The 112,728-nt window shown below is 72.0% G+C and carries 99 protein-coding genes and 3 pseudogenes (2 of these 102 cut by a window edge); 56 read left to right on the forward strand and 46 right to left on the reverse strand.

Features of this window, described 5'->3' with window-relative positions; translation table 11 throughout:
• The 3 genes from ACYQ8Q_RS06785 to ACYQ8Q_RS06795 form a co-directional block, all read right to left on the reverse strand.
• A protein-coding gene (locus tag ACYQ8Q_RS06785) for a carbohydrate ABC transporter permease (protein ID WP_460062776.1) crosses the window boundary here: on the reverse strand, positions 1-659 show its 5' portion. Its footprint begins 319 nt before the window's first position; the window shows 659 of its 978 coding nt (coding positions 1-659); its start codon is at positions 657-659; its stop codon lies off the left edge, out of view.
• A 4-nt stretch (positions 660-663) separates the two neighbouring features.
• Positions 664-1,989, reverse strand: a complete 1,326-nt coding sequence (locus tag ACYQ8Q_RS06790; protein ID WP_460062777.1) for a carbohydrate ABC transporter substrate-binding protein — start codon at positions 1,987-1,989, stop codon at positions 664-666.
• Between the two features lie 100 nt (positions 1,990-2,089).
• Positions 2,090-3,109, reverse strand: coding sequence for a LacI family DNA-binding transcriptional regulator (locus ACYQ8Q_RS06795; protein ID WP_460062778.1), 1,020 nt, complete (start codon positions 3,107-3,109; stop codon positions 2,090-2,092).
• Positions 3,110-3,155: 46 nt separating this feature from the next.
• Between ACYQ8Q_RS06795 and ACYQ8Q_RS06800 the strand changes: the two genes are divergently transcribed.
• Positions 3,156-5,018 (forward strand): glycoside hydrolase family 35 protein, encoded by a 1,863-nt coding sequence (locus tag ACYQ8Q_RS06800; protein WP_460062779.1) that lies wholly within the window; start codon positions 3,156-3,158, stop codon positions 5,016-5,018.
• Positions 5,019-5,069: 51 nt separating this feature from the next.
• On the opposite strand, the gene ACYQ8Q_RS06805 is transcribed toward ACYQ8Q_RS06800, so the two are convergent.
• The 6 genes from ACYQ8Q_RS06805 to ACYQ8Q_RS06830 form a co-directional block, all read right to left on the reverse strand.
• On the reverse strand, positions 5,070-5,600 hold the full coding sequence (locus ACYQ8Q_RS06805; protein ID WP_460062780.1) for an SsgA family sporulation/cell division regulator: 531 nt from the start codon (positions 5,598-5,600) through the stop codon (positions 5,070-5,072).
• Positions 5,601-5,727: 127 nt separating this feature from the next.
• Complete coding sequence (locus ACYQ8Q_RS06810) at positions 5,728-8,208, reverse strand: carbohydrate binding domain-containing protein (RefSeq protein WP_460062781.1); 2,481 nt, start codon at positions 8,206-8,208, stop codon at positions 5,728-5,730.
• A gap of 100 nt (positions 8,209-8,308) precedes the next feature.
• On the reverse strand, positions 8,309-9,211 hold the full coding sequence (locus ACYQ8Q_RS06815; protein WP_460062783.1) for a glycoside hydrolase family 43 protein: 903 nt from the start codon (positions 9,209-9,211) through the stop codon (positions 8,309-8,311).
• Positions 9,212-9,322: 111 nt separating this feature from the next.
• Positions 9,323-10,249: a carbohydrate ABC transporter permease gene (locus ACYQ8Q_RS06820; protein ID WP_460062784.1), complete on the reverse strand. Its 927-nt coding sequence runs from the start codon at positions 10,247-10,249 to the stop codon at positions 9,323-9,325.
• Positions 10,250-10,281: 32 nt separating this feature from the next.
• Positions 10,282-11,154 (reverse strand): carbohydrate ABC transporter permease, encoded by an 873-nt coding sequence (locus tag ACYQ8Q_RS06825; protein WP_460062785.1) that lies wholly within the window; start codon positions 11,152-11,154, stop codon positions 10,282-10,284.
• Positions 11,155-12,449: 1,295 nt separating this feature from the next.
• Positions 12,450-13,718, reverse strand: coding sequence for an ABC transporter substrate-binding protein (locus ACYQ8Q_RS06830; RefSeq protein ID WP_460062786.1), 1,269 nt, complete (start codon positions 13,716-13,718; stop codon positions 12,450-12,452).
• Between the two features lie 388 nt (positions 13,719-14,106).
• Here ACYQ8Q_RS06830 and ACYQ8Q_RS06835 point away from each other — a divergent pair, with 388 nt between their 5' ends.
• The 6 genes from ACYQ8Q_RS06835 to ACYQ8Q_RS06860 all read left to right on the forward strand — a co-directional run bounded on the left by ACYQ8Q_RS06835 (position 14,107) and on the right by ACYQ8Q_RS06860 (position 21,573).
• Positions 14,107-15,120 carry a LacI family DNA-binding transcriptional regulator gene (locus ACYQ8Q_RS06835; protein ID WP_460062787.1) on the forward strand — a complete coding sequence of 338 codons (1,014 nt, stop codon included), beginning with the start codon at positions 14,107-14,109 and terminating at the stop codon, positions 15,118-15,120.
• Positions 15,121-15,355: 235 nt separating this feature from the next.
• On the forward strand, positions 15,356-16,246 hold the full coding sequence (locus ACYQ8Q_RS06840; RefSeq protein WP_460062788.1) for an alkaline phosphatase family protein: 891 nt from the start codon (positions 15,356-15,358) through the stop codon (positions 16,244-16,246).
• A gap of 5 nt (positions 16,247-16,251) precedes the next feature.
• Entirely contained in the window at positions 16,252-17,532 is a 1,281-nt protein-coding gene (locus ACYQ8Q_RS06845; RefSeq protein WP_460062789.1) for an MFS transporter, read from the forward strand.
• Positions 17,529-18,551 (forward strand): TolB family protein, encoded by a 1,023-nt coding sequence (locus ACYQ8Q_RS06850; protein ID WP_460062791.1) that lies wholly within the window; start codon positions 17,529-17,531, stop codon positions 18,549-18,551. Before ACYQ8Q_RS06845 ends, ACYQ8Q_RS06850 begins: the two co-directional genes overlap by 4 nt.
• Before the next feature lie 104 nt (positions 18,552-18,655).
• A complete protein-coding gene (locus tag ACYQ8Q_RS06855) occupies positions 18,656-18,913 on the forward strand; it encodes an EF-hand domain-containing protein (RefSeq protein ID WP_460062792.1) in 258 nt (85 codons plus the stop codon).
• 494 nt (positions 18,914-19,407) lie between these two features.
• On the forward strand, positions 19,408-21,573 hold the full coding sequence (locus ACYQ8Q_RS06860; protein WP_460062794.1) for an ATP-binding SpoIIE family protein phosphatase: 2,166 nt from the start codon (positions 19,408-19,410) through the stop codon (positions 21,571-21,573).
• 30 nt (positions 21,574-21,603) lie between these two features.
• On the opposite strand, the gene ACYQ8Q_RS06865 is transcribed toward ACYQ8Q_RS06860, so the two are convergent.
• Positions 21,604-21,729, reverse strand: a complete 126-nt coding sequence (locus ACYQ8Q_RS06865) for a hypothetical protein (protein ID WP_460062796.1) — start codon at positions 21,727-21,729, stop codon at positions 21,604-21,606.
• A complete protein-coding gene (locus ACYQ8Q_RS06870) occupies positions 21,726-22,709 on the reverse strand; it encodes a fumarylacetoacetate hydrolase family protein (protein ID WP_460073204.1) in 984 nt (327 codons plus the stop codon). Before ACYQ8Q_RS06870 ends, ACYQ8Q_RS06865 begins: the two co-directional genes overlap by 4 nt.
• Positions 22,710-22,925: 216 nt before the next feature.
• Between ACYQ8Q_RS06870 and ACYQ8Q_RS06875 the strand changes: the two genes are divergently transcribed.
• From ACYQ8Q_RS06875 to ACYQ8Q_RS06885, 3 genes are all read left to right on the forward strand, one after another.
• Positions 22,926-23,621 carry a DinB family protein gene (locus ACYQ8Q_RS06875; RefSeq protein ID WP_460062797.1) on the forward strand — a complete coding sequence of 232 codons (696 nt, stop codon included), beginning with the start codon at positions 22,926-22,928 and terminating at the stop codon, positions 23,619-23,621.
• Positions 23,622-23,788: 167 nt separating this feature from the next.
• The gene (locus tag ACYQ8Q_RS06880) at positions 23,789-24,508 is read left to right on the forward strand and encodes a TetR family transcriptional regulator (RefSeq protein WP_460062798.1); all 720 of its coding nucleotides are present in this window, start codon (positions 23,789-23,791) and stop codon (positions 24,506-24,508) included.
• 244 nt (positions 24,509-24,752) lie between these two features.
• A complete protein-coding gene (locus ACYQ8Q_RS06885) occupies positions 24,753-26,306 on the forward strand; it encodes a hypothetical protein (RefSeq protein ID WP_460062800.1) in 1,554 nt (517 codons plus the stop codon).
• Positions 26,307-26,369: 63 nt separating this feature from the next.
• Here the strand turns inward: ACYQ8Q_RS06885 and ACYQ8Q_RS06890 are convergent, their stop codons facing one another.
• Positions 26,370-27,020, reverse strand: coding sequence for a GntR family transcriptional regulator (locus ACYQ8Q_RS06890; protein WP_460062802.1), 651 nt, complete (start codon positions 27,018-27,020; stop codon positions 26,370-26,372).
• Between the two features lie 156 nt (positions 27,021-27,176).
• Between ACYQ8Q_RS06890 and ACYQ8Q_RS06895 the strand changes: the two genes are divergently transcribed.
• The 7 genes and pseudogenes from ACYQ8Q_RS06895 (at position 27,177) to ACYQ8Q_RS06925 (ending at position 34,835) form a co-directional block, all read left to right on the forward strand.
• Positions 27,177-27,683, forward strand: a complete 507-nt coding sequence (locus tag ACYQ8Q_RS06895) for a hypothetical protein (RefSeq protein WP_460062803.1) — start codon at positions 27,177-27,179, stop codon at positions 27,681-27,683.
• Complete coding sequence (locus ACYQ8Q_RS06900; RefSeq protein ID WP_460062805.1) at positions 27,680-28,900, forward strand: sarcosine oxidase subunit beta family protein; 1,221 nt, start codon at positions 27,680-27,682, stop codon at positions 28,898-28,900. Before ACYQ8Q_RS06895 ends, ACYQ8Q_RS06900 begins: the two co-directional genes overlap by 4 nt.
• An 18-nt stretch (positions 28,901-28,918) precedes the next feature.
• A pseudogene (locus ACYQ8Q_RS06905) lies at positions 28,919-31,992 on the forward strand (sarcosine oxidase subunit delta family protein).
• Positions 31,982-32,575, forward strand: a complete 594-nt coding sequence (locus ACYQ8Q_RS06910; RefSeq protein ID WP_460062806.1) for a sarcosine oxidase subunit gamma — start codon at positions 31,982-31,984, stop codon at positions 32,573-32,575. The pseudogene ACYQ8Q_RS06905 and the gene ACYQ8Q_RS06910 overlap by 11 nt, the downstream one beginning before the upstream one ends.
• Positions 32,572-33,435, forward strand: a complete 864-nt coding sequence (purU, locus tag ACYQ8Q_RS06915) for a formyltetrahydrofolate deformylase (protein ID WP_460062808.1) — start codon at positions 32,572-32,574, stop codon at positions 33,433-33,435. Before ACYQ8Q_RS06910 ends, purU begins: the two co-directional genes overlap by 4 nt.
• Positions 33,436-33,452: 17 nt before the next feature.
• On the forward strand, positions 33,453-34,319 hold the full coding sequence (locus tag ACYQ8Q_RS06920; protein ID WP_460062810.1) for a bifunctional methylenetetrahydrofolate dehydrogenase/methenyltetrahydrofolate cyclohydrolase: 867 nt from the start codon (positions 33,453-33,455) through the stop codon (positions 34,317-34,319).
• 66 nt (positions 34,320-34,385) lie between these two features.
• The gene (locus ACYQ8Q_RS06925) at positions 34,386-34,835 is read left to right on the forward strand and encodes a hypothetical protein (RefSeq protein ID WP_460062811.1); all 450 of its coding nucleotides are present in this window, start codon (positions 34,386-34,388) and stop codon (positions 34,833-34,835) included.
• Here the strand turns inward: ACYQ8Q_RS06925 and ACYQ8Q_RS06930 are convergent.
• Complete coding sequence (locus ACYQ8Q_RS06930; protein ID WP_460062813.1) at positions 34,825-35,952, reverse strand: TIR domain-containing protein; 1,128 nt, start codon at positions 35,950-35,952, stop codon at positions 34,825-34,827. The genes ACYQ8Q_RS06925 and ACYQ8Q_RS06930 overlap by 11 nt on opposite strands.
• A gap of 303 nt (positions 35,953-36,255) precedes the next feature.
• On the opposite strand from ACYQ8Q_RS06930, the gene ACYQ8Q_RS06935 reads away from it, so the two are divergent.
• From ACYQ8Q_RS06935 to ACYQ8Q_RS06950, 4 genes are all read left to right on the forward strand, one after another.
• The gene (locus tag ACYQ8Q_RS06935) at positions 36,256-37,410 is read left to right on the forward strand and encodes an FxsB family cyclophane-forming radical SAM/SPASM peptide maturase (RefSeq protein ID WP_460062814.1); all 1,155 of its coding nucleotides are present in this window, start codon (positions 36,256-36,258) and stop codon (positions 37,408-37,410) included.
• Positions 37,411-37,677: 267 nt separating this feature from the next.
• Positions 37,678-38,985 (forward strand): FxsC protein, encoded by a 1,308-nt coding sequence (fsxC, locus tag ACYQ8Q_RS06940; RefSeq protein ID WP_460062816.1) that lies wholly within the window; start codon positions 37,678-37,680, stop codon positions 38,983-38,985.
• A gap of 16 nt (positions 38,986-39,001) precedes the next feature.
• Positions 39,002-42,952, forward strand: a complete 3,951-nt coding sequence (fxsT, locus tag ACYQ8Q_RS06945) for an FxSxx-COOH system tetratricopeptide repeat protein (RefSeq protein WP_460062817.1) — start codon at positions 39,002-39,004, stop codon at positions 42,950-42,952.
• A 301-nt stretch (positions 42,953-43,253) separates the two neighbouring features.
• Positions 43,254-43,943, forward strand: coding sequence for a hypothetical protein (locus tag ACYQ8Q_RS06950; protein ID WP_460062818.1), 690 nt, complete (start codon positions 43,254-43,256; stop codon positions 43,941-43,943).
• A gap of 39 nt (positions 43,944-43,982) precedes the next feature.
• Here ACYQ8Q_RS06950 and ACYQ8Q_RS06955 read toward each other — a convergent pair whose 3' ends face one another.
• Entirely contained in the window at positions 43,983-44,846 is an 864-nt protein-coding gene (locus ACYQ8Q_RS06955) for a pirin family protein (RefSeq protein ID WP_460073206.1), read from the reverse strand.
• Between the two features lie 103 nt (positions 44,847-44,949).
• On the opposite strand from ACYQ8Q_RS06955, the gene ACYQ8Q_RS06960 reads away from it, so the two are divergent.
• Positions 44,950-45,411: a carboxymuconolactone decarboxylase family protein gene (locus ACYQ8Q_RS06960; protein WP_460062820.1), complete on the forward strand. Its 462-nt coding sequence runs from the start codon at positions 44,950-44,952 to the stop codon at positions 45,409-45,411.
• A 24-nt stretch (positions 45,412-45,435) separates the two neighbouring features.
• On the opposite strand, the gene ACYQ8Q_RS06965 is transcribed toward ACYQ8Q_RS06960, so the two are convergent.
• Positions 45,436-46,791: a dihydrolipoyl dehydrogenase family protein gene (locus ACYQ8Q_RS06965; protein ID WP_460062821.1), complete on the reverse strand. Its 1,356-nt coding sequence runs from the start codon at positions 46,789-46,791 to the stop codon at positions 45,436-45,438.
• Between the two features lie 242 nt (positions 46,792-47,033).
• Here ACYQ8Q_RS06965 and ACYQ8Q_RS06970 point away from each other — a divergent pair, with 242 nt between their 5' ends.
• Positions 47,034-48,236 carry a bifunctional class I SAM-dependent methyltransferase/NUDIX hydrolase gene (locus ACYQ8Q_RS06970; RefSeq protein WP_460062822.1) on the forward strand — a complete coding sequence of 401 codons (1,203 nt, stop codon included), beginning with the start codon at positions 47,034-47,036 and terminating at the stop codon, positions 48,234-48,236.
• On the opposite strand, the gene ACYQ8Q_RS06975 is transcribed toward ACYQ8Q_RS06970, so the two are convergent.
• Together ACYQ8Q_RS06975 and ACYQ8Q_RS06980 are read right to left on the reverse strand one after the other, a co-directional pair.
• On the reverse strand, positions 48,211-48,900 hold the full coding sequence (locus ACYQ8Q_RS06975; protein ID WP_460062824.1) for a response regulator: 690 nt from the start codon (positions 48,898-48,900) through the stop codon (positions 48,211-48,213). The genes ACYQ8Q_RS06970 and ACYQ8Q_RS06975 overlap by 26 nt on opposite strands.
• Positions 48,897-50,288 carry a sensor histidine kinase gene (locus tag ACYQ8Q_RS06980; RefSeq protein ID WP_460062826.1) on the reverse strand — a complete coding sequence of 464 codons (1,392 nt, stop codon included), beginning with the start codon at positions 50,286-50,288 and terminating at the stop codon, positions 48,897-48,899. Before ACYQ8Q_RS06980 ends, ACYQ8Q_RS06975 begins: the two co-directional genes overlap by 4 nt.
• A gap of 206 nt (positions 50,289-50,494) precedes the next feature.
• Here ACYQ8Q_RS06980 and ACYQ8Q_RS06985 point away from each other — a divergent pair, with 206 nt between their 5' ends.
• From ACYQ8Q_RS06985 to ACYQ8Q_RS06995, 3 genes are all read left to right on the forward strand, one after another.
• On the forward strand, positions 50,495-51,211 hold the full coding sequence (locus ACYQ8Q_RS06985; RefSeq protein ID WP_460062828.1) for an ABC transporter ATP-binding protein: 717 nt from the start codon (positions 50,495-50,497) through the stop codon (positions 51,209-51,211).
• Entirely contained in the window at positions 51,208-53,553 is a 2,346-nt protein-coding gene (locus ACYQ8Q_RS06990; RefSeq protein WP_460062829.1) for an ABC transporter permease, read from the forward strand. Before ACYQ8Q_RS06985 ends, ACYQ8Q_RS06990 begins: the two co-directional genes overlap by 4 nt.
• Positions 53,554-53,705: 152 nt before the next feature.
• Positions 53,706-54,935, forward strand: a complete 1,230-nt coding sequence (locus ACYQ8Q_RS06995) for a phosphodiester glycosidase family protein (RefSeq protein WP_460062831.1) — start codon at positions 53,706-53,708, stop codon at positions 54,933-54,935.
• Positions 54,936-54,965: 30 nt separating this feature from the next.
• Here the strand turns inward: ACYQ8Q_RS06995 and ACYQ8Q_RS07000 are convergent, their stop codons facing one another.
• The 6 genes from ACYQ8Q_RS07000 to ACYQ8Q_RS07025 form a co-directional block, all read right to left on the reverse strand.
• On the reverse strand, positions 54,966-55,160 hold the full coding sequence (locus tag ACYQ8Q_RS07000; protein WP_055632977.1) for a hypothetical protein: 195 nt from the start codon (positions 55,158-55,160) through the stop codon (positions 54,966-54,968).
• A 116-nt stretch (positions 55,161-55,276) separates the two neighbouring features.
• The gene (locus tag ACYQ8Q_RS07005; protein WP_460062832.1) at positions 55,277-56,131 is read right to left on the reverse strand and encodes a phosphatidylinositol-specific phospholipase C/glycerophosphodiester phosphodiesterase family protein; all 855 of its coding nucleotides are present in this window, start codon (positions 56,129-56,131) and stop codon (positions 55,277-55,279) included.
• A 180-nt stretch (positions 56,132-56,311) separates the two neighbouring features.
• Entirely contained in the window at positions 56,312-57,403 is a 1,092-nt protein-coding gene (locus tag ACYQ8Q_RS07010; RefSeq protein WP_460062834.1) for an acyl-CoA dehydrogenase family protein, read from the reverse strand.
• Positions 57,400-58,581 carry an acyl-CoA dehydrogenase family protein gene (locus tag ACYQ8Q_RS07015; protein WP_460062836.1) on the reverse strand — a complete coding sequence of 394 codons (1,182 nt, stop codon included), beginning with the start codon at positions 58,579-58,581 and terminating at the stop codon, positions 57,400-57,402. The genes ACYQ8Q_RS07010 and ACYQ8Q_RS07015 overlap by 4 nt, the downstream gene beginning before the upstream one ends.
• Entirely contained in the window at positions 58,578-59,555 is a 978-nt protein-coding gene (locus ACYQ8Q_RS07020; RefSeq protein ID WP_460062838.1) for an NADPH:quinone oxidoreductase family protein, read from the reverse strand. Before ACYQ8Q_RS07020 ends, ACYQ8Q_RS07015 begins: the two co-directional genes overlap by 4 nt.
• An 88-nt stretch (positions 59,556-59,643) precedes the next feature.
• A complete protein-coding gene (locus ACYQ8Q_RS07025) occupies positions 59,644-60,219 on the reverse strand; it encodes a helix-turn-helix domain-containing protein (RefSeq protein WP_460062840.1) in 576 nt (191 codons plus the stop codon).
• A gap of 78 nt (positions 60,220-60,297) precedes the next feature.
• Between ACYQ8Q_RS07025 and ACYQ8Q_RS07030 the strand changes: the two genes are divergently transcribed.
• From ACYQ8Q_RS07030 to ACYQ8Q_RS07050, 5 genes are all read left to right on the forward strand, one after another.
• A complete protein-coding gene (locus ACYQ8Q_RS07030) occupies positions 60,298-61,236 on the forward strand; it encodes an NAD(P)/FAD-dependent oxidoreductase (protein WP_460062842.1) in 939 nt (312 codons plus the stop codon).
• 29 nt (positions 61,237-61,265) lie between these two features.
• Positions 61,266-62,804, forward strand: a complete 1,539-nt coding sequence (locus ACYQ8Q_RS07035; RefSeq protein ID WP_460062844.1) for an ATP-dependent DNA ligase — start codon at positions 61,266-61,268, stop codon at positions 62,802-62,804.
• Positions 62,801-63,265: an NUDIX domain-containing protein gene (locus ACYQ8Q_RS07040; protein WP_460062845.1), complete on the forward strand. Its 465-nt coding sequence runs from the start codon at positions 62,801-62,803 to the stop codon at positions 63,263-63,265. The genes ACYQ8Q_RS07035 and ACYQ8Q_RS07040 overlap by 4 nt, the downstream gene beginning before the upstream one ends.
• Before the next feature lie 69 nt (positions 63,266-63,334).
• Entirely contained in the window at positions 63,335-64,720 is a 1,386-nt protein-coding gene (locus ACYQ8Q_RS07045; RefSeq protein ID WP_460062846.1) for an NADP-dependent succinic semialdehyde dehydrogenase, read from the forward strand.
• Between the two features lie 25 nt (positions 64,721-64,745).
• The gene (locus tag ACYQ8Q_RS07050; RefSeq protein WP_359002050.1) at positions 64,746-64,982 is read left to right on the forward strand and encodes a DUF6213 family protein; all 237 of its coding nucleotides are present in this window, start codon (positions 64,746-64,748) and stop codon (positions 64,980-64,982) included.
• Between the two features lie 75 nt (positions 64,983-65,057).
• Here the strand turns inward: ACYQ8Q_RS07050 and ACYQ8Q_RS07055 are convergent, their stop codons facing one another.
• Positions 65,058-66,284 carry an acyl-CoA dehydrogenase family protein gene (locus ACYQ8Q_RS07055; protein ID WP_460062847.1) on the reverse strand — a complete coding sequence of 409 codons (1,227 nt, stop codon included), beginning with the start codon at positions 66,282-66,284 and terminating at the stop codon, positions 65,058-65,060.
• A 178-nt stretch (positions 66,285-66,462) separates the two neighbouring features.
• On the opposite strand from ACYQ8Q_RS07055, the gene ACYQ8Q_RS07060 reads away from it, so the two are divergent.
• Positions 66,463-67,107: a TetR family transcriptional regulator gene (locus tag ACYQ8Q_RS07060; protein WP_416980923.1), complete on the forward strand. Its 645-nt coding sequence runs from the start codon at positions 66,463-66,465 to the stop codon at positions 67,105-67,107.
• A gap of 55 nt (positions 67,108-67,162) precedes the next feature.
• Here ACYQ8Q_RS07060 and def read toward each other — a convergent pair whose 3' ends face one another.
• Positions 67,163-67,717, reverse strand: coding sequence for a peptide deformylase (gene def, locus ACYQ8Q_RS07065; protein ID WP_460062848.1), 555 nt, complete (start codon positions 67,715-67,717; stop codon positions 67,163-67,165).
• Between the two features lie 157 nt (positions 67,718-67,874).
• Here def and ACYQ8Q_RS07070 point away from each other — a divergent pair, with 157 nt between their 5' ends.
• The 5 genes from ACYQ8Q_RS07070 to ACYQ8Q_RS07090 all read left to right on the forward strand — a co-directional run bounded on the left by ACYQ8Q_RS07070 (position 67,875) and on the right by ACYQ8Q_RS07090 (position 72,375).
• Positions 67,875-69,113, forward strand: coding sequence for a MurT ligase domain-containing protein (locus ACYQ8Q_RS07070; protein ID WP_067255988.1), 1,239 nt, complete (start codon positions 67,875-67,877; stop codon positions 69,111-69,113).
• Positions 69,114-69,133: 20 nt separating this feature from the next.
• Positions 69,134-69,862, forward strand: coding sequence for a type 1 glutamine amidotransferase (locus tag ACYQ8Q_RS07075; RefSeq protein WP_460062850.1), 729 nt, complete (start codon positions 69,134-69,136; stop codon positions 69,860-69,862).
• Between the two features lie 189 nt (positions 69,863-70,051).
• Entirely contained in the window at positions 70,052-71,077 is a 1,026-nt protein-coding gene (locus ACYQ8Q_RS07080) for a 6-phosphofructokinase (protein WP_460062851.1), read from the forward strand.
• A gap of 116 nt (positions 71,078-71,193) precedes the next feature.
• On the forward strand, positions 71,194-72,144 hold the full coding sequence (locus tag ACYQ8Q_RS07085) for a cytochrome c oxidase assembly protein (RefSeq protein WP_460062852.1): 951 nt from the start codon (positions 71,194-71,196) through the stop codon (positions 72,142-72,144).
• A 60-nt stretch (positions 72,145-72,204) separates the two neighbouring features.
• Positions 72,205-72,375 (forward strand): hypothetical protein, encoded by a 171-nt coding sequence (locus ACYQ8Q_RS07090; protein WP_107122195.1) that lies wholly within the window; start codon positions 72,205-72,207, stop codon positions 72,373-72,375.
• Here the strand turns inward: ACYQ8Q_RS07090 and ACYQ8Q_RS07095 are convergent, their stop codons facing one another.
• From ACYQ8Q_RS07095 to ACYQ8Q_RS07110, 4 genes and pseudogenes are all read right to left on the reverse strand, one after another.
• On the reverse strand, positions 72,376-73,581 hold the full coding sequence (locus tag ACYQ8Q_RS07095) for a sensor histidine kinase (protein ID WP_460062854.1): 1,206 nt from the start codon (positions 73,579-73,581) through the stop codon (positions 72,376-72,378).
• Between the two features lie 926 nt (positions 73,582-74,507).
• Positions 74,508-76,208: pseudogene (locus tag ACYQ8Q_RS07100) on the reverse strand (sodium/solute symporter); the annotation flags it as partial.
• 11 nt (positions 76,209-76,219) lie between these two features.
• The gene (locus tag ACYQ8Q_RS07105) at positions 76,220-76,588 is read right to left on the reverse strand and encodes a hypothetical protein (protein ID WP_460062856.1); all 369 of its coding nucleotides are present in this window, start codon (positions 76,586-76,588) and stop codon (positions 76,220-76,222) included.
• A 2-nt stretch (positions 76,589-76,590) separates the two neighbouring features.
• Positions 76,591-77,340, reverse strand: a complete 750-nt coding sequence (locus ACYQ8Q_RS07110; protein ID WP_460062857.1) for a LytR/AlgR family response regulator transcription factor — start codon at positions 77,338-77,340, stop codon at positions 76,591-76,593.
• A 78-nt stretch (positions 77,341-77,418) separates the two neighbouring features.
• On the opposite strand from ACYQ8Q_RS07110, the gene ACYQ8Q_RS07115 reads away from it, so the two are divergent.
• The 6 genes from ACYQ8Q_RS07115 to ACYQ8Q_RS07140 all read left to right on the forward strand — a co-directional run bounded on the left by ACYQ8Q_RS07115 (position 77,419) and on the right by ACYQ8Q_RS07140 (position 84,782).
• Positions 77,419-77,922, forward strand: a complete 504-nt coding sequence (locus ACYQ8Q_RS07115; protein WP_460062858.1) for an Lrp/AsnC family transcriptional regulator — start codon at positions 77,419-77,421, stop codon at positions 77,920-77,922.
• An 84-nt stretch (positions 77,923-78,006) separates the two neighbouring features.
• Entirely contained in the window at positions 78,007-78,831 is an 825-nt protein-coding gene (gene ddaH / locus ACYQ8Q_RS07120) for a dimethylargininase (protein WP_460062859.1), read from the forward strand.
• Complete coding sequence (gene rocD, locus ACYQ8Q_RS07125; RefSeq protein WP_460062860.1) at positions 78,828-80,105, forward strand: ornithine--oxo-acid transaminase; 1,278 nt, start codon at positions 78,828-78,830, stop codon at positions 80,103-80,105. The genes ddaH and rocD overlap by 4 nt, the downstream gene beginning before the upstream one ends.
• A gap of 99 nt (positions 80,106-80,204) precedes the next feature.
• Entirely contained in the window at positions 80,205-82,646 is a 2,442-nt protein-coding gene (locus tag ACYQ8Q_RS07130) for a SpoIIE family protein phosphatase (protein WP_460062861.1), read from the forward strand.
• 65 nt (positions 82,647-82,711) lie between these two features.
• Positions 82,712-83,953 (forward strand): PP2C family protein-serine/threonine phosphatase, encoded by a 1,242-nt coding sequence (locus ACYQ8Q_RS07135; RefSeq protein ID WP_460062863.1) that lies wholly within the window; start codon positions 82,712-82,714, stop codon positions 83,951-83,953.
• A gap of 106 nt (positions 83,954-84,059) precedes the next feature.
• Positions 84,060-84,782, forward strand: a complete 723-nt coding sequence (locus tag ACYQ8Q_RS07140) for a lysophospholipid acyltransferase family protein (protein ID WP_460062864.1) — start codon at positions 84,060-84,062, stop codon at positions 84,780-84,782.
• A 76-nt stretch (positions 84,783-84,858) separates the two neighbouring features.
• Here ACYQ8Q_RS07140 and ACYQ8Q_RS07145 read toward each other — a convergent pair whose 3' ends face one another.
• The 8 genes from ACYQ8Q_RS07145 to ACYQ8Q_RS07180 form a co-directional block, all read right to left on the reverse strand.
• Entirely contained in the window at positions 84,859-86,457 is a 1,599-nt protein-coding gene (locus ACYQ8Q_RS07145) for an alpha/beta hydrolase (RefSeq protein WP_460062865.1), read from the reverse strand.
• A 143-nt stretch (positions 86,458-86,600) separates the two neighbouring features.
• Positions 86,601-87,359: an urease accessory protein UreD gene (locus ACYQ8Q_RS07150; RefSeq protein ID WP_460062867.1), complete on the reverse strand. Its 759-nt coding sequence runs from the start codon at positions 87,357-87,359 to the stop codon at positions 86,601-86,603.
• 1 nt (position 87,360) lies between these two features.
• Positions 87,361-88,038 (reverse strand): urease accessory protein UreG, encoded by a 678-nt coding sequence (ureG, locus tag ACYQ8Q_RS07155; RefSeq protein ID WP_460062869.1) that lies wholly within the window; start codon positions 88,036-88,038, stop codon positions 87,361-87,363.
• A 124-nt stretch (positions 88,039-88,162) separates the two neighbouring features.
• On the reverse strand, positions 88,163-88,837 hold the full coding sequence (locus ACYQ8Q_RS07160; protein WP_460062871.1) for an urease accessory protein UreF: 675 nt from the start codon (positions 88,835-88,837) through the stop codon (positions 88,163-88,165).
• 41 nt (positions 88,838-88,878) lie between these two features.
• Complete coding sequence (locus ACYQ8Q_RS07165) at positions 88,879-90,600, reverse strand: urease subunit alpha (protein WP_460062872.1); 1,722 nt, start codon at positions 90,598-90,600, stop codon at positions 88,879-88,881.
• Entirely contained in the window at positions 90,593-90,904 is a 312-nt protein-coding gene (locus ACYQ8Q_RS07170) for an urease subunit beta (RefSeq protein ID WP_067256017.1), read from the reverse strand. The genes ACYQ8Q_RS07165 and ACYQ8Q_RS07170 overlap by 8 nt, the downstream gene beginning before the upstream one ends.
• 13 nt (positions 90,905-90,917) lie before the next feature.
• Positions 90,918-91,220 carry an urease subunit gamma gene (locus ACYQ8Q_RS07175; protein WP_048819736.1) on the reverse strand — a complete coding sequence of 101 codons (303 nt, stop codon included), beginning with the start codon at positions 91,218-91,220 and terminating at the stop codon, positions 90,918-90,920.
• 131 nt (positions 91,221-91,351) lie between these two features.
• Complete coding sequence (locus ACYQ8Q_RS07180) at positions 91,352-91,981, reverse strand: TetR/AcrR family transcriptional regulator (RefSeq protein ID WP_460062873.1); 630 nt, start codon at positions 91,979-91,981, stop codon at positions 91,352-91,354.
• Between the two features lie 125 nt (positions 91,982-92,106).
• On the opposite strand from ACYQ8Q_RS07180, the gene ACYQ8Q_RS07185 reads away from it, so the two are divergent.
• On the forward strand, positions 92,107-93,096 hold the full coding sequence (locus tag ACYQ8Q_RS07185; RefSeq protein WP_460062874.1) for an ABC transporter permease: 990 nt from the start codon (positions 92,107-92,109) through the stop codon (positions 93,094-93,096).
• A gap of 62 nt (positions 93,097-93,158) precedes the next feature.
• Here ACYQ8Q_RS07185 and ACYQ8Q_RS07190 read toward each other — a convergent pair whose 3' ends face one another.
• Positions 93,159-93,461, reverse strand: a complete 303-nt coding sequence (locus ACYQ8Q_RS07190; protein WP_460062876.1) for a type II toxin-antitoxin system Phd/YefM family antitoxin — start codon at positions 93,459-93,461, stop codon at positions 93,159-93,161.
• A 288-nt stretch (positions 93,462-93,749) separates the two neighbouring features.
• Between ACYQ8Q_RS07190 and ACYQ8Q_RS07195 the strand changes: the two genes are divergently transcribed.
• Positions 93,750-94,382 carry a hypothetical protein gene (locus tag ACYQ8Q_RS07195; RefSeq protein WP_460062877.1) on the forward strand — a complete coding sequence of 211 codons (633 nt, stop codon included), beginning with the start codon at positions 93,750-93,752 and terminating at the stop codon, positions 94,380-94,382.
• 74 nt (positions 94,383-94,456) lie between these two features.
• On the opposite strand, the gene ACYQ8Q_RS07200 is transcribed toward ACYQ8Q_RS07195, so the two are convergent.
• Positions 94,457-95,482, reverse strand: coding sequence for a Leu/Phe/Val dehydrogenase (locus ACYQ8Q_RS07200; protein WP_460062879.1), 1,026 nt, complete (start codon positions 95,480-95,482; stop codon positions 94,457-94,459).
• A 237-nt stretch (positions 95,483-95,719) separates the two neighbouring features.
• Between ACYQ8Q_RS07200 and hppD the strand changes: the two genes are divergently transcribed.
• The 8 genes from hppD (at position 95,720) to fahA (ending at position 104,128) form a co-directional block, all read left to right on the forward strand.
• A complete protein-coding gene (gene hppD, locus ACYQ8Q_RS07205) occupies positions 95,720-96,865 on the forward strand; it encodes a 4-hydroxyphenylpyruvate dioxygenase (protein ID WP_460062881.1) in 1,146 nt (381 codons plus the stop codon).
• Positions 96,866-96,945: 80 nt separating this feature from the next.
• Positions 96,946-98,367, forward strand: a complete 1,422-nt coding sequence (gene pdxR / locus ACYQ8Q_RS07210; protein ID WP_460062882.1) for a MocR-like pyridoxine biosynthesis transcription factor PdxR — start codon at positions 96,946-96,948, stop codon at positions 98,365-98,367.
• Between the two features lie 415 nt (positions 98,368-98,782).
• A complete protein-coding gene (locus ACYQ8Q_RS07215; RefSeq protein ID WP_460062883.1) occupies positions 98,783-98,998 on the forward strand; it encodes a hypothetical protein in 216 nt (71 codons plus the stop codon).
• A 424-nt stretch (positions 98,999-99,422) separates the two neighbouring features.
• Positions 99,423-99,830, forward strand: a complete 408-nt coding sequence (locus tag ACYQ8Q_RS07220; protein WP_460062885.1) for a RidA family protein — start codon at positions 99,423-99,425, stop codon at positions 99,828-99,830.
• 58 nt (positions 99,831-99,888) lie between these two features.
• The gene (locus tag ACYQ8Q_RS07225; protein WP_460062887.1) at positions 99,889-100,848 is read left to right on the forward strand and encodes an MBL fold metallo-hydrolase; all 960 of its coding nucleotides are present in this window, start codon (positions 99,889-99,891) and stop codon (positions 100,846-100,848) included.
• 27 nt (positions 100,849-100,875) lie between these two features.
• Positions 100,876-102,075: a cupin domain-containing protein gene (locus ACYQ8Q_RS07230; protein ID WP_460062888.1), complete on the forward strand. Its 1,200-nt coding sequence runs from the start codon at positions 100,876-100,878 to the stop codon at positions 102,073-102,075.
• Positions 102,072-102,950, forward strand: coding sequence for a hypothetical protein (locus tag ACYQ8Q_RS07235; RefSeq protein WP_460062889.1), 879 nt, complete (start codon positions 102,072-102,074; stop codon positions 102,948-102,950). The genes ACYQ8Q_RS07230 and ACYQ8Q_RS07235 overlap by 4 nt, the downstream gene beginning before the upstream one ends.
• Positions 102,947-104,128, forward strand: a complete 1,182-nt coding sequence (gene fahA / locus ACYQ8Q_RS07240) for a fumarylacetoacetase (protein WP_460062890.1) — start codon at positions 102,947-102,949, stop codon at positions 104,126-104,128. The genes ACYQ8Q_RS07235 and fahA overlap by 4 nt, the downstream gene beginning before the upstream one ends.
• A gap of 400 nt (positions 104,129-104,528) precedes the next feature.
• Here fahA and ACYQ8Q_RS07245 read toward each other — a convergent pair whose 3' ends face one another.
• A complete protein-coding gene (locus ACYQ8Q_RS07245; protein ID WP_460062891.1) occupies positions 104,529-105,353 on the reverse strand; it encodes an SDR family oxidoreductase in 825 nt (274 codons plus the stop codon).
• 140 nt (positions 105,354-105,493) lie between these two features.
• Complete coding sequence (locus ACYQ8Q_RS07250) at positions 105,494-106,213, reverse strand: response regulator transcription factor (RefSeq protein WP_460062892.1); 720 nt, start codon at positions 106,211-106,213, stop codon at positions 105,494-105,496.
• 64 nt (positions 106,214-106,277) lie between these two features.
• Here ACYQ8Q_RS07250 and ACYQ8Q_RS07255 point away from each other — a divergent pair, with 64 nt between their 5' ends.
• The gene (locus ACYQ8Q_RS07255; protein ID WP_460062894.1) at positions 106,278-106,460 is read left to right on the forward strand and encodes a hypothetical protein; all 183 of its coding nucleotides are present in this window, start codon (positions 106,278-106,280) and stop codon (positions 106,458-106,460) included.
• Complete coding sequence (locus ACYQ8Q_RS07260; protein WP_460062895.1) at positions 106,457-106,672, forward strand: hypothetical protein; 216 nt, start codon at positions 106,457-106,459, stop codon at positions 106,670-106,672. The genes ACYQ8Q_RS07255 and ACYQ8Q_RS07260 overlap by 4 nt, the downstream gene beginning before the upstream one ends.
• Before the next feature lie 204 nt (positions 106,673-106,876).
• Here ACYQ8Q_RS07260 and ACYQ8Q_RS07265 read toward each other — a convergent pair.
• Positions 106,877-107,287 (reverse strand): annotated as a pseudogene (locus tag ACYQ8Q_RS07265) (MMPL family transporter); the annotation flags it as partial.
• 757 nt (positions 107,288-108,044) lie between these two features.
• On the opposite strand from ACYQ8Q_RS07265, the gene ACYQ8Q_RS07270 reads away from it, so the two are divergent.
• Positions 108,045-109,520, forward strand: coding sequence for an MFS transporter (locus ACYQ8Q_RS07270; RefSeq protein WP_460062897.1), 1,476 nt, complete (start codon positions 108,045-108,047; stop codon positions 109,518-109,520).
• Between the two features lie 470 nt (positions 109,521-109,990).
• Here ACYQ8Q_RS07270 and ACYQ8Q_RS07275 read toward each other — a convergent pair whose 3' ends face one another.
• The 4 genes from ACYQ8Q_RS07275 to ACYQ8Q_RS07290 all read right to left on the reverse strand — a co-directional run.
• Positions 109,991-110,932 carry an SDR family NAD(P)-dependent oxidoreductase gene (locus tag ACYQ8Q_RS07275; protein WP_460062899.1) on the reverse strand — a complete coding sequence of 314 codons (942 nt, stop codon included), beginning with the start codon at positions 110,930-110,932 and terminating at the stop codon, positions 109,991-109,993.
• A gap of 99 nt (positions 110,933-111,031) precedes the next feature.
• Entirely contained in the window at positions 111,032-112,270 is a 1,239-nt protein-coding gene (locus ACYQ8Q_RS07280) for a cytochrome P450 (protein WP_460062900.1), read from the reverse strand.
• Positions 112,271-112,317: 47 nt separating this feature from the next.
• A complete protein-coding gene (locus tag ACYQ8Q_RS07285; protein ID WP_460062901.1) occupies positions 112,318-112,512 on the reverse strand; it encodes a ferredoxin in 195 nt (64 codons plus the stop codon).
• Between the two features lie 18 nt (positions 112,513-112,530).
• A protein-coding gene (locus tag ACYQ8Q_RS07290; protein ID WP_460062903.1) for an NAD(P)/FAD-dependent oxidoreductase crosses the window boundary here: on the reverse strand, positions 112,531-112,728 show its 3' end. It continues 1,008 nt past the right edge of the window; 198 of the gene's 1,206 nt are visible here — the last part of the coding sequence; its start codon lies off the right edge, out of view; it ends in the stop codon at positions 112,531-112,533.

Genomic DNA, 112,728 nt, shown 5'->3' on the forward strand with positions numbered 1-112,728 from the left:
TCGTAGAGCTCCTCGGGGATGCTCGCCATGGCGGCCATGTAGAGGACCATGTAGTAGCCGAGCGACTGCCAGACCATGGCGATCGCGACGGAGTAGAGCACGATCTGCTGGTCGCCGAGCCAGATCTGCTGCCAGCTGTCCAGCGAGAGCAGCCGGAGGGTTCCGTTGAGCAGGCCGTTGTTCTGGTCGTAGACGGCGGAGAAGATCGCCGCGATCACGACCACCGAGAGCACGTTGGGGATGTAGAGGACGAACCGGTAGAGGCTCCGGCCGCGCAGCCGCTGCCGGGTCATGACGGCGGCGAGGAACAGGCCGGAGACCGTCGTCACGACGGTCACCACGACGAGCAGCGCGACCGTGTTCTGGAAGGCCCGCACGAACTGGTCGTCGTCCAGGAGGCGTTGGAAGTTGTCCCAGCCCACGAAGCGCTTCCGCGGGGAGAAGCCGCTCCAGGTGTAGAAGGACATCCGGAACACGTTCACGGTCGGGACCGCCATGAAGACCGTGAACAGGACCAGCGCGGGCAGCAGACAGGCCCAGACGAAGCCGGTGTTCCCGCGGCCCCGGGCCGCCGCCCGCCGGGGAGGTGCGGGCGGCGGGGTCCGCTTGCCCGGCGGGCGGTCGGTGGCGCCGGGTGGTGGGGTGGAGAGCGTGGTCACCGCGTCAGTCGCCCGCCGCGCGCAGTTTCTCGCTGGCCTCGTTCAGGGCGGCCTGCCACTTGTCCTCGGTGGTGTCGCCGCTGATGATGCTGTTCGCGGTGTCGAACAGGGTCGCCTTGATGTCGACGCCCTCGACGGGCGCGGTGCCGGCGAACCCGCCGACCAGCGCGGACACGTCCGGGTCCGCGTAGACCTGGTAGAAGGCGGCGTTCTCACCGGTCAGACTGCTCGCGATGCCCTCGATGGGCTGGACGGCGTTCGACTTGGCGAAGATCTTCGCGGCCTCGTCGGAGTAGAGGTAGGCGATGAAGTCCTTCGCCGCGTCCTTGTGCCGCGCCGCCGTCGGGATCCACACCGATTCGACCGAGGTGGTGATGTACCGCTTGCCGCCCGCCGTGACCGCCGGCAGCGGGGTCAGCGCCCACCGGAAGCCCTTCGTACGCGGCGCGTCCGCCATCTCCCCCACGATCCAGGTGCCGTTGGGCATGAACAGCGCCTTGTCGTCGAGGACGAGCTGCTGGTTCTTGGTGAAGTCCTGCTCGTTGGCGTACCCGACGGTGGCCGGCGCGGCATAGCCGAGCAGCCGGGTGGTGAGGTCGAGGGCCTTGCGGGCGTTCGCGGTCTTCCAGACGTCCTTCTTGTACGTCATGACGTCCTGGTAGAACTGCTCGCCGCCGATGTCGGCGAGGAGCGCGAAGAAGTACGAGTCGAGGTAGCCGGCCGTCGGGTACGTGAACAGGGGGATGCCCTGCTTCTTGGCGGTGTCGCCCAGGGCGAACATCTCGTCCCAGGTGGCCGGGACCTTCCAGCCCTTCTCCTGGAACAGGGCCTCGTTGTGGAAGAGGCCGGTCGGGGCGTAGTACATCGGCAGCAGATACGTCTTGTCGTCGCCGTAGGGGTTGGTGTTGAGGTTGCCGACGATGCCCTGGGTGAGCTTCTCGCCCACGGTCTTCGACTCGCCGGGGACCTTCTGCTTCAGGACCGGGGTGAGGTCCTGAAGGGCCTTGTCCTTGACGAGGGTCTCGGTGAGGGCGGCCTTGCGGCCCTGGCCGAGCACCACGACGTCCGGGTAGCGGCCCGCCTTCATACTGGGGGTGATCTCGTCCTCGATGCTCTTCGAGATCTTCAGCCGGACGTCGATGTCGGGGTGGGCGCTCTCGTACGCCGTGATGACCTGGGTGTACATGTCCCGGCCGTAGCCGCCTTCGAGGGCGGCGACCTCCAGGGTCGTCCTTCCGGAGTCCGTACCGCTCCCGTCCCCGGCCGAGCAGCCGGTGAGCAGTCCGAGCACCGTGATCGCGGCGCCCGCGAGGACGAGCGATCTCCTCATGGGGTCCTCCCTGTTACGGTGGCACCGATAACATGAGGCCATACGGTGGCATCGATCAGGGGGCGGCGCAAGGGGCCGAAGCGAGGCGGCTGCGTGTCCGTCAGGAGCGGCGCGGCGGTGCCGTGGAGGCGCGCACCGACAGCGACGCCGTGGCCGCCGGCTCCTCGGCGCCGGCCTCGTCGCCGCCCAGCAGCAGGGCGACGGCCGCGGCGCCGTAGCGGTAGAAGTCCTGGCGGACGGTCGTCAGGGGCGGGGCGCAGTAGGCGGCGAGGGCGATGTCGTCGACGCTGACGATGGACACGTCCTCGGGCACCGAGCGGCCGCGTTCGCGCAGGGCGCGGATGACGCCGAAGGCCATCTCGTCGCTGGCCACGAAGACCGCGGTCACCTCGGGGATCATGGCGACGACCTGTCCCAGCCGGTGCCCCGAGTCCGGTGACCAGTCGCCCTCCAGGGGCGGCGGCGCCTCGATACCGGCCTCGGCCAGGCACTCCTGCCAGCCCTGTCGGCGGCGGCGCGCCTCGATCCATTCGTCGGGGCCGGAGATGTGCCAGACCTGCCGGTGGCCCAGGTCGAGCAGATGCCGGGTGGCGACCCGGCCCGCCTCGCGCTGGTCGATGCCGAGCACCCGGGCGCCCGCCGTGCGCGAGCCGTCGAGGGTGACGGTCGGGATGTCGCGGGTGATGTCCTCCATCTTCGGCGTCACCGAGATGAGCGGGACGGCGATCACGAAGCCGTCCACGCCCTGGTCGGCGAGCCGGGCCAGGGCACGCTCCATGAGACCGGTGTCGAGCGCGGCGATGGTCGCGATGTTCACCGCGTACCCGGCCGCGCCCGCGGCGGCCTCGACCCCGGCGGTCACCGCCGAGCGCGAGTAGTAGCCGCCGGAGGCCAGCAGGACGAGCCCGAGGGTGTGACTGCGCCCGGAGGACAGCGCGCGGGCGGCGCTGTTGAACCGGTAGCCGGTCTGCTCCACGGCGGCCAGCACCCGCCGCCGGGTCTGCGGGTTGACGTTCGGCGAGCCGCGCAGCGCGCGGGAGACGGTCTGCGCCGACACCCCGGCGGTCCGGGCCACGTCGGCCATGCTCGGCTGCCTGGGCCGCGCGGTGCCCTCGCTCATGGCACTCCCTCCCGTGTTCTCACCGATCCTAGCGTTCTTGTTACGCATGGCATCGATAACATACGCTCGCCCGGTGACCGAGCCGAGCGTGACTCCCAGCTGTCCGGCCCACACCACGACCACGACCGACACGGCGAGCGCGGCCCTCACCTGGGACGGGGGCCGCCTGTACCGCTACGGCGTCCCCCATCGCGTCCTCTCCGGGTCGCTGCACTACTTCCGGGTCCATCCCGGGCTCTGGCGGGACCGGATCCGCCGGCTCGCCGACCTCGGGCTCAACACCGTCGACACCTATGTGCCGTGGAACTTCCACCAGCCCCGCGAGGACGAGGAGCCGCGCTTCGACGGCTGGCGGGACGTGGAGGGGTTCCTGCGCACGGTGGCCGAGGAGGGGCTCGACGCCGTGGTCCGGCCGGGCCCGTACATCTGCGCGGAGTGGTCCAACGGAGGGCTGCCGAGCTGGCTCACCGCCCGCGAGCCGGCCCTGCGCAGTGCGGATCCCGCGTTCCTCGCCCCCGTGGGCCGCTGGTTCGACCGGCTGATCCCGCGCCTCGCCGCGCTCCAGGCCTGCGCGGGCGGGCCGGTGGTGGCGGTGCAGGTGGAGAACGAGTTCGGCAGCTACGGCGACGACCACGCGTATCTGCGCCGGCTGCGGCGGGGGCTGACCGAACGGGGCGTGCGCGAGCTGCTGTTCACCGCCGACGGGCCCACCGACCTCATGCTGGACGGGGGCACCCTGCCCGGCACCCTGACGGCCGTCACCCTGGGCTCCCGGCCCGAGGCGGCCCGGCGTCTGCTCGCGGCCCGCCGCCCCGACGAGCCCTTCGTGGTCGCCGAGTTCTGGAACGGCTGGTTCGACCACTGGGACGGACGGCACCACGTCCGGGAGGTGGAGAGCGCGGTCGGCACCCTCCGGGGGATCCTCGCCGACGGCGGCAGCGTGAGCCTCTACATGGCGCACGGCGGCACCAACTTCGGGCTCTGGGCGGGCGCCAACGAGGAGGGGGGCCGGCTGCGGCCCGTGGTGACGAGCTACGACTCCGACGCGCCGATCGCCGAGGACGGCACGCTCACCGCCAAGTTCTTCGCGCTGCGCGAGGCGCTCGGCGCCCGTGGTCCCCTCCGCTCGGAGGTCCGGCCGCCCAGGCTCCCGGCGGCCCGGCTGCCGCTGGTCCACCGGGCGGACCTGCTGGCCGGGCTGCGGGCCGTGGCGGGCCCGGTCGGCACCGGTCCGCGTCCCGCCTCGTTCGAGCGGCTCGGACTGGACGCGGGCATGGTCCGGTACACCGCGCACCCCCGGATCCCGGCCGGTGAGCACCGGCTGGTCCTCCAGGACGTACGGGACCGGGCGCTGGTCCTCGTCGACGGCACCCTGCTCGGGGTGGCCGACCCCGGCTCCCCGGAGCTGCCGCTGCGCGGCACCGGTGCGGTCGTACGGCTGGACGTGCTGGTCGAGAACCTGGGGCGGGTGAACTACGGGCCCGGGATCGGCGGGCACAAGGGCCTGCTCGGTCCGGTCCTCGTCGACCGGCGTCTGGTCCAGGGCTGGGACAGCGTCCCGGTCGCCCTCCAGGAATGGACCTCCGCCGAGCTGGCCGACGCGGTCGCGGCCGGTCCCGCCCACACCCGGGCGGGGTTCGCCACGGCCGTGTTCTCCGTCGGCGCTCCCGCGGACACCTTCCTGGCGCTGCCGGGATCGAGCCGTGGTCTGGTCTGGGTGAACGGCTTCCTGCTCGGCCGCTACCGGGAGACCGGCCCCCAGCTGACCCTGTACTGCCCGGCCCCGCTGCTGCGGACGGGCGACAACACGGTCACCGTGCTGGAACTGGAACGCCTGGGCACGGCACTGGAGTTGCGGGAACAGGCGGAACTGGGGCCGCCCGAGGAGTACGTGGAGGAGTTCGACTGACCGGTGGCTCGCCGAGGCGCCTGCGGGCCACCCGCAGCCCCCGTGCCTTCGTCATATCGCCCATGACCGCTGCGCCGCCGGCGGCCGCCGGGACGCGCGCTGTGCCGCGATGGTGCTCACCGTGGCGACGGGGGACGCCTCGGCCGGTGGCGCGACCCGCTCACCGACCGTGGCCCAGCGGAGCAGGAAGCGCCGGATGGCCGAGGTCTCGAAGCGGATCAGGGCCGCGCCCTCCGAAGCGCGCAGCTCCAGGGTGGTGTGCACCGGTCCGTGCGGGCGGACCCGCACGCTGCCCCCGTCGGCCGGACCGTCCAGCCCCTGTTCCAGAAGGGCGCGCGCCACGACCCAGGTGACCTCCTCGCCGTCCAGGGCGGCGCAGGCGGGGAACACCAGCCGTACGGCGAGGGGGTCGTCGGAGGTGCAGCGGAGGCTGACCGGCACGGCCAGCTCCCGCTGGTCATGGGTGAGCAGGCAGGCGCCCATGGGCTGGTCGAGGCTGATGTACACGGCGGTCTCCGAAGGGGGCGGGGCGGCGGCAGGTTCCGCGGACTCACCCTGGAGAGCGAGGGGAGGCCGGGTCATTACGCCACTCCGGAGAACCGCGATATGAGGTGCGTCACAAGAGGTCGTGGCACACACCCCTGGGCGGGCCGGATTGCGCCGGCCCGCCCAGGGTTCCGGGTCGGGGTCAGGGGTCAGGGGTCGGGGGTCAGGGCAGCTTGATCAGGGTGTAGTCGTCGCAGTACCCGGCCGCCGAACCCGCGTTCTTGTAGCAGTAGACGCCGGCGGAGGTCGCGGTGGCGCCGGTCGTGAAGAAGATCGGCTGCTGGGCGTAGGAGGTGGTGGAGGTGCGCAGATACGTCTCCGTGCCGCCGAAGCTCTTCACACCGACCGCGACCTCCTCACCGGCGGTGGCCGCCTTGGCCCACCCCGCCAGCAGATAGGTGCCGCTGGAGGTCAGTCCGCTCACCGTCTGGATCGCGCCGCTGGCGCTGGCGCCGGTCTGCAGGGCGTAGGTGCCGGTGCGGGCGTTGGAGGCGACGACCGCGGACGCCGTACCGGTGCTCTGGGCCCAGGGGGTGAGGGCGCCGGTCTCGAAGCCGGGGTTGGTGAGCGCGTTGGTCGCGGAGGACAGGGGTTCCACCGCGAGGTCGTCGCAGTAGCCCGCGCCACTGCCGCCCGCGTTCTTCCAGCAGTAGATCAGGGCCGAGGTGTTCGAGGAGCCGGTGGTGAACACCACCGCCGCCTGGGTGTACGAGGTGGTGGCGAGGTTGGTGTAGGTCTCGGTGCCGCCGAAGTTCTTCACACCGACGGCGAGGGTCTCACCCGCGTTGGCCACCTTCGCCCAACCGGTCAGCAGATAGGTGGTGTTGGGGCTCAGACCGGTCAGGGTCTGGTTGGCGCCGCTGCCGCTCGCCGCGGTGGTCAGCGCGTAGCCGCCGGTGCGGGCGTTGGCCCCGCTGACGGAGGAGGCGTTGCCGCTGGCCTGGGTCCACGGGCTCAGCGAACCCGTCTCGAAGCCCGCGTTGGAGACCAGGTTCCCGCCGGTGCCGTTGTAGGCGCCGATGTTGGGGGCGGCCGTGGCGGAGACGGTGTTGCCGAAGGCGTCCTTGCCGCCGTTGGAGCTGATCACCGTACCGGCGCGGAGCACGGGCGAGGACGGGTGCACCTGGTAGGCGTTCTTGCCGGTGTAGGAGGAGGAGCTGTTGGCGTTGCCCGGGTTGCGGAACTGCGGGTCGGCCGTCACCTTCGCCGCGTCGGTGGGCTCGGAGGAAGGGTGGTTGCCGTAGAAGAGGTTGTTGGAGTAGACGGAGCCGGAGCTGGTGGTGAAGTAGCCGCCGGTGCCGTAGTTGAAGACGGCGTTGTTCTGGAAGGACAGGGTGCCGGTGACGCTGGATCCGCGCCGGGAGTACAGGATCGGGGTGTTCAGGCCGCTCTTGTTGACGTAGACGCTGTTGTTGTAGATGAGCGGGACGGCAGCCGAACTACCGCTCTGGTTGGGGATGTTGCCCACGAAGTGGAAGACGCCGGTGCCATGGGTGGGGGTGCCGGAGGCGGGGCAGCCGGCATTGGTGCCGTCGTTCTCGCTGATGTTGTAGCGGATCACCGTGCCGTCACTGGGAACGGTGGAGGTGGGCTCGTTGGCGATGGTGAAGGGCGGCATCACCAGCATGAAGCCACCGAGGTTCTGGTGGCTGTAGTTGTACTGGAACGTGGTGTTGTGGTTGCCCCAGTCCACGTCGTAGCCGGTGCCGTCGGCGCCGTTGACGTGGCAGTACACCTCGTTGTTCTGCACGACGGTGTTGGAGCTGCCGGACATCCAGATGCCGGCGGAGGCGCCGTTGCAGTACTGGCCGGAGGGCGGGCAGGTGTTCTTCGCGCCGCCGTAGCCCGCCTTGTTGCCGTCGATGAGGGCGCCGTCGTTCTTGACGACGAGGATGTCGTCCGCGCCGTCGTAGGTCATGGTGTTGTTGCGGATGACGGTGCCGGTGGTCAGTCCGGTGCCCTGGCCGTCCCCGTCCGGGGTGACGGCGACGGCGATGCGGTCGACGTGGTCGAAGGTGTTGTTCTCGACCACGATGTCGTCCCAGGTGGAGACGGGGGTGGTGTGGTCGGTCTGGACGCCGACGCCCGCGTTGGTGGCGTACCAGCCGCCGCCGTAGCCGGTGATGTCGTGGATGTCCATGTCGTGCACCCGGATGTGGTGCAGGATGCCGCCGGAGCTGTTCTCGGCGAGGACGCCGGAGCGGTAGTTCGGGGAGGTGGCCGCGTTGGTCAGCTCCAGGCCGCCGATCTCCCAGTACTGCTGGTTGAGGAGATGGATGACCGGGCCGGTGGCGCCCTGGGCGTCGATGACCGGCTTGGCGCCGGTGCCGTACGCGCCCAGGGTGATGGGGCTGCCGGAGGTGCCGGAGCCGCCGGGGGTGAGCTGGCCGGTGCAGGTGGTGCCGGCGGCGAACAGGATGCTGTCGCCGGCGGCGAACGTGGTGCCGTTGACGCTGCTCACCGAGTTCCAGGGGCTGGCCTGGGTGCCGCTGCCGTTGGTGGCGGCCGAGCAGTTCACGTAGTAGGTCGTGCTGGCGGCGAGGGCGGTGTGGGCGGGGAGGAGGAGGGCGCCCGCCAGGGTGGCGAGCAGGGTGAGGACGCGGGAGGCCCTCAGGCCCGGGCGGTCCGTTCTGCGGCGCTTCATCGCGACGCTCCTTGGTGGGTGAAGGGTTCTCCGCGCCGCGGGATGCGACACGGCTCTTCGGGCACCGGGCGGGGCGGGGGAACCGGACCCCGCCCGGAGTTCATGCGTCGCCTCGGCCCGCGGGCAGGGCGGCCGGCAGGGGCGTCTCTAGGACGGAGGCGTGCCGCATGCCCGGGGGAAGGGCGAGGGGGACCGGCTCCCAGGCCACGCCGTCCTTGCTGCGGGCCGCCCCGTATCTCCCTTCGAGGAAGTGGTCGAAGATCATGACCATCTCGTCGCCGCGCCGGAAGATCGACGGGCCCTCCACCACGGAGGGGGTGACCGGTCCCACGGAGGAGGTCCACGGTCCGCCGGGGCGGTCGAAGGTGGTCAGATGGATGTCCTTGTGGGCGGTGCCGAGGTCGTTGGTGCCGCGTTCGTCCTTGTACGCCATGAGGAAGCCGCCGCCCTCCAGCTCCCGCACGGTGGCGTCGATGACCGAGTGGCCGGGGTCGAAGAAGATGTCGGGGTCCGAGAACGTGCGGAAGTCCTCGGTGGTGCAGTGCCAGATGCGGTGGTTCTGCGTGTGGTGTTCGAAGTCCCGGCCCTCGGCGCTGGTGCCGGCCTCGACGACCGACGACCAGATGAGGTGGTAGACGCCGGTCGCGGGCTCCAGGAAGAACTCCGGCGCCCAGGCGTTGTGGGCGCCGTCCACCTCGGCCATCACCGGGAGGAGCTCCTGGTCGGACCAGGTGAGCAGGTCGGCCGAGGTGGCGTGCACGATGTACGGACTCGTCCAGCCGTCCGTGGCCAGCAGATGGAACAGCCCGTCGGGGCCCACCCCGATGAACGGGTCCCGCAGTCTGCCGGTGCCGACCGTGCCCCGCAGGACGGGCTGCCCGCCGTTGACGGGCACGAACTCATGGCCGTCGTGGCTGTAGGCCAGGTACAGCGCCTCTTCGGCGTCGGTGAAGTAGGAGACCACGTACATCGGTGGCGGGTCCTTCCGGTACGTCGGGGGCATGGGGGCACCCCTGGACGGTGGGGGTCGTGGTGGGGCCGGGGGCGCGCAGCGGCACACGGCGGAGCAGCACGCGGCGGCGCCGGACCGGCGCGCGGCAGGGGCGGCGGTCGGCTACTTGACCGCGCCGGCGGACATGCCGGCGACCACCTGGCGCTGGAAGAAGACGAAGAGGATCAGCAGCGGCAGCACGCCGAGGAGGGCGGCCGGGAAGAGGGTCGTCGGCTGCACGGTGTGCGGGTCGATGAACGAGTACGCGTTCACCATGACGGTCCGCTTGTCGGGGTCCTGCAGGAAGACCAGCGGGACCAGCAGGTCGTTCCAGATCTGGAGGGAGACGAAGGTCAGCAGGGTGCTGGTGACCGGCCGCAGCAGCGGCAGGATGATCGTGAAGAACGTGCGGAACGCGCCGCAGCCGTCGAGTGCCGCCGCCTCCTCCAGGTCGGTGGGGACGGAGCGGATGAAGCTGGTGTAGAAGAACACGGCGACCGGGAGGTTGAGGGCCGTGTAGATGAGGACCACGCCCGCGTAGCTGTCCAGCAGGTTCAGGTCGCGCATCAGCAGGTACAGCGGTGCCGCCACCACGAACACCGGGATCGAGGTGCCGAGGATGAACAGCCGGTACACGGCGGTGGACCAGTGCTGGGTGATCCGGGCGAGCGGATAGGCGGCGAGTGAGCCGATCACGGTGATCGCCACACAGGAAAGGCCGGTGATGAGGAGGGTGTTGAGGGTGCTGCGCCCGTAGTGGATCTGGCTGAAGGCCGCGGAGAAGTTCTTCAGGGTCAGCGAGTGCGGGATGCCCAGCGGGGAGCGCGCCACATCGGCGGCGGTGCGCAGCGAGGTGGCGACCGTGAAGAGGAACGGCAGAACGAACAGCAGGGTGCCGAGGCAGAGCAGGACGGTGCCGAGGCCGCCGGTCAGCCGGCGCAGCGGGCTGCGGGGCGGTCCGGACGCCGCAGCGGGGCGGGTGGGGGCCGGGGGCCGGCCGGCGCGGGACGGGCGGGGGCCGGCCGGCGGCGAGGTGAGATGTGAGGTCATGGTGGCGGTCCGTCCGCTTCCGTCGGGTTCCATCAGATGCGTCGCTCGCGCAGCCGGAGCAGGGAGGAGGTGGCGCTGGACAGGACGACCACGGTCACGAGGAGGACGACCGACAGCGCGACGCCGTAGGCGAACTTCCCGCCGCCGAAGACGTTCCGGTAGACCAGCAGGGTCAGGGTGTCCGTGGCTCCGGCGGGGCCGCCGTTGGTCAGCACGAGGGGGAACTCGAAGACCTTCAGCGAACCGATCAGGCTGAGCGTCACGTTGACGGTGAGCGCCGGGGCGAGCAGCGGCCATTCGACGCTGAGGAAGCGCCGCCAGCCGCTCGCGCCGTCCAGGGCCGCCGCCTCCAGGAGTTCGGCCGGCAGGCTCATGTAGCTGGCGAGGAAGATCGCGCAGGAGTAGCCGGTGAACATCCAGATGTTGACGGCGGCCACCGAGTACAGCGCGGTGGAGGTGTCGCCGAGCCAGACGTGGTTCAGACCGTGCAGGCCGACCAGGTCGAGGAGGGCGTTGATGCCGCCGGTCGGGGCGAACAGGTACGACCAGATGAAGGCGGCCATCACGGGGGAGATCAGCGTCGGCGTGAGCAGGACGACGTTGAGCGTCTTCCGGACCCGGGGGCGGCGGAACAGCATGCTCGCGAAGAGCAGCCCGAGGCCGTTCTGCACGACCACGACGACGACCGCGTAGAGCACGGTGTGCCAGAGGGCGGCGGTGACGGCCGGGTCGTCGGCCATGGCCCGGTACTGCTGGGTGCCGACGAAGTGGGCGATCGGGCCGCCGAGGCTGTCGGTCATGCTCAGATAGACGCCGCGGGCCAGCGGATACAGCATGAACACGCCGTAGACGACGATGGCCGGCAGCAGGAAGGCGGCCATGGTGGCGCGCCGTCGGTGGAACACGGGGGGGTCCTCCTCTTGCCCGGATCCTCTTGCCCGGGCCCTCGATGCCCGGCGCTTCTTGCCCAGGCCCTCGACACCCGGGCCTTCGACACCCGGAGCCTCGACGCCCGGTGCCTCTTGCCCGGGGTTCTCGACACCCGGAGCCTCTTGCCCGGGTCCTGGTGCCCGGAGCCTCTTGCCCAGGCCCTTGGCACCCGGGCCTTCGACGCCCGGAGCCTCGACACCCGGGGCCTCTTGCCCGAGGTCCTCGACACCCGGAGCCTCTTGCCCGGGTCCTGGTGCCCGGAGCCTCTTGCCCAGGCCCTTGGCACCCGGGCCTTCGACGCCCGGAGCCTCGACACCCGGGGCCTCTTGCCCGAGGTCCTCGACACCCGGAGCCTCTTGCCCGGGTCCTGGTGCCCGGAGCCTCTTGCCCAGGCCCTTGGCACCCGGGCCTTCGACGCCCGGAGCCTCGACACCCGGGGCCTCTTGCCCGAGGTCCTCGACACCCGGAGCCTCTTGCCCGGGTCCTGGTGCCCGGAGCCTCTTGCCCAGGCCCTTGGCACCCGGGCCTTCGACGCCCGGAGCCTCGACACCCGGGGCCTCTTGCCCGAGGTCCTCGACACCCGGAGCCTCTTGCCCGGGTCCTGGTGCCCGGAGCCTCTTGCCCAGGCCCTTGGCACCCGGGCCTTCGACGCCCGGAGCCTCGACACCCGGGGCCTCTTGCCCGAGGTCCTCGACACCCGGAGCCTCTTGGCCGGGTCCTGGTGCCCGGGGCCTCGTGCCCAGGGCCTCGACGCCCGGCGCCTCTTGCCCGGGTCCTGGTGCCGGGGCCCTGGTGCCCAGGCGCTCGACGCCCGGGCCTCTTGCCCGGTCTTCGGCACCCGGAGCCTCGTGCCCAAGGCCTCGACGCCCGGCGCCTCTTGCCCGGCGCCTGGTGCCAGGGCCCTGGTGCCCAGGCGCTCGACGCCCGGAGCCTCGTGCCCAAGGCCTCGACACCCGGCGCCTCTTGCCCGGCTCCTGGTGCCAGGACCCTGGTGCCCGGAGCCCGTGCCCAAGGCCTCGACACCCGGCGCTTCTTGCCCAGGCCCTCGGCACCCGGGCCCTCGACGCCCGGAGCCTCCAGCCCAGGTTCTGGTGCCATGCCCGGGGCCTCGTGCCCAAGGCCTCGTAGCCAGGGCTCCGTAGCCAGGGCCCCGTAGCCAGGGCTCCGTAGCCAGGGCCCCGTAGCCAGGGCCCCGTGCCTGGAAGGGGGCCGTGGCGGGGGCGGTCAGGAGCCGATTCCTCGTGCCTCCGCCACGGCCGGCTGGGGTGGGTTACTTGGCGGACGCCGCGGTCTGGATGTCCTTGAGGGTCTGCGCGGCGGACGCCTTGCCCAGCAGATAGGCCTGGATCTTGGAGCCGGTCGCCGTCTCGGAGGCCGCGCCGTACCAGGAGTTGGACGGGAGGATCCGGTAACGGCTGTCCTTGAAGGCGTCGGTGAAGGCCGTGGTCTCGGTGCTCTCGGGGGTCAGCCCGCCGATGAAGGGCGACTCCGCGTGCTCGGCCTCGAGGTACTTGGCGAGGTTCTGGTTCTGCGACCAGAACTTGACGTACTCCCGAGCGGCGTCGCCCTGCTGTGACTGGGAGTTGACGGCCCACATGGTGCCGGAGAAGAGCATGCCGTTGGGCTTGGTGCCGGCGGCGCCGCCCGGCCAGGGCGCGAAGGAGACGGGGAACCCGGCCTTCTTGACGTTGGAGACCTGCCAGGCGCCCTGGTACCAGAAGGCGCTCTTGCCGGCGCTGAAGTCCTGCGGGCCCTGGGCCCATTCGTCGACGCCGAGCTCGTTCTTCCAGCTGACGTACCCCTTGTCCTCCAGGGTCTTCAGCTGCTCCAGCGACTCCTTCCAGTCGGGGTCGAAGGAGGCGTTGCCGGCCAGGAAGTCGGCGTCCCACTTCTTGTTCTTGTCGTAGACGAGGGTCGATCCGGCGGCCTGGAAGACGGAGCTGCCGGTCCAGGCGGACTTGTCGGGCAGCGCGATCGGGGTGATGCCGGCCTTCTTGACCTTGGCGAGGTCGGCGAGGAACGTCGGCCAGTCGGCGGGGACTTCGGTGATGCCCGCCTTCTTCAGCAGGTCCATGTTGGCGTACAGGCCGATGCCGATCAGCTCCATCGGCATCGCGAGGGTCTTGCCGTCGGTCTGGGCGAACGGCTTGGCGTCCGGGGCTATCCGGCTCACCCACGTCTCCCCGGACAGATCGGCGAGGTAGCCGGAGGCGCCCCACTTCTTCATCTTGTCCGTGTCGACCATGATGACGTCGCCGGCCTTGCCGCCCAGCAGTTCGGGCTGGAGCTTCTGGACGTAGGTGTCGTTCGCGGTGATGTACTCGAAGTCGACCTTGATCTTCGGGTTGGCCTTCTCGAACGCCTTGTTGATCTCGGCGACGTTCGCCGGCTCCGCACCGCCGCCCTTCCATGCCTGCACATGGAGGGTCACCGTGCCGTCGGCGGAGGCGCCGGACGAGTCACCGCCGCACGCGGCCAGCGACATCGCCAGGGCGGCGACCGTGGTGGCGACCGCGAGACATCTCCCAGAGCGCTTCATTGCATACCTCACCCATCGTCGGTACGGACCGACTTGTCATGTCTGAAGGGGGTTGTGGATCGTTCCGGCCGCACCGGGTGGGGTCGACCCGAGATGCGGCGAACGTTACGTGCCGATGGCCGGGAACTGTAACGCAAAACTTAGGCGACATCTATACGTAACTTTCCGTGGTCACCCAGCCCGGAAGTCGTAGCCTCGACCGGCCGCGCACGCCCCAGGAAATGGCGACACATGCCCTGTTCGCAGAGTCGAACTCGGCTCCCATCAGGAGCTTCATTGACGCCCCCTGCAACTTATCGTTAAAGTTTCCCCGGATATGCGGCACAGGCGAGACGACACAGGCTCTAAAGTCTTCGCGAGCCGGGCGGCACGGGCAGAAGGAGTCGGAGTGGCAGGGCGGGTGACCATCGCACAGGTGGCCGGCGAGGCCGGCGTCTCCGCGATGACCGTGTCCAACGTCATGAACGGCAAGCCGGGCGCCTCCGAGGAGACCCGGCGCCGTGTCCTGGAGGTGGCCGCGCGGCTCGGCTACCGGCCGAACGTCTCGGCCCGCAACCTCAAGGCCGGGCGCAGTGGACTCATCGGTCTCATCGCCCTGGATCTGACCAGCCAGTACGGGCTGGAGATCCTGCGCGGTGTCGCCGACGAGCTGGCCGACGCCGAGCAGGAACTGCTGGTGAACGCCTCGTACCACGACGCGGCGCGGGAGAAGGACCGGATCGAGTTCCTGGGCCGCGGCCTGGTGGACGGCGTCCTGCTGATCGCGCCCGTGCTGGAGAACGAGACGGTCGAGCTGCTGCGCCGGCAGAAGCTGCCGTGCGTCATCATCGACCCGCGCCGCCTGGACGTGCCCCTGCCCCGGCTGACCGTGGACAACTACCACGGGATGCGCCAGGGCACCCAGCACCTGATCGACCTGGGACACACCAGGATCGGCTACCTCCGCGGCGAGGAGGACCTGGAGAGCACCTCCATCCGCTTCCAGGGCTTCGAGGACGCGATGCGGCTCGCCGGCCTGAAAGTCGAGGAGCAACTGGTCGCCTCCTGCGACTTCTCCTACGCCAGCGGCTTCCGCGCCGCCTCCCGGCTGATCGCCGAACACCGCCCCACGGCCCTCGTCGCCGGCGCCGACCTGATGGCGCTGGGCGCCGTCGACGCCGCGCGGGCCCGCGGGCTCACCGTGCCCGTCGACTTCTCCGTCGTCGGCTTCGACGATCTGCCGCAGGCGGCGCAGAGCTTCCCCGGTCTGACGACCGTGCGCCAGCCGTTGCACGACATGGGCCAGAAGGCGGCCCGTGCGCTGCTGTCCCTGATCGAGGGCCAGCGGCTGCTCATGGAGCACATGGAGGTCGGCACCCAGCTCGTGGTCCGCAGCTCGACGGCACCGCCGTCCCAGGGCTGACCCACCGGTCCGCGGCCCGCGGAGCGTAGGCTGAAGGTGTCGGGCACTCCCCCGCGATGCCGCCCCGCCCGTCCTCCCCCCCCTTGATTTTGCTGTGCATTACCTGTGACTGACCCGACCTTTGCCTGCCGGTGTCCGCCGTTCGCCTGGCCTTCACGCGGGGCAGGCCCGGGGCCCCTAGGGTTGCGGCGCCGCTCCCCCCGAACGTCCGTCGCTTCTGTCCCGGAGGACAGTCATGGCCGCCGTCAAGGCTCCCCAGCGCAACCGACGTCCCCTCGCCGCACTCGCCGGCGCCGTCGCCCTCACCGCCGCCTCGATCGGTGTCTGGGCCGCCACGGCCACCACCGCCCAGGCCGCGGCGCTCCCGACCCCCGACCACGTCGTCGTCGTGGTGATGGAGAACCACGCCTACTCGCAGGTCATCGGCAGCTCCAGCGCCCCCTACCTCAACAACACGATCAAGGCGGGCGGGGCGAACCTCACCCAGTCCTACGGTCTGACCCACCCCAGCGAGCCGAACTACTACATGCTCTTCTCGGGCTCCAACCAGGGCCGCACCGACGACAGTTGTGTCTCCGTCGGTTCGATCTCCGCCCCCAACCTGGCCTCCGAGCTGATCGCCGCGGGCAAGACCTGGGCGAGCTACAACGAGTCGCTGCCGAGCCAGGGTTCGACGACCTGCAGCAGCGGCAAGTACGCGCAGAAGCACAACCCGTGGTTCGGGTTCTCCAACGTGCCGACCAGCACCGCGAAGACCTTCGCCCAGTTCCCGACCGACTACACGACCCTGCCGAAGGTGTCCTTCGTCGTGCCGAACCTGTGCAGCGACATGCACGACTGCTCGGTCTCCACCGGCGACACCTGGATCCAGAACAACCTGGGCGCGTACGCCGCCTGGGCCAAGACCCACAACAGCGTCCTCGCCGTGACCTTCGACGAGGACAACAAGCTCTCCGGCAACCGCATCCCCACCCTGTTCTACGGGGAGCACGTCACGGCCGGCAGCTCCAGCGCCACCACCTACAACCACTACAACGTGCTGCGCACGATCGAGGACCTGGCGGGCCTGTCCGCGCACGCGGGCAACGCCGCCTCGGCCTCCGACATCACCGGCATCTGGAACTGACGCCGGTGTACCTCGCGGACTCCCGCGGCACCGGGCCCGCCGTCGCCCAGGACATCCGTCCCGGGCGGCGGCCGGCCGCCGTGCCCTCCACCGTGCTGGCCCTCGGCGCGGTCAGCCTGATCACGGACGTCTCCTCCGAGATGGTCACCGCCGTCCTGCCGCTCTACGTCGTCGCGGGCCTCGGTCTCTCACCGCTCGGCTTCGGACTCCTCGACGGCATCAACAACGGGGTCGGGGCGCTCGTACGGCTGGCGGGCGGGCATCTCGCCGACCGAGGGGGCCGCCGGCACAAGGCGGTCGCGGGCCTCGGCTACGGTCTGTCGGCGCTGTGCAAGCCGCTGCTGCTGTTCGCCCACACCCTGCCGATGATCAGCGGCGTGCTCGCGGCCGACCGCACCGGCAAGGGGCTGCGCACCGCGCCCCGGGACGCGATGATCTCACTGGCCACCGAGCCCGAGCGCCGGGGGCGCGCCTTCGGGGTGCACCGGGCCATGGACACCACCGGCGCGCTGCTCGGCCCCCTCGTCGCCTTCGCCGTGCTGCGCGCCACCGTCGACGGCTATGACGCGGTGTTCGCCGTCAGCGGCTGTGTGGCCGTGCTCGGGGTCCTGGTGCTGGTGCTGTTCGTGCCCGCCCGCATCACCCCCGCGGGGGCCGTACGACCGTCCGAGGCGGCCCGGCCGACGCTGCCGGAGGCGTTCGCGCTGCTGCGCCGCCCCGCACTGCGCCGGCTGACCGTGTGCGCGGCGCTGCTGGGTCTGACCACGGTCAGCGACTCCTTCCTCTATCTGCTGCTCCAGCGCGCAGGACGGCTGCCCGCCGACCTGTTCCCGCTGCTGCCGCTGGGCACCGCCGCCGTCTTCCTGCTGCTCGCCGTCCCGCTCGGGGCGCTCGCCGACAGGGTCAGCCGCCGCCGGCTCTTCCTCGCCGGTCACGGGGTCCTACTGCTCGGGTACGGACTGGTGCTCTCCCCGTGGCACGGCGTCCCCGCCGTGATCGCCGTCCTCGTCCTGCACGGCACCTTCTACGCCGCCACCGACGGGGTCCTCGCCGCCGCCACCGCCGGTGCCGTCCCGGACCGGCACCAGGGCGCCGGGCAGGCCCTGGTCGGCACCGGTCAGGCGCTGGCCCGGTTCCTCTGCTCGCTGGCCTTCGGCGCGGCCTGGAGCCTGTGGGGCGGGCGGACCGCGCTCGCGGCCACCGCCTGCGCCCTGGCCGTCAGCGCCCTGGTCGCCGCGTACGTCCTGCGACCCGCCGCCGCGCCCGAGGAGGTGGTCGCCGTATGACCCGGACCGGTCGTCTGGTGGTCCTGCTGGTGGCGGTCCTGCTGCTGGGGAGCGTGGGGGCCGGGGCGGTGCTGTACGCGGCGCACCGGTCGGGCATGCGGGACGAGCAGCAGGCCGACGGTCCGACCGTGCGGTCCGGCAGCGTCTCCCTGCGGCCGGCGTCCGGCCGCCGGCTGCTGGTGCGCAACCTGGCCTGGGGGCCGCACCGCGACGAGATCGCCGCCGTGCCCGCCGACGATCCGCAGGGGCCGCGCACCGTGTCGGGCGTCAAGTGCCTGCGCTTCCACGCGGCGGCGGGCACCGGCATCTGCCTCCAGGCCGTGCACGGGGCGCTGCGGGACACCTACCGGGCGGTGGTGCTCGACGCGAGCCTGCACGAGCTGCGCCACTTCGCGGTGCCGGGCATCCCCACCCGGGCCCGGGTCTCCCCCTCCGGGCATCTGGTCGCCTGGACGGTCTTCGTCAGCGGGGACTCGTACGCCGGTACGAACTTCTCCACCCGGACGGCGATCGTCGACACCCGCACCTGGACGGTCGACGACAATCTGGAGACCTTCCGTATCGTCAAGGACGGGCACGTCCACCACGCGGCCGACACCAACGTCTGGGGTGTCACCTTCGCCGACGACCACCGCTTCTACGCCACCCTGGCGACGGGCGGGAAGACCTATCTCGTCCGGGGCGATGTCACGGCCCGTACCCTCACCACCGTGCACCGCAACGTCGAATGCCCGTCCCTGTCGCCCGACGGGACCCGGATCGCGTACAAGAAGCGGGTGAAGGGGGCCTCGCCGGACGCGCCCTGGCGGCTGTACGTGCTCGATCTGCGGACGATGAAGGAGACCCCGACCGCCGAGAGCCGCACCATCGACGACCAGGCGCTGTGGGCCGACGACGACACGCTCGTCTACGCCCTCCCCGGCGACTACGGCTCCGATCTGTGGACCGTGTCCGCCGACGGCGGCGGTACGGCCCGCCGGCTGATGGACTCCGCCGTCGCCCCGGCCTATCTGGGCTGACCGTGTTCTTGGCATGGTCCTGATGGAACCGGAAGGACGGAACGGGCGTTTTCCCCTGTGAGCGGGAGGGGACCCGCCGGCCGATCCAGAGGAACGAGGGCGACGTGCCGAGTGACAAGGCCCGAAGACTGTTCGAGGCGCTCGACCTCGATCAGGACGGGACCCTGACCCGGGCGGAGGTGATCACCGCCCTGCGGACCAGGGGTCCGTCGCTCGCCGCGTCGGGGGTGCTGCCGTTCTGGGGCCTCGGGGACGCCGACGCCTCCTCCGCCCTGTTCGACGCGGCCGATCAGAACGGGGACGCGGTGCTGTCCCTGGAGGAGTTCGCGGCGGTGGTGGACCGGCGCTTCGGCTGGAACTGATCCCCGACGCGCCGGGATCCGCGGCCCGTCAGCCGGAGTTCCAGCGCTACCGCCACGGCCTGGGCGGCGGCTACGCGGAGGTCGCGGCGGGCGAACGCGCGATCCCTGCCGGACGGCTGCCCGAGCGGCCCTTCGTCCGGGTCGGCCGGCAGTACCTGGCCGACCCGAGCCGTGCGCGGGGCGACCTCCACCCGGTCTGGACGTACGCGCATTCCGCGAGCGGATCCTCGACCGGTCGGTCCGCACCCCGGCCGGGCACCTCTGCCCAGTTCCTGATCGACCCGCGGTCGACACATCCGTCGGCCGGCACATCCGCGCGACCGTGGGCACCGAATACCCCTACGGGGAAGCACCGACGGGCTCCCGGCACCCCGGGAGCCCGTCACCCCCGGGGTCCGCCGGCTGCCGCCGTGGGCGCGGGCGCGAGGGACACGCACTCCGGGTTAGTGTGGAGATCAACCGATTCGCCGGACATGCGAGGTGGTGGTCCGCGCATGCACAGGCTCCGCACGACAGGAGCCGGGACGGCCGCCGCCGAACAGGCGGCGTCGGCGGGGGCCGGATGTCCGGTGCCGGGGGACGAGGAGACGGAGACTCTCACGCAGACGCTGCACCTGGCCCTCCGGCAGGCGACGACGTGTCTGGGCGGCCTCGGCTCCCTGCTGCACCGACGCGATCCCGGCACCGGGAGGCTGAGCCTGACCGCGAGCGACGGGCTCCCGCAGGCGAGCCTCGCGGCCTGGGCGGAACTGGGCGAGGAGCGGGACGTGGCGCCCGTACGGGCCGTGCGGGACGGCGCGTTCGCCTGGGTGCCCGGGGACGGCCTGGGCATCGGGGCGGACGGCACGGCGGCGGTGCCGCTGCTCGGCCCCGACGGGCCGGTCGGCGTGCTGTCCGTGCTCACGGCGGGGCCCGGAGAGCCGGACGGGACACAGCGGTCGTTTCTGCGCGCGGTGGCGGCCTGGGCCGCGGCACACCTGGCGAACACGCCCGGCGGGCCCGCCGGGTCCGAGCGGACCGTGCGCATGAACGAGCTGACCGTCGCGCTCGCCGAGGCCGTCACCTCGCAGGACGTCGTCCGGACCGTCGCCCGGCACGTGGTGCCCCCGTTCGGCGCCGACGGCCTGCTGGTCGACGTGCTCGAGAGCGGCCGGATCCATGTGGTGGACTCCGCCGGATACCCGGACTCCTTCCTCCGGCTGCTCAACGGGATGCCGTACGCCGAGCATCCCGTGATCACCGACATGCTGCGGACCCACACCCCCCTGTTCTTCGAGTCGCCCGAGGAGTTCCTCCGGGCCTATCCGATCCTCGGGGAGATGATCGAGGCGTCCCCGATGCAGTCCTGGGCGTTCCTGCCGATGGTCGCCTCAGGGCGCAACATCGGCGGCCTCACCCTGTCCTTCCACCGGCGGCGCTCCTTCAGCGACGAGGAGCGCACGCTGCTCACCACGCTGAGCGGTCTGGTCGGCCAGGCGCTGGAACGGGCCCGGCTCTACGACGCGGAGCACACCCGCGCCCAGGAACTCCAGCGCGGACTGCTGCCCAGGACGCTCCCCCGGCTGCCGGCCGTGCACGCCGCCGCCCGCTATCTGCCCGCGGGCCGGGGCGAGAGCGTGGGCGGCGACTGGTACGACCTGATCCCGCTCTCCGCCGACCGGGCCGCCATCGTGATCGGCGACGTCATGGGCCATGGCATCAGCGAGGCTGCCACCATGGGCCGGCTGCGCACCGCGGTGCGCACCCTCGCCGACCTGGACATGGCCCCGGACGAGCTGCTCGGGCATCTCAACGACGTGGTCAGCGAACTCGGCGACGACTTCTACGCGACCTGTCTGTACGCCGTGTTCGACCCGGTCACCCGGCTGTGCTCGTTCTCGCTGGCCGGTCATCCCCCGCCGGTCGTCGTGCACCCCGACGGCAGCGTCCACTTCCCCGAGCTGGCCGGCGATCCGCCGCTCGGCGCCGCCGACCCGCCCTTCGAGATCCATGAGCTGCGGCTGCCCGAGGACTGTCTGCTGGTCCTGTGGACCGACGGTCTCGTGGAATCCTCCGGCCGGGACTTCGACGAGGGGCTGGACCAGCTGAAGCGGGTCCTGGCCGAGGCCGCGGCCGGCGACCCCCGGTTCCGGCCGGGGCGCCCGGAGCACGGCGCACCGCGGCTGGACGACCTGTGCGACCTGGTCACCTCGGCGCTGCTGCCCGACCGCGACCGGACCCCCGACGACGCGGCCCTGCTCATCGCCCACACCCATGGCACCTCGGCCGAGGACATCGCCGCCTTCGACCTGCCCTACGACCCCCGGGCGGCCGGGCAGGCCCGCGCGCACATCCGGGGACAGCTCGCCGCCTGGGGGCTGGACGACCTCGTCGTCAGCACCGAACTCCTGGTCAGCGAGCTCGTCGGCAACGCCGTGCGGCACGCCCGGGGCCCCCTCGGGCTGCGGCTGCTGCGCTCCCGCTCCCTGATCTGCGAGGTCTACGACGGCAGCCTGACCACCCCGCGCATCCGCCGCACCTCGTACACCGACGAGGGGGGCCGCGGTCTGCAGCTCGTCTCCGCGCTCTCCCGGCGCTGGGGCGCGCGGTATCTCCGGGACGGCAAGTGCATCTGGACCGAGCAGGAGCTCGAACCGACCCCGGCCGAGCGGGGCGGGTAGCCGGAGGGCCGACGCGGGGGCCCGTCGTCGTCAGCGGGTGGGGACCCGTCGTCGTACGCGGGCGGCGACGGTCGCGTCGACCGCCAGCGGCACCCGCCGGGGGCCGTGCACCAGGTCCGTCGCCCCGTCCGCGTCGACCTGCCCCGGGCCGCTCACGGCCGTTCCCGGGTACGGCGGCGGGCCAAGGGCAGCGGACGGGGTTCCACGCCGGCGACGACGGTGTTGGAGACGGTGCCGACGCCCTCCACGGTGAGCGTCACGGTGTCGCCGGGGACGAGCGGCGGCGGGTCCTGTCTGCCGCGGACGCCCCACAGCTCGGCGAGGCAGCCCCCGTTGCCGCAGGTGCCCGAGCCGAGGACGTCACCGGGGCGCACCCAGGTGCCGCGTGAGGCGTAGGCGACCATCTCCTCGAAGGTCCAGCTCATGTGGGACAGCAGGTCCGTGCCGACGGTCTCGCCGTTGACGGCGGCGGTCAGGGCCAGCCGAAGGAAGCCCTCGGCGTCCCGGTACGGCTCCAGCTCGTCGGCGGTGACCAGGTAGGGCCCGAGGGTGGTCGCGGTGTCCTTGCCCTTGCAGGGGCCGAGGCGGACCTGCATCTCGCGGGACTGGAGATCGCGCGCGGACCAGTCGTTGAAGACCGTGTAGCCGAGGATGTGGTCGCGGGCCTCGGCGGGGGTGAGGTCGCGTCCGGCGCGGCCGACGACGGCGGCGACCTCCAGTTCGAAGTCGAGCACGGCGCTGCCCGGGGGGACCGGGACGTCGTCGTGGGCGCCGATCATCGCGTAGGGGTTGGTGAAGTAGAAGGTCGGAGCGTCGTACCAGGCCTCGGGCACTCCCCCGGCGCCGTCCACGGACCGCCGTACGCCCTCGACGTGCTCCTCGAAGGTGACGAAGTCCCGCACTGTGGGCGGCTCCAGCGGCGGCAGCAGCCGCACCTCGGAGACATGCGGGCCCGCCGGTGCGTCGAGGGCCGTGGCGCCGACGCGCAGCAGGGCGTCGAGACCGTCGCCGGAGCCGATCAGCTCGGTGAGCGACCGTGCCCCGGGCACCGGGAAGAGGGTCCCGTCCTCCTCGACCACGGCGACCCGGCGCCGGTGCTGGTGCTGGTGCCGGTGTTCATAGGTGGCGAAACGCATGGACGGCTCCGGGGTGGTTTCCTTGGCGTCGCCCCATCTCACGCCACCCCGCTCGAATCTGGGAAATCGATTCTCGTTATGCCGCGCATCCACGGAACGGATAGGGGTGGCCGGGGGTCGGCGGGCGCCCGGAAATGCGTCGCGCCCCGTGAGCGGGGCCAGCTAGCCTCCGCGTGGACATGACGAGGAGGCGGGCGACCGCGAGAGGGGCCACGCATGGGGACGGACCGTCTGGGTCTGCTGCTCGACCAGTTCGACTGCGCCAGGGAGAGGGCCCAGGTACGGCTGACCGGGCTCGGGGACGAGGAGTACCTCTGGGAGCCGGTGGCGGACTGCTGGTCGATCCGGCGGCGGGGGGGGGAGGCGAGGACTCCCCGGGCGTTCGGGCCGGGCGACTGGGTGCTGGATCAGGGCGCCCCGGACATCCCGCCGAGCGAGTACGCCGAGGTCGCCCGGCAGGCCGCGGACGGGATGTCCGTCGCCAAGATCGCGGAGGACTGGAGCGTGAGCGTCCGGCGGGTCGAGGAGGTCCTCGCCCACACCGGCCCGGTGCTGCCCGACCGGACGCCGGTCACCACGATCGCCTGGCGGCTGGGACATCTCCACTACGGCTTCGCGGGCGGCTGGGAGTGGGCCTTCGGCGAACGGCGCCGGGATCCGAAGCTGATGGTCGACTTCACCCCTGACGCCGCCCTCGCCCTCGAACGGTTCTGGGCCACGATCGACCGCTGGCGCGAGGCCGTCGCCACGGTCACCGACGCGCAGCTCGACACCGTCGGATTCTCCCAGTACCCCTACGGCTCCGACCCCGACGATCCCTTCGCGGACGTGCTCTGGGGCGGCAACCTGGAGTTCATCCACCACATGTCGGAGATCTCCCTGCTCCGCGACCTCTGGCAGCACCGGGCCTGACGGCGGCCGGACCGATCGCCGTGGCCGCGCCGGTCAATGCACCGTCCGGTCCGGCAAACCGGGATGACGTCCCGTGCTCCGCTCCGCCCGTAGAGGGGGAGCCGTCCGCCGCGCCCGCGGAGTCGGCTTTAATTCGGTACGTCGTCACGTCGAGCGGGAGAGCACCCATGCCACGACCGCCGGGCCATGGACCGGGCTTCGAGATCAGACGCCAGAAGATCATCGATGTCGCGGCAGCGCTGTTCGCCCGGCAGGGATACGCGGCGACGCCGATCAACGACCTGGGCCGGGCCGTGGGGCTCGCCAAGGGCGCGCTGTACTACTACATCGGCTCGAAGGAGAACCTCCTCGTCGAGATCCAGTCCCGGGTGATGGGGCCGCTGCTGTCCCGGGCCCGGCAGATCGCGGACCTCGAGGCCACCCCGTTGCTGCGGCTGCGGCTGCTGTCCGAGTCGCTGCTGACCATCATCTTCCGCCGGCTGGACCACATCTGGGTCTACGAGCACGACTACCGCTCGCTGGGCGGTGCGGAGCTGAAGACGCTGCTGGAGCAGCGTTCGGACTTCGAGCAGCTGATCTCCGCGCTGCTCGCGGAGGCCATGGAGCAGAGCACCTTCCGCACGATGGAACCGCGCCTGGGCACCCTGCAGTTCCTCAACCTCCACAACCACACCTATCAGTGGGTCAACCCGGACGGACAGTGGGACGCGGCGTTCCTGGCCCGCGAGTACTGCACGACGCTCTTCCGCGGCTTCGGCGCCCCCGACCACGCCCTGCCGAGGATCGAGGAACAGGCCGAGGCCTTCAAACGCGACCACCCCGGGCTGTCCCTGGACCCGGAGGCGGGGTGGCAGCCGACCGCGCAGGGAGCCGACGACGCCCCGTGACGGGGTGAATCGCCGCGCGCGGCGGGCGGTCGCCCCGCTCGCCGCATCCCGTTGCCACCCGCGCACCCCCATGCTCGAACTGCCGTTCACCCGGCCCTGACCCGCAACGTCCGGGCGTCCGGCGAGTTCTCAGGTCACGGTGTCGTCTGCCGCGTACGGTAGGCCCGCTGCCCGCCTCACCCTGTGCGGTGGAGCGGATACGGACAGCGAGGGAACGGGCAAGTGGGAAAGGAAACGGGCGAGGATGACCGAGGCCACGGCGAGCGAGCCGGACGAGCGGGTACTGGGGCGCCGGTGGACGGTGCGGCTGGACCCTGCCGGCCGTGGCAGCACGGCGGTACGCGTCTCCTGCAGCCGCCCCGCCTGTGCCGAGCAGCGACTGCCGTCCGCGGCCGCCGGCCGTGCGGCCGCGGTCGAACACCTGAAGTCCCACCTGCGGGCGGTCGCGGGGCCCCGGACCGGCGCGTACTGCGCGTGCCGGGCCGAAAGCTGCCGTACGCACCTCTCTCCCGCCGACCGGCAGCCGGGCGGCCAGCCCTGGCGGTGCGGCGGGGCGGTCGTCCTGGCCGTGCTGGGCGACCGGCAGGGCCGCTGGTGGCAGGCGATGGAGTGCTGCGCACGCTGCGCGGCCGCGACACCCGGCGCGAAGGTCGTCACCACCACCCCGCCCCCCTGCGGACCGGCCGCCGACCGCCCGTCGACCGCGCCGGCCGGAGCGCCGCGGTTCTCCGACACTTCCCCGCCCGCGGCCGGACCGCGGAGCGTGCCCGCGCCCCGCTCCTCGCCCGCGCCGCGCACCCGTCCGCACGGGAAGATCGCCCAGCGGATCGTCCCGCACGATCTGCGGCCCGCCATCCTGCGGGACGAACTCGTCGAACTCGGTGACCTGTTCCGCGCGTACCAGAAGCAGGCCGAGCCCGATCTGGCGCTGCTCGCCGACCTCCATGAACGCAAGGCGCACGCCTTCACCACCTGGGCCGAGGTCACCGGTGACAGCACGCTGCGGCGGGAGGCGGTGCGTGCCGAGCAGGCCGCCGCCGCGGCCCGCTCCCAGCACCTTCAGCGCACCGGCCTCGGCGCGGACGCCGACGGGCCGGGCGTCAGCCGTGTGCTGAACGCGCCGGTGCAGTGGGAACACGTACGCTCCGTCCTCGCCCATGTGGCCGACCACAACCCGCTGCCGGGACCCGACGCCCGGCTGCTCGTCCTGATGCTGACCCTGCGTACGGCGCACACCGGCACCGGCAACGTCGTCGGCCAGGACGTCACCGCGCTGGGTCTGACGGACCCGCAGGAGCTGGTCGAGCAGCTGACCGACTGCGGATGGCTGGTGGTCCCCGGCACCGCGGAGGAACTGCTGGCCTCCCGGCCGGAGAGCCCCACCGCCGTCATCGTGCCTTCCCTGGCACCCGGCGAGGACGGTTCGGGACCGTTCACGTTCAGCAGGAAGACACGGCCCAGGCTCAGCGGCTGGGCCCAGAAGATCGTCTCGGACAGGAAACTCCGCAAGGCCAAGGCCACCGCCGGCACCCGCCTGCTCGCCCTGACCCTGGCCACCCGCACCAACGGCTCGGGCCGCCTCGGCCCCGACGGCCAGGGCATCGCCCTGAGCTCCCTCACCGCCGCGATCCCGGTGGATCCCGGCGAGTTGCGGCACCTGGTGGACCAGCTCACCGCGGCGGACTGGCTCACCGAAGCCGCCCTGACCGACACCCACCTCACCGGACGACTCACGGAACGCGTCCTCCCCCTCACCTGCCCCCTGCCGGAGTCGGACCCGACGGACCAGACCGGGTAGCGTTCCGCCCCGTGACCGGAGCGCCTGACGGTCCGTACGGGTGTCGTTCCGGCGCAGGGGAGCTCAGAGCAGGGAACGGATCGCGGTCTCGAAATGCTCCACATGCTCGGCGGCCAGGGCCGCGGCGCGGTCCCCGTCCCCCGCCAGGACCGCGCGTACGAGCGGACCGTGCTCGCCCACATGGCCGGCCAGCCCGGGAAGGCGGTCGAGGAACAGACACCAGATCCGCGTGGCCAGGTTGTCGTAGCGCACGAGCGTGTCCTGGAGGAAGGGGTTCGCCGTGGCGGTGTACAGGGCCCGGTGCAGCCGGAGGTCCAGTGCGAGGAGTTCGCCGACCTCCCGTCCGGCGGCCGCGTCCACCTCCTCCAGCAGTCGGCCCAGGACCGCCCGGTCCGCCGCGCCGGCCCGGCGCGCGGCGCAGTCGGCCGCCAGCGGCTCCAGCCGGAGGCGCACCTCGGTGAGGTGACCGAGGTCGGTGATCTGCACCTCGGAGGCGAACGTGCCGCGCCGCGGGTAGGAGACCACGAGCCGGTCGACCTCCAGGCGCTTGAGCGCCTCGCGCACCGGTGTGCGTCCGACCCCCAGCTCCGCCGCCACCTGCTCGTCGTTGATGGGTGTGCCGGGCGCGATCTGCAGCGTCACCAGGCGGTCGCACAGGGCCCGATAGGCCCGCTCGGCCAGGGTGAGCCCGCTCTCCGCCACCGCGACCGACATGCGCGCCCTCCTCGCCGAGACTCGTTCCTCTCACGCTAGCACGATTGATATATCAGTCTGGCGGAAGGACTGTGCGACGACTCCTTGACGACTGACCTGAACTACACCTACAACTGATATATCAGACGTACGCCTCTCGTCTTCCAAGGGGACCGCATGAGCTTCTTCGCGCCGGTGGCGGCGCTGCAGACCCAGGGCTCGGTCCTGACCGACAAGTACGCCGAGGGCTACCCCGAGAAGCGCTACTACGACGGCTGCGCGCACGTCGACACGATCGAGCAGCTGGCGATCGACCGGGGCACCGCGCTGCTGCTAACCGGCGGCACGGAGGTCCATCTCGTCCTGGTGGACCTGCGCGACAGCTCCCTCGACGGCCGGCAGGCCGAGGACCGGCTGCACGCGGTCGGCATCACCGTCCACCGCAACGCCGTCCCCTTCGACCCGCGCCCGCCCATGGTGTCGTCCGGGCTGCGGATCGGCACCCCCGCCCTGGCCACCCGTGGCTTCGGCGAGGCCGAGTTCCGCGAGGTCGCCGACATCATCGCCCACACCCTCAAGCCCGAGCAGCTCCCCGCCGAACAGGCCGGGGCGCTGCGCGGCCGGGTGGCGAGGCTCGCCGCCGCGTTCCCCCTGTACCCCGAGCTGAACGGAGCCGCGGCATGACCGGCACGCCGCTTCCGGACCACCCGGACTTCCTCTGGCGCAACCCCGACCCCAAGCGCTCGTACGACGTGGTGATCGTCGGCGGCGGCGGGCACGGCCTGGCCACCGCCTACTACCTGGCCAAGAACCACGGGATCACCAATGTCGCGGTGCTGGAGAAGGGGTGGCTGGCCGGCGGGAACATGGCCCGCAACACCACCATCATCCGCTCCAACTACCTGTGGGACGAGAGCTCCGGCATCTACGAGCACTCCCTGAAGCTGTGGGAGACCCTCGAGGAGGACCTCGACTACCCCATCCTGTTCAGCCAGCGCGGGGTGCTGAACCTCGCGCACACCCTCCAGGACATCCGGGACAGCAAGCGCCGGGTCCATGCCAACCGGCTCAACGGCATCGACGCCGAGTGGCTGGAGCCGGACGAGGTCGCCAAGGTCTGCCCGATCGTCAACATCGACCCGGACGTGCGCTATCCGGTGCTCGGCGCCACGTACCAGCCACGCGCCGGTATCGCCAAGCACGACTACGTCGCCTGGGGCTTCGCGCGGCGGGCCGACGCGTACGGCATCGACCTGATCCAGAACTGCGAAGTCACGGGCATCGACGTGACCGACGGCCGGGTGACGGGCGTACGGACCACGCGCGGCGACATCGCGGCCGGCAAGGTGGCGCTCGCCGGTGCGGGACACACCTCGGTGCTGGCCGAGATGGTGGGCCTGCGGCTGCCGTTGCAGAGCCACCCGCTCCAGGCACTCGTCTCCGAGCTGCTGGAGCCGGTGCACCCGACGGTCGTGATGTCCAACGCCGTCCATGTGTACGTCTCCCAGGCGCACAAGGGCGAGCTCGTCATGGGCGCCGGCATCGACAGCTACAACGGCTACGGCCAGCGGGGCGCGTTCCACATCATCGAGCGTCAGATGGCCGCCGCCCTGGAGCTGTTCCCGGTGTTCGCCCGCGCCCACATGCTGCGCACCTGGGCCGGCATCGTCGACACCACCCCGGACGCCTCCCCCATCGTCGGCCTCACCCCGGTCGAGGACCTGTACCTCAACTGCGGCTGGGGGACGGGCGGGTTCAAGGCCACCCCCGGCGTCGGCTGGTGCTACGCCCACACCATCGCCACCGGCGAACCCCACCCGTACAACGCGCCCTTCGCCCTGTCCAGGTTCGTCACCGGCGCGCTGGTCGACGAGCACGGCGCGGCCGCCGTCGCCCACTGACCCCTCCCGGAGACTCCGATGCAACTCATCGTCTGCCCCTGGTGCGGCGCGCGCGAGGAAGCCGAGTTCCACTACGGCGGACAGGCGCACGTCCCCTACCCCGCGACCCCCGCCGACCTCGACGACGAGCAGTGGGCCCAGTACGTCTTCTTCCGCGACAACCCCAAGGGCCCGTTCGCGGAGCGGTGGATGCACGCCGCCGGCTGCCGCCGCTGGTTCAACGCCCTGCGCGACACCGCCACCCACCAGTTCCTGTCCGTCCACCGCATGGGTGAGGAGCCCCGCACATGAGCAACGCGTTCCGTGTCGACGCCCTCGGCTCCGTGGACCGCGACAAGTCGCTGTCCTTCACCTTCGACGGCCGCGAGTACACCGGCCACCCGGGCGACACCCTCGCCTCGGCCCTGCTGGCCAACGGGGTCCACCATGTGGCCACCAGCATCAGGTACGGACGGCCGCGCGGCATCATGACCGCGGGCGTCGAGGAGCCCAACGCCCTCGTACAGATCGAGTTCCCTTTCCCCGAGCCCATGCTCACGGCCACGACCGTCGAGTTGTACGACGGGCTCGTCGCCCGGGGATTGTCGGGCCAGGGGCGGCTGAGCACCGAGCCCGACACCGCCCGGTACGACACCGTGCACGCACACTGTGACGTGCTGGTCGTCGGCGCCGGTCCGGCCGGACTGGCCGCCGCCCTGACCGCCTCGCGGGCCGGTGCTCGGGTTGTCGTGGTCGATGAACTTCCTTCCTTCGGGGGCTCGTTGGCGAGCACGGCAGCCGCTTCCGAGTGGGTCGCCGACGTCACGGACGAGCTCTCTGCGAACGCCGATGTCCGGCTCCTCCGGCGGACCACGGCGATCGGTTGCCACGACGACGGTCTCGTCCTCGCCCTGGAGAAGCGCACCGACCATCTCGGCGCGGCCGCGCCCGCCCATGTCTCCCGTCAGCGCGTCTGGCGGATCCGGGCCAGGCAGGTCGTGTTCGCCACCGGCGCCTACGAGCGGCCGATCGCGTTCGACGACAACGACCGTCCCGGCATCATGCTCGCGGGGTCGGCCCGTACGTATCTGGGCCGTTTCGGCGTACTCGCGGGCCGTGAGGTCGTCGTGTTCACCACGAACGACAGCGCCTACCTCGCGGCGACCGAACTGGCCGACGCCGGTGCGCGCGTGCGCACGGTGATCGACGCCCGCAGCGAGGTGCCGGGCCGCTGGCTGGACGCCTGTGCCGCGCGGGGGATCGAGGTGCGGGCCGGGCAGGTGGTGTCCGGGACGAGCGGTGCCGAGCGGATCACCGGGGTGCGGGTCGGGGACGAGGAGATCGGCTGCGATCTGCTGCTGGTGTCGGGGGGGTGGAATCCGGCGGTGGCGCTGTTCAGCCAGGCTCGGGGGACGCTTCGGTACGACAGCGTGCTCGGTGGCTTCGTTCCGGCGGGCGCGCTGGACACCGTACGAACCGCTGGTGCCGCCCGTGGGGTTCTCGGGTCGGCCGAGGTTCTGTCGGACGGTGTGGAGGCGGCCCTCGGTGCGCTGGCGGCGCTCGGAAGGACCGCAGGACGGCCCGTGGCTCTGCCGGCCGTCGGCGACGAGCCCGCGGGCGCACCGGGCGCGGTGCTCTGGCAGGTTCCCGGCTCCGACGACGCCCAGTTCGTCGACCTCCAGCGCGACCAGACCGTCGCGCACGTCCTCCGGGCCACCGGGGCGGGCCTGACCTCGGTGGAGCACGTCAAGCGGTACACCACCATCGGGACCGCCCACGACCAGGGCCGTACGTCGGGGGTGTTGACCTCGGGCATCATCGCCGCGGCGCTGGGCGTCGACATCGCCGAGCTGGGCACCCCCCGGCTCCGGCCGCCCACGCTGCCGGTGGCGTTCGCCGCGTTCGCCGGACGCAACCGCGGTGAGCTGTTCGACCCGGTCCGGGTGACGTCCCTGCACGGGTGGCACGTCGAGCACGGCGCGCTCTTCGAGAACGTCGGCCAGTGGAAGCGGCCGTGGTACTACCCCGTCGGCGGGGAGAGCATCGAGGAGGCCGTGCTGCGGGAGTGCCGGGCGACCCGTGCGGGCGTCGGCATGATGGACGGCTCCACCCTCGGCAAGATCAGCGTCCAGGGCCCGGACGCCGGCGAACTGCTGGACCGGCTCTACACCAACGTGATGAGCTCGCTGAAGGTCGGCCGGGTCCGCTACGGCGTGATGTGCGGTGTCGACGGCATGGCACTCGACGACGGAACCGTCCTGCGCCTGGCCGAGCGGGAGTTCCTGGTCACGACGACCACCGGCAACGCCGCCAAGGTGCTGGACTGGATGGAGGAGTGGCTCCAGACGGAGTGGCCCGAGCTGCGGGTCCATCTCACCTCCGTCACCGAGCACTGGGCGACGATCCCGCTGGTCGGGCCGCGCTCGCGCGACGTCCTGGCCCTGGTGGCGCCCACCCTCGACGTGAGCAACGCCGCCTTCGGGTTCATGACCTGGCAGGACACCGTCGTGGCGGACGTGCCCGCCCGGGTGGCCCGGATCAGCTTCTCCGGTGAACTCGCCTACGAGGTCAACGTCCCCGCCTGGTACGCGCGCACGGTGTGGGAGGCGCTGTACACGGCGGGCGGCCCCTTCGGCATCACGCCGTACGGCACGGAGACCATGCATGTGCTGCGCGCGGAGAAGGCGTACCCGATCATCGGGCAGGACACCGACGGCACGATCACCCCGCAGGACCTCGGCATGTCCTGGGTGGTGTCCAGGAAGAAGGAGGAGTTCGTCGGCAGGCGGTCCTTCGACCGGGCCGAGAACCGGCGCACCGACCGCAAGCAACTGGTGGGACTGCTGCCCGTCGACGAACGCACCCTGCTGCCGGAGGGCGCGCAGATCATCGCGACCGAGACCGTGCCGGCGCCGCCGGTGCCCATGCTCGGGCACGTCACCTCCAGCTACCGCAGTGACGCCCTGGGCCGCACCTTCGCGCTCGCCCTGCTGCGCGGCGGCACCCGGCGCGTCGGCGAGACCCTCTACGTCCCGCTGGAGGACCGCACCGTCGCGGTGACCGTGACCGACCCCGTGCTCTACGACAAGGAGGGAACCCGCCGTGACGGTTGACGCCCCCGCCCGTTTCAGCCCGCTCGCCGACTGGCAGGAGGCCTTCGGCGCGCTGCCCGACGGCTTCCAGGTCCGGGAGCTGCCCTGCCTCACCCAGCTCACCCTGCGGGTGACCGCGGACAGCCCCGCGGCGAAGGCAGTCGAGTCGGTGCTCGGCATCCGGCTGCCGTCCGCCTCGCGCGCGGAGATGTCCGGCGAGGTGAAGGCCCTGTGGCTGGGCCCCGACGAATGGCTGCTGGTCGCACCGGCCGACACCGGTGAGGAGCTGATCGGGCGGCTGAGGTCGGCGATCGGCGAGGAGTTCGCCACCGTCACCGACGTCTCCGCGCAGCGCACGGTGCTGTCCCTGCGGGGCGGCCTCACCCGCGAGATCCTGGCGCAGGGCTGTGCGATCGACCTGGATCCCCGGGTGGCCCCGGTCGGGTCCTGCTACACCACCCTGCTCGCGCAGACGGGGATCACGCTGGTCGTCCGGGCCGAGGCCGCCACCAGCGTGTGGCTGCTGGTCCGTTCCTCCTTCGCCCCGTACGCGGCGGCGTGGCTGGTCGACGCGGCCACCGAGTACACCGGAGGGACCCAATGACCGCCATGAGCAACCGGTTCGTCCTGACCCTGAGCTGCCCCGAGCGCTCCGGCATCGTCAACGCCGTGACGGGCTTCCTCGTCCGGCACAGCTGTGACATCACCGAGCACCAGCAGTTCGACGACCCCGACCACGGCCAGGTCTTCCTGCGCACCGGCTTCACGAGCATCGACGGGACGATCACCCTGGACGGGCTGAAGGAGGAGTTCGCGTCGATCGCGGACACCTACGGGATGCAGTGGGAGCTGCGGGACGCCACAGCGAAGGTCCGTGTCCTGGTGATGGTGTCGAAGTTCGACCACTGCCTGGCGGATCTGCTCTACCGCTGGCGCAGCGGCACGCTCGACGCCGACCTCGCGCTCGTCGTCTCCAACCACCCCGATCTGAAGCCCCTGGCGGACGCGGCCGGCCTCCCCTTCGCGCACATCCCGGTCACCGCCGCGACCAAGCAGCGGGCGGAGGCCCGGCTGCTGGAACTCGTGGACACGCACGACATCGACCTGGTGGTGCTGGCCCGCTACATGCAGATCCTCTCGGACGACCTGTGCAAGGCCCTCGAAGGCCGGGCGATCAACATCCACCACTCGTTCCTGCCGAGCTTCGTGGGCGCCAAGCCCTACCACCAGGCGTACCAGCGCGGGGTGAAGCACGTGGGCGCGACGGCCCACTACGTCACGGCCGACCTGGACGAGGGGCCGATCATCGAGCAGGAGGTGATCCGCGTCGACCACCGGCTCTCCGCGGACCAGCTCGTCCTGGTCGGCCGGGACGCCGAACGAACCGCCCTGGCCCGGGCGGTCAACTGGCACTGCCAGAACCGCATCCTGCTGCACGGCAACCGCACGGTCATCTTCAGCTGACACGGAAGGCGTCCACCATGTCCACCGCGACCGTACTCTCCGGCTCCGCAGTCGCCGCGGAGATCAAGCGTGAACTCGCCGACCGGGTCGCCGCCCTGCGGGACCGCGGCATCGTCCCCGGCCTGGGCACGATCCTCGTCGGCGACGACCCCGCCAGCCACGCGTACGTGGGCGGCAAGCACCGGGACTGTGCCGAGGTCGGCATCGCCTCGCTCCGGGTCGACCTGCCGGCCTCCGCCACCCAGGCCGACGTCGAGGCCGCCGTCCTGCGGCTCAACGCCGACCCGGCGTGCACGGGCTTCATCGTGCAGCTGCCGCTGCCCGCCCCTCTCGACATGCACGCCGTGCTGGAACTCGTCGACCCCGACAAGGACGCCGACGGTCTCCATCCGACGAACCTCGGCCGGCTGGTGCTGGGCGTCCCCGCGCCCCTGCCGTGCACGCCCCGGGGCATCCTGGATCTGCTGCGGCGGCATCAGGTCCCCATCACCGGTGCCCAGTTCTGTGTGATCGGGTGTGGTGTGACCGTGGGCCGGCCCCTCGGGCTGATGCTCACCCGGCGCACCGAACACGCCACGGTCACCCTCTGCCACGAGGCGACCCGTGACATCGCCGCGCACACCCGTGAGGCGGATGTCGTCGTCGCCGCGGCAGGCGTGGCGCATCTGGTCCAGCCCCACTGGATCAAGCCCGGCGCGACGGTGCTGTCCGTCGGGCTCACCCGGACCGTGGAGGGCATCCTCGGCGATGTGCACCCCGACGTCGACCGGGTGGCCGGCACCCTCACCCGGCCGGTCGGCGGCGTGGGACCGATGACCCGCGCCATGCTGCTCACGAACATCGTCGAAGCGGCGGAGCGCCGGGCCGCGCCGGACGAAGGGTGATCCAGGCTGTGTGCCGCACCCGTCGGACTACCTAGAATGAGGGCACTGCGGCATGGGGGGGGACTGATGACCACGCTGGGCGAGGCGAGTTCGGGGGCCGTGAACGGACCGATGCCGTTGAGTGAAGAACGGCTCAGGCATCTGGAGTTCCTGCAGGCGGTCATCACGCGGCTGTCGAACCATTCGTTCCTGGTCAAGGGATGGGCTCTGACTCTGGCGGCCGGATTCTTCGCCGTCTCCTCCGGCCAGCAGAGCTGGCAGGTGGCGGCGAGCGGGCTCGTGCCCCTGGGCTGCTTCTGGTTCCTGGACGGGCTGTTTCTCCGCCAGGAGCGCCTCTACCGGTTACTGTACGACGACGTGCGGCGCCCCGCGGTCGAGGTGGAGCCGCTGTCCATGAACGTGGGACCGTACCTGGGGCGGATCAGCTGGTTCGAGGCGACGTTCTCCTGGACCCTCCGGCTCTTCTACGGTGCGTTGCTGCTCGCCGACGTGGCGCTCGTCGCCCTCACCCTGTGACGAGCTGGTCCGCCGCCACTCCCCCTGCCGCGTCCCGGATTTCGGACACCGCGCTCCTGATGTAGTCGACCAGGTCCGGCAGGTCGCTCTCCCCGCCCTCCGGTTCCACGATGTAGACGGTCGCCTGGGACAGGAAGTCGGGAACGAACTCCTTACCGTGTTCGGGGAAGGACACCACGAGTATGCGCTCGTACCATTTACGGCGCTTGATCCGCTCATCGAGGATGAAGTCGGCCTCGTAGGCCACACCGTCGCCCTTGCCCGGTTCCTCCTCGTGCTCGGCGCGGCGCTTGTAGGCCGGTGAGGCAACCGTCACCACGAAGTCCGCTTCCTTGAACTCCTTGCGCATCCACCGCCCCCAGTGCTGAGGTCCCTTGCGGTGCGCCTCCGTGTCCAGCCGCGCGTCGATCCCCTCGGCCTGCAGCCGGTCGTGCAACGCCCTGACCCTGTTCTTGTGGAAGTCGCCGTCCTCTTCATGGGCATAGGAGATGAACACGCGCGGCCTGCCGGGGGCCTCGGTCACCGTCTTGCGCTGCCCGGGCAAGGAAGCGACCACAGGGGTCACGCCGCGCGGGAACGGCGTTTCCAATGGGGGCAGTTCGGCGACGGAGACCGCGGGCGGGCTGCTTTCGCGTCCGGCGCAGACGGCGGCGGCGATGGCGTCGACAGCCTTGCGGTACGCCTCGGAGCTCGGGCGCTCCTCGCTGAGAATGCCGTAGACGCCCTTGCAGGCGTAGCTGTCCGTGACCTCTCCGCTGAGAATGGGAGCGAAGGGGACGTTCGACGAGGGATCGGGCGGCCGCCAGCGGACCAGGACGAGGGCGGGCGGCGGGGAGGGGCGGAACTGAGCCGGCACCAGGTGCAGCCGGTACGCGAACACCGCCCAGTCGGATCCGCACCCCGTGTCGTCGCCATAGGCCGGTGAGCACAGGGCGACGAAGACCCGGGTCCCGGCGATCAGCGGACTGTTGGCGGCACCCTGGCCGCCGGGGCACATGGCCGCTTCGACCGCACGGCCCGTCCGCCGGGCCACCGCCTCGGCCAGGTCCGTGTGGAATCGCGCCGCATAGCCTTGATGCTCCGCGGCGGCGAAACTCGTGATGAAGTCGTTGACCATGTGCAACCCTTCACTGCCCTGGCCCCACGACAGCCGTGGTCACGCCAAATTGGGTCTGACGTTGGCCAGTTGGCCGCTCATGGGACACCGGTCGTTCCTCGTACGCTGAGCAGGGGGACACACACCGCCACGCCGTCCGCCGCTCCGGCGTGGTACCGAGCCGACCCCCGGGCGAGGAACGGGGGTCGGATGCAGGTAACTTCGCCGCGCCTTGAGACTACGACATCGACGGCCGTCGGTAACAGGCGTCAGGGGCCCACTTGGGACGACTCCACACCACCCCTGGATCATTGGCCACACCCATTGATTTCCGTCACTGAAGACGGTCGGACAACTCTCCGGGCCTTCGATCAATTCATCGTCAAACTGTGCAGCCGGTGCAATCTCTCGTGCGACTACTGCTACGTCTATGAATTGCGCGACTCCGGATGGCGGGAGCGGCCCCGGATCATGCCCGCGCCAGTCCGCGAACGGCTCGTCGCCCGCATCGTGGAGCATGTCCGAAGGCACCGTCCGGACCGGGTCCGTGTGCTCCTGCACGGCGGGGAACCGCTGCTCGCGGGCCCCGAGGTGATCGCCGAGTTCACCACGACGGTCCGCCGGGCCGTACGCGACACCGGGGCCGAGGTGGACCTGGCCCTGCAGACCAACGGCGTTCTGCTCACCGAGTCGCTCCTGGACCTGTTGCTGGAACTCGACGTGCGGGTGGGGGTCAGCCTGGACGGCTATGCCGAGACACACGACCGGCACCGGCATCGGTCCGGGGCGGGTCCCGGCACCGGCAGGGGCAGTCATGCCCGGGTGACGGCCGCACTCGCTCTGCTGGGCCGGGCACGCTACCGCCCCTTGTTCGGCGGCCTGCTGTGCACGATCGACCCGGCGAGCGACCCGGCGCGCACCTTCGACGCCCTGGCCGCCCACGGCCCGCCCGCGGCCGATTTCCTTCTGCCGCACGGAACCTGGGACCATCCACCGGCCGGTGCGGGGGGTGACGAGGCGCTGTACGGGAGGTGGCTGTGCACCGTCCACGACCGATGGCAGGAAGCCGGGCGGCCGATGCGGGTCCGGCTCTTCGAATCGGTCGACTCGCTGTCCCGGTACGGCGGTGGAAGCAGCAGCGAGGTGCTGGGCACCGTACCGGCGGCCGCCGTGGCGATCGAGACGGACGGTACGGTCGTGTGGACCGAGTCGCTCAACGCCGTCGCCGAGGGAGCGGCGAACACGGGCGGCACGATATTCAGCCACTCGTTCGACGATCTCCTGAGTCTTGCCTGTGCGCCGGAGTACGGCGTGGGCTCCCTGTGCCAGGAGTGCCGTGAGTGCCCTCTGGTGCGCGTTTGCGGTGGTGGACTGCGTGCCCACCGCTTCGGGCGCGGCCGGGGATTCGCCAATCCCTCCGTCTACTGCAAGGACATCTCCCTGCTCATCCGGCACATCGGCCCACGAGCGGATCAATGACCGGGTTTTCCCGGAACGCACCGCCGAAGAACACCGCCCACCAGCGCGCATGTACGACTCCGCGTGCCCTTTCGGACGGGAGAATGGGCCATGTCGGGTTTTCGGGGACGCCCAGCGGGCAAAGCCCATAACATGGAGGCCAATTGGTGTGGGGCGACGCACAACTGAAACCTACCTGCCGCAGTCCACGTCGATGTGGGTCCATGGACAACGACCAAACCGTGGTTGCAGCAGGAGGCAGGCCCTTGGGGGGATGCGATGGGGCCGTTGTTCTTTACCAGCTACGCCGGCGCGACCGGCGACAGAGGAGCGGTCCAGCGGTTCCACATCGATGTCCAGAACGAGATCTACAGCGTGCTGGGGCGCGCTCCCTCCGCCGAGGGTCGGCTGAAGCACCCTGAGCCCAGCTCGGGACCCGATCCCGCGGTTCTGGACTGCGGTGCTCTCCTGGTCCTCTACTCGGCGGAGTACGTGGACGACCCGCAGTGCGCCACGGAGTGGTCCGTCTTCGCCGAGCGCATGGACCGCCGCATGCGACGCACCGGGGAACAACCCGACTCCCTCGTCGGCGTCGTGTGGCGCCCGCAGGCACTGGTGCTTCCCCGTCCCGTGACCGCCGTTCAGCACATCGTCGACGAGGAGTACCAGGGGCCGGGTCTGCTGGGCCTCCAGCAGGACCCGCGCGGTCGCGGCCGCTACCACGGGATCGTGCGCCGGGTGGCCGTGCGGCTCTTACGCGCGGCCGAGTCACCGCCGCCGGTGATGTCCGGGCCGGAGAGCCGCGCAGTCACCCCACGGTTCGGTCCGGGTCGCGTGCCCCCCTGCGGGCGCCACGACGTGGTCGAGCCGACCGCCGTCCCTCCCGGGGCCCCGGCTCCGGCTGTCCAGCGCGACGAACGGTCCATGGTGCTCCTCCTGGTGGCCGGAACCGGGGACCGGATGCGGCACCTGCGCGGCCACCTCGACAGCTACGGGGAGTCCGCCGAGGAATGGCGCCCCTTTCACCCGCACAGCGAGGAGAACGTGGCCTCCACGGTCCGCTGGGCGGCACGGGCCTGCGGGGTCGGTCGGCTGGACGTCGTCGCAGCCGGCCCGGACGATCCGTTCCCCGACGCCATCGACGAGTCGGCGACGGTTCTCGTCGTGGTCGACCCCTGGCTGACGGGTGACCCGGGGTTCCGCGCCTTGTGGGAACGGATCGCGCGGTCCCGGGCGCGCGTTGCCGCGGTGGTCGTCGTGCTGCCCCGTACGGACGAGGAGAGCGCCGCCCACGCGAACCGGCTGCGCGAGTCGGTCTCCCGGACCCCGACACGGATGCTCGACGCGGCGCACCACGAGGCGGGCAGCCGGGAAGCGCTCGCGCACACCGTGGTCGCCGTCCTGGCCGACTCCTTCACCCGCCCCGACGACGACCCGGAAGGCACACGGGCCGCGACCGGCGAGCTGAGAATCGAAAGTCCCGCGGAACGGCGGGTCCGCAGGCAGCGGGAGCGCGTCGGCTGGCTGAGGCCCGACGCGAACCCGTGGCCTCCGGTACTGAGCAGAGCGCCCGGCAACGCGCCGGGCCCGGGCTGAACGTATGAGGCGGGGGATGAGAACCACAGGTTCGGCAAGGGCGGCGGGTTCGGCGAAGATCGTCACGTTCTACTCGTTCAAGGGCGGAGCCGGGCGCACGATGGCCTTGGCCAACACCGCCTGGATCATCGCCAGTCAAGGCAAGTCGGTGCTGGTCGTCGACTGGGATCTGGAGGCGCCCGACCTCCATCTCTATTACGGCGCGTTCCTGCCCGTCTCCGACCTCAGCTACTCCGACGGCGTGCTGGACATGTTCTCCGCCTTCGCCGGCGCGGCCGCCGCCGTCGGGGACGACGACTTACGGGCCCTGCACCCGCAGCACACCGACTTCGAGCGCTACCAGGTCGACCTGGACCATGCCTTTCCGAACGGCGGCCGGCTCCACTACATGGGCCCCGGGCGCTTGGACGACCAGTACGCCGACCGGCTGGCGGCCTTCAACTGGGCCGGGTTCCACACCAGCGACGACGGCCAGGACTTCCTGGAGGCGCTGCGGGAGCGTCTGCACGACAGCGACTACGACTACATCCTGATCGACAGCCGTACCGGTCTCTCCGACGGCGCCAGAATCTGCACGCTGGCCCTGCCCGACAAGGTCGTCATCGCCCTCACCATGAACCCGCAGGCCATCCAGGGCGCCCGCAGGATAGCCGAGCTCATCCAACGGCACCGGCAGGGTACCGAGCTGCACTTCGTGCAGATGCGGGTCGACCAGAACGAACGGGACCGGCTGGACCAGCGCTTCACCGAGGCACGCCAGGCCCTCGACCCGTATCTGCCCCTCACGGACGAGGACGCGCTCGCCACCTACTGGGGGCGGATGAGGGTGCCGTACGTGCCCTACTACACCTACGGCGAGGAACTCGCCGTGATGCGGGAGGATCCCCGGAACAGCGGCAGCATCGTGGCCGCCTATGTGGAGCTCGCCGAACGGATCACGGACGGTGGTGTCCGGGCCCACCAGCCCCCGTCGCCGTCCGACTACCGCGCCTATCGCCGACTCCTGGCGCAGCGCGAGCGACTCGACGCCGAGCAGGAGGCCAAGCCCTGCACGGCCACGCTGCTGCACGCCCCGGAAGACCAGCTGTGGGCCGACTGGATCGGCGAGGTGTTGCGGCCGACCCGGATCCACATCGTCCCGCCGGGCGACAAACCAGCTGACCTCCTGCCCGAGACCACCTACGTCCTCGCTCTGCTCTCCCCGCACCTCGCGAGGACGCATGCCGGTGAGACCGTCGCGCGTCTGAGCACCGGCGCACCCGTGGGCAGTGGACCCGGCGATCAGCGGATCATCGGCGTGCAGGTGGGCGTCGCACGGCTGGCACCGCACTTCGAGTTCGGCCGTCAGAACACCATCACGCTGGACGGCCAGAGCGAGGACACGGCCCGCCAGGAACTGCTGGGCCACTTCGGTCTGCCCGTCGATGCCGAGCCGGGGGCCGCCTGGACCGGGCCGCGCTTTCCCGGTCTGCGCCCGGCGGTGTGGAACCTGTCGATGCGCAACGCCGGGTTCGTCGGGCGCACCGACCAACTCGACGCACTTCGCCGAGGGTTCGACCTCTCCGGCGCGGACTACTCCCCGCCCCAGGTGCTGTGCGGCCTGACGGGCGTCGGCAAGTGGGAGATCGCCTCGGAGTACGCCCACCGGTTCGCCTCGCAGTACGACCTCGTGTGGTCGGTGCCGGCCGCGACCGCCGAGGGCATCCAGGACTCCCTCACCCGCCTGGCTCGCAAGATCAACGGAAGGAGCGCCGGCCGGCGCAGCAGCGAGGACTGGCAGACGCTGCTCGACGACCTGCGCCAGGGACGGCATCCGGAGCTGCGCCGATGGCTGCTCGTCTTCGACGGCGCCGTGGACCAGCAGGCGATCCAGGACTACATCCCCACCGGCGGCACGGGCCACGTACTGATCACCTCGACCCATATGGAGTGGGCGTCCCAGTACACGAGGCACCTCGTCGCCCCCTTCACTCCGGAGGAGAGCCTGGCGCTGCTCAGCCAGCGGCTGCACGGCCCCTCCGACGAGGAACTCCTGCGGCTCGCCGAGCGGCTGGGGCATCTGCCGATCGCGGAAGTGGCGGCTGCCGCGGTGCTGCGGACCTGCCCCCAGGACATCGACCCGTACATCGAGGTGCTCGACAGCGGACAGACGGCGTCCCAGGAAGCGGTCCTGCCCGAGTACCGGGACTTCGTCCATGTGTGCCGACTGGCCTATGACGACCTGCGTGAGCAGTGCCCGGCCGCAGCCCGGCTCCTGGACCTGTGCGCCTTCCTGTCGCCGAACGGTGTGGGGATGAACGTCGTCCAGTCGGACTGGATGGTCTCGCTGCTGAAGCCCTTCGATCCCGAGCTCGGCGACTCCGCCTTCACCCTGTACCGCCATCTCAATCTCCTCGGCAAGCAGGCGCTCGCCGTACAGGACCTCCCGTCCCAGACGCTCAGGATCCACCGCGTCGTCCAGGATCTGGTCCGCGGCTGGATGTCCGAGGAGGAACAGGTCTCCACCCGCGCCAAGGCGCTGGAGATCCTTGCCTCGATGGTGCCGAACGACCTCGAACGCCATCTGCCCAAGCACCACGACACCTTCACGGAGCTCGACAAGCACGTCCTGGTCTCCGGGGCCGTGGACAGTCCTGATCCGGAAGTCCACCGCTGGCTGGTGAGCCAGGTGTACCACCGCTGGATGTCGAACGACTGGAAGGGCGCCCGTGAGCTGGGCGAACGCGTCCTGGAACGCTGGCGGCAGAACCTGGGGCCGGAACACCTCATGGTGCTGCGCATGGAGTCCCAGCTCGGCGCTGCCTGCCGGCTCCTCGGCGACCACGGCACGGCGCTGGCGCTGACCACCCACGCCACGGCCACCCTGCGCAGGACCGGGAGCAGTGAGGCCGACGCCCTGCTGGCCCGCCGCGGCTACGCGGCCGATCTGCGTGCCGCGGGAAGGTTCCAGGAGGCGTTCGACGAGGACCGGGGGACCTTCTCGGGACTGCAGAACGCGATCGGTGAGAACGCCAACGGAACACTGGCCGCCTCCCACAACCTCGCCCTGTCCAAGTTCTACATGGAGTCGGTGGAGGCCGCCGTCCGGCAGGAGCAACAGGCACACGAGCGACGCGAACAGAGTGCGTCCGACAAGGAACCCGACCCCAAGCAGTGGATGTCGTACGCGCACCTCGGTACCTACTACCGGGAGTTGGGTGAGCTGGACCTCTCCGAGCGGTATCTGACCGAGGCCCGCAACCACCTGAACAAACTGCTCGATCCCCACTCGCACCACACACTCGGTGCCGTCGCCAGCCTGGGCATGACCATGGTGCGCCAGGGCGACGTCCTGCACGGCCTGCCCTTGCTGAAGGACGCGTACGTCGCCTACCGCGACCGGTGGGGCGAGGAGCATCCCCGCACGATGTCCTGCCGGATGTCTCTCGCCATCGGTCTGCACGCCCAGGGCCGGAACGCGGACGCCGTGGCCTATACCCAGGACGTACTGGACCACTACGCGGGCATGTACGGTGACGACCACCCCTTCACCGGCATCTGCCGCAGCAATCTCGCGATGTACCTGCTGGCCTGCGGAGCGGCGGAGGAGGCACATGAGCACGCGGGCAAGGCGGTGCTCCAGCTCAAGAGCACGTTCGATCGCAGGCACCGCTACACGCTGGTCGCGCGGATGAACCAGAACAACTGCGAGGCCGCACTCGGTCGTCTGTCCGTGGAACTGGCCCACGAGGACCAGGACATCCATGACGCCTGCAGGAAACGGGCCGCGTGGGGCGAGAGCCACCCGGTCACGCTGACCGCCATGGCGAACATGCTCGCCTCGCGCCCGTCGCCCGACGCCGAACTCGCGGCCGGCCTGGAGCGCAAGGTCGCCGAATCCTTCCCGAAGAACCACGGGCTCGCCGTGGCACTGCTGGCCGAGCCGTATCAGAGAATCGGCGCCGATCTGGAGGTGCAGGGTGTCTGACCCTTCCCACGCCCCCGCGTACCCCCCGGCGCACGAACTGGACGGAGTGAATCAGCGCATGGACGAAATCGACTTACAGCTCCAGCGGATACTGCAGTCATGGGGTCTGACACAGCTCGCATTCTACGATCGTGACCGGGCGAGAGTATTCACGACCGAAAGTCCGCGGACACCGCCGGAATTCCCGGCCGAGTCGGCATCCCGCCGTCTTGAACGAGCGGGAAGGCAGCTCTTCTACATCCTTGAGGAACTCGCTCCGGATTTCGCGGAACTACGCACCGGCGCACTCATACGCACGGTCGTGCGCGTTCCGACCGGAGCGCTTCTGTACCAGTCCCTCGACGCCGGACTTCACCTGTGCTGCGCCACGCCCCGAAACCGGGTCACCGAGCTGATCACCCGTATGACGGAGGGCATCGACGACCTCGGACCCGCCATCCGCTACAGCATGTCGCCGCGCCGCTCGTACCTGAACCGGTACTCCGCCACGGCTGCCGCTTCGATACGGCGGTCCGCCCTCGCGCACGTCCCCGAGGCCGACGACGTCTCCGAGGTCAGCCCTTACACGGTGGACTCCGCCCCGGACACGGCCGCAGGAGTCACCGGCCTGCTGCGCGCGGCCCTCGGCGTGGAGGGCCTGCACTACCTGGCCTACTACGCCGCCGGCGTGCCCAGCTGCACGGTCGACATCCTCCGCCACCCCGCCCTGCACACCTACTTCGGCGGGTTCACCACCCCCCAGCGGCGTCGGGACAGGTACAGCCTGCTGGGACAGCTCCTGCCGGGCGTCACCGGCCGGATGAACAGTTCCCTGGACGCCCTTCTGGAGGGCCAGATCCACCAGATCGTCCTGACCATGGAGCAGGGAGCCGTCTACTTCCAGCATCTCGGGGACCGTCACTACCTGCTCGGCATCTCCCTGGACCACTCGCGGCCGGCGGAGGCGGATCTCCACATCGAGCGGCTGGGGAGCGAACTGACGAGCGAGTAGCGCGCCGCGGCCCGCTGGGCCCGGTCTTCTCGGTGCCGGTCAGCGGGCCCTGCGCCGCGGCCTCAGTGCCACCGTGGGCAGCTCGGGAGCCGGCAGTGGTGCGCCGTCGTACCCCTCCACCTCACCGAACCGGGGCCCGCCGAGCTCGGCCATCCAGTCGGCGCGGGCCCTGACGACCTCGTCGTGGGTGCGGCAGACGAAGTTCCACCACATGACGATCTCCTCGTCGAACGGCGGGCCGCCCAGGAGGACCACCCGGGCCGGGGCGGTGTCCGAGTCGTTGGTGAGGGTGAGGTGGTCGGGGCCGGGGTCGGCGCAGCCCAGTTCGGCGGGCTTCAGGGGGGTGCCGGCGAAGCGGACCGTGCCCGTGTCGACGAGGAGGCCGTGTTCGAAGGCGGGGTCGACGGGGAGGGTGAGGTCCGCTCCCGGGTCGAGGAGCAGTTCCGCGCCGAGGAGGGGGGTGAAGGTGCGGACTGGGGAGGTGGCTCCGGCGAGGGCGCCGAGGAAGACCCGCAAGGTGGCGCCGGGGAGGTGGACGGGCTCCGGTTCGTGGTGCTGGAAGTCGCGCGGGGCGTCGCGGTGGGCGTCGGGGAGTGCCACCCAGAGCTGGACGCCGTGCAGAACCGTGGTGCGCGGGGTGGAGACCTCGGTGTGGGCGATGCCGTGCCCGCCGGTCATGAGGTTGAGCTCGCCGGGACGGACGAAGGCATGGCTGCCGAGGCTGTCGCGGTGTTCGATCTCGCCGCTGAACAGCCAGCTGACGGTCTGCAGCCCGGTGTGCGGATGCGGGGCGACGTCCATGCCGCCGGTCGCGGCGACGTCGTCGGGGCCGTAGTGGTCGGCGAAGCACCAGGCGCCGATCAGGCTGCGCTGCCGTTGCGGGAGCGTACGGCGGACGGTCATGGCCCGGGGTCCGCCCAGGGGCACGTCACGCGGCGTGAGAACCTCCACCTTGCTCGGCTCGCTCACCACTGGGCCCCCTTCATGAATGGTTTGATATTCAACTATGGATTCACCTACGACTCGTCGGATCTTCATAGACAAGCAGAGCCCCAAGGCCTATCACGCGCTGGTGCAGACCTCCGAGGCCGTCCGGGCGACCGCCGCCGACGCGGGCCTGGAACGGTCCCTCGTGGAGCTCGTCAACCTGCGGGTCTCGCAGCTCAACGGCTGCGCCTTCTGCCTGGACGTGCACACCAGGGCGGCCGTGCGGGCCGGCGTGGAGACCCGGCGGCTCGGCGTGCTCGCCGCCTGGCGGGACACCGAGCTGTTCTCCCCGCCGGAGCGCGCGGCCCTGGCACTCGCCGAGGCGACCACCCACCCCACCGACGCCGGCGCCCAGGACGCCGCGTACGCCGAGGCCCGGGAGGTGCTCACCGACGACCAGATCTCCGCCGTCGTCTGGGTCGCCGTCACCATCAACGCCTTCAACCGGGTGTCCATCCTCAGCAAGCACCCCGTGCGCTGACCCCCGTGCGCCGACCCCGTCCGGTCAGCGCAGCCCCGCGAGCGCCGGTTCCACCGCGCGGTGGAACGTCGGGTACGTGTAGATCATGTGCCGCAGCCGCTCCACCGGGACCTCCGCGTGCACGGCGACGTTCAGGCCGTACAGCAGCTCACCGCCCGCGGGGCCGGCCGAGGTCGCGCCGACCAGGACGCCCCGGTCGGCGTCCTCGACCAGCTTGAGGAAGCCCTCGCCGCCCGGTCCGTGGATCCAGCCGCGGGTCGAGGCGGAGAGCGGGACCGACGACGTCCGCACTCGCAGACCCCGCTCACGGGCCTGGCGCTCGGTGAGGCCCACGGCCGCGATCTCCGGGTCGGTGAAGGTGACCCGGGGCAGGGCGCGGTAGTCGGCCTCGGGACCCGGCTCACCGAGGATGTCGCGGACGGCGATCTGCGCCTGGTACATGGAGACATGGGTGAAGGCCCCGCGTCCGGTGAGGTCGCCGACCGCCCAGAGGCCGTCCGCCGCCCGCATCCGTCCGTCCGTCGGAACCGCCGCGGCCGCGGGGTCGAGCCCGACCGTCTCCACGCCGAGGCCGCCGAGATCGGCGTACCGGCCGGCCGCCACCAGCAGGCGCTCGGCGGACAGCACCTCGTCCGCGACGTGTACGCCGAAACCGTCCTCGTCGTGGGTGATCCGACGGGCCCTCACCCCGGTCAGGACCGTCACGCCGTCCGCCCTCAGCGCCTTCGCCGCCAGCTCTCCCGCCTCCGGCTCCTCGTGCGACAGCAGCCGCTCCCGCCCCTCCAGCACCGTGACCCGGCAGCCGAACCGGGCGAAGACCTGGGCCACTTCGACGCCCACCGCGCCCCCGCCCAGCACGATCATCGAGGCGGGCAGCTCCTTGGCGGCCATCGCGTCCCGGTTGGTCCAGTACGGGGTCCCGGCCAGCCCCGGCACCGAGGGGATCCGGGGGCGGCCACCGGTGGCGAGCACCACCCCCCGGCGGGCCTCGAAGGTGCGGTCCCCGACCGTCACCCGGCGCTCCCCGGCGAGGCGTCCGGTGCCCCGGACCAGCCGGCCGCCCCTGCCCTCCAGCCGCTCGGCCGCCACCTGGTCGTTCCAGTCGTCGGTGGCCTCGCGCCGGATGCGGTCGGCGACCCTCGACCAGTGGGGCGTCGCGCTCGCCGGGCCCGCCAGCGCGGGCGTCCGGCACACCTCGGCGACCAGGTTCGCGGCCCGGATCATCATCTTGCTGGGCACACAGCCCCAGTACGGGCACTCCCCGCCCACCAGCTCCGCCTCGACGCCCACGACGTCCAGACCCGCCTCGGCCAGGGTGCCCGCGACATGCTCGCCGCCCGGCCCCAGGCCCACGACGACCACGTCCACCTGCTCGTCCATGCCCCTGCCCTTCCTGTGCCCACGCCTTCGCGCGTACGGCCGCACGTCCGGCCGCCCGGCCCGCCGCGCCCCGACGCTAGAGCCGCCGGGGGCACCGCTCGTGTCCCTGCGTGCACGGGCACCGGCCTGTACGCGCACGCCGCGCTCCCGGGACCGCCCGAGGCCGCCGGGTGATTGCCGGTCCGCGGGCCCGGTAAGAATCGCCGGGTCCGCCGACCGTCACACCCCTTGGAGGCCCGCCGATGCCCGAGCCCGTCCCGCCCACCGGCCCCGAGTCCGTCAACGCCGAGGCCTGGCAGGCGTACGCGGTCCACCATCTGCGGCGCGGCACCGTCCTGGCGGAGGCGGAGCGGATCGACTGGGGGTTCCCGGGCGCCGGGCCGGACGAGGCGTTCCTCGGGGAGCTGACCGGGCGGCGTGTGCTGGATCTCGGCTGTGGCACGGGACGGCACGCCGCCCGGCTGGTGCGCGCGTACGGCGCGCAGGTGGACGCGGTGGACTCCGCGCCGGGCCAGATCGAGCGGGCCCGCGCCCGGTACGGCTCGCTGCCCGGACTGCGCCTGGTCCACGCGGACGCCGTCGCCCATCTGCGGGACTGCGAGCCGTACGACGTGATCTACGCCGTCAACTCCGTGCCGTACGTCGATCCCCGCAGGCTGCTGCCCGCGCTGGCGACCGCCCTGACACCCGGCGGGACGCTGTGCTTCAGCGTGCTGCACACCAACTCCGCCGGGGAGGAGCCGAGTTCGGGGTTCGCCTCGCGCCCCGAGATGCTGCGGTTCGCGGGCGGCGGGGAGGCGACGGTGCGGATGTGGGTGCTCGGCACCGACGTCTGGGAGGACCTGCTCACCGGCCACGGTCTGCGCGTCGAGCGGGTGGAGACGGTCACCGCGCCCGACCCGGCCGTCACCCACGCCTCCTACCGTGTCTTCCGGGCCCGCCGCCCGCCGCGGATCTCCGCCCGCCCCCGCACCGCGCTCCCGCCCGTCGCCCACGCGGCCCTCGGGGTGGGCGCCATCCTGTACGGCCCCCGGGGACTGCTCCTCGGCCGCCACCGTCGGGGCACCTGGGAGCTGCCCGGGGGCACGGTGGAGCCCGGGGAGTCCCTGGAGGAGACGGTCGTGCGGGAGCTGCGCGAGGAGACGGGGCTGCGCGCGGACCCGGCGGACGTACGGCTCCTCGGCACCAGCCTGGACCGGGTCGGGGGCGTGGTGCGGATGACGGTCGGCGCCGTCGTCGAGCGGTGGACCGGCGACGCGGCCGACCAGCCGGGCGAGAGCGTCGGCGACTGGCGCTGGTATCCGCTGGACCGGCTGCCGCCGTCCCTGTTCGAGTGCAGCGCCCAGTCCCTGACCGCCTGGCGCCCGGACCTGCCGATCGACCACGCCCCGGCCCGCTTCACGCCCTACGCGGCCCCCGTCACCCCTCCCCCGTCCGCGGGCTGACCAGCCCCGTCTCGTACGCCACCACCACCGCCTGGGCCCGGTCGCGCAGCCCGAGCTTGGTGAGGACCCGGGAGACATGCGTCTTGACGGTCGCCTCGGAGAGATGGAGCCGCTCGGCGAGTTCCCCGTTGCTCAGGCCCCGGGCGAGGAGTCGCAGGACGTCGAGTTCCCGGGGCGTCAGTGCGGCCAGGTCGCGGTGGAGGGCGGCGGTCCCGGCGCCGGTGCGGGCGAAGCGTTCGACGAGCCGGCGGGTGATGGCGGGGGCGAGCAGCGCGTCGCCCGCGCGGACCGTGCGGACGGCGGCGGTGAGGTGTTCGGGAGTGACGTCCTTCAGCAGGAAGCCGCTGGCTCCGGCGGACAGGGCCGCGTAGACGTAGTGGTCGAGGTCGAAGGTGGTGAGCATGACCACGCGGGGTGCGTCGGGCGCGAGCGCGTCCGGTGCGCCGGCCAGGATCCGGCGGGTGGCCTCCAGGCCGTCCGTGCCCGGCATCCGGATGTCCATCAGCACCACGTCGGGCCGGGTGCGCCGGACCGCGTCCACGGCCTCGGCCCCGTCGGCGGCCTCGGCGACCACCTCGATGCCGTCGGCGCCGAGGATGAGCCGGAAGCCGGTGCGTACCAGGGCCTGGTCGTCGACGACCACGACCCGCGGCGTTGGGTTCACGGCTGCTCCAGGGGGATCGGGGGTCCGGCCGGCACCGGGGGCGGCGGCTGGGCGGGCATCGGGGGAAAGGCGGGCTCCAGGGGGATGAGGGCCCGGACGCGGTAGCCGCCGAGGGGACGGGTGCCGGTGTGCAGGGTGCCGCCGTAGACGGCGAGTCGTTCCCGCAGGCCGAGCAGGCCCCGGCCGTTGCCCGCAGCGGCGGCCGGGTCCGGTGTGCCCCCGGTGTCGGTGACCTCGATGCGCAGGGCGTCGGGCGCCCGGGTCACCGTCACGGCGGCCCGGGCACCGCTCGCGTGCTTCACGGTGTTGGTGAGCGCCTCCTGCACCACGCGGTACGCGGCGAGCTCCACCCCGGGGCCGAGGGGCCGCCCGGCCTCGCCGGAGAAGGCCAGCTCGACGGGTGTCCCGGCCGCCCTCATCCGGTCGACCAGCCCCGCCAACTGGCCCAGTCCCGGCTGCGGTTCGAGACTCTCCGCGCCCTCGGCCGAAGCGGTGTCCGGGGTCAGCAGGCCCATCACATGGCGGAGTTCGCCCATCGCCGCCCGGCCGCCCGCCTCCACCGCGAGCAGCGCCTCGCGCGCCTGGCCCGGTGAGGACTCCATGATCTTGCGGGCGGCCCCGGCCTGGATGACCATCACGCTGACGTTGTGCGTGACGACGTCGTGCAACTCCCGTGCGATCCGGGCCCGTTCGTGGTCGACGGCCCGGCGCAGCGCCTCGGCCTGCTCCCGCTCCACCGCCGCGAGCCGCGCCGCGCTCTCGGCGGCCCGCAGTTTCCAGCTCCGCAGTCCCACGGCCGCGATCACGACCGGTACCGCCACCAGCACCGGCGCCCACTTGAGCGGCACGGTGGGATCCGCGCCGGAGAAGCTCCCCATCGGGACGTCGCCGACGCCCCGCCCGAGCAACGGCAGGGCCAGCGGCAGGCTCGCGAGGGTCGCCGCCCGGTAGGGGCTGTAGGCGGCGGCGGAGTACGCCGCGATGACACAGCCGTAGAAGGTGGCCCGGGTGGCGCCGTCCGGGGTCAGCGCGGTCGCGGCCAGCACGATCCACAGCACCGCCAGCGGGAACCGGCGGCGCAACGCCAGCGGCAGCGAGGCCAGGACGGCCAGCACCACCACCGGAGCCCGCGCGGGCGTCGGCACCGGGACGGGTGCGGGCCCCGCGCCCGGCACGAGATAGGGGGGCGGATCGCCTCCGAGGTCCTGGACGACGTACGACACGAGGCTCGCGCACACCACCAGGGCCAGCAGGGCGTCGAAGAGCAGGTTCGCGCGTCCGGGCCGCGGCACCGGTCCGGTGGGACGGACGAGGGCGGCGGCGATCCGGCGCAGGCCCTCCGCGGTCCCCGGGCTCTCCCCCACGAGCGGCTTCGTCACCCGGCCCATTCTTCCGGCCCCGCGGCCCGCCCGGCATCCCTCCCGCGGACAACCCGTGCGGTCCGGGTACATCCGTCGACTACATCCGGAGGATGACCCGGCGGGCCATGGGCCGTGCGCGGTACGGGGTTTACCCCGGCAGGCCGTCGTGGGAGGCGGTGCCCCGTCCCTACCGTCGGGGCATCCGTCCAGAACCCCGAGGGAGAGAGCCGCCCATGGACCGACCACCGGCCCCCACCGCCCCGTTGATCGCACTGCGGGACGTCGTCCGCCGTTACGACAGCGGGCCGCCAGCGCTGTCCGACGCCTCGCTGACCGTGCGGCCGGGCGAGGCCGTCGCCGTGCTCGGCCCCTCGGGCAGCGGGAAGTCGACACTGCTGAACCTGATCGCCGGCCTGGACCGGCCCGACGCGGGCGAGGTCACCGTGGCGGGGGTGCGGGTCGACCGGCTGGGCGAGGCGGGGGCGGCCCGCTACCGTCGGGCGACGATCGGCATGGTCTTCCAGTTCTTCCATCTGCTGGACGATCTGACGGTCGCCGAGAACGTGGTGCTGCCCGCCCGGCTGGCGGGCCTGGGCCGGCGCGAGGCCCTCCGCCGGGCGGGCACCCTGCTGGAGTCGCTGGGCATCGCCCGGCACGCCGCGACGCATCCGGCGCTGCTCTCGGGCGGCGAGCGGCAGCGGGTGGCCGTGGCACGGGCGCTGATGAACCGTCCGCCGCTGCTCCTGGCCGACGAGCCGACCGGGGCGCTGGACTCGGCGGCCGGGGACGAGGTCGGCCGGCTGCTGAGGGAGCTGAACGACGAGGGCCAGACCCTGCTGGTCGTCACCCATGACGAGGCCCTGGCCCGGGCCTGCACCCATCGCACGATCCGCCTCGCGGACGGCCGGATCACCTCGGACGTCGACTCCCGTGCGGAGCCCGTCCGATGAGCGCGCTCGGGCGTTTCGTGCGGGCCGGTGCGGCGCGGCGGCGGGTGCAGTCGCTGGTGGTCGGCCTGGCGACGCTGCTGGCGGTGACCTCGTCGGTGCTGGGCGGGGCGCTGCTGGTGGCGTCGGACGCGCCCTTCGACCAGGCGTTCGCACGGCAGCACGGGGCCCATCTCACCGCGCAGTTCGCGGCCGGCCGTCTCACGCGGGCCCGGCTGCGGGACACCGCGCGGACGGACGGGATCACGGCGGCCTCCGGCCCGTTCGGGGTCGTGTCCGCCGCGCCGAGCCTCGGGGGCCGGACCATGCCCCCGCTGACGGTCGTCGGCCGGGCCGATCCGGACGGACCGGTCGACGCGCTCGCCCTCACCGGGGGCCGCTGGGTGCGCGCCCCCGGCGAGATCGTCCTGGCGGACGGCGGCGACGGTCCTCCGGTACGGCTCGGTCTGCGCCTGGAGTTCCCCGGTCTTCCCGGCAGCCCGACGCTGAGGGTGGTGGGCACGGCGCGTTCGGTGGGCCGCAGCGCCGACGCCTGGGTGGTTCCGTCCCAGGTGGCGGCGCTGACCGGGACGGGCCGGGCGGCCGACGCGCAGATGCTGTACCGGTTCGCCGAGGCGGGCAGCGCGGCCGAGGTGGCCCGCGGCCGGGCGGCGGTCACGGCCGGGCTGCCCTCCGGGGCCCTGGCGGGCGCCCGCTCCTGGCTCGCCGTCAAGAAGGAGGCGACGCGGGACACCTCGCTGTTCGTGCCGTTCCTGGTGGCGTTCGGTGTGCTGGGTCTGTTCATGTCGGTGCTGGTCGTCGGCAGTGTGGTGGCGGGCGCCGTCGGTACGGGGCTGCGGCGGATCGGTGTGCTGAAGGCGGTCGGCTGCACCCCGGCGCAGGTGGTGCGGGCGTACGCGGCCCAGGCGCTGCTGCCCGCGGCGGTCGCCACGGCCCTGGGCCTGGTGGCCGGTCATCTGCTGGCCGTGCCGCTGCTGGCCGACACGGAACAGGTGTACGGCAGCGCGGGCCTCGGGGTCACGGCGGGGACGGACGTGGTGGTGGCCGGGGGGATGCTGGGCCTCGTCGCGCTGACGGCGGCGGCTGCCGCGTGGCGGGCGGGGCGGCTGCGGTCGGTGGACGCGCTCTCGGTGGGGCGGGCCCCGGCGGCGGGCCGGGGGCGCCGGGCGGCCGCCCTGGCGGCCCGGCTGCCGCTGCCCCGCCCCGTGGGGCTCGGCCTGGCACGGCCGTTCGCCCGTCCGGCCCGTACGGCGGCGACGGCCGCGGCGGTGGTGTTCGGCACCGCCGCCGTCACCTTCGGGGTCGGGCTGAGCACGTCCCTCGGCGAGGTGGTGGCCGCCAAGAACCACAACGCCGCCGATGTCACCGTGGGGGTGCAGGGACCGGCGGCGCGCGGACCCGGCGCGCCGACCGTGAACGCGCGGACGGCCGCGGCGGTCACGCGCGCGGTCGCCGCACAGCCCGGCACCCGCAGACAGTACGGCACCGCCCTCACCGAGGCCGCCGTCGCCGGGGCGAGCGGCGGGGTGCCGGTGCTGGCCTACGACGGGGACGCGTCCTGGGGCGGCTTCCGGATGGTGGCGGGCCGCTGGATGCGCGCCGACGGCGAGGCGGTGGCCGCCACCCCGTTCCTGACCGCGGCCGGCGCCGGGGTCGGCGACACGGTCACGCTGACCGTGCGGGGCACGTCGGTGCGCGTGCGGATCGTCGGGGAGGTCCTGGACACCACGGAGGACGGCATGCGCGTCTTCACCGACGTGTCGACCCTGCGGGCCGCCGCCCCGGACCTCACGGTGAGCAGTTGGGCCGTGGAGCTGAAGCCGGGCACGGACGCGGACGCCTATGCCCGCGCCCTCGACCGCGAGCTGGAGCCGCTCGGTCTCGACGCGACGAGCACCACGTACGTCAACGGCAGCGACATGGCGCGGGTGATGGACGCGATGACGGCCCTGCTGACGCTGATGCTGGTCTGCGTCGCCGGTCTCGGGGTGCTCGGCGCGGTCGTCCTGGACACCCATGAGCGGATCCGTGAACTGGGCGTCCACAAGGCGCTCGGCATGACTCCCCGGCAGACCGTCGTCCTGGTCCTGGCGTCGGTGGTGCCGGCCGGGCTCATGGGTGCGGCCGTCGGGGTGCCGCTCGGGATGTCCGTGCACGGGGTGGTCACCCGCGCGATGGGCCGCACCGCCGGGCTGCGGCTGCCGGAGTCGGTGCTCTCCGTCTACGGCGCGCCGCTGCTCGTCCTCCTCGCCCTCGCCGGGACGGCCGTCGCCGTGCTGGGCGCGCTGCTGCCGGCCGGCTGGGCCGCACGGGTCCGGACGGCGACCGCGCTGCGGACCGAGTAGCACGTACCGCGCGGCGGCACGCCCGAATGCCGCGGGAAGCCACCCGGATTCGTGGTTCTGTCACCCGTTCTCGTGGTGTTGCCCGCTTGCCTTCTGGCGGTCGGTCCCCTGGCCCGTGAGAAGGTTGCGGCCCCATCCAGTCAGGGGATTTCATGACAAGACGTCATAACTGGTCCAGGGCACGGCGGACGACGGCGACGCTGCTCACCGCGCTCGGCACGCTGGCCGGCGCGGCCCTCGTGGGGGCCGCGCCGGCCGGTGCGGCGGGCTGGACCCCCGTGGCGCCGGGCGTGACCTACCGGCAGTACGACGTGTCGGCCGCCGCCGGGGTCGCCCGCGTCCATGTGCTCGACGTGGACCTCGCCGACAGCCGGGTGCGGCTGGGGCTGCTGTACCCGGGGAAGGTCGCCTCCCGTGCCGCCGTCTCCTCGATGGCCGACGCCCAGCGGGCCGTGGGCGGGGTCAACGGCGACTTCTTCAACGTCTCCGAGACCCAGCACCCCGGTGTGCCGGTGACGGGGGCGAGCGTGGGTCCGGCGATCGCGGACGGCAGGGAGCTGAAGTCGGCGGTGCCGAACGGCCAGCGGTTCGGGCCCGCGCTGCCACGGGGCACCAGCACCCGGGCGGTCCTCGGGGTCGGCGCGGACGGCCGGGCCCGGCTGGACACGCTGACGCTCGACGGCACGGTCACCGCGGCGCCGGGGCAGCTCAGGCTGGCCGGGCTCAACCAGTACGCGCTGCCGGAGAACTCCGTCGGCGCGTTCACGCCGGACTGGGGCAGCGCCTCGCGCAAACGGGCCACCTGCGGCACCGACTCCAGCCGGGGCGCGCCGTGCAGTACGCGCACCTACGAGGTGACGGTCCGGGACGACCGGGTGGTGGCGGTCTCCACGGCGCCCGGCAGCGGGGCCGTCGCGGCGGGTACCACGGTCCTCGTCGGCCGGGAGACGGGCGCGCAGCAGCTCAAGGCGCTGAAGGTGGGCGACCGGGTGACGGTGCGCTACGGGCTCACGTCCGGCTCGCGGACGGCGTACCGCTTCGCCATCGGCGGGCAGCCGCTGCTGACGGGCGGTCAGCCACTGGCGGGGCTGGACACGCGCACCTCGGCCGTGCGGACGGCGGTGGGCATCGGCGACGGCGGCCGACGGGTGTTCCTGCTCGCCCTGGACGGCGGGAGCGCCTACCGCAGGGGGCTGACGATCGCCGAGGTCGCCGCCGCCCTGAGGAACCTCGGGGCCACCGAGGGCTTCGGGCTGGACGGCGGCGGCTCCTCGACGCTGGTGTCCCGCCCCACCGGCTCGACCAGGGCCGGCGTCCGCAATCATCCGTCGGACGGGGTGGAGCGGTCGGTGGCCAACGGCATCGGGGTGTTCACCCAGTAGGGCCGGTCCCCCACCGGGGCCGCAGCGGCCTCACGGGCGAAGGCTGCCGACGAGGTCGGCGGTCGCCGTGAGGCCGCTGTGGATGGTGGGGGCCATGCTGGTGCCGGCCAGGAAGAAGCCGAGCAGCAGACAGGTCAGGGCATGCGAGATCTTCAGTCCGCTGTTGCGCATGAAGACCACTGCGAGGATCAACAGCAACAGCACCACGGAAATGGAAATGGCCATCGTCAACCTCCTCCATCACGTCCGCTTTCGCGGCGTTCGGCCGCAAGTGTGGCGTAACGGAGGGTTCGTCCGGGCGGCTGACCTGTCGTCCGAACGGGTGGTGTCCGGACGCCGGGCTACCGGTGTGCGTCGAGGAAGGCCTCCAGGCCGACCAGGTCGTCGGTGTTGAGGTAGTCGACGCCGGCCGCGAGGAGCTCCGTCCACAGGGCGTCGCGCTCGGGTCCGGCCACGTCGGGGGTGGCCCAGAAGCGGACCTGCTGTCCGCGGGCGTGGGCCGTGTCCACGATCGTGCGCAGCCTGGTCCGTTCGGCCTCGGGGAAGGCGCCGGCGCCGAGCCAGGTGAAGTTGAGGGCCCAGTTGTCGCTGATCAGGGAGGCGAAGGAGGCCTCGCTGGTGCCGAGGTCGGTGAGCCGGCCGTCGTAGAAGGCGCGGCGGACGGTCTGCGCCGCCAGGGGGACGCGGGCGGCCCGGTCGCCGGAGATGACGGCCGTGACGGGGCCGCGCCGGATCTTGCCGTGGGAGTACGTGGTGAACAGGTGCCGGTAGCGCTTGAGCAGCTCGTCGAGCGCGAGGTACGTGGTGGATCCCTCGGTCTTGATGTCGATGAGGAGCTGCAACGGCTGCCGGTGACCCCGGTACACGGAACCGTGGTTGGCCCTGACGCGGGCGGCGAGCGGGGCGAGGTAGAGGCCTTCGAGGGTGCGGGTGGGGTCGAGCTGGTCGGCCGAGTGGGCGATGAGGAGTGCGCCGTCGACGAGGAAGATGTCGGCCTCGACGCTGCCGAAGCGGTGGTCGAGCGCGTCGAGGAGGGGGCGGGGGTGCTCGTAGTCGTTGTGGGCGTGGGCGCGCCACAGCGGGCGGGGGCCGTGGTGCCGGCCGTCGGCGAACGCGCTGCCGGCGGGCGGTGCGAGGACCGCGGCGGTGGTCGCGGCGAGACCGGTGAGCACTCTGCGGCGGGTGACGTGGGCCATGGTGTTCCTCCCTGTGGGGCGGGTCCGGACCACAGGGAGTATGGAGCCGTGCGACCCCCAAGGACCCTGTACCTGCCAGGAGTTGGCCGGACCGCCTCGGTCCGTTCACTCCTTCCGCCCAGCCGCACGGAAAAGCCCGCCCCAGGTGGGGCGGGCTTCACCGGGGGACGGCGACGGGGGTCAGGGGGCCTGGAGATCGACCAGTTCGGCCACGGCGCTCCGGTGGGCGCCGGCCGTGCCGTAGGCGATCGCGTCGGACTTGGCCCGCTTGAGGTACAGGTGGATCGGGTGTTCCCAGGTCATCCCGATCCCGGCGTGCAGTTGGAGCGCCTCCTCGGCGGTGTGTACGGCGACACCCGCCGCGTAGGCCTGGGCGACGGCCACCGTGAGATCGACGTCCTCCCCGGTGGTGAGGGCGTCGGCGGCGCCGCGGGCGGCGGCGCGGAGGTTGACGACCTCCAGCCACAACTGGGCGAGCCGGTGCTTGAGCGCCTGGAAGCCGCCGACGGGCCGGTTGAACTGCTTGCGCTCCTTGAGGTAGCGCACGGTTTCGGTCAACAGCCAGTCGGAGAGACCCAGTTGCTCGGAGGCGAGCAGTCCTGCACCGGCGCGCAGGGCGCGGCGCACGGCGGGTCCGGCGGCGCCGACACGGCGGCCGGGGGCACCGGAGAGGGTGACGGTGGCGAGGGGACGGGTGAGGTCGAAGGCGATCTGCGGGGTGACGGTCACCGCGTCGGTGTCCGTGACGGAGACGGCGTAGAGGCCGCCGTCCTCGGCGGGCACGAGGAGCACATCGGCGGCCACGGCGTCCGCGATGCCGGTCAGCTCCCCGTGCAGAAGGCCCTCTTCGACGCGTACGGCGGCGAAGGCGGCGCCGGGAGCGAGGTGCAGCCCGACGGTGAGCGCGCCGATCGTGCGGCCGGACGCCAGCCTGCCGAGCAACTCCTCGTCGCCGCAGGCCAGCAGCGCCTCGGTGGCGACCACGGCACTGGTCAGATAGGGCACGGGGGCGACCGCGCGACCCAGCTCCTCCAGGACGACGGCGACTTCGCGGTGGGTGGCGCCCTGGCCGCCCAGCCGCTCGGGGATCAGCAGACCCGCGAGACCCATCCCGTCGGTGAGCGCCTTCCAGGCCGCCAGGTCGTGCGGGGCGTCGGACTCGGTGCGGGCGATCACGCCCGGCGCGTCGCAGTGGTCGGCGAGCAGGTCCCGTACGGCTGCCCTGAGCGCCTCTTCCTCCTCCGAGTACAGCAGGTCGGGCGCTTTCGTCATCGGGCGAGGTCCTTCCACGCGACGTCCTTGTCGGTGCGCGGCTCGGCGGGGAGGCCCAGGACGCGCTCGGCGACGATGTTCAGCAGGACCTCGCTGGTCCCGCCCTCGATGCTGTTGCCCTTGGAGCGGAGGTAGCGGTATCCGGCGTCCCGTCCGGTGAAGTCCACCAGCTCCGGGCGGCGCATGGTCCAGTCGTCGTACAACAGGCCTTCCTCGCCGCGGAGTTCGACCTCGAGGCCGCTGATCTCCTGGTTGAGGCGGGCGAAGGCGAGTTTCATGCCGGCCCCCTCGGGGCCGGGCTGTCCGGCGACGAGCTGCTGGCGCAGCCGCTCGGCGGTGAGACGGGCGACCTCGGACTCCACCCACAGCGTGAGCAGCCGCTGGTGGAGGTCGTGGGTGCGCAGCCCGGGGCGCTCGCGCCAGGTCTTCGCGACCGGGCCGATCATGCCGCCCTCGCGGGGCAGCCGCATACCGCCGATGGCGACCCGTTCGTTGTTGAGGGTGGTCTGCGCGACGCGCCAGCCGTCGCCGGTCTCGCCGAGGCGGCGGGAGTCGGGGATGCGGACGTCGGTGAGGAAGACCTCGTTGAACTCGGCCTCGCCGGTGATCTGCCGCAGCGGGCGGACGTCGACACCGGGGTCGGTCATGTCACAGAGGAAGTAGGTGATGCCGGCGTGCTTGGGCACGTCCGGGTCGGTGCGGGCGATGAGGATGGCCCAGCGCGCGTTGTGCGCCCCGGACGTCCACACCTTCTGCCCGTTGACCACCCATTCGTCGCCCTCCCGGACGGCCCGGGTGCCGAGGGCGGCCAGGTCGGAGCCGGCGCCGGGCTCGCTGAAGAGCTGGCACCAGACCTCCTCGCCGATCCACAGGGGCCGCAGATAGCGCTGCTTCTGCTCCTCGGTGCCGTACCGGAGGATGGTCGGGGCGGCCATGCCGAGCCCGATGCCGTTGCGGCGCGCGTCGTTGTCGGGGGCGCCGGCCGCCTCCAGTGCCGCGTCCACGACGCTCTGGAGGGAGCGCGGGACGCCGAGTCCGCCGAGACCCTCCGGGTAGTGCACCCAGGCCAGTCCCGCGTCGAAGCGGGCCTTGAGGAAGTCGAGCCGGTCGGTGTCGGCGGGCGGGTACGCGGCCAGCAACTCGGCCGTCCGGTGCGCGAGTTCGGCTGCGTCGGTCATGCCGCGGCTCCGTTCTCCGGAGTCGGGACGACGGTGACCCGGCCGGTGGTGACCCCGTCGCCGACCCGCTGCACGGCGGCCGCCGCCCCGGCCAGCGGCACGCGCTCGCTCACCAGCGGCTTGATCGCGCCCCGGGCGGCGAGGTCGGTGAGCTGCTCGTGGCAGTGCTGGACCAGCTTCGGGTTCCTGGTGTTGTACAGGCCCCAGTGCAGACCGAGGATCGAGTAGTTCTTCACCAGGGCGTGGTTGAGGCCGGGGCTGGGGATGGTGCCGCTCGCGAAGCCGACGACCACGATCCGGCCCTCGAAGGCGACGACCTTGGTGGACTGGGTGTAGGCGTCGCCGCCGACCGGGTCGTAGATCACGTCGGCGCCCCGGCCGCCGGTGGCCTCCTTCACGGCGGCGACGACGTCCTCGGCGCGCCGGTCGACGACCACGTCACAGCCCAGCTCCCGGGCGACGGCGGCCTTGTCCGCGCCGCCCACGACACCGATGACCCTCGCGCCGGCCGCCTTGCCGAGCTGCACGGCCGCGCTGCCGACCCCTCCTGCGGCAGCGTGGACGAGCAGGGTCTCACCGGCTTCGAGCCCGGCCCGGCGGTGCAGTCCGAACCAGCCCGTCTGGTAGCCGATGTGCAGGGCGGCGGCCTCGGCGTCGTCGAGTGCGTCCGGGGCGGGCAGCAGGGCGGCGGCGTCCGCGACGGCGTACTCGGCGAAACCGCCGTACGGCAGGGCCGGGTTGGCGATCACACGGCGGCCGTCCTCGGTCTCGCCGCAGATCTCCACGCCCGGTGTGAACGGCAGCGGCGGGCGCACCTGGTAGTGGCCCCGGCACATCAGCACATCGGGGAAGTTGATGTTGGCGGCACGCACCTTGAGCAGCACCTGGCCGTCGCCGGGCGTGGGCCGCTCCACCTCGTGGAGTCGCATCGCCTCGCTCGGCTCGCCGTTCTCGTGCACTTGCCATGCCTGCATGCGGTGCCTCCACAGACTGCTTCGTCGGGGTCCACCGCATACTAAGCGGTCGCTTGCCGCCGAGGGAACCGTGTCCGGGGTAAAGGCGTCACGCCTTCCCGCGGGGCTTCGCCCGTACGTGCATCCGCTCGCCCTGCGGACCGAACAGGCTGAGGAACTCCACCGGCCCCTCCCCCGTCGACCCGAACCAGTGCGGCACGCGCGTGTCGAACTCGGCGGCCTCCCCCGCCGCCAGCACCACGTCGTGCTCCCCGATCACCATCCGCAGCCGCCCGGACAGCACGTACAGCCACTCGTAGCCCTCGTGGGTGCGCGGCTCCGGCTCCTCGACGCCCTGCGGCACCAGCACCTTGAACGCCTGGAGGCCGCCGGGCTGCCGGGTCAGCGGCCAGAAGGTGCGCCCGTGCCGGACCAGCGGCCTGGCCCGCACCCGGGGGTCGGCCGCCGGGGGCGCGCCGACCAGCTCGTCCAGCGGCACCTGATGGGCCTGGGCGATCGGCAGCAGCAGCTCCAGGCTGGGCTTGCGCAGCCCGGACTCCAGCCGGGACAGCGTGCTCACCGAGATCCCGGTCGCCTCGGACAGGGCCGCCAGGGTCACCTCCCGCTCCTTCCGGATCCGGCGCAGCCGGGGGCCCACTTCCGCGAGAACGTCTTCGGCACTCATACCCCGTATTGCAGAATCGGCAAAGCCGTTTGTCAATCCGGTGCGGTCCGGGTCACCTTCTCGGTGGAGGTGGTCACCATGACCGACACGACCGGTACGTATGAAGTGATCGTCGTCGGCGGCGGTGCCGCGGGCCTGTCCGCGGCACTCGTCCTGGGCCGGGCCCGGCGCCGCACGCTGGTCGTCGACGCGGGCGAGCCCCGCAACGCGCCCGCCGCCCATCTGCAGGGCTATCTGACCCGGGACGGCATGCCGCCCGCCGAGTTCCTCGCGCGGGGGCGCAAGGAGATCGCCCGGTACGGCGTGGAGCTGGTCCGGGACCGGGCGGAGGCGGCCGCCCGGAGGCAGGGGGGTTTCGCCGTGGAGCTGGCGTCCGGCCGGACCGTGCGCGCCCGGCAGCTGGTCCTCGCGACCGGGCTGAAGGACGAGCTGCCCCCGGTGGAGGGACTCGCGGAGCGCTTCGGCCGGGATGTGCTGCACTGCCCGTACTGCCATGGCTGGGAGGTCCGCGACCAGGCGTTCGGCGTGCTCGCCACCAGCGCGATGAGCGCGCACCAGGCGCTGATGGTCACCCAGTGGTCCAAGGACGTGACGCTCTTCCTGCACCAGGTCGCCGAGGAGGAGCTGACCGACGACGACCTGCGCCGGCTGGCCGCCGCCGGGGTCCGGGTGGTGCCGGGCGAGGTGGCGGGGCTGCGGATCGAGGACGACCGGCTGACCGGGGTACGGCTCGCGGACGGGAGCACGCACGGGCGGGAGACCCTGTTCGTCGCCCCCCGCCCGGTCCCGCGCAACGACCTGCTGCTCCAGCTGGGCGCCGAGCTGAAGGAGACGCCCTTCGGCGCCTACCCGGTGATCGACGAGCGGGGCCTGACGACCGTGCCGGGTCTGTGGGCCGCGGGCAACGCCAGCGGGTTCGCCGAGCAGGTGGTGAACGCGGCGAGCCGCGGCTACCGGGCCGGGGCGGCGATCAACGGCGAGCTGCTCTTCGCGGACCTGGACGCGGCCGGGGTGTAGTCCGGGGGCCGCCGTTGCACCATGGCTGCATGCTGCTGACCCGGCTCGCCGCTGTGTCCCGGGAGGTCGCGGCCGCCTCGGCGCGCTCCCGCAAGATCGCTCTGCTCGCCGGGCTGTTCCGGGAGACGGAGCCGGACGACGTCCCCGTCGTCATCCCCTATCTGGCCGGACGGCTTCCGCAGGGCCGGCTCGGCGTCGGCTGGAAGGTGCTGAGCCACCCGGTGGAGCCGGCCGCCGCCCCGGCGCTCACGGTGCGCCAGGTCGACGCGCTGCTCACCGCTCTCGGCAAGGTGTCCGGGCCCGGGTCCCAGGCCGAACGGCTGCGGCTGGTGGGCGAGTTGATGGGCGCGGCCACGGCGGACGAGCAGCGGTTCCTGCTCGGGCTGCTCACCGGCGAGGTCCGCCAGGGCGCCCTGGACGCGGTGGCGGTGGAGGGCCTGGCGCAGGCGACCGGGGCACCCCCGGCGGACGTACGGCGGGCGGTGATGCTCGCGGGGTCCCTCCAGGCGGTCGCCGGGTCCCTGCTCCGGGACGGCCCCGCGGCGCTGGAGGCGTTCCGGCTGACCGTCGGCCGCCCGGTCCTGCCGATGCTGGCGCACTCCGCGTCCTCCGTCGCCGAGGCGGTCGGCAAGCTGGGCGGCTGCGCGGTGGAGGAGAAGCTGGACGGCATCCGGGTCCAGGTGCACCGGGACGGCGCGCAGGTCCGGCTCTACACCCGCACGCTGGACGACATCACCGACCGGCTGCCCGAAGTGACCTCGGCGGCACGGGAGTTGGCGGGCGAGCGGTTCGTCCTGGACGGCGAGGTCCTCGCCTTCGACGCGGACGGCCGGCCCCGCTCCTTCCAGGAGACGGCCGGGCGGGTCGGTTCCCGGGTGGACGTGGCGGCGGCCGCCGAGGCCGTCCCCGTCTCCCCGGTCTTCTTCGACGCGCTGTCCGTGGCGGACCGGGACCTGCTGAACCTGCCCTTCGCCGAACGGCACGCGGAGCTGGCCCGGCTGGTGCCGGAGCCGATGCGGGTACGGCGGACGGTGGTGGACGGTCCCGAGGGCCTCGCGGCGGCCGAGGAGTTCCTCGCGCAGACGCTCCGCCGCGGTCACGAGGGTGTGGTCGTGAAGGCCCTCGACGCCCCCTACAGCGCGGGCCGGCGCGGGGCCTCCTGGCTGAAGGTCAAGCCCGTGCACACCCTCGATCTGGTGGTCCTGGCCGCCGAGTGGGGCCACGGCCGCCGCACCGGCAGGCTCTCCAACCTCCACCTCGGCGCCCGCACCGCCGACGGCGGCTTCGCCATGCTGGGCAAGACCTTCAAGGGCATGACCGACGCGCTGCTCGACTGGCAGACGGAACGCCTGCGGCGGCTCGCCGTGCGGGACGACGGCCGGGTGGTGGCCGTACGCCCCGAGCTCGTCGTAGAGATCGCCTACGACGGCCTCCAGCGCTCCACCCGCTACCCGGCCGGAGTCACCCTGCGCTTCGCCCGTGTGGTCCGCTACCGCGAGGACAAACGGGCCGCGGACGCCGATACCGTGGAGACCCTGTTCGCCGCTCACCCGGAGGTGCGTCCGTGACGCAGAAGCGCAGCGCGGGCCTGTTGCTGTTCCGGCACACCGCGGACGGCACCGAGGTGCTGCTCGGCCACATGGGCGGCCCCTACTTCGCGAAGAAGGACGCCGGCGCCTGGTCCGTCCCCAAGGGCGAGTACGAGCCCGACGAGCCCGCCTGGGACGCGGCCCGCCGCGAGTTCCGCGAGGAGCTGGGGCTGGAGCCGCCCGACGGCGCGGCGATCCCCCTCGGGGAGGTCCGGCAGACCAACGGCAAGATCGTCACCGTCTGGGCGATCGAGGCGGACCTGGATCCGGCGACGGCCGTGCCGGGCACCTTCCGCATGGAGTGGCCGCCGCGCTCCGGGCGGATCGAGGAGTTCCCGGAGCTGGACCGGGTGGCCTGGTACACCCTGGCGCGCGCCCGTGAACTGATCGTCCCGGCCCAGGCGGCGTTCCTCGACCGTCTGCCGGGGCACTCGCCCTGACGTGCACGCGTTGCGCGGTCCGGTGCGGCGCGGGAAGGTCGAAGCAGGCAGCTCTCCAGGAGGTCGGTCATGCCCATCGCGACGGTGAACCCGGCGGACGGCGAGACGCTCAAGACGTACGAGCCCATGGGCGAGGAGGAGCTGGAACGCCGGCTCCAGCTCGCCGAGGCCACGTTCCGTACGTACCGGCTGAGCAGCTTCACCGACCGCTCACGTCTGCTGCTCCAGGCGGCGAACCTGCTGGAGGAGGACCAGCGGGACATCGCACGGGTGATGACCACCGAGATGGGCAAGCCGATCCGGCAGGCGCGCGCCGAGGCCGCGAAGTGCGCCAAGGCGATGCGCTGGTACGCCGAGCGCGCGGAGGGACTGCTCGCCGACGAGCGCCCCGACGACGCCGACGTGGCGGACTCCGGCGGCACCCGGGCCCTGGTCCGCTACCGGCCGCTGGGCCCGGTGCTGGCCGTGATGCCGTGGAACTTCCCGCTGTGGCAGGTGATCCGGTTCGCCGCGCCCGCGCTGATGGCGGGCAACGTGGGCCTGCTCAAGCACGCCTCCAACGTCCCCCAGACCGCGCTGTACCTGGAGGACCTCTTCCACCGCGCGGGCTTCACCGAGGGCTGCTTCCAGACCCTGCTGGTCGGGTCCGGCGCGGTGGACGAGATCCTGCGCGACGAACGGGTGAAGGCCGCGACGCTGACCGGCAGCGAACCGGCCGGCCGGGCCGTCGCCGCCACCTCCGGGGCGATGGTCAAGAAGACGGTCCTGGAGCTGGGCGGCAGCGACCCGTTCGTCGTCATGCCCTCCGCCGACCTCGACCGGGCCGCGCGGGTCGCGGTGACGGCGCGCGTCCAGAACAACGGTCAGTCCTGTATCGCCGCCAAGCGGTTCATCGTCCACTCGGACGTGTACGACGTGTTCGCCGAGCGCTTCACCGAAGGGATGAAGGCGCTGAAGGTCGGCGACCCGCTGGAGGAGGACACCGACGTCGGCCCGCTGGCGAGCGAACGGGGCCGGGCCGATCTGGAGGAACTGGTCGACGACGCGCGGCGGGCCGGCGCCGGGGTGCTGTGCGGTGGCGAACGTCCCGACGGGCCCGGCTGGTACTACCCGCCCACCGTCCTGACGGGCCTCACCCGTGAGATGCGCATCCACCGCGAGGAGGCGTTCGGCCCGGTCGCGACGCTGTACCGGGTGGCCGACCTGGACGAGGCGGTGCTCCTCGCCAACGACTCGCCGTTCGGTCTGAGTTCGAACGTGTGGACGCAGGACGAGGCCGAAGTGGACCGTTTCGCCCGGGACTTGGAGGTCGGCGGTGTGTTCGTGAACGGCATGACCGCGTCCCATCCGGCGTTCCCGTTCGGCGGGGTGAAGCGGTCCGGGTACGGACGTGAGCTGTCCGGGCACGGAATCCGCGAGTTCTGCAACATCACCACGGTTTGGCACGGCGCCTGAGCGCGGCGCGGTTACGATCCCGGGTGTGAACCGCGAAGTGACCCTGCCCCTGATCGTCGACGACCGCGGGACCCTGCAGGTGGCTGCCGCCGATGTGAGCAAGCTGCTCCGCACGCTGGGCGGGAGGTGGCTGCACCTCGTCGAGGCGGGGGCGGAGGATCTCGACGAGGACACGGTCGCCGCCCTGACGATCGAACTGGCGAAGCTGGCCGATCGCATCGACGTGGCGTGCATCGCGCACAGCAGTGGGGGGACCTCCTAGCCGACGGGGCCGGGTCCGGCCCGAAGGGGCGCGGGGAACTGCGCGAACAACCCCCACGCGCCCGCGGTCGCCGTACTACCGGATGGACATCCCGGAGAGCGTCCGGGCGATCACCAGGCGCTGGATCTCACTCGTCCCCTCGAAGATCGTGTAGATCGCCGCATCGCGGTGCATCCGCTCCACCGGGTACTCCCGGGTGTACCCGTTGCCCCCGAGGATCTGCACGGCCTGCGCCGTGACCTTCTTCGCCGTCTCACTTGCGAACAGCTTCGACATCGAGCCCTCGGCCGCGGTGAACGGCTTCCCGCTGATCGCCATCCAGGAGGCCCGCCACACCAGCAGCCGCGCCGCGTCGATCTGCGTCCGCATGTCGGCGAGCTGGAAGGCGACGCCCTGGTTGTCGATGATCGGACGCCCGAACTGCTCCCGGGTCATGGCGTAGTCGAGGGCGACCTCGTACGCGGCACGGGCGGTGCCCACGGCCATCGCGCCGACCGCCGGGCGCGAGGCCTCGAACGTGGCCATCGCCGCGTTCTTCACGCGCTCGCCGCCCGCCTTCGCCCGCTCCCGGGCCCGGGCGAGCCGCTCGTCCAGCTTCTCCTTGCCGCCGAGCAGACAGGAGCCGGGGACACGCACGTCGTCGAGGACGACCTCGGCGGTGTGCGAGGCGCGGATGCCGTGCTTCTTGAACTTCTGGCCCTGGGCGAGACCGGGCGTGCCCGCCGGGACGATGAAGGAGGCATGACCCTTGGAACCCAGCTCCGGGTCGACGACGGCCACCACGACATGGACGTTGGCGATGCCGCCGTTGGTCGCCCAGGTCTTCGTGCCGTTGATCACCCACTCGTCCTTGGCCTCGTCGTACACGGCACGCGTACGCATCGAGGCGACGTCGGAGCCGGCGTCGGGCTCGGACGAGCAGAACGCGGCGACCTTGACGTCGTTCGCGTCGCCGTACATCTGGGGGATCCAGGTGCCGATCTGTTCCTCGGTTCCGTTCGCGAGGACTCCCACGGCGGCCAGACCCGTGCCTACGATCGACAGGGCGATGCCCGCGTCGCCCCAGAACAGCTCCTCCATGGCCATCGGGATACCGAGCCCGGTGGGGTCGAAGTACTGCTGCGCGTAGAAGTCGAGGGAGTAGATGCCGACCTTCGCGGCCTCCTGGATGACCGGCCAGGGAGTCTCCTCACGCTCGTCCCATTCGGCGGCCGCGGGACGGATCACGTCTGCGGCGAAACCGTGCAGCCAGTCCCGGACCTCCTTCTGTTCGTCGTTGAGCTCCATGGTGAACTCGGCCATGTCCCCTCCAGCGGCGGGCGTGCGTGTTACTAGCGGTAACCCCGAGTCTGTTACTCACGGGTAGGAAAAGTCAACTCCTGACGACGGCCAAGGAGCTCTCAGGCCCGTTCGCTGTCAGGCTGCTGTCAGGTGTTAGTTTGCGCAGGCGTCACCGAAACATCACGGGTGGGGAGAGCACATGGACACCACGCAGCGGACCGAACAGCAGAGGTCGGCCGACCGCCGACGGCGCGAGTTGCTGGAAGCCGCGGACCGGGTGGTGCTCCGGGACGGGCCCCAGGCGTCGATGAACGCGATCGCCGCGGAGGCCGGCATCACCAAGCCGATCCTCTACCGGCACTTCGGCGACAAGGGCGGACTGTACGCGGCCCTGGCCAAGCGGCACACGGACGCGCTGCTGGACTCCCTGCGGGCCGCGCTGGACGCGCCCGCGGAGCGGCGCGAGCGGGTGGAGGCGACCCTCGACACCTACCTCGCCGCCATCGAGGCACGGCCCCAGGTGTACCGGTTCCTGATGCATCCCTCCGAGGGCGGACAGGGCGCCGACCAGGGGTTCGACGTGGGCAAGCACAGCGCGCCGCTGCTCCGCAGGATGGGCGAGGAGCTGGCCCAGGTGATCGAGGACCGGCTGGATCTCGGGCCGGAGAGTCAGCGGGTGGCCCGGGTGTGGGGGCACGGGATCGTCGGGATGATGCATGCGGCGGGGGACTGGTGGCTGGGGGAACGGCCGTGCTCCCGGGCGGAGCTGGTGCGGAGTCTGGCCGACTTGCTGTGGGGTCGTCTTGCCGCCGCGGGGGACAAGATCGGGGGTCCGGGGTTCTGAGGGTCGTGGGGCGGGTGCGGGCCGGTCGTGGCCGGTCGCGCAGTTCCCCGCGCCCCTAGGTGGGCAAGCCCTCCCGGTGCCAGGAAGCCCGGGTCACCTGGCGCATCAGCCTTCGCTTGCGCCAGCCGCTCACCCGGTCCGCGTACACCGTGCCCTCCAGGTGGTCGCACTCGTGCTGCAAGCATCTGGCAAAGAATCCCGTGCCGTGGACGGTGATCGGCTCGCCGGTCACCGTGAAGCCCTCGACGACCGCGTGGTCGTAGCGCTCCGTGCCCGCCTCCAGGCCCGGGAGGGACAGGCAGCCCTCCGGGCCGCGCAGGACGATCCCGTCCGCCTCCACCAGCCTCGGGTTCACGACATGGCCCAGATGGCGGACGTCCTCGTCGTCGGGACAGTCGTAGACGAAGACCCGCAGGGGTTCGCCGACCTGGTTGGCGGCGAGGCCGACGCCCTGGGCCTCGTACATCGTGGCGAACATGTCCTCGACGAGCCGGGCGAGTTCGGGACCGAAGTCGCTGACCTCCCGGCACGGCTGTGCCAGGACGGGATCACCGAGGAGCGTGAGGGGCCGGACGCGTCCGTGCGCGCCCTGGATGGAGCCGTGTCGCATGGCGGCAAGGGTACGGTCCCTTCTGACACGCGCATGCCGTACGGGTGTCAGGTGGGTGCCAGGATTCGGGCCTGTGAATGGATCTCGATAGGCTGACCCCCTACCACGTTGCCGTACGGCAGAGGCGCGGCGCGTACGCAAGGAGGATCGAGAACTGATGGCAGGCAACTCGGACCCGCTCACGCCGCGGGCCAAGATCGCCGTGACCGCGGGCAAGGCGGTCGCTGCGGCATCGCGCGCGGCCGGACGCGGCAGCGGATCGGTGATCGGTGGCCGGGTGGCACTCAAACTCGACCCCGATCTCCTCGCCCGGCTCGCCCAGAACCTGGACGTCATCCTGGTGTCGGCGACCAACGGCAAGACCACCACGACCCGGCTCATCGCCGAGGCCCTGCGGGCCGCGGGGCCGGTCGTGTCCAACGCACTCGGCGCCAACATGCCGGCCGGCATCACCTCGGCGCTCGCGGGCGGCTCGGACTCCAAGTACGGCGTCATCGAGGTCGACGAGAAGTACCTCGCCGGCGTCGCCCGGGACACCGCCCCGAAGTGCATCGCGCTGCTGAACCTCTCCCGCGACCAGCTGGACCGCGCCGCCGAGACCCGGATGCTCGCGGAGAACTGGCGCGAGGGGCTCGCCGGTTCCAAGGCCGTCGTCGTCGCCAACGCCGACGACCCGCTGGTGGTGTGGGCCGCGTCCTCCTCCCCCAACGTGGTCTGGGTCGCCGCCGGGCAGATGTGGAAGGACGACGCCTGGTCGTGCCCGTCCTGCGGCGGTGTCATGCAGCGCCCCGGCGACGACTGGTTCTGCGGCGAGTGCGGGTTCCGCCGGCCGCAGCCGAGCTGGGCGCTGTCCGGGGACCACGTCCTCGACCCGCACGGCTCCGCCTGGCCCATCCACCTCCAGCTCCCCGGACGGGCCAACAAGGCCAACGCCGCCTCCTCGGCCGCCGTCGCCGCCGTGTTCGGCGTGCCGCCGCAGGTCGCGCTGGAGCGCATGTACCAGGTGCAGGCCGTCGCCGGACGCTACGACGTCGTCCAGTTCCAGGGCCGTGACCTGCGGTTGCTGCTCGCCAAGAACCCGGCGGGCTGGCTCGAGACGTTCAGCCTGATCGATCCTGCGCCCGCCCCGGTGATCCTCTCGGTGAACGCGCGCGGCGCGGACGGCACCGACACCTCCTGGCTCTGGGACGTCGACTACACGCGGCTGACCGGCCATCCGATCTTCGTCATCGGTGACCGCAAGCTGGACCTCGCGGTGCGCCTCGAGGTGGCGAACCAGCACTTCCAGGTGTGCGACAGCGTCGACCAGGCCGTGCAGCAGTGCCCGCCGGGCCGGATCGAGGTCATCGCGAACTACACCGCGTTCCAGGACCTGCGCCGCCGCGTCGGCAACTGACCACGAAGGACGACCAGTTCATGAGCGACAATCAACTGCGGATCGTCTGGGTCTACCCGGACCTGCTGAGCACCTACGGCGACCAGGGCAACGTCCTGGTCGTGGAGCGCCGGGCCCGCCAGCGCGGCCTCGACGTGGCCCGCCTCGACGTGCGCAGCGACCAGCCGATCCCCACCTCCGGCGACATCTACCTCATCGGCGGCGGCGAGGACCGGCCCCAGCGGCTCGCGGCGGAGCGGCTGCTGCGCGACGGGCACCTGTTCCAGGCGGTGAACAACGGCGCGATCGTGTTCGCGGTCTGCGCCGGGTACCAGATCCTCGGGCACGAGTTCGTCAACGACGTCGGCCAGCGCCAGCCGGGCCTCGGCCTCCTCGACGTCACCACGGTGCGCGGCGAGGGCGAGCGGTGCGTCGGCGACGTCCTCGCCGACATCGACCCCCGGCTCGGGCTGCCGGCCCTGACCGGGTTCGAGAACCACCAGGGCGTCACCCACCTCGGCCCGACCGCCCGCCCGTTCGCCCGCGTCCAGCTCGGCAAGGGCAACGGCACCGGCGACGGGACGGAGGGGGCGTACAACGACACCGTGTTCGGCACGTACATGCACGGGCCGGTGCTCGCCCGCAACCCGCTCATCGCGGACCTGCTGCTGAAGCTGGCGCTCGATGTGAACGCGCTGCCGCCGACGGACGACCGCTGGTACGAGGCTCTGCGGGGCGAGCGCATCGCGTCGGCACAGCAGCCTGCGTGAGTTTTCCGTTCACCTGCTTTTCGGAGCACCGTCAGCAGCCCGTCTGACGGTGCATCCGCACAGGTGAGCAGGCACGTCCAGCAGGCGGACGCATGCTTCGGTCCCGCCCCCTCCTGCCGCTAGGGTGGCGGGGATCGAGCCGGACGACGGGGTCCGGATCCGGCCCTCGTGGAGAAGGTTTTTCGGGCTATGCGCATTGGTGTCCTCACGTCCGGCGGCGACTGCCCCGGCCTGAACGCCGTCATCCGGTCCGTCGTGCACCGCGCCGTCGCCGACCACGGCGACGAGGTCATCGGCTTCCGGGACGGCTGGAAGGGCCTCCTGGAGTGCGACTACCTCAAGCTCGACCTCGACGCGGTGGCCGGCATCCTGGCCCGCGGCGGCACCATCCTCGGCTCCTCCCGGGTCCAGCCCTCGCATCTGCGGGACGGCGTGGAGCGGGCGAAGGGCCACGTCCAGGAGCTCGGGCTCGACGCGATCATCCCCATCGGCGGTGAGGGCACCCTCAAGGCGGCGCGGCTGATGTCCGACGCCGGACTGCCGATCGTCGGCGTGCCGAAGACCATCGACAACGACATCGCCGGCACCGACGTCACCTTCGGCTTCGACACGGCCGTCGGGGTGGCGACCGAGGCGCTCGACCGGCTGAAGACCACCGCCGAGTCCCACCAGCGGGTACTGGTCGTCGAGGTCATGGGGCGGCACACCGGCTGGATAGCGCTTCAGTCGGGCATGGCGGCGGGCGCCCACGCCATCGTCGTACCGGAGCGGCCCTTCGACATCGAGGAGCTGGCCCGGCGGGTCGGCGAGCGGTTCGAGGCGGGGAAGCGGTTCGCGATCGTCGTCGCCGCGGAGGGCGCGAAGCCCCGCGCCGGGACCATGGACTTCGACGAGGGCGGCAAGGACATCTACGGGCACGAGCGGTTCGCCGGGATCGCCCGTCAGCTGTCCATCGAGCTGGAGGACCGGCTCGGCAAGGAGGCCCGTCCGGTGATCCTCGGGCATGTGCAGCGGGGTGGTACGCCCACCGCGTACGACCGTGTGCTCGCCACCCGGTTCGGGTGGCACGCGGTGGAGGCGGCGCATCGCGGGGAGTTCGGTCAGATGACGGCGCTTCGGGGGACCGACATCGTGATGGTGCCGTTGGCCGAGGCCGTCGAGACGCTCAAGACGGTTCCCCCGGCGCGGTACGCGGAAGCGGAGTGCGTGCTGTAGCCGCGCCCCTTCCAGGTGGGACCAGTGGCCCCCGGTGACAGAGATCGCCGGGGGCTTCTCTACTCTTGTGGGCGGTCGGAAACGTACAACCCCCCACGAATCAGGAGCCGCCCACCATGGAACACAGCGGGCACGGCGCGCATATGGATCTACTGCCGTTCACGCTGGGGCGGGGGCTTCAGTGGTCGGCGGATCCGTTCTTCCTGGTGGCCACTCTGACCGGGCTGGGGCTGTACGGGTGGGGTGTGGTGCGGCTGCGGCGGCGGGGGGACGCCTGGTCGGCCGGGCGGACCGTGTCGTTCGTCCTCGGGGTGCTCACGATCATGCTGGTGATGTGCACCCGGCTGAACGACTACGGGATGGTCATGTTCAGCGTGCACATGGTGCAGCACATGGTCATCAGCATGCTGTCGCCCATCCTGATCCTGCTGGGGGCGCCCATGACGCTGGCGCTGCGGGCGCTGCCGGCGGCCGGCGGGGGGCGCAAGGGGCCGCGGGAGCTGCTGCTGATGCTGCTGCACAGCCGGTACATGCGGATCATCACACATCCGGCGTTCACCATCCCGATGTTCATCGCCTCGCTGTACGCGCTGTACTTCAGCCCCCTCTTCGACTTCCTGATGGGCTCGAAGGTCGGGCACATCGCGATGATGGTGCACTTCCTCGCGGTGGGGGTGGTGTTCTTCTGGCCGATCATCGGGGTGGACCCGGGGCCGCGGCGGCCCGGGCATCTGATGCGGATGCTGGAGCTGTTCGCCGGGATGCCGTTCCACGCGTTCTTCGGGATCGCGCTGATGATGGCGTCGGAGCCGATGGTCGACACGTTCCGCAGCCCGCCGGCCTCGCTCGGGATCGACGCGCTGTCCGACCAGAGCGCCGCGGGCGGCATCGCGTGGGCGTTCAGTGAGATCCCGTCCGTGCTGGTGCTGATCGCGCTGCTGTTCCAGTGGTACGGCTCCGAGCAGCGGCAGGCCAAGCGCAAGGACCGCGCCGCCGACCGGGACGGCGACAAGGAGCTGGAGGCGTACAACGCCTATCTCGCCTCGCTGAACACCCGGGGACGCTGAGGCGGGGCACTATGGAGGTGGACGCGCCCGGTGGCGGGCGGCCCTGAGGAGGGTGTCGCGATGGCAGGTTCCACGGACAGTTCCACGAGGACCATGGGGGTGCTCACCGTCGGCGCGCTGGTCGCGGTGACCGCCTACACGGTGGCGCTCGGCAGCAACGGCTGGCTGTGGTTCGGCTGGGTAGTGCTCGGGCTGATCACGCTGGCGATGATCGTGCTGAAGACCGGCTGATCAGCCGGGGCCGAGACGGGCCGCCGAGTGGACGCCCGGCTGGTACTTCGGCAGCCGGGCGGTGATCTTCATGCCCGCCCCTACGGCCGTCTCGATGACGAGGCCGTAGTCGTCGCCGTACACCTGGCGCAGCCGGTCGTCCACGTTGGACAGGCCGATGCCGCCGGAGGGGCTGACCCCGTCGGCCAGGATGCGGCGCAGCAGGGCGGGGTCCATGCCGGCGCCGTCGTCCTCGATGACGACCAGGGCCTCGGCGCCGGCGTCCTGGGCGGTGATCTGGATGTGGCACTTGTCCGTCTTGCCCTCCAGGCCGTGCTTGACGGCGTTCTCCACCAGGGGCTGGAGGCAGAGGAAGGGCAGGGCGACGGGGAGGACCTCGGGGGCGATCTGGAGGGTGACGGCGAGGCGGTCGCCGAAGCGCGCGCGGACCAGGGCCAGGTAGTGGTCGATGGCGTGGAGCTCGTCGGCGAGGGTGGTGAAGTCGCCGTGCCGGCGGAACGAGTAGCGGGTGAAGTCGGCGAACTCCAGGAGCAGCTCGCGGGCGCGTTCGGGGTCGGTGCGGACGAAGGACGCGATCACGGCGAGCGAGTTGAAGACGAAGTGCGGGGAGATCTGGGCGCGCAGGGCCTTGATCTCCGCCTCGATCAGTTTCGTACGGGACTGGTCGAGATCGGCGAGTTCCAGCTGGACGCTGACCCAGCGGGCCACCTCGCCCGCGGCGCGGACGAGGACCGCCGACTCGCGGGGCGCGCAGGCGACGAGGGCGCCGTGCACCCGGTCGTCGACGGTGAGGGGGGCGACCACGGCCCAGCGGACGGGGCAGTCGGCGTGGTCGCAGGTGAGGCGGAAGGCCTCGCCCCGGCCGCTGTCCAGGGGGCCGGCCAGGCGTTCCATGATCTCGGTGCGGTGGTGTGCGCCCACCCCGTCCCAGGCCAGGACCTGCTCGCGGTCGGCCAGGCAGAGCGCGTCCGTGCCGAGCAGGGTGCGCAGTCGGCGGGCGGACTTGCGGGCCGTCTCCTCGGTGAGGCCCGCCCGCAGCGGGGGTGCGGCGAGCGAGGCGGTGTGCAGGGTCTGGAAGGTGGCGTGCTCGACGGGGGTGCCGAGGCCGGCCTGGCGGTCGGGGCGGGCGGTGCGGCGGCCGAGCCAGAACCCGAGGGCGAGGAAGGGCAGGATCGCGATGCACACGCCGGCCAGAAACCCACTCACCCCCTGGCCTCCGGCACCGAACGCACGTCGGGCACCCTGCGCTCCTCGGGCACCCTTTGGCCCTCGGGCACCCTGTGATTGTCGGGCGCGCCCTGCTCCTTCGGCGTCGCGCGCTCTTGCGGCGCGCCGCGCTCCACCGGAACCCTCCGCTCCTCCCGCACCCGGCGTTCCTCCGCCCTCCCGCGCTCCTCCGGCACCCCCCGCTCCTCGGGCACCCTGCGCTTGTCGGGCGCGCCCTGCTCCTTCGGCGTCGCGCGCTCTTGCGGCGCGCCGCGCTCCACCGGAACCCTCCGCTCCTCCCGCACCCGGCGTTCCTCCGCCCTCCCGCGCTCCCCCGGCACCCCCCGCTCCTCGGGCACCCTGCGCTTGTCGCGCGCGCCCTGCTCCTTCGGCGTCGCGCGCTCTTCCGGCGCGCCGCGCTCCACCGGAACCCGGCGTTCCTGCGGCCTGCAGCGCTCCTCCGGCTTCCCCCGCTCCTCCGGCACCACCCGCTCGTCCGGCCTCCCGCGCTCCTCCGGTGTCCGCCGCTCCCCCAACGCCCCCCGCTCCTCCCGCACCCGGCGTTCCTCCGGCCTCCCGCGCTCCTGCGGCGCCCTCCGCTCCTCCGGCACCACCCGCTCGTCCGGCTTCCCGCGCTCGTCCGGCTTCCCGCGCTCCTCCGGCACCCTCTGCTCCTCCGGCATCCGCCGCTCCCCCAACACCCCCCGCTCCTCCGGCATCCGCCGCTCCCCCAACACCCCCCGCTCCTCCGGCACCCTCTGCTCCTCCGGCACCTCCCGCTCTTCCGGCACCCCCCGCTCCTCCAGCATCCGCCGCTCCTCCGGCACCCCCCGCTCCTCCAGCATCCGCCGCTCCTCCGGCACCCCCCGCTCCCCCGGTGGCCTCCATTCCTCCGGCGTCGGGCGTTCCTCCGGCCTTCCGCGTTCCTCTGTGCGTAGTTCCTCCGGGAGGTGGAAGCGGGCCAGGATCGCCGCTGTGCCGGGTGGGACGCGGCCCGGGGTGGACAGGGAGACCAGGATCATGGTGAGGAAGCCCAGCGGCACCGACCACAGTGCCGGCCAGGCGAGCAGCGCGTGCAGCCCGCCCGTGGCCGGCAGGCCCGCCATGGTGACGGCGACCGCGAGGAACGCCGATCCGCCGCCGACCACCATCCCGGCCACCGCCCCGGGCGGGGTCAGCCGACGCCACCAGATGCCGAGGACGAGCAGGGGGCAGAAGGAGGACGCCGACACCGCGAAGGCGAGACCCACCGCGTCGGCCACCGGCAGCCCGCCCACCAGCAGGCTCCCGGCGAGCGGTACGGCCATGGCCAGCCCGGTGCCCAGCCGGAAGTGCCGTACGCCCCGGGTCGGCAGCACGTCCTGGGTGAGGACGCCCGCGACGGCCATGGTCAGCCCGGACGCCGTGGACAGGAACGCGGCGAAGGCGCCCCCGGCGACCAGCGCGCCCAGCAGATCGCCGCCGACGCCGCCGATCATCCGGTCCGGCAGCAGCAGGACGGCCGCGTCGGCGTCGCCGGTGAGGGCGAGTTCGGGGGCGTAGAGGCGGCCGAGCGCGCCGTAGAGGGGCGGGAGCAGGTAGAAGACGCCGATCAGGGCGAGGACGGCGACCGTGGTGCGGCGGGCGGCGACCCCGTGCGGGCTGGTGTAGAAGCGGACGACGACGTGCGGCAGGCCCATCGTGCCGAGGAAGGTGGCGAGGATCAGGCCGTACGTGGCGTACAGCGGGCGTTCCTGGCGGCCCGCGGCGAGGGAGGTGGACATGCCGCCGGTGCTGCCGCGCTCGGCGGTGGGGACGGGGCTGCCCTGGGCGAAGGTGAGGCGGGTGCCGCGTTCGATGCGGTGGGTGCCAGCGGCCAGGCGCAGGGCGGTGTCCGCGTGGCGGCGGCCGTCGACCGTGCCGTCGACCGTCACGGTCAGCGGGCGGCCGAGCTTGAGGTCGAGGGTGTCGTCGACCCGGACCGTGCGCTGTTCGCGGAAGGCGGCCGGTTCCGCGAAGGCGTGCCGGGGGCTGCCGTCGCCCTGCCAGGCGAGCACCAGGAAGAGGGCGGGAACGAGCAGGGCGGTGAGCTTGAGCCAGTACTGGAAGGCCTGCACGAAGGTGATGCTGCGCATCCCGCCCGCGGCGACGGTCGCGGCGACGACGACCGCGACGATCAGTCCGCCGAGCGAGTCCGGCGCACCGGTGAGCACCGTCAGCGTCAGCCCGGCGCCCTGGAGCTGGGGCAGGAGGTACAGCCAGCCGACACCGACGACGAGGGTGCCCGCGACCCGGCGGACGGTGTGCGAGGCGAGCCGGGCCTCGGCGAAGTCGGGCAGCGTGTAGGCGCCCGAGCGGCGCAGCGGGGCCGCGACGAAGAGCAGCAGGACGAGGTAGCCGGCGGTGTAGCCGACCGGGTACCAGAGCATGTCCGGGCCCTGGACCAGGACCAGCCCGGCGATGCCGAGGAAGGAGGCGGCGGAGAGGTACTCGCCGCTGATGGCGGCGGCGTTGAGGCGGGGGCCGACGGTGCGCGAGGCGACGTAGAAGTCGGAGGTGGTGCGGGAGATCCTGAGGCCGAAGGCGCCGACCAGGACGGTCGCGACCACCACCAGCGCGACGGCGGGCACGGCGTACGCCGAGTTCATCTGTCCGGCCCCTATCGGTCTTCGACCAGCCGGACGAAGTCCCGTTCGTTGCGTTCGGCGCGGCGGACGTACCAGCGGGCCAGCAGGACGAGCGGGAGGTAGAGGCAGAAGCCGAGGACGGCCCATTGGAGGCGGTGGGCGTCGGGCAGCGCCGCGAAGAGCAGCGGCAGCGGGCCGACGAGGAGGGCGAGGACGGCGAACACCACGAGGGCGGCGCGCAGTTGGGAGCGCATGAGGGAGCGGACGTAGGTGTGGCCGAGGGTGGTCTGTTCGTCGATCTCGGTGCGCGGGCGGTAGTAGCCGGAGTCGCGGAGGGTGCGGCGGGTGCTGCGGGGCGGGCCGGTGACGACGACGCGCCGCTCGGCGGGGTCCTGCGGCATGCTCACGGCCTCCTCATCAGCAGGTCCCGCAGTTCGCGGGCGTGGCGGCGGCTGACCTGGAGTTCCTCGCCGCCGACCAGGACGCTGACCGTGCCGGCGTCCAGGCGGAGTTCGCCTATGTGGCGCAGGGCGACGAGATGGCGGCGGTGGATGCGGACGAATCCGCGGGCGCGCCAGCGTTCCTCCAGGGTGGACAGGGGGATGCGGACGAGGTGGTTGCCGCGGTCGGTGTGCAGCCGGGCGTAGTCGCCGTGGGCCTCGGCGTGGGTGATGTCGTCCACGGCGACGAACCGGGTCACCCCGCCGAGCTCGACGGGTATGTGGTCGGGGTCGGGCTCGTGGACGGGGATGCGGGGGGTGGTGCCGCGCAGTTCGGCGGCGCGGCGGACGGCCTCGGCGAGGCGTTCCTTGCGGACGGGCTTGAGGACGTAGTCGACGGCCTTGAGGTCGAAGGCCTGGACGGCGAAGTCCTCGTGCGCGGTGACGAACACGACCAGCGGCGGGCGGGCGAAGCCGGTCAGCAGACGGGCCAGGTCGAGGCCGTCGAGGCCGGGCATCTGGATGTCGAGGAAGACGACGTCGATGGCCTCGGGGCCGTGCGGGCCGGACTCCAGGGCGCGGTTGATGCGGCGCAGCGCCTCGGTCGCGTCGCCGGCGCCCTCCACGCTGCCGATGCGGGGATCGGCGTTGAGCAGGTACAGCAGTTCCTCGAGCGAGGGGCGTTCGTCGTCGACGGCGAGGGCGCGCAGCATGAACGTGGAGTGTAGGGGCGATCGGCACGGCTGGACATGTGCCGGGGTGTGGACGTATCCGCTGGATACAGTGCCCGCATGAACAGCGGCACTGCCCCTTTCGACGATCTCGACCGGAAGATCGTCACCGCTCTGATGGCGAACGCCCGGACGAGTTTCGCGGAGATCGGCTCGGCGGTCGGACTGTCGGCGACGGCCGTCAAACGCCGGGTGGACCGGATGCGGGACACCGGGGTGATCACGGGGTTCACGGCCACGGTGAAGCCCGCGGCGCTGGGCTGGCGCACGGAGGCGTACGTGGAGGTGTACTGCGAGGGCGCGGCCCCGCCGCGGCGGCTCGCGGAGGTGGTGCGCAACCATCCGGAGATCACGGCGGCGATGACGGTGACGGGCGGGGCGGACGCGTTGCTGCATGTGCGGGCGCGGGACGTGGAGCACTTCGAGGAGGTGCTGGAGCGGATCCGGGTGGAGCCGTTCATCCGCAAGACGATCAGTGTGATGGTGCTGTCGCACCTGCTGCCGGACAGTCCGGAGGCGGGAGCCACACAAGTGGCCCCGGATGACGCAGGGAACGTGCGCTGAGCAGGATGAATACGCAGCAATGCTGCGTGAGCACGCAGTGTTCTCTTCTTGTAGCACTCCGCTGTCGGTTCTTACCTTGGGGACATGCCCGACAGTGTGACCACCGGCCGCAGGCCGAGCGCCCGGCGTTTTCTCGTCTGTGAACCCAGACATTTCGCCGTGCAGTACGCGATCAATCCCTGGATGCGTCCCGACACTCCCGTGGACGTGGACCTGGCCCAGGAGCAGTGGCAGACGCTGATCCGCGCCTACCGCTCCCACGGGCACACCGTCGACACCCTGGATCCGGCGCCCGGACTGCCGGACATGGTGTTCGCCGCGAACTCCGCGGTCGTCGTGGCCGGCCGGGTGTTCGGCTCGCTGTTCCACGCGCCGGAGCGGCGTCCCGAGTCCGCGCTCTACGACACCTGGTTCAAGACCGCCGGCTACGACGTGTACCGCCCCGAGCACGTCTGCGAGGGCGAGGGCGATCTGGTGTGGACCGGCCGGTACGTCCTGGCCGGCACCGGGTTCCGTACGACGCGTGAGGCGCACCGCGAGGTGCAGGAGTTCTTCGGTCATCCGGTGATCAGCCTGACGCTGGTGGACCCGCACTTCTACCACCTGGACACGGCGCTGTTCGTGCTGGACGACGACAACATCTCGTACTACCCGGAGGCGTTCTCGCCGGGCAGTCGTGAGGTGCTGGCCCGGCTGTACCCGGACGCCGTGCTCGCCACCCGCGACGACGCGATGGCGTTCGGTCTGAACTCGGTCTCCGACGGCCGCCATGTGTTCATCGCGCCCCGGGCCGAGGCCCTCGCCGCCCGGCTGACCGAGCGCGGCTATGTCCCCGTCCCCGTCGACCTGTCGGAGTTCCAGAAGGCCGGCGGTGGCATCAAGTGCTGCACTCAGGAGATCCGTTCATGACCGCACCCGTCGTTCCCGCGCGTTCGCCCGAGGCGGTTGCCGCCGGTCCGTCCGAGACCGCCCCCGCGCGGTCCTCCGCCGAGCTGATCCGCGCCGAGGAGCCCGTCCTCGCGCACAACTACCATCCGCTGCCCGTGGTCGTCGCGCGTGCGGAGGGCGTCTGGGTGGAGGACGTCGAGGGCCGCCGCTACCTCGACATGCTGGCCGGCTACTCGGCCCTCAACTTCGGCCACCGGCACCCCTTGTTGATCGAGGCGGCGCACCGCCAGCTCGACCGGCTCACCCTCACCTCCCGGGCCTTCCACAACGACCGGCTCGCCGGATTCGCCGAGCGGCTGGCGGAGTTGACCGGCCTGGACATGGTGCTGCCGATGAACACCGGCGCGGAGGCGGTGGAGAGCGGCATCAAGGTGGCCCGCAAGTGGGCCTACGAGGTGAAGGGCGTCCCCGCCGACCGGGCGACGATCGTGGTCGCGGCGGAGAACTTCCACGGCCGTACGACGACGATCGTGAGCTTCTCCACGGACGAGACGGCCCGGACGGGCTTCGGCCCGTTCACCCCGGGCTTCCGGATCGTGCCGTACAACGACCTGGCGGCGCTGGAGGCGGCGGTCGACGAGACCACGGCCGCGGTGCTGATCGAGCCGATCCAGGGCGAGGCCGGAGTGATCATCCCCGACGACGGCTATCTGGCCGGGGTACGGGAGCTGACCCGGCGCACGAACACCCTCTTCATCGCGGACGAGATCCAGTCCGGGCTGGGGCGCACCGGCCGGACGCTGGCCGTGGAGCACGAGGGGGTCGTCCCGGACGTCGTGCTGCTCGGCAAGGCGCTCGGCGGCGGGATCGTACCGGTGTCGGCGGTGGTCGGGCGGCGCGAGGTGCTGTCGGTGCTGCGGCCGGGTGAGCACGGGTCGACGTTCGGCGGCAATCCGCTGGCGGCGGCGGTCGGCACGGCGGTGGTGGAGCTGCTGGAGACCGGCGAGTTCCAGCGGCGGGCGACGGAGCTGGGGACCGTGCTGCGGGACGGTCTGACCGGTCTGGTCGGCAAGGGTGTCGTGGGTTTCCGGGCCCGGGGCCTGTGGGCGGGCATCGACATCGATCCGGCCCTCGGCACCGGCCGCGAGGTCAGCGAGCGGCTGATGCGGGAGGGGGTGCTGGTCAAGGACACCCATGGCTCCACCGTCCGGCTGGCGCCGCCGCTGACGATCACGGGCGAGGAACTGGGGTCGGCGCTGGCGGCGTTGGAGCGGGTGCTGACCCGGGGGGTCTGAGGCCTCCGGGCTCCCGGGTGGCCCGCCCGGTGTCGTGCGGGCAGGGTGAAGATTGGGTCAGGAGGTGGTAGACCACTCTCAGCGACAGAGAGGTCGACCGTGGGCACACACGACGAGGACGGCGTTGCCCGCCGGCGGTTCGACGTGGCGGACGCCGCGCCCCTGCTGCTCGACGGGCGGGGCGTGGTGACGAGTTGGACCAGGGACGCCGCACGGCTGCTGGGCTATACGGCGGCGGACGCGGTGGGCCGGGACCTGGCCGGGCTGCTGACCCACGGGGACGCCGGCCGGGTGGCGGAGATCCTCGAGCGGTGCCGTCGCGACGGCGGCTGGAGCGGGCTGCTGTCCGCCCGGCGCGGGGACGGCCGGCCGGTTCCGGTGATGGCCCGCATCACCTGTGCGGACGAGCCGGGCGGCGCCGACCGCAGGCTCGTCCTGCTGAGCGAGATGGGGGACGCCCCCGGCTGGACGATGAGCCGGTCGGTCCTGGAGCGGATGGTGTCCGACTCGCCGATCGGGATCGCCATCGTGGACACCGATCTGCGGTTCGTGTGGTCCAACGACGCGCTCGCCCGGTTCGGCGGCGGCCGGCCCGAGGAGCGGCTGGGGCTGCGGCTCGGGGATGTGCAGCCGGGGCTGGACGCCGAGGCGGCGGAGGCGCAGATGCGGCGGGTGCTGGCCGACGGTGCGACCGTGGTCGGCTACGAGCATGTGGGGCGGCTGCGGACGGCGCCGCACCGGGAGACGGCGCAGGTGCTGTCGTTCACCCGGTTGGAGGACGACCACGGGAACCCGGTGGGCGTCTACTACACGGTCGTCGACATCACCGACGCCCATCGCGCCCGGCAGCGGCTCGCCCTGCTGGACCGTGCGGGCCGCTGCATCGGCAGCAGCCTGGACATCGCCCGCACCGCCCAGGAACTGGCCGACGTGGTCGTCCCCGGCTTCGCCGACGCGGTCGCCGTGGACCTGCCGGCCCCGGTCCTGCACGGCGCGGAGCCCACCCCGGACCCCACCGGCTCGGTCCCCCTGCACCGCGCGGGCGTACGCATTGCCGAGGAGACCGGACCACCCGGCACCACCTCCCCTCCACCCTCCACGCGCGCCCCCGCCGTCACCGTCGTCCATCCCGCCGACTCACCCCCCGTCCGCTGTCTGCTCACCGGTCGGCCCTGGCGTGGGGAGCGGCTCGACGCGGCGGCGGAGCCATGGCTGCGGAACCTGCCCGTGGCCCCCGCCCCGGGTGAGTCGGTCAGCGTGCTGGTCGTCCCGGTGCGGGCCCGGGGCGCCACCCTCGGGGTGACCACGTTCCTCCGGCGCGGGCCGCGGGAACCCTTCGACGCCGATGATCTGGCGCTCGCCGAGGACCTGGTCTCACGGGCGGCGGTGTGCGTGGACAACGCCCGCCGGTACACACGGGAGCGCGACGCGGCCCTGGTGCTCCAGCGCAATCTGCTCCCCCACCGGCTGCCCGAGCAGGACGCCGTCGAGGTGGCCGCCTGCTACCGGCCCGCCGACGAGCTGACCGGCCTCGGCGGCGACTGGTACGACCTGATCCCGCTGTCGGCGGCACGGGTGGCGCTGGTGGTGGGCGAGGTGCCCGGGCACGGCATCGACGCCGCCGCGGCCATGGGACGCGTGCGGACCGCCGTACGCACGCTCGCCGCCCTGGATCTGCCGCCGGAGGAGGTCCTCGCCCATCTGGACGACCTGGTCGCCCGCATGGCCCACGAGGAGGGGCTGGACGCGGGCACGCAGGCGCAGGGGGCGGGGTGCGTGTACGTCGTGTACGACCCCGTGGACGGCCGGTGCACGATGGCCGCCGCCGGGCATCCCGCCCCGGCGGTCGTGCTGCCCGACGGGGAGGTCACCTTCGTGGACCTGCCGCAGGGGTCCGCGCTGGGCCTGGGCGGGCCGCCGTTCGAGTCGGCGCAGCTGACCCTGCCGGAGGGCAGCACGCTCGCGCTGCACACCGACGGCCTGCTCGCCCAGGGCGCCGAGTGGGCGCTGGACACCGACCGCACCCGGCTGCGGCGGGCCCTGGAGCGGCGGGCGGCCGACCTGGACGTGACCTGCCGGACCGTGGTCGACGCGCTCGTCCCGGCGCGTCCGTACGACGACGTGGCCCTGCTGATGGCCCGTACCCGCCGGCTGTCGGCGGACCGGGTCGCCGACTGGGAGCTGCCCGCCGACCCGGCCGTGGTCGCCGAGGCGCGCCGGACCGCGAGCCGACGGCTGGCGGAGTGGGGTCTGCCGGAGCTGTCGTTCACGACCGAGCTGGTGGTCAGCGAGCTGGTGACCAACGCCATCCGGTACGCCGCCGGCCCGATCCGGCTGCGGCTGATCCGTGAGCGCTCCCTGGTCTGCGAGGTCTTCGACGGCGGCGCCACCGCCCCGCATCTGCGCCATCCGCGCACCACGGACGAGGGTGGCCGCGGGCTGCTGCTGGTCTCCCAGGTCACCGAGCGCTGGGGCACCCGTTTCCTCGGCGAGGGGAAGATCATCTGGGCCGAGCAGTCGCTCACCGACCTGGGCGTGTGACGCCCGCCCCCCATCCGCCACACTCCATGCGAAAATAACCCAAACCGGCGGATGGGGCACGAGCCATGAACGACACGGCGATCGACTACGCGGCGGTGTTCCAGTCCCTGCCCGGCATGGTGGCGCTGCTGACGCCCGAACTGGTGTACGCGGACGTCAACGAGGATTTCCTGCGCGTGGCGGGCCGAAGACGCGAGCAGCTGATCGGCCGCCATCTTTTCGAGGTGTTCCCGGACAACCCGAACGACCCGGGCGCGAGCGGGGCCCGCAATCTGGAGGCCTCGCTGCGCCGGGTGCTGGCCGGCGGCGAGCGCGACACGATGGCCCTCCAGCGCTACGACGTACAGGACCCCGAGCGGCCCGGCGAGTGGGACGAGCGGTACTGGAGCCCGGTCAACGCGCCCGTGCTCGGCCCGGACGGTTCGGTGGTGCTCATCGTGCACCGCGTCGAGGAGGTCACCGAGCTGATCCGGGCCCGCGGGTCGCGGGGCACGGGAAATCCCGGCAGCCGCACCCGGGTGCTGGAGGCCGAGCTGTACACCCGCGCCCGTGAGCTCCAGGAGGTCAACGAGCGGCTGCGGCAGTCGCACGCCCGGGAGCGCCAGGTGGCCCTCGCGCTGCAGGAGGCGATGCTGCCCGCCGGTCGTCAGGTCGGCCACCATCACGCGGCGGTGCGCTACCGCCCGGCGGTCGGCTCGCTGAACGTGTGCGGGGACTGGTACGACCTGGTCGACCTGGTCGGCGGCAACCGGATCGGCGTGTCGGTCGGGGACGTCGTGGGGCACGGCTTGGAGGCCGCCGGGGTGATGGGCCAGCTGCGCAGCGCGCTCAGCGCCGCCTCCCGGGTCGCGGAGGGTCCGGCCGAGGCCCTCAACGTGCTGGGGCGGTACGCGCACGTCGTGGACGGCGCCGAATCGGCCACCGCCGTCACCACGTTCATCGACTTCGACCGGCACACCATCACCTACAGCAGCGCCGGCCATCCCCCGCCCGCGCTGGTCCACCCCGGCGGCCGGGTGGAGTTCCTCGACCGGGCCACCGACCCGCCGCTGGACGCCCGCCCGACCCCGGTGCCCCGGCCCCAGGAGTGCGCCGCCTACGACCACGGCGCCACCCTGGTGCTGTACACGGACGGGCTGGTGGAGCGGCGGAAGGAGGACATCGACACCGGTCTGCAGCGGCTCGCCGAGGCGCTGGCCCGGCACCGGGACGCGGACCCGGAGGCCCTCGCCGACTCCGTCCTGCTCGAACTGCTGCCGCCGGGCGGCGCGACCGACGACACGGCCCTGGTCGTCGTACGGCTGTGAGGGACCGGCGACAACGCCCGCCGCGGACTTGCTGAGCAGCCCTCGACGGCAGGAACCTGGTGCCGCGGCCGACCGTCGCGGATCCACCGGAGTGAGGAGCTACCCCTTGTTCTACTACGTGCTCAAGTACGTTTTGCTGGGCCCGTTGTTGAAGCTGGCCTTCCGCCCGCGCATCGAGGGCCTGGAGCACGTACCGGAGTCGGGGGCGGCGATCGTCGCCGGCAACCACCTGTCGTTCTCGGACCACTTCCTGATGCCGGCGGTCCTCAAGCGGCGCATCACCTTCCTCGCGAAGGCCGAGTACTTCACCGGGCCGGGCCTCAAGGGCAGACTCACGGCCTTCTTCTTCCGCAGCGCGGGCCAGATCCCGGTGGACCGTTCGGGCAAGGAGGCGGGCCAGGCGGCGATCCGTGAGGGCCTCGGGGTGCTGGGCAAGGACGAGTTGCTGGGCATCTACCCGGAGGGCACCCGGTCGCACGACGGGCGTCTGTACAAGGGCAAGGTCGGGGTCGCGGTGATGGCGCTGCGGGCCGGGGTGCCGGTGATCCCGTGCGCGATGATCGGTACCTTCGAGGCGCAGCCGCCCGGCAAGATCGTCCCCAATCTCCACCCGGTGGTGATCCGCTTCGGCAAGCCGCTGGACTTCTCCCGCTATGCCGGCATGGAGAACGAGAAGGCGATCCTGCGCGCGATCACCGACGAGATCATGTACGCGATCCTGACGCTGTCCGAGCAGGAGTACGTCGACGAGTACGCGGCGGTGGTCAAGGCGCAGCAGGCCGCGGCGACGGAGAAGCAGCGCAGGTTCCCCCGGATACCGCTGAGCTGACAGGACGCCACAGCGCGCCGCGACAAGCCGAAGGGGCGGCCGGAGGTTCCGGCCGCCCCTCGCTGTCAGCCGGTGACTACGGCTTCGGCGTGGCGTGCGGGGCGCAGGTCACGTCCTTGGCGTCCAGCTTCCCGGTGAGCAGGTAGCTCTCCACCCGGGGGTTGATGCAGGAGTTGACGAGGTTCGTCACCCCGTGGGAGCCGGCGTCCTTCTCGGTGATCAGACGGGAGCCCTTGAACCGCTTGTGCAGGGAGACGGCACCGTCGTACGGGGTGGCCGCGTCCCGCTCGGACTGCACGATCAGCACGCCCGGCAGACCCTTGTGGGTCGTGACCTCGACCGGGGTCTGCTGCTTGACCGACCAGTAGGCGCACGGCAGGTTCATCCAGGCGTTGGCCCAGGTCAGGAACGGGTAGTCCTTGTTGAGCCGGGTGTTGTCGGCGTTCCACTTGCGCCAGCTGGTGGGCCACTTGGCGTCGGTGCACTCGACGGCGGTGTAGACCGCGTTGCCGTTCTCCGCGGTGATGTTGCCGGCCGTGTCGGTCAGGTCCGGGGCGGCCGCGTCGACGAGGGCCTGGGTGTCCCCGGCGAAGTACTTGCTGAAGACCGTCGCCACCGGGATCCACGAGGAGTCGTAGTACGGGGCGCCCTGGAAGAAGGAGATCAGCTCGGCCGGGCCGACCAGTCCGCCGATGGGGTGCTTCTTGGCGGTGGCGCGCAGCTCCAGCCACTTGGCCTGGACGGCGGCGCGGGTGGTGCCGAGATGGAAGGTCGCGTCGTTGGCGGCGACCCAGTCCTGCCAGTCCTTCCAGCGGCCCTCGAACGCGACGTCCTGGTCGAGGTTGGCCTCGTACCAGATCTTCTCGCGGGAGGGGTTGACCACGCTGTCGACCACCATGCGGCGGACGTGGCCCGGGAAGAGGGTGCCGTAGACGGCGCCGATGTAGGTGCCGTAGGAGACGCCCACGTAGTTGAGCTTCTTCTCGCCGAGGGCGGCGCGGATGACGTCCAGGTCGCGCACGGTGTTCGGCGTGGTCATGTACGGCAGCATCTCGCCGCTGCGCTCGTAGCAGCCGTCGGCGTACTCACGGGCGAGCTTGATCTGGGCGAGCTTGTCGGCCTCGTTGTCCGGGACCGGGTCGGCCTTGGGCGCCTTGACGAACTCCTGGGGGTCGGCGCAGGAGATGGGCGCGGAGTGGCCGACGCCGCGCGGGTCGAAGCCCACGAAGTCGTAGGCCTTCGCGGCGCCCGCCCAGATGGCGTTCTTGGTGGTGACGCGGCGCGGGAAGCGCATGCCGGAGCCGCCGGGGCCGCCCGGGTTGTAGACGAGGGCGCCCTGGCGCTCCTGCGGCGTGCCCGTGTTGCCGATGCGGTCGACGGCGATCTTGATCTTCTTGCCGTTCGGGCGGGCGTAGTCGAGCGGCACCGTGACCCAGCCGCACTGGATCGGCTTCTCCAGGCCCCAGTCGGCCGGGCAGTCCTGCCAGTCGATGCCGGCCTTGGCGGCGCGCTCCGCGGCGATCGCCGCACCCCGCTGCTCCCTGTCCTGCCCCGAACGGCCGCTCGCCGCGCTCGCGGTCGGCGCCGTGACCGCGCCGGCCATCAGCGTGGCGGCGACGAGCGCGCCGGCCGAACCGAGCACTGCGGTCCTTCTGTTCGGTCGTATGTCCCTCAAGTGGGCTTCTCCCCTACCTTGTTTATGGCGGTACGGCGGTACAGCGATACGGCGGTACGGGGATCCTCTCGGCTGTGAGGTGCCTGAGAACAGGTGTGGTTGACCTTCTTTGCCAATCCGATAACCGGAGAGGAAAGGTCCGCTCAGCGGAGGCGCAGGACGGTCAGCGCCTCGTCCAGCACCCGCCGCAGCCGCAGCCCGTCCGGCGCGACGGCGCTCACCAGCGCGGCGGGCCCGGCGAGCGGCACCAGGGCGGCGTGCTCGCCGAGGACCTGCGCGCCGACCGGATGCGTCGCGAACTCCGGTTCTACCACGACGAGTTGGCCTACGGCGCGATGTCCGGCGAGTACGGCGGGGCCGTCCCAGCCGCCGGGGGCGCCGGGTCCGCAGGCCAGTTCCTGGTCGAGGACGGCCCGGCCGCCCACCCGGACCACGAGCCGGCTGGTGAGCCGCCCGGGCTCCTCCCCCACCCGGCCGAGGACCTGCTCCTCGCGCAGCACCAGACGGGCGCCGGGCGCGAGGTCGGCACGGGTGGTGACGTACAGGTCGCTGCCGCGCGCGGAGATCAACGGCTCGGGGAGCCAGTGCAGTTCGCCCTCGTCGGCGACGTCGAGCCGGACGTCGTAGTGGGCGGCGTCCTTGATCTGGCCGGGCAGGGCGATGGTGGCCGCGGCCGAGCCCACCCGCAGCCGGGCCCCGCTCCCGACCTGTGCCTCGACCGCGAAGCGGTCCCCGCCGAGGGGGCCGCTCATCGCGCCCACGAGCATCACCCGGGCCTCGTCGCCGCCGGCCCGGGTGCGGCGCAGCGCGAGCGGGCCGTCACTCTCCAGGACGGGCAGGGCGGTTCCCCCGCGGCCGTCCGCCGTCGCCCGGATCCGGGCGACGGCCCGCACTCCGCTCATCTCACGCCGTCCAGGCGCCGAGCTGCGCCCGCACCCAGGCGGCGACGTCCGCGACCCCGCTCCCGGCGCGCAGCGACTGGAACACCACGGGCAGTTCGGCGCGCTGTGCCTTGGCGTCGGCGGCCATCCGGGCGAGGTCGGAGCCGACGTACGGGGCGAGGTCCGTCTTGTTGACGACGAGCAGGTCGGCGGTGGTGACGCCCGGGCCGCCCTTCCTCGGGATGTCGTCGCCGCCCGCGACGTCGATGACGAAGATCTGCGCGTCGACGAGCCCCTTGGAGAAGGTGGCGGTGAGGTTGTCCCCACCGGACTCGACGAGCACGAGGTCCAGCGGCCCGACGGCGTCCTCCAGGTCCTCCACGGCCTCGAGGTTGGCGGAGATGTCGTCCCGGATCGCGGTGTGCGGGCAGGCGCCCGTCTCCACGGCCGTGATCCGCTCGGGCGGCAGCACGGCCTCCCGCAGCAGGAACTCGGCGTCCTCGCGGGTGTAGATGTCGTTGGTGACGACGGCGAGGGACAGCTCGTCGCGCAGCGCCCGGCAGAGCGCGGCGACGGTGGCGGTCTTGCCCGATCCGACGGGTCCGCCGAGCCCGATCCTGAGGGCCCGCCGGGCCCCGTCGGGCCGACGGGCGTCGGCGCTGACGGCGGCCGGGCCGGAGTGGGAGTGGTCGAGGTGCATGGGGCGGCTCCTTTTCAAGGTACGTGCCATTTCAGCCCGTCCGGCGATTGAGGGCGAGGCCCGTTCAGGGCCGAAGCGGGGGTCCAGGGGGCGGCAGCCCCCCCCTGGACCCGTCGAGCAAGACCTACGAGGCGAACAGGCGCACCGGCCACGCCGCGTGCGCCTCCGCGCCGATCTCCAGCAGGGGCGCGGACGCCGCCGGCAGGGTGTCGACGCCGGCCGTCGGGACGGCGGCGCCGGCCACCGTCGCCCGGTCGACGACCCGGTCGAGCTCCGGCGCCAGCCGGGCCAGGACCGCCGTCGCCTCGAACGGGTCCAGGCTGAGCAGCCGTACGACGGCCGTCGCCGGGCCGCTTACGCTCTCGTACGCCGCGCAGTACGCCGCGTCCTCGGGCCCCAGTCCGGCCGCGCGTGCCGTCAGTCCCAGCACCACCGGCTGGTGGGCGCCCTTGGGGAACTCCCCTGCCAGGGCGTCCAGTTCGGGGCCGGGCCAGGTCGCGCGGGCGGCCCGCAGCAGCTGGCGGCCCAGTCTGCGCGCTGCTAGCCGCAGCGCCGGGGACGGGGTGCGGGCGTCCGCCGCCGCATCCAGCCCGACCGGGTCGGCCCCGGCCGCCGCGGCGGCGGCGAGGGCGGCCGCGACGAGTCCGGCCGTGTGCAGCCGGCCCCGGCAGAAGGCCTCCAGGTCCGCCGCGCCGGTGATCCGGCCCGCCTTGACCGCCTCCTCCGCCCCGCCGGAGTGCGCGTGCCCTCCGGCGGGGAAGCGGCCGTCGGCCAGGACGAGCAGCGCTGCCCTGCCCATCAGTTGCCACCCATCAGTAGCCGCCCATCAGTAGCCGCCCATCAGAACAGGAAATAGCGCTGGGCCATGGGCAGCTCGGCCGCCGGGGTCGCCTCGACCAGTTCGCCGTCGATGTGCACGGCGAAGCTGTCGGGGTCGACCTGGACGCGCGGCCGGGCGTCGTTCTCCCGCATGTCCGCCTTGGTGACCCCACGGGTCGACTCGATCGCGACGAACCGCTTGCCGAGCTGGAGCCGCTCCGGCAGCCCGTCCTCGATCGCGAGCGGTGCCACGAAGTTGAAGGAGTTCGAGGCCGGGGCGCGGCCGATCGCCCCGTACATCGGACGCGGCAGGATCGGCTGCGGGGTCGGGATGGACGCGTTGGCATCACCCATCTGGGCGTACGCGATCTGGCCCCCCTTGAGGACGAGGTGCGGTTTGACACCGAAGAACGCCGGCTCCCACAGGACGAGGTCGGCGAGCTTGCCCGTCTCGACGGACCCGACCTCCCTGGCCAGCCCCTGGGCGAGCGCCGGGTTGATCGTGTACTTGGCGACATAGCGCCGTACGCGATGGTTGTCGGCGCACCCGTCGCCGGGCAGGGCGCCCCGGCGGCGCTTCATCACATGGGCCGTCTGCCAGGTCCGCAGGATCACCTCGCCGACCCGGCCCATGGCCTGGGCGTCGGAGGAGATGATCGAGATGGCCCCGAGGTCGTGCAGTATGTCCTCGGCGCCGATGGTGGACGGCCGGATCCGGGACTCGGCGAAGGCCAGGTCCTCGGGGACCGCCGGGTTGAGGTGGTGACACACCATGAGCATGTCGAGGTGTTCCTCGGCGGTGTTCACCGTGTACGGGCGGGTCGGGTTGGTGGAGCTGGGCAGGACGTGCGGCTCGGAGACCACCGTCATGATGTCCGGCGCGTGTCCGCCGCCCGCACCCTCGGTGTGGTAGGCGTGGATGCCCCGCCCGGCGATCGCGGCGAGCGTGTCGCCGACGAACCCGGCCTCGTTCAGGGTGTCCGTGTGGATGGCGACCTGGATGCCGGTGCGCTCCGCGACGGTCAGGGAGGCGTCGATGACGGCCGGGGTCGAGCCCCAGTCCTCGTGCAGCTTCAGGCCCAGCGCGCCGCCCCGGATCTGGGAGAGCATCGCCTCCTGCGAGACGGTGTTGCCCTTGCCGAGGAATCCGATGTTGAGCGGGTACTGCTCCATCGCCTCCAGCATGCGGGCGAGGTGCCAGGGCCCCGGGGTCACGGTGGTGGCCTTGGAGCCCTCGGCGGGTCCGGTGCCGCCGCCGACCAGGGTGGTGACGCCCGCCGACAGGGCCTCGTCGGCGATCTGCGGGCAGATGAAGTGGACGTGCGCGTCGACCGCGCCGGCCGTGAGGATGCGTCCGTTGCCCGCGATGACCTCGGTCTCGGGACCGAGCACCAGGTCGGGGTGGACGCCGTCCATGGTGTCGGGGTTGCCCGCCTTGCCGAGCGCCGTGATGCGCCCGTCGCGGATGCCGACGTCGGCCTTGACGATGCCCCAGTGGTCGACGACGACGGCGCCGGTGATGACGGTGTCGGGGGTGCCGTCTGCGCGCGTAGCGCGCGACTGGCCCATGGACTCCCGGATGACCTTGCCGCCGCCGAAGACGGCCTCGTCACCGGCGAGCCCGGGGCCGCCGGAGCGGTCCTCCTCGATCTCGATCAGCAGATCCGTGTCGGCGAGGCGGATCCGGTCCCCGGTGGTCGGGCCGAACAGGTCGGCGTACGCGGCGCGTGAGATCTCAGGCATCGAGGGCACCTCCGGTCTCCCCGCGCAGTCCGGGCACCACCCGGGCACCGGCCAGCGGGACGAGTTCCACCTCGACGGGGATGCCGGGCTCGAAGCGCACGGCGGTGCCGGCGGCGACGTTCAGCCGCAGTCCGCGGGCGGCCGCGCGGTCGAAGTCCAGGCCGGGGTTGGCCTCGGCGAAGTGGTAGTGGGAACCGACCTGGACGGGCCGGTCGGCGGCGTTGAGAACGGTGAGCCGGGTGACCTCGCGGCCCTCGTTGCAGACGATCGGGTCCTCGGCGAAGAGGATCTCTCCGGGAATCATGGCGGCCTCCCCCTCAGACGATCGGGTCGTGGACGGTGACGAGCTTGGTGCCGTCGGGGAAGGTGGCCTCGACCTGGACGTCGTGGATCATCTCGGGGATGCCCTCCATGACGTCGTCCCGGGTGAGCAGCTTGCGTCCGGAGGCCATCAGCTCGGCGACCGTGCGTCCGTCCCGCGCGCCCTCGAGGATGTGCGCGGTGATGAGGGCGACGGCCTCGGGGTGATTGAGCTTCAGTCCGCGGGCCCGGCGTTTCTCGGCGACGTCGGCCGCGACATGGATCAGCAGCCTCTCCTGCTCGTGCGGGGTCAGTTGCACGTCCCACCTCACATCCTCGCTCCGGACCGTGCGGGGCCCGGTTGCCGCAGCCACGAGGAAAAGCCCTGGTGGCGTGGAGGGGCAGGCTAGTTGGGGTGCATTTCGAGCACGTTAACCGAGCTGTGACCCACTCAGCGGCCCGGTGCCGGCTCCGGCACGCTCATGAGGGCGCGCAGCCCGTCGCCGAGCACCTCCACGGGCGTCGGCCCGAACAGCGACTGCTGGGCGATGAAGCCCAGCACGGACGCGATCATGGTGCGGGCCACATGGTCGGGGTCCACGTCCGCGCGCATCGTCCCGGCGGCCTGGTACGCCTCGACGATCCGCATCCATGCCTCGCGCACCGCGCCGTAGCCCTCGCTCAGGACGGCCGAGAGCTCCTCGTTGCGCAGGGTCTCCGTCCAGACCTGGACGACGAGCCGGGGGAAGGCCGGCCTTCCGTCGACGGTCAGGGAGGCCTTGGCGGCCAGGGTGCGGCCGAGCACCTCGCCGACCAGGACGTCCGGGGGCGGCGGCGGGTCGGTCCGGGACGCCTCCTCGAAGGAGGCGCGGACCTGGCCGAGCACCTCGGAGACGATCGCGGCGATCAGCTCCTCCTTGCCGCTGAAGTAGCGGTACACCGCCCCGGCCGACAGATCGACCTCCTTCAGCACGTCCTGCATGGAGGTGGCGTGGAAGCCGTTGCGGGCGAAGCAGACGGCGGCGCCGTCGAGGATCTGCCGGCGGCGGGCGTCGAGGTGGGCCTGGGATACGCGTGCCATGCGGCAAACGTAAAACGAACATTCCTTCTTGACAAGCGAGGACCCGGCGGCGCACGGTGGGGACACAAGTAAAACGAACGATCCTTCTTTTTTAGTCCGAGCCCGCCGCGTCCCCAGGGGAAGCCATGTCCGCCACCCGGCGTCTGATCGCCGTCGTCCTGCTCGTCCCGACCCTCGCCGCCGTCGCGCTGTGGGCCTTCGCCTGGCCCGCCGCCCGCACCGCGCCCCGCGACCTGCCGCTCGGCGTGGCGGGCCCGGCCGCCGCGACGGCACAGATGGAGAAGCAGCTCGCCCAGCACGAGGGCGCCTTCGAGATCCACCGCTACGCCGACGAGGCCGCCGCCCGCGACGCCGTCGAGGACCGGACCGTATACGGCGCGGTGGTCGTCACCGCCCAGGGTCCCGAGCTGCTGACCGCCTCGGCCGCGAGCCCGGTCGTGGCCCAGCTGCTCCAGCAGGCGGTGGCTCAGCAGTCGGCCGCCGAGGGCATCCGGGTGAAGACGGTGGACGTCGTCCCGGCCCCGGCGGCCGACCCGCGCGGCGCCGCCCTGAGCGCGAGTGTGCTGCCGCTGGCGCTGGCCGGGATCGTCGCGGGCGCGGTCGTGACGTTCCTGGGGCTGCGCGGGGGCCGCGCGGTGCTCGCGCTGGTCGGTTCGGCCGTCCTGGTCGGCCTGGTCGCGGCGGCCGTGGCGGACAGCTGGCTGGGCGTGCTCACCGGCGACTGGTGGGCGGAGGCCTCGGTGTTCGGGCTGTCGACGCTCGCGGTGGCCGCGGCGGTGGCCGGCTGCGCGGCCCTGGTCGGCCCGGCGGGCATCGGTGCCGCGTCGTTCCTGGTGATGTTCCTCGGCAACCCGTTCTCCGGGGCGGCCTCGGCCCCGCGGATGCTGCCCGAGCCGGCCGGGGTGATCGGTCAGTGGCTGCCGCCGGGCGCGGGCACCACCCTGCTGCGCTCGGTGTCGTTCTTCGACGGCGCGGCGGCGACCGGCCCCGCCCTCACCCTGGTGTGGTGGGCCGCCCTGGGCCTCGGCGCGGTCCTGCTGGGCGCCCAGCTGAAGGCACGGAAGACCCCGGCCGGGCCGGCCGCCGAGCAGCGGGAGCCCGCACTCGTTGCCTGACCGGCCCCCCCTCCGCCCCCTCGAAGGCCGTGCACCCGGATGGTGCGCGGCCTTCGGCGTGTCTACGACGGGTTCGGCCCCCGGTGTTCTGCGGCCGCCCCGCCCCGGTGCTCCGCCGCGATGCCGAACCGGTGCCGTTCGCGGGGAGCGGAACCGACCTCGCGCACGGCGGCGACCGAGCTGATCACCTGCTCCTCCACGGGCCGGTCCAGTTCGTCGAGTCGCTCCAGGTCGGCGGCGGAGACGAGGGCGACGAGGGGCTTGCCGTGGCGTGTCACGACGACGCGCTCACCGCCGTACACCACCCGGTTGATCAGGTCGGCGAGTTCAGCCCTGGCTTGCGTCACCGGAATCTCGTAGGCCATGCCCCTAGCTTACGGGTCGTCCGTGACGTCCATCAGTTCCAGGGAGAAGAGGAAAAGACCAGGTCAGAAGCATTTCGGCTGTCGTCTCACACAAGCTCCGTGAGAAATGCGTGAGACGACAGCCGGGCCGGCCAGTACGCCCGTACGCAGGACGAATCCTCACCCCGCGGGCGGTGGCCTGGTACCTGTTGTCCGATGACCCAGGCGATCGGCCTGGGTACCACCACTGCGGTCGGAAGCCGGTAGAACTCGCTGACGTCCATGGCCAGGGGATCGAAGTCGGTGCGCATGTCTATCACTGTCCCGCGCCGAGCCGCAGACCATATCACCAGGTCAGCGGCATCCACCGCCGCCGACCTGTCCCTGTGGGACGGCTTCGAGGTCCCCGTGCAGGCCCGACGCGGCCGGATAACCCTGAGCCTGCACGACCACCTCGCCACCTCCGTCCCCAAGCGCCCAGCGGCTTACCCGCGCATGTCCTCCGACCGATTCGGTCTGGAGGCCGGCGTGGACCGCCAGCAGGAGGACACCAACGACACTCGCAAACGACTGCGGTGGCCAGCGTTCGTCAAGGTCTGTCCTTGCCGTCCGCGTCGGCGGCCGCCGAGGTCCGACCGCTGGGCCACCGTTGACGTCGACACGCTCGAGGGCGCGGACGTGCGGCTGTCCGTCAACGAACAGGACCTGCGGCACGTGACCAAGGGACGCCACGAGGTGGCCGCCTCGCTCTCGCTCCCGGGCGGCGTCAACAAGGTGACGGTGACCAGCGGTTCGGGTGCCACGCTCACCCCGCTGTCGCCGGTAACCGCCGGGACGGCGATCAACAGGACAAGGCCGACCTGTACGCGCTGCGCATCCGCTAATCCAACCCGGAAAAGTCGGAGGCAACGCACTACCACCCAAACCCGCAGGGCGCGGTGACCACAGTGCGCGCGCCTTCCCGGCCCCACCGCCACAGGATGTCGCCGGTCGGACGGACGTCCTGGCGGGCGGGCCTACAGGTCGCGGGTGCGCTCGCGGGCGAGGCCGATGGCGGCGGTGTAGGTGGAGGTGTTGTTGTCGTCGGCGAGTTCGAAGACCTCGGTGAGGGTGTCGCCGATGCGGGCACAGTCCTCGAGGACGCGGTTGCGGTCGTAGCCGTCCAGGAGGGCGGCGTTGTTGATCAGGCCGCCGCCGTTGGCGATGAAGTCGGGGGCGTAGAGGATGCCGGCCTCGCGCAGCAGGTCGGCGACCGCGGGTGCGGACAGCTGGTTGTTGGCGGCGCCGGCGACGACTTTGGCCTTGAAGTGGGGCACGTTGGCGGTGGTGAGGACGTCGCCCAGGGCGCAGGGGGCGACGACGTCCACGGGCTGCGTGAGGATGTCGTCTCCGGCGACGGCACGGGCGCCGTACCGCGTGACGACGTGCTCCACGGCCTCGGGCCGGATGTCGGCGACGAGCAGGTCGGCGCCGGCGTCGGCAAGCATCGAGCACAGGAAGGAGCCGACCTTACCCAGGCCCTGGACGGCGACGCTGCGGCCGGAGAGGTCGGGCGTGCCCCACACCCGCTGTGCGGCAGAGCGGATGGCGGCCAGGACGCCGGCGGCGGCGGGTTCGTCGGAGTCGACGCCTTCGCCGCCCAGGACGTGGTCGGTGGACTCGCGCATCAGGGCGACGTCGTCGATGGCGATGCCGACGTCCTCTCCGGTGACGAACCGGCCGCCCAGGTCGTCGACCGCCTGGCCCATGGCGCGCAGCAGTGCGGCGCTCTTGTCGCGCCCGGGGTCGCCGAAGATGACGGCCTTGCCGCCGCCGAAGGGCAGTCCGGCCAGCGCGGACTTGTAGGTCATGGCCTGGGACAGGCGCAGCGCGTCGGCGATGCCGTCCGTCTCGGTGGCGTACTGCCACATGCGGGTGCCGCCCATGGCGTTGCGGGGGCCGGTGCGGTGTACGGCGATCACGGCGCGCAGACCGGAGCGGGGGTCGCGGGCGAACAGCACGCGCTCGTGGTCGTCGTAGGCCGGGTGGTCGAACAGGGCCACGGGGTCTCCTCGGTTCGGCGGGATCAGCGGGTCGGCACACCGTAGGGATGCGGACGTGTTCGGGAACCGGTCCAAGTCGCGGCCGGAGAACCGGACCGTGCCCGGCGCCGCGATTTGGTGCGGACTTCCCGCTCGCCCTTGGTCCGGGCCCCCGGCCGGGGTGCTGCCTAGCTTCGGAGGACCACCTGATCCCACCTGATCCCCTCCCGCTCACGCGGCGTTCACAGGAGTCGCCCCATGTCCGAAGCGGCAACCGACCGCCAGCCCCTGCTCGGCTACCACCATCTGCGCTACCACGTCGGCAATGCCAAGCAGGCGGCCCACTACTACCGCACCGCCTTCGGGTTCACCCCCATCGCCTACTCCGGGCCGGAGACCGGCAACCGGGAGAGCACCTCGTGGGTGATGGCCCAGGGCGACGTGCGGCTGGTGCTGACCGCCGGGCTGCTGCCCGGCCACCAGGTCACCGACCAGCACCACCGGCACGGCGACGGAGTGCGCGACATCTCCTTCGCCGTGCCCGACGTCGACGCCGCGTTCGCGTACGCGCTGGCCGGCGGCGCCAAGCCGGTCACCGAGCCGCACGAGATCAGCGACGACCACGGCACGGCCCGGATGGCGGCCATCGCCTCCTACGGCGACACCGTCCACACCTTCGTCGACGCCTCCGGCTACACCGGGCCCTTCCTGCCCGGCTTCCGCGCGGTCGGCGACACGGGCAAGCTCGGTGGCCTCAAGCCCCTGTGGACCGTCCCCGAGGGGCAGAGCATCGGCATCACCGGCATCGACCACATCGTCTGCAACGTGCCGCTGCACGAGATGGACCTGTGGACCGAGTTCTACCAGCGTGTCCTCGGACTGACCCAGCTGGTCCACTACGACGACGAGACCGTCGGCACCCAGTACACCTCCATGATGAGCAAGGTCGTCTGGGACGGCACCGGCAAGATCAAACTGAACGTCAACGAGCCCGCGCAGGGCAAGTCCCTCTCCCAGATCCAGGAGTACCTGAACTACTACGGCACCTCCGGGGTCCAGCACATCGCCTTCGCCACCGACGACATCGCCACGACCGTGGCCCGGATGCGCGAGGGCGGCGTGCGGTTCATGCGCGTACCGGAGACCTACTACGACGAGGTACGCGCCCGCGCCGACGTCGACGCCCTGGGGCTGGACCTGGTGAGGCTCGCCGAGCTGGACGTCCTCTTCGACCAGGACGAGGACGGCCACCTGCTCCAGCTGTTCACCGAGCCCGCCCAGGACCGGCCCACCCTCTTCTACGAGATCATCGAGCGGCACGGCACCCGTGGCTTCGGGATCAACAACTTCAAGGCCCTCTTCCAGGCCATCGAGCGCGAGCAGGCGGCCCGCGGCAACCTGTAGACCCGGCGGCGGTCCGGTACCGGCTCTCCCCGGCGGGAAGCGTGAAGGAATTGTTCACGAAGGGGTTGTTAATGTCCCTTATGGCCTTCGATCAGACCGCACGGGGATCCGAACTGCTGCTGTCCATGGACCCCGCCGGCAGCACCCCCATGCACACCCAACTGGAGAAGGCCCTGCGGGAGGCCATCCGCAGCGGCCGGTTCACGCACGGCACCCGGCTGCCCGCCTCCCGGACGCTGGCCGCCGAGCTCGGCTGCTCACGCTGGGTGGTCGTCGAGGCGTACCAGCAGCTCGCCGCCGAGGGCTTCCTGCGCACCCGGGCCGGCGGCGGCACGGTGGTCGTCGTGCCGCGGGCCGAGCCCGGCGGCACGCCACCGGCGCACACCGAACCGGCGCCTTTCCCGCTTGTGGCCGACTTCGAACCCGGGCTGCCGGACCTCGCCGCGTTCCCCCGCAGCACCTGGCTGCGCGCCCTTCAGGACACCGTGCGCAGCCTGCCGCCCCACCATCTCGACTACGGGGCCGACGCGGGCGTACCCCAGCTGTGCCAGGTCCTGGCCGAGCACCTGGCACGCACCCGCGGCGTACGCACGAGCCCGGACGGCGTGATCGTGAGTACCGGCGTCACCCACGGCCTGACCCTGTTGTGCGAGGTCCTGCGCGACCAGGGCCACCGCCAGGTCGCCGTCGAGAACCCGGGCTGGCCCCGCCTCGGCCTGGCCGCACGCCGGGCCGGGCTGGAACCGGTCCGGGTGCCCGTCGACGACGAAGGGCTCGACGTCGACGCACTGAGCCGGACCACGGCCCGCGCGGTCCTCGTTTCGCCCGCGCACCAGTTCCCGGCCGGCGTGGTGCTCTCCCCGGCCCGACGCTCCGCCCTGCTGGACTGGGCCGACGCGTACGACGGAGTGATCCTGGAGGACGACTACGACGCCGAATACCGCTACGACCGCAGACCCGTGGCCGCGCTCCAGAGCCAGGCGCCCGACCGCGTCGCCTACCTGGGCACGGTCAGCAAGACCCTGGGACCCGGAGTCCGGCTCGGCTGGCTGGTCGCCCCACCCGCGCTGAGACGCGGCGTACTGCGGCTGCGCGAGTACGGCGACCCCGTCCCGGCGACCGTCGATCAGCTGGCCCTGGCCCACCTCATCGACTCCGGCGCCCTGGACCGGCACCTGCGTCGCACCCGCGTCGACTACCTCGCACGCCTGACCGCCCTGCGCATCGCCCTGGCCGAGCACCTGCCCGACGCCCGCATCCAGGGCGTGGACGCCGGCCTGCATCTCACCGTCCACCTGCCCGAGGACACCGACGAAGCGGCGCTGGTCCGGCGAGCACGCGGCCACGGCGTGCTGATCACCGCCCTGGGCGACTACCACAGCGGCCCGACCGCCCAGCCAGGACTGGTCATCGGCTACGGCAAGGCCCGCCCGAGGCAGATCGCCCCAGGCATCGCCGCGCTCGCGCAAGCCTACGAAGCCATCCACCGCACACAGCCCTGACATCGGCACCGCCGCTCCGTCGCGGGTGGCAGAGCTGACCCGGCCCGGATACCGCACACACCCCACGCCCCACGGACCAGAAGGCCTCCTCACGACGGAACACCCCGTGACAGCCGGCTACACGATCCGGACGGCCAGAGGAGACATGATCCTCAGTGCCCGCTGGTGCGGCGACGGCCCCGCAGACGACCTCGACGCTCCTGGCCTGACGGTCTCGTCACAGACGATCGATGCGGTCCGCCGCGACACCCAGGGCAGCCTTCGGGAGAACTCCTGCTGTCCGACCGGTACGTGGCCGCACGCGAGCCGGCCGAAGCACGGCGCTCGGACTGCGGCCTCATCGTGGACCTCACAGTCCAGGGCCTCGGCCCCTCACCCTCGTTGTCCGCGCGCGGCCGACGAAGCGGGACTCGCCGTGGTCACAGCCGTCGGCCGGTACGTCGCCGGCTCCCTCACCCCCGCCCAGCGAGAACTCGCCGCCGACGCCCTCGCCGACGAGTGGACGGATGCGGCCGAGGACGGCATCGACGGCTGCGCCGTCGGGGTCGTCGGAGAAATCGGTGTGAGCGCTGCGGGCAGTCGGCCCGTCTCGGGCACCGGCTTGCTGCCTCGACGGTCCGGGAGACCCTGAACACGGCGGGCGCCGACCCGGCGCTGGGCCGTTGTGGCTCGACCCGGCACGAATTCCTCACCGCGCAGGCCGACAGCGTCACCACGACAGACTTCTTCCACCCCAACAGCGTGCTCGCCGGCGCGGACAGCACGGAGCCAACCGCCCTGCTGCGCTCCCCGCACAGCCGCCGGGCCGGCAACCGACGCCCCCGTGTCGGGTAGCGGACTCGCGCCAGGCCCGCTCTGGAGCCGGGCACGCCGACGCCGTACACGTGCTCCTCGGCCGAGAGCCGCGCCCGCAGATCCTGACGGAGCCGTAATGGTCCGGTCCGCCGGTCGTGGTTTGGTCAGGCCCGTGCGCCCTGTCGGTGCCTAGCCTCACAGCGGCACGGCATTCCCCCGCACTTCATCCCATCCGATCCGTACGTCCTCTGGAGAACACCATGACCTCGAAGCCGCAGGCGATCAGCGCACCCGAACTGGCCTCCGCCCCAGCTGCCCGCTTCTTCTACAACCACGGCGTCCTGCACGGCCGGCAGCTGTGGGTCTCCGGCCAGGTGTCCATGGACGCGGGCGGCGCGGTCGTGGGAGCGGGCGACATCACCCGGCAGGCCGAGCAGGTCTTCGACAACCTCGCCGCCGTACTGCGCGCCGCAGGCGGTGACCTGTCCCACGTGGTGTCCACCACCACCTACGTCACCGACCGCGACCTGCTGCTGCCCGTCAACGAGGTCCGCGGCCGCTACCTGACCTCTGCCCCCGCGCCCACCAGCACCCTGCTGGTCGTGGCCGGCCTGGCCCGGCCCGACTTCCTGCTGGAGATCAGCGCGGTCGCCGTCCTGCCCGAATAGCGCGACCGACCGCCCCGCCCCTTCGCCCCGGCCCACCTCCCGACGAGCAGGAGTCCCCATGAGCAAGACCTTCGCGTCCGCCGGCGACCTGTCCGAGAAGAAGCAGACCCTGGAAGTCCTCGCCGACGGCGTCTACGCCCTGACCGCCGAGGGCGACCCGAACGTCGGCGCCATCGAGGGCGAGGACTTCGTCGTCTGCTTCGAGGCCCTCGCCACCCCGGTCGCGGCCCGCGAGTGGCTGGCCCGGCTGCGCGAGCACACCGACAAGCCGGTCAAGTACCTCATCCTCTCCCACTACCACGCCGTACGGGTTCTGGGCGCGAGCGCCTTCGACGCGCAGGTGATCATCGCCCACGACCGCACCCGCGACCTGATCGCCGAACGCGGCCGGCAGGACTGGGAGTCCGAGTACGGGCGCATGCCGCGCCTGTTCAAGGAGCCCGACTCGATTCCCGGGCTCACCCGGCCCACGCAGACCTTCCGCGACCGGGTGACCATCGACCTCGGCGGCGACCGCGGCGACCTGGTCCTGGAGCACGTGGGGCGCGGCCACACCGAGGGCGACATCGTCGCCTGGCTGCCCCAGCAGAAGATCCTGTTCGCCGGTGACCTCGTCGAGGCTCAGGCCGCGCTCTACACCGGCGACGCCTTCCACCGCGAATGGTCCACCGACACCCTCGACTGCGTCGCCGACTACGGCGCGGAACTCCTCGTCGGCGGCCGGGGCGCGGTGGCCCGCGGGCGCAAGGAGGTCGAGGCCGCCATCGCCCAGACCCGGCACTTCCTGACGGTCATGCTCACCGAGGTCGGCGCCGTCCAGCAGCGCGGCGGCACGCTCAGGGAAGCCTTCCAGGCCACCCACGCCGCGCTCGTCGACCGCTACGGCGGCTGGCCCATTTTCGAGCACTGCCTGCCCTTCGACGTCTCCCGCGTCTGGGACGAACTCGCCGGCATCGAACGCCCGGTGATCTGGACGGCCGAACGCGACCGCGAGGTCTGGGCCGCCCTCCAGGACTGACCGCCCCGGACCAACCAGGACAACACCATGGCGTACTACCAGCAGGTGGGCGACGTCCCGCCCAAGCGGCACACACAGCACCGACGCCCCGACGGCGGGCTGTACTACGAAGAACTGATGGGCGAGGAGGGCTTCTCCTCGGACTCCTCCCTCCTCTACCACCGGCACATCCCCTCCGCGGTCGTGGACGCCGCCCCGTGGCCCCTGCCCGAGCAGACCACGACCGCCAACCATCCCCTCAAGCCCCGGCACCTGAAGCTGCACACGCTCTTCGCGGACGCCGGATGGACGGACCACGACGTGGTGACGGGCCGCAGGCTCGTCCTGGGCAACGCGGACGTGCGCCTGTCCTACGTCGTCGCCGGGGCGCCGTCCCCGCTGTACCGCAACGCGATCGGCGACGAGTGCCTGTACGTCGAGGCGGGTGAGGGCACCGTGGAGACGGTGTTCGGGACGCTGCCCGTGCGGCACGGTGACTACGTGCTCCTGCCGCGCGGCACCACGCACCGCTGGCTGCCGGGTGGGGACCAGCCCCTGCGCGTGTACTGCATCGAGGCGAACTCCCACATCACCCCCGCCCGGCGGTACCTGTCCCGCTTCGGCCAACTTCTGGAGCACGCCCCGTTCTGCGAACGCGACCTGCACGGGCCCACCGAGCCGCTCCTGGCCGAGGGCTCGGACGTGGAGGTGCTCGTCAAGCACCGTACAGGGAGCACCGTCGCGGGCACCCGCATGATCTACGCCGACCACCCCTTCGACGTGATCGGCTGGGACGGCTGCCTGTACCCCTACACCTTCAGCATCCACGACTTCGAGCCGATCACCGGACGGATTCACCAGCCGCCACCCGCGCACCAGGTCTTCGAAGGGCACAACTTCGTCGTCTGCAACTTCGTCCCGCGCAAGGTCGACTACCATCCGCTGGCTGTCCCCGTGCCCTATTACCACTCCAACGTCGACTCCGACGAGATCATGTTCTACTGCGGCGGCGACTACGAGGCCCGCAAGGGATCCGGCATCGGACCCGGATCCGTCTCCGTCCACCCGGGCGGGCACGCACACGGACCGCAGCCGGGCGCCTACGAGCGCAGCATCGGGGCGGAGTCCTTCGACGAACTCGCCGTCATGGTCGACACCTTCCGCCCACTCGACCTCGGCGAGGGGGCACTGGCCTGCGAGGACCCGGGGTACGCCTGGAGCTGGGCGGGCCGGGGGCCGCAGTCGTGAACCGGCTGCCGACGATCCTGCGCGGCCTGTGCGAGGACGCGGCGGTGTTCCCGCCGGGACAGCTTCCCCTGTCCGACGCGGTCACCGCGCACTTCGGACACAAGAAGACCCGCTACGCCGGCCTGGTCGGGCCTCTCGTCGTCCCCGCCCACGCGCTGGAAGAGCTGCGCGGGCTGCTGCCCGACGGCCCCTCGACCGGCCATCGGCTCCCGCTCGCCGTCACGGTGCCCGGGCCCGCCCCGATCGGCGGCGTCCTGGACGCCGTGCGCAGGCTGCCTGCCGTCCTGCGTGCGCTGGAGGTCGCCGTGCCGGACGGATCGACCGCCCGCGATCTGCTCGCGGAGCTGGACGCGGCCTGCGCGCAAGCGCCGGCAACCAAGGTGTTCGTCGAAGTGCCCCGGGACGAGCGCCGTCCCGCCGTTCTCTCGGCGCTCTCCGGCACCCGCTACCGTGCGAAGTTCCGCACCGGCGGGGTGAAGGCCGAGCTCCACCCCGACGAGGCGGAACTGGCCGATGCCGTGGCCGCCGCGATCGCAGCCGGTGTGCCGTTCAAGGCGACCGCCGGCCTGCACCACGCCATCCGCAACACCGACCCTGCCACAGGGTTCGAGCAGCACGGCTTCCTCAACCTGCTGCTGGCCACGGACGCCGCGCTGCACGGCGCCCGCCCGAAAGAACTCGCGACACTGCTCGCCCAGCGCGATCCCGCCGTGATCGTCGGCCAGGTCGCCGCCCTGGACGAGACGCGGGCCTCCGCCGCCCGCTCGGTGTTCGTCTCCTTCGGCACCTGCAGCATCACCGACCCGCTCATGGAACTGATCGACCTCGGCCTGGTCCCCGCCTCGCTGACCAGCACCATCGGAGAAGCCGTATGACCCGCGTGGAGATCCCCGAAGCCTCGCTCTTCGGACTGGACAACCTGCCCTACGGAGTCTTCTCAGCCCCCGACCGCGCTCCTCGCGTCGGCGTGCGAGCCGGCGAGCAGGTGATCGACCTCGCCCGTCTGCTCGACGACGACGTGTTCGCCACACCGTCGCTCAACGCGTTCATGGCCCAGGGACATGGCCGGTGGGTCGCGGTACGTGAACGGCTCACCGAACTTCTGCGTCAGGACGTGCCGAACGCCGCAGTCCTCCCGGTGGCCGAGGTGACGCTGCACATGCCGTTCGAAGTCGGCGACTACGCCGACTTCTACGCGTCGGAGCACCACGCCACCAACCTCGGCCGACTCTTCCGCCCCGGCTCCACCCCGCTCATGCCCAACTGGAAGCACCTTCCCGTCGGATACCACGGTCGGGCGGGGACCATCGTGGCCTCCGGAACCGCCATCGTCCGCCCTCGTGGGCAGCGCAAGGCCCCCGGCGACGTGGCCCCGGCCTTCGGCCCGAGCCGCCGCCTGGACATCGAGGCCGAACTCGGCTTCGTCGTCGGCACCGGATCCCCGCTCGGGCACCCCCTGTCCACCACGGACTTCGCCACCCACGTGTTCGGCGTCGTCCTGGTCAACGACTGGTCGGCACGCGACATCCAAGCGTGGGAGTACGTGCCGCTCGGCCCGTTCCTCGGCAAGAGCTTCGCCACCTCCATCTCCCCCTGGGTCGTCCCGCTCCTCGCGCTGGAGGCCGCCCGCACACCCACCCCGCCCCAGGATCCGCAGCCGCTGCCCTACCTCAGGGAGGACCAGCCATGGGGCCTGGACATCGACCTGGCCGTCGAGTGGAACGGGCAGGAGGTCTCCCGCCCGCCCTACCGCGAGATGTACTGGTCACCCGCGCAGATGCTGGCGCACATGACCGCGAACGGCGCCTCCACCCGCACCGGCGACCTGTACGCGTCGGGAACCATCTCCGGCCCGGACAGGGACCAGCGCGGCGCGTTCATCGAACTCACCTGGGGCGGCCGGGAACCGATCCTGGTCAAGGGCGAGGAACGGACCTTCCTCCAGGACGGCGACGAGGTCACCATCACCGCGACCGCACCCGGGAACTCCGGCGGACGCATCGGCCTCGGACACGTCCGCAACCGCATCCTGCCCGCGCGCGAACAGGACTGACGAGCATCTGACGGCGGCCGGGCGCCCTCGCACGGGACAACGGACCCCGCCATGAGTGAATCCGCCGACACCTCGGGCAGCCGGCGGACACGCAGCCGCCTGGCCTACGGAGAAGGACGCAAAGCCCTGCTGGCCGCCGCTGTGCGCGTGGTGGCCCGAGGGGGCCCGGCAGGCACTGAACCGCCTGCTGCCGGCGGGAGCCAGCGGCGCGCAGACTCGTCTCGTCCTCGCCGCCTTGGACGGCCTCGCCCTCCACCGACTCCTCCTCAGTGAGCCCGAGGCCAGCGGTGGCGCCCTGGACGAGCTCAACTCTCCGCTGTGTCTCCTTCGTTCCGTCGGCGAGACCACGGGCGAACGCGTCCAAGGGATTGGAGCAAGGGAAACTGTCGCGCCGCGGTCGTCACCTGTCCCGTACGGCCGCGAACACACCGCCGTCGACGAGGATGTCGATGCCGTTGAGGAAGCTCGCGTCGTCCGACAGCAGGAAAGCGACGACGGCGGCGACCTCCTCCGGGCGGCCGGTCCGGCCGAGCGGGGTCGCGTCGATGAGCTTCTGCATCCCCGCGTGCTCGGCAGCCTCCTGCCGGCTCTGCGGGGTGTCGACGATGCCCGGCGCGAGGGAACACACCCTGGCCCCGACCGGTCCGAGCCGCACCGCCTCCTTCCGCGCGAACCGGGCCACACCGTGCTTGGCCCACGGATAGGCCAGCGTCGACTGCTCCAGGGACGGACCGACGGCTTCCCGGATCCTGTCGAGGAAGTCCTCCCGCAACGGGTCGTCCAGGATCTCGGCCACGGCCGGTTCCGGGTCGATCCGTGCGAGCAGCGGGGACATCGAGGAGAAGTAGACACTCGCGGTGCCCTCGGTCGCCAGAGGACGCAGCGCCTCCGCGAGCAGTGCGGTGCCGATGAGGTCGACCTCGAAGACGCGACGCCAGTCGGCCATGGTCGGCGAGATGCCGGCCGCGTGCGCGACGGCACGCAGCGTGCCGCGTTCGGCGACCCGGTCCGCGAGCCGCGCCAGGCCCTCGCGGTCGGTGACGTCGAGCGCGAACGGCTCGGCGTCGGCCCTGTGGCCCGCGTCCGTCAGGTCCTTGGCGACCGCCTCCGCACCCGCGGCGTCCCGGTCGACGAGCAGCAGCACGTCCACCGTGTCGGCGAGCCGCCGCGCACAGGCCTCCCCCATACCGCGCCCGGCGCCGGTCACTATCCCTACGGTCGTCATACGTTGCTCCTTCGTCAGGTGGCGTCCCTTGTTCGACACCCCCCGCATGCAAACCCGCCCACCTGACATCTCCCGGACAACTTCCCGACAACTTGCGGACGTGACGGTCGTCACAGCCGGCGGGCGTGACGGCTCGTAGCTCAGGTCTGGGTCCGCCCGAGCCAGTAGCCGAAGCCCCGGCGGGTGTGGATCAGTTCGGGTTCCCCCTGGTCCACCTTGCGCCGTAGGCGGGAGACGAGTTTCTCGATGGCCTCGGTGGCGCGGAACTCGCCCCAGACGTGCCGGCCGATCTGCTCCTTCGACAGCACGTGCTCGGCGTTGGTGACCAGATGACGCAGAAGCCGGTACTCCGCGGGGCTCAGGCCGAGCGCCCGGGCTCCGCGCCAGGCCTGGCAGCCGGCGTCGTCCAGGACCAGGTCGCCGTAGCCGGTCTCCCCCACGAGTCCCCCTGGACGCCGATCCCGCAGCAGGACCTGGGCGCGGGCCAGGACTTCGGTGGTTCGGAAGGGCCGGGTGACGTAGTCCTCCCGCCCTCGGCCGAGCACGGGCAGCAGCGTATGGAGATAGTCGCAGGTGATCAGGTAGAGCAGCGGCGGGCGATCCTCGGGCGCGAGCCTGTGACCCCGGGCCAGTTCTCTCAGATCCGGCAGCATGGCGTCCCAGATCACCAGGTCGAACCGGTACTTCATGATCCGCTCGAGCCCCTCGAATCCGGTCGCCTCCCTGCCCGTGACGCTGTAGCCGGCCAGCCCCAGTGCCGTGGTCAGCAGATCCGTCTCCGCGGAGTCGCCGCCGACGATCAGGACGTCCCGCCCACCGCTGCCGGGCGCCGCCGGCCGGCCCTTGACGTTTCCTCGCATGACAGTCCCTTCGTGATGGCGTGGGCGTACGACAACATTAGCCAGTATTTGCCTAACTCAAGCAATGCCGTGGTTCACGGTGGTGGCCGTCGGTGCCCGGCTGCTGCCCGAGACGGTGCCGCTCCGGCGGATCGCGGGCGCCGAGCGGGAGGTGACCGCCCGGTGGACCGGTGTGAAGATCCCTGAGGTGTACCAGCCCCTGACCGGGACGATGCGCCGGCGGATCCGCAAGGCCAGGCACAGTTGACCGCCCGGGTGGAGGAGCTGGCCGCGACCCGCGCCGACGCGATCACCGCGCACGGCGCCGAGCTTCGCCGTATCGAACGCGACGCTCAGCACGCTCGCCGCCGTCTCGGTCTTCTCCTCCACGTCGCCCCCGTACCGGCGGGTGCGGGGCGCGTCCTCGGAAGCGAATCCGCGGGTGAACTCGTGGAGCGCGCCCAGCGCGAGGGGCCCTGACGGCCGGCGGGCTTCGGGGCGCTGTCGTCGTCACGGGTCACGCCGAGGCGACGGCGAGCGTGCCGGAGGCGAGGAGGAGGCCGACGAGGAGGATTCGGGGTGTGCGAAGGCTGAGTGCGACCCTGGCGATCGTGGATGAAAGGGACGTGAATGAAAGGGACTTGGAGAGGTGGCCGCCACCGGGGGGGTGAGGCGGCCACCGGTTCAAGCCGATCCGTGACTGAACGCGGGCTCTTCCTTCGCGGGAGCGGAAGGCACGGCGCCGTGACGCCTGCTGAGCTTCTCGCCCTCCACGTCGATGTTCGGCAGCACCCGGTCCAGCCGGCGCGGCAGCGCCCAGGCCCTGTGGCCGAGCAGCGCGAGGATCGCCGGGACGATCGCCATGCGGACCACGAACGCGTCGAAGAGGACCGCCGCCGCGAGCCCGAAGCCGATCATCTTGATCATGGACTCGCCCGCGCCGATGAAGCCGGAGAAGACCGCGATCATGATCAGCGCGGCCGCCACGACCACCCGCGCGCTGTGCCGGAACCCGGAGACGACGGCCTGCTTGGGGGCGTCCCCGTGGACGTACGCCTCGCGGACGCGGGAGACCAGGAACACCTCGTAGTCCACCCGACGGCACCCAGCACCCCCACCCACAGAACGACGACGAACCAACGCCACCGGAAGGCCGCACGGCCCAGGTGATAGAGGAAAGTTGCCATGGCGGGGAAGCCTCCACATCAGCGGTTCACACACGTAAGGAGGACACGAACCGCCTCTGTGGGGGATGTTCGCCCTGGTCGAGGCGGGGGCGGGGAGGTGTCCGTCTCCAAACCCCCACCCTTCCGTGGGGCACCGGGCGCCACGAGAGAGCGCGCACCCGGTCCCATGGCGGAGCGGGCTACACCATGGGACCGACGCCGATCGCGGCGAACATGGCGATCGTGCCCCGGGCGGTGACGACCTCGACCTGGTCGTCGTAGCGGTGCGCAGCGACACAAGGCCGAGGCGGCTCAGGGTGGCCTTGTCGTTGAGAGCGGCGGTGGAGCAGCGGTGGAGCGGCGGCAGGTCTCCCAGAGGTTCCGGGCCGTGAGCCGGACCGCGGTGTCACCACCGTCGCCGATTGTCCCGCTGAGTGGGACTCGGATCGGGGACGCAGCGCAGACATCCCACCCATCCGTGACGGCAAAGCCGCAGGTCACAGGGGTAGAAGGAGATCAAGCACGAGGCCCGGAAGTCCCCGGATCCGATTTTCTGCGCACCTCATTGATTGTACCGACCGTTGGGTCTATCTTTCCGGCAGCCGCATCGAAGCTCCCCGCAGACATCACACATGCCCGGACCAGAGCCGCCCTCCGGTCCTCCGCTCCCCCATGGAAGGCCCGCGATGTCCCAGACACCCACCGCCGCTCCGCCGGCCCAGGAGGGCTCGCTCTCCACCTCACGCAACGTCCTCGTCGTCATCGCACTGATGTGGACCGTCCAACTCCTCGCTCTGATGGCCGCGTTGTCCGGCATCTCCCAGGCCGACGTCGCGATCCACTTCCAGACCAGGGAAATCGCGTGGTTCACGTTGATGACCCTGCTGACCGGCACCTTCTTCCTGCCGTTCGCGGTCAAGGCCGCGGCCATGTTCGGCAAGAAGCGGGTCCTGCTCGTCGCCATCGGACTCGGCTTCGTCGGCGACCTGATCGCCGCTCTGGCCACCGACTACCGCACTCTGCTGATCGGCCGGGCCGTCGCGGGCATCTACGCGGCGACCGCACCACTGGCCTACGCGATCACCCGCGATGTGTTCCCGCGCCGCGTGGTCGGACTCGCCAGCGGCATCCTCGCCGGCGGTGTCGGCCTCGTCGCCTTCGGCGGGCCGTTCCTGTCCGGCTGGCTCCTGGACGGTTACGGGTTCCGCGGCGTGCTGTGGTTCATGGCCATCAGCACCGCCGCGAGCTTCGTACTCGTTGCCGCCTTCGTGCCCGAGAGCCCGGTCCGCGAAGGGCGCGGCCGGATGGACTGGACCGGGGGGCTCCTCCTCGGCGGCGGCATCACCGCGGTCGTCTACGCCGTCGGCCAGGGCTCGCACTGGGGCTGGAGCAGCGGCAGGTTCACGCTCTTCATCGCCGGTGCGCTGCTCGCCCTGGTCGTCTTCGTGCTGGTCGAACGACGGGTCGCCGAGCCCCTGTTCCCGCTGAGCATGACCCGCAGACGCCCGGTGTGGACCGTCCTGCTGGCCACCTCCGTCGCCGCGGGCTCGCTGAACGCCGTCGGCGTAGTGGTCCAGATGCTGATCCTGATGCCGAACATCCCGAACGTCTCCGAGGGCCTCGGCTGGTCCGGCACCCACAACGCCATCGTCACCAGCCCGATCAGCGCCATGATCATCGTCGCGGCCGTCGGCACGGGCTGGCTCGCCCGCCGGGTGGACGCGCGCGTCCTGCTGGGCATCGGCTCCACGCTCGCGGTCGTGGGTTACGGCATCGGCACCCAACTGCACCACAACGCCGCGCAGATCGTCGAGATGGGCCTGATCGCGGGCGCCGGCACCGGCATGGTCCTGGCCGTCGTCCCCATCATGATCATCGGGGTGGTCGCCCCCGAGGAGCAGGCGCTGGCCAACGGTGCCCAGACCCTCGGTCAGGGCGTCGCGCAGATCGTCGTCTCCCAGCTGGCCTTCGTGGTGATGGCCCAGCACGGAGCCGTCATGCACGGCACCCAGTTCTACCTCGACACCGGCTTCACGAACGGCCTGTGGCTGGTGGTCGGCTGCGTCGCCGTGGGCGCGCTGCTCGTCCTCCTCATCCCCAGGAGCAAGCGCCTCGACGAGGTCGAGGCCAAGGTCGGGGTCGAGGTCGGCCAGCCGGCCTGACCGCGCGTCCGCGGCATCCACCGCACGGGACCGGCTCCGCTCGTCCGCGCTCCTCGGCTCCACCGCCGGGACGGACGGCACACGGAGCGGGTCCTGTGCTGTTCCCAGCGGCCCCGGCAGGGCCGTTCCGCCGCGCCCTCGCGCCTCCCGTTACCGTTTTCGTGGCTCCGCAACGGGGCCTCCGGGTCCGGCATGACTTCCCTCTCCTGTCGTTGATGATCTGGGGGGGTGGTGTCACCGGGCCCGGAGGCATCGACGGACCTGGTGACGAGGGGCTTGAGCACCGGCCTCACCCGGGCCGGGAGAAAGGCCTTCGACGAGCGCCTGCCCAACGGCGGCCCGGGCACACAGGGCCGGCGGGACTCGGTGAAACAACGCGAGGGCCGGGGGCCGGGCAGAATGCCCGGCCCCCGGCCCTCGGTCCACCACGGCGGTGGGGCGACACGGTCCCTCGGCGTGTCGCCCTGTGCCTACGCGTTCTCGGAGTCCGCGGCCGGCCCGAACTGGTGCCGCAGGAACGCGCCCGTCCAGGCCATCAGGTCGGAGGGCACGTAGTAGCCCTTCTCGTCGTTGATGGTGTCCCAGTTCGCCGCCACGTCCTCGACGGTGGCCGGGCCGCCCTGGTGGGCGTAGCCCTCGGTGGAGGCGATGAAGAAGCGCGCGAAGCGGCCGGCGCCCGCCGTGTAGATCTCCCCGCTGACCGGGCAGCTCTCGTGGGCGAGATACGCCACCATCGGCGCCACCGCGTCCGACGGCATGTACGGCTGACCGGGCACCGCTTCCGTGGGCTCCTCCTCGGGGCCGCCGCCCATCCGGGTCATGGCCGCCGGGGCGATCAGGTTGACCTTGATGTCGTGCGGCTCGCCCGCGAGCTTCGCGCTGCGGGCGAGTCCGATCGTGCCGCCCTTGGCCGCCGCGTACGACAGGTTGTCGGGCAGGCCGAGCACACCGCTCGACGTCGTCAGCACGACCCGGCCGTAGTTCTGCTCCACGAAGTGCGGCCAGGCGGCGCGCAGCGTGTTGAACGAGCCGTGCAGATGCACCGCCAGGTGGCGTTCGAGGTTGTCGGCGTCGACCTCCGGCAGACCGGCCCACCGGATGATGCCGGCGTTGTTCACGAGGATGTCGATCCGGCCGAAGCTCTCGATCGCGGTGTCGACGATGTCCTGGCCGCCGGCCGGGGTGGAGACGTCGTGGGTGTCGGCGACGGCCTGGCCGCCCGCTGCGACGATCTCGTCGACGACCTTCTGCGCGGGGCCGGCGTCCGAGCCGTCGCCCTCCATGGACCCGCCCAGGTCGTTGACGACGACCTTCGCCCCGCGCTCCGCCAGGAGGCGGGCATGGGCCCGGCCGATACCCCGGCCCGCGCCGGTGACGACCGCGACCCGTCCTTCGAAGCTCAACTCACTCATGCCTGACTCCTGTTGTACTGCGGTTGCGGATGCGATGGCCGGTCCCGCCCTGGTGGGTGGAACCGGCCGGCCGGCGCCGGGGCACCGGAAGGTGGTGCGCTACCAGGTCACCGGCAGCTCTCCGATGCCGAAGGCGAGCGCGTCGGCGGGCCGGAAGTCGAGCTGGTCCCGGTCGACCGCGAGACGGAGGGTCGGGACACGCCGGTAGAGGGTGCCGTAGACGACCTGGAGCTCGATACGGGCGAGCTGCTGGCCCAGACACTGGTGGATCCCCCAGCCGAAGGCGTGGTGGTGGCTCGCCTTGCGGGTGAGGTCGAGGTTCTCCGGCTCGGGAAACGCCTTCGGGTCCCAGTTGCCGGCGGGCAGCGGGACGACGATGCCGTCCCCGGCCTTGATCCGTACGCCCTCGAACTCGAAGTCCTCGGCGGCGATTCGCCGCTGCCCGAAGGTCGCGACGGTCAGATAGCGCAGGATCTCCTCGACCGCGCCCGCGGCCTCGCGGGTGTCCTCGATCTCGCGCAGGCGGGCGATCTCCTCGGGGTTCTCCAGCAACAGGGCCGTGCCCAGCGTGATCATGTTGGCGCTGGTCTCGTGACCGGCGATCAGCAGGATCATGGAGAGCAGCGTCGCCTCGGGAAGGGTGAGGTCACCTTCCTTGATGCGGGTGGCGAAGTCCGAGAGCACGTCCTCGGCCGGATCGTCCATCTTCTTCTGCAGCAGTCCGGCCAGATAGCCGCCGAGCGCCTGGTTGGCCGCGTTCTGCTGCTCGGCCGTCTTGTCGCTGCGGGTGGCGAAGGAGGCGTGCTCCTGGAAGAAGTCGTGGTCCTCGTAGGGCACCCCCAGCAGCGCGCAGATCATCAGCGAGGGCAGCGGCAGGGACAGCGCCGTCACCAGGTCCACCGGCTTCGGGCCGGCGAGCATCTTGTCGATGAGCTCGTCGGTGAACCGCTGGATGTCCGGCCGCAGCGCCTCCATCCGGGGGCGGGTGAACGGACGGGTCATCATGCGACGGATCCGCGTGTGGTCGGCGCCGTCGGCGTTGAAGATCGTCAGCGGGTGGTGGTGGGCGGTCTCCGCCATGGCCTTGTTCGGGTACGGGAAACCCGAGCGCTTGTCGTCCGAGCTCACCCGGGGGTCGGACAGTATGGCCCGCTGCGCCGCGTGGCCGGTGACCAGCCACGGTGTACTGCCGTCCCAGATCCGGGCCCGGGTCACGGGGCCCTTCTCGTTCAGGGCACGCAGCCCCGGCGGCGGGGCGAACGGGCACCTCGCGTCCCGGTCGTCCTGGTAGAAGTACGTCGCCTCGTCCGACGCGTGCCGGATGTCTGCCTCGGCCATGGTTCTCCTCCGTTGAGGGTTGTGGGGGGAAGGGGTGAGGTTCGGGGCTATTCCTCGATGCGGATGGCCAGGGCGGGGCACACCGCGGCGGCGTTGCGGACGTCGTCGGCCAGCTCGGCCGGCGGGTTCTCGTCGAGCAGGACGACGATGCCGTCGTCCTCACGCTGGTCGAACACGTCCATGGCGGCGGCCACGCACTGTCCGGCGGCCACGCACTTCTCCTCGTCGATGACGACCTTCATGGGAACTCTCCTGATCGTTCAGTGGGTGGGGCTGGGGGTGTCGAGACCATCGACGATCTCCTGCCGCCGCAGGCGGGCCTGCTTGGGCATGTTCCAGCCGAGGACGCCGGTGACGCGGCCCTCGCTGCGGTACCGGGCGACGAAGCGACGTGCCGTCAGGTCGCCCTCGACGACGTCCACTGCGGCGTCGGCGGGCAGGAAGCCGTGGACCTGGAG

Source organism: Streptomyces sp. YKOK-I1 (genome assembly GCF_054660435.1).

Excerpts from the sequence above, each read along its gene's own strand:
- fahA (WP_460062890.1), top strand. The coding sequence starts at position 102,947 with ATGACCCGCGTGGAGATCCCCGAAGCCTCGCTCTTCGGACTGGACAAC.
- ACYQ8Q_RS07270 (WP_460062897.1), top strand. The coding sequence starts at position 108,045 with ATGTCCCAGACACCCACCGCCGCTCCGCCGGCCCAGGAGGGCTCGCTC.
- ACYQ8Q_RS06815 (WP_460062783.1), bottom strand. The coding sequence starts at position 9,211 with ATGCCCCCGACGTACCGGAAGGACCCGCCACCGATGTACGTGGTCTCC.
- ACYQ8Q_RS06900 (WP_460062805.1), top strand. The coding sequence starts at position 27,680 with ATGACCGGCACGCCGCTTCCGGACCACCCGGACTTCCTCTGGCGCAAC.
- ACYQ8Q_RS07165 (WP_460062872.1), bottom strand. The coding sequence starts at position 90,600 with ATGCCTGAGATCTCACGCGCCGCGTACGCCGACCTGTTCGGCCCGACC.
- ACYQ8Q_RS07090 (WP_107122195.1), top strand. The coding sequence starts at position 72,205 with ATGGCAGGTTCCACGGACAGTTCCACGAGGACCATGGGGGTGCTCACC.
- ACYQ8Q_RS07285 (WP_460062901.1), bottom strand. The coding sequence starts at position 112,512 with ATGAAGGTCGTCATCGACGAGGAGAAGTGCGTGGCCGCCGGACAGTGC.
- ACYQ8Q_RS06895 (WP_460062803.1), top strand. The coding sequence starts at position 27,177 with ATGAGCTTCTTCGCGCCGGTGGCGGCGCTGCAGACCCAGGGCTCGGTC.
- ACYQ8Q_RS06925 (WP_460062811.1), top strand. The coding sequence starts at position 34,386 with ATGACCACGCTGGGCGAGGCGAGTTCGGGGGCCGTGAACGGACCGATG.
- ureG (WP_460062869.1), bottom strand. The coding sequence starts at position 88,038 with ATGCACCTCGACCACTCCCACTCCGGCCCGGCCGCCGTCAGCGCCGAC.
- ACYQ8Q_RS06880 (WP_460062798.1), top strand. The coding sequence starts at position 23,789 with ATGCCACGACCGCCGGGCCATGGACCGGGCTTCGAGATCAGACGCCAG.
- ACYQ8Q_RS07015 (WP_460062836.1), bottom strand. The coding sequence starts at position 58,581 with ATGACCGACGCAGCCGAACTCGCGCACCGGACGGCCGAGTTGCTGGCC.
- ACYQ8Q_RS07010 (WP_460062834.1), bottom strand. The coding sequence starts at position 57,403 with ATGACGAAAGCGCCCGACCTGCTGTACTCGGAGGAGGAAGAGGCGCTC.
- rocD (WP_460062860.1), top strand. The coding sequence starts at position 78,828 with ATGACCGCACCCGTCGTTCCCGCGCGTTCGCCCGAGGCGGTTGCCGCC.
- ACYQ8Q_RS07225 (WP_460062887.1), top strand. The coding sequence starts at position 99,889 with ATGAGCAAGACCTTCGCGTCCGCCGGCGACCTGTCCGAGAAGAAGCAG.
- ACYQ8Q_RS07055 (WP_460062847.1), bottom strand. The coding sequence starts at position 66,284 with ATGGCCGAGTTCACCATGGAGCTCAACGACGAACAGAAGGAGGTCCGG.
- ACYQ8Q_RS07080 (WP_460062851.1), top strand. The coding sequence starts at position 70,052 with ATGCGCATTGGTGTCCTCACGTCCGGCGGCGACTGCCCCGGCCTGAAC.
- hppD (WP_460062881.1), top strand. The coding sequence starts at position 95,720 with ATGTCCGAAGCGGCAACCGACCGCCAGCCCCTGCTCGGCTACCACCAT.
- purU (WP_460062808.1), top strand. The coding sequence starts at position 32,572 with ATGACCGCCATGAGCAACCGGTTCGTCCTGACCCTGAGCTGCCCCGAG.
- fxsT (WP_460062817.1), top strand. The coding sequence starts at position 39,002 with ATGAGAACCACAGGTTCGGCAAGGGCGGCGGGTTCGGCGAAGATCGTC.
- ACYQ8Q_RS06875 (WP_460062797.1), top strand. The coding sequence starts at position 22,926 with ATGGGGACGGACCGTCTGGGTCTGCTGCTCGACCAGTTCGACTGCGCC.
- ACYQ8Q_RS06990 (WP_460062829.1), top strand. The coding sequence starts at position 51,208 with ATGAGCGCGCTCGGGCGTTTCGTGCGGGCCGGTGCGGCGCGGCGGCGG.
- ACYQ8Q_RS07005 (WP_460062832.1), bottom strand. The coding sequence starts at position 56,131 with ATGGCCCACGTCACCCGCCGCAGAGTGCTCACCGGTCTCGCCGCGACC.
- ACYQ8Q_RS06965 (WP_460062821.1), bottom strand. The coding sequence starts at position 46,791 with ATGGACGAGCAGGTGGACGTGGTCGTCGTGGGCCTGGGGCCGGGCGGC.
- ACYQ8Q_RS07060 (WP_416980923.1), top strand. The coding sequence starts at position 66,463 with ATGGACACCACGCAGCGGACCGAACAGCAGAGGTCGGCCGACCGCCGA.
- ACYQ8Q_RS06790 (WP_460062777.1), bottom strand. The coding sequence starts at position 1,989 with ATGAGGAGATCGCTCGTCCTCGCGGGCGCCGCGATCACGGTGCTCGGA.
- ACYQ8Q_RS07250 (WP_460062892.1), bottom strand. The coding sequence starts at position 106,213 with ATGCGAGGAAACGTCAAGGGCCGGCCGGCGGCGCCCGGCAGCGGTGGG.
- ACYQ8Q_RS07135 (WP_460062863.1), top strand. The coding sequence starts at position 82,712 with ATGAACGACACGGCGATCGACTACGCGGCGGTGTTCCAGTCCCTGCCC.
- ACYQ8Q_RS06955 (WP_460073206.1), bottom strand. The coding sequence starts at position 44,846 with ATGACCGTCCGCCGTACGCTCCCGCAACGGCAGCGCAGCCTGATCGGC.
- ACYQ8Q_RS06795 (WP_460062778.1), bottom strand. The coding sequence starts at position 3,109 with ATGAGCGAGGGCACCGCGCGGCCCAGGCAGCCGAGCATGGCCGACGTG.
- ACYQ8Q_RS06960 (WP_460062820.1), top strand. The coding sequence starts at position 44,950 with ATGGATTCACCTACGACTCGTCGGATCTTCATAGACAAGCAGAGCCCC.
- ACYQ8Q_RS06920 (WP_460062810.1), top strand. The coding sequence starts at position 33,453 with ATGTCCACCGCGACCGTACTCTCCGGCTCCGCAGTCGCCGCGGAGATC.
- pdxR (WP_460062882.1), top strand. The coding sequence starts at position 96,946 with ATGGCCTTCGATCAGACCGCACGGGGATCCGAACTGCTGCTGTCCATG.
- ACYQ8Q_RS07075 (WP_460062850.1), top strand. The coding sequence starts at position 69,134 with ATGAGCGACAATCAACTGCGGATCGTCTGGGTCTACCCGGACCTGCTG.
- ACYQ8Q_RS06860 (WP_460062794.1), top strand. The coding sequence starts at position 19,408 with ATGCACAGGCTCCGCACGACAGGAGCCGGGACGGCCGCCGCCGAACAG.
- ddaH (WP_460062859.1), top strand. The coding sequence starts at position 78,007 with ATGCCCGACAGTGTGACCACCGGCCGCAGGCCGAGCGCCCGGCGTTTT.
- ACYQ8Q_RS07030 (WP_460062842.1), top strand. The coding sequence starts at position 60,298 with ATGACCGACACGACCGGTACGTATGAAGTGATCGTCGTCGGCGGCGGT.
- def (WP_460062848.1), bottom strand. The coding sequence starts at position 67,717 with ATGCGACACGGCTCCATCCAGGGCGCGCACGGACGCGTCCGGCCCCTC.
- ACYQ8Q_RS06995 (WP_460062831.1), top strand. The coding sequence starts at position 53,706 with ATGACAAGACGTCATAACTGGTCCAGGGCACGGCGGACGACGGCGACG.
- ACYQ8Q_RS06810 (WP_460062781.1), bottom strand. The coding sequence starts at position 8,208 with ATGAAGCGCCGCAGAACGGACCGCCCGGGCCTGAGGGCCTCCCGCGTC.
- ACYQ8Q_RS06885 (WP_460062800.1), top strand. The coding sequence starts at position 24,753 with ATGACCGAGGCCACGGCGAGCGAGCCGGACGAGCGGGTACTGGGGCGC.
- ACYQ8Q_RS06870 (WP_460073204.1), bottom strand. The coding sequence starts at position 22,709 with ATGCGTTTCGCCACCTATGAACACCGGCACCAGCACCAGCACCGGCGC.
- ACYQ8Q_RS06830 (WP_460062786.1), bottom strand. The coding sequence starts at position 13,718 with ATGAAGCGCTCTGGGAGATGTCTCGCGGTCGCCACCACGGTCGCCGCC.
- ACYQ8Q_RS07245 (WP_460062891.1), bottom strand. The coding sequence starts at position 105,353 with ATGACGACCGTAGGGATAGTGACCGGCGCCGGGCGCGGTATGGGGGAG.
- ACYQ8Q_RS06850 (WP_460062791.1), top strand. The coding sequence starts at position 17,529 with ATGACCCGGACCGGTCGTCTGGTGGTCCTGCTGGTGGCGGTCCTGCTG.
- ACYQ8Q_RS07280 (WP_460062900.1), bottom strand. The coding sequence starts at position 112,270 with ATGGCCGAGGCAGACATCCGGCACGCGTCGGACGAGGCGACGTACTTC.
- ACYQ8Q_RS06970 (WP_460062822.1), top strand. The coding sequence starts at position 47,034 with ATGCCCGAGCCCGTCCCGCCCACCGGCCCCGAGTCCGTCAACGCCGAG.
- ACYQ8Q_RS06930 (WP_460062813.1), bottom strand. The coding sequence starts at position 35,952 with ATGGTCAACGACTTCATCACGAGTTTCGCCGCCGCGGAGCATCAAGGC.
- ACYQ8Q_RS07035 (WP_460062844.1), top strand. The coding sequence starts at position 61,266 with ATGCTGCTGACCCGGCTCGCCGCTGTGTCCCGGGAGGTCGCGGCCGCC.
- ACYQ8Q_RS07180 (WP_460062873.1), bottom strand. The coding sequence starts at position 91,981 with ATGGCACGCGTATCCCAGGCCCACCTCGACGCCCGCCGCCGGCAGATC.
- ACYQ8Q_RS07170 (WP_067256017.1), bottom strand. The coding sequence starts at position 90,904 with ATGATTCCCGGAGAGATCCTCTTCGCCGAGGACCCGATCGTCTGCAAC.
- ACYQ8Q_RS07115 (WP_460062858.1), top strand. The coding sequence starts at position 77,419 with ATGAACAGCGGCACTGCCCCTTTCGACGATCTCGACCGGAAGATCGTC.
- ACYQ8Q_RS07085 (WP_460062852.1), top strand. The coding sequence starts at position 71,194 with ATGGAACACAGCGGGCACGGCGCGCATATGGATCTACTGCCGTTCACG.
- ACYQ8Q_RS07230 (WP_460062888.1), top strand. The coding sequence starts at position 100,876 with ATGGCGTACTACCAGCAGGTGGGCGACGTCCCGCCCAAGCGGCACACA.
- ACYQ8Q_RS06805 (WP_460062780.1), bottom strand. The coding sequence starts at position 5,600 with ATGACCCGGCCTCCCCTCGCTCTCCAGGGTGAGTCCGCGGAACCTGCC.
- ACYQ8Q_RS07110 (WP_460062857.1), bottom strand. The coding sequence starts at position 77,340 with ATGCTGCGCGCCCTCGCCGTCGACGACGAACGCCCCTCGCTCGAGGAA.
- ACYQ8Q_RS06890 (WP_460062802.1), bottom strand. The coding sequence starts at position 27,020 with ATGTCGGTCGCGGTGGCGGAGAGCGGGCTCACCCTGGCCGAGCGGGCC.
- ACYQ8Q_RS06985 (WP_460062828.1), top strand. The coding sequence starts at position 50,495 with ATGGACCGACCACCGGCCCCCACCGCCCCGTTGATCGCACTGCGGGAC.
- ACYQ8Q_RS07070 (WP_067255988.1), top strand. The coding sequence starts at position 67,875 with ATGGCAGGCAACTCGGACCCGCTCACGCCGCGGGCCAAGATCGCCGTG.
- ACYQ8Q_RS07220 (WP_460062885.1), top strand. The coding sequence starts at position 99,423 with ATGACCTCGAAGCCGCAGGCGATCAGCGCACCCGAACTGGCCTCCGCC.
- ACYQ8Q_RS07185 (WP_460062874.1), top strand. The coding sequence starts at position 92,107 with ATGTCCGCCACCCGGCGTCTGATCGCCGTCGTCCTGCTCGTCCCGACC.
- ACYQ8Q_RS07275 (WP_460062899.1), bottom strand. The coding sequence starts at position 110,932 with ATGAGTGAGTTGAGCTTCGAAGGACGGGTCGCGGTCGTCACCGGCGCG.
- ACYQ8Q_RS07255 (WP_460062894.1), top strand. The coding sequence starts at position 106,278 with ATGCCGTGGTTCACGGTGGTGGCCGTCGGTGCCCGGCTGCTGCCCGAG.
- ACYQ8Q_RS07160 (WP_460062871.1), bottom strand. The coding sequence starts at position 88,837 with ATGGGCAGGGCAGCGCTGCTCGTCCTGGCCGACGGCCGCTTCCCCGCC.
- ACYQ8Q_RS06840 (WP_460062788.1), top strand. The coding sequence starts at position 15,356 with ATGGCCGCCGTCAAGGCTCCCCAGCGCAACCGACGTCCCCTCGCCGCA.
- ACYQ8Q_RS06980 (WP_460062826.1), bottom strand. The coding sequence starts at position 50,288 with ATGGGCCGGGTGACGAAGCCGCTCGTGGGGGAGAGCCCGGGGACCGCG.
- ACYQ8Q_RS07045 (WP_460062846.1), top strand. The coding sequence starts at position 63,335 with ATGCCCATCGCGACGGTGAACCCGGCGGACGGCGAGACGCTCAAGACG.
- ACYQ8Q_RS06800 (WP_460062779.1), top strand. The coding sequence starts at position 3,156 with ATGGCATCGATAACATACGCTCGCCCGGTGACCGAGCCGAGCGTGACT.
- ACYQ8Q_RS07105 (WP_460062856.1), bottom strand. The coding sequence starts at position 76,588 with ATGCCGCAGGACCCCGCCGAGCGGCGCGTCGTCGTCACCGGCCCGCCC.
- ACYQ8Q_RS07190 (WP_460062876.1), bottom strand. The coding sequence starts at position 93,461 with ATGGCCTACGAGATTCCGGTGACGCAAGCCAGGGCTGAACTCGCCGAC.
- ACYQ8Q_RS07150 (WP_460062867.1), bottom strand. The coding sequence starts at position 87,359 with ATGAGCGGAGTGCGGGCCGTCGCCCGGATCCGGGCGACGGCGGACGGC.
- ACYQ8Q_RS07020 (WP_460062838.1), bottom strand. The coding sequence starts at position 59,555 with ATGCAGGCATGGCAAGTGCACGAGAACGGCGAGCCGAGCGAGGCGATG.
- ACYQ8Q_RS07000 (WP_055632977.1), bottom strand. The coding sequence starts at position 55,160 with ATGGCCATTTCCATTTCCGTGGTGCTGTTGCTGTTGATCCTCGCAGTG.
- ACYQ8Q_RS07025 (WP_460062840.1), bottom strand. The coding sequence starts at position 60,219 with ATGAGTGCCGAAGACGTTCTCGCGGAAGTGGGCCCCCGGCTGCGCCGG.
- ACYQ8Q_RS07195 (WP_460062877.1), top strand. The coding sequence starts at position 93,750 with ATGTCTATCACTGTCCCGCGCCGAGCCGCAGACCATATCACCAGGTCA.
- ACYQ8Q_RS06820 (WP_460062784.1), bottom strand. The coding sequence starts at position 10,249 with ATGACCTCACATCTCACCTCGCCGCCGGCCGGCCCCCGCCCGTCCCGC.